We start from the raw sequence: 112882 nt of genomic DNA, 5'->3' as shown, positions 1-112882 counted from the left end.
GCGCCCTGGTAGGGCTCGATGTACGACGGGTGGTTGTGCGACTCGACCTTGAAGGTGACCGCGTAGCCCTGGCCGACGTCGACGACGCCGGCGTTCTCGCCGATGCCGACGAGCATGGCGTCGTTCTGCGGGACCTTCTCGCCGAACTGCTTCAGGTGGACCTTGCTGCTCTTGTACGAGCAGTGCTCGGACCACATGACCGAGTACATGGCGAGCTCGGCGCCCGTGGGGCGGCGGCCGAGGATCTCCCGGATGCGGGCGTACTCGTCCTCCTTGAGGCCGAGTTCCTTCCACGGCTGGGAGGCGTCCGGGGTGTCGGTGGCGTGCTTGACGGTGTCGAGGCTCATGCGCTGACCAGCTTCTTCAGGACCGAGGTGAAGAACGGGAGGCCGTCGGTGCGGCCCGTCCCGATCAGCGGTTCCACCGCGTGCTCGGGGTGCGGCATGAGGCCGACGACGTTGCCCGCCGCGTTGGTGATGCCGGCGATGTCGCGCAGCGAACCGTTCGGGTTCCCGTCCAGGTACCGGAAGGCCACTCGGCCTTCGGCCTCCAGTTCGTCCAGCACGCGCTCGTCGGCGGTGTAGCGGCCGTCCATGTTCTTGAGCGGTACGGAGATCTCCTGGCCGGCGGTGTAGTCGCCGGTCCACGCGGTCTCCGCGTTCTCCACGCGCAACTTCTGGTCGCGGCAGATGAAGTGCAGGTGGTTGTTGCGGAGCATCGCCCCCGGCAGCAGGTGGGCCTCGGTGAGGACCTGGAAGCCGTTGCAGATGCCGAGGACCGGCATGCCGGCCCTGGCCTGCTCGATGATGGTCTCCATCACCGGCGAGAAGCGGGAGATGGCCCCGGCGCGCAGGTAGTCCCCGTAGGAGAAGCCGCCCGCGAGGACGACCGCGTCGACCTGGTGCAGGTCCTTGTCGCGGTGCCACAGCGAGACCGGCTCGGCTCCCGCGATGCGGATGGCGCGCAGCGAGTCACGGTCGTCGAGCGTTCCGGGGAACGTGACGACTCCGATGCGAGTGGTCACCCTCAGGCCTCGACCTTCACGGTGAAGTCTTCGATGACGGTGTTGGCGAGGAAGGTTTCGGCCATCTTGTGGATGCGGTCGAGGGCGGCCTGGTCGACCGGTCCCTCCACCTCCAGTTCGAAGCGCTTCCCCTGGCGGACGTCGGCGATCCCCTCGAAGCCCAGCCGCGGCAGTGCACGCTGCACCGCCTGGCCCTGGGGGTCGAGGATCTCCGGCTTGAGCATGACGTCGACTACGACGCGTGCCACTGGCACTCCCGTGTGGTGGTTGGTGCGAAGGCGGTTCCATCAGCGTACCCGGCGAAAATTTCTACGCGGGTAGATATGCCTTGAGCATGATCCGCGAGCGGTTTCAGCTTCACCAACGCTTCGCAAAATCCACCGGAAAACCACGCGCCCGGGATTGCGGCGGGACACGCGGAGAGAATTAACTGGGCTTCGCAATTCAATGCGAATCACGGTACAAAGGAATCGGTCGGGATTCCGACGGATTGATGCATTGCTCCGAAACATCCACACAGGCGACATCACCGCATGTCAGCACGCGGTGACCTCGCACGAAGGGACCGATATCCGTGGCGCAGCGCGTAGTAGTCACGATCTCCGACGACATCGATGGCGGAGAAGCGGCGGAAACGGTCGTGTTCGCACTGGACGGTAAGTCGTACGAGATCGACCTCAATGTCGCCAACGCAAAGAAACTGCGGAAGGGCCTCGCCCCCTTCGTGGCCGCCGGCCGTCGACAGGCCCGCTCGGGGAAGGCGTACAAGCACACGTCGATCGCCCCCGATCCGGCGGTCGTCCGGGCCTGGGCCCGGTCGAACCACCACGACGTACCGCCGCGCGGCCGCATCCCCAAGCGCGTCTACGAGGCCTACAACGCTGCCCACTGACCCCGGATTTGCCATCCACCCCCTCTGATCGGCTAGTGTGTGGATCACGCCAAGGGGCGAGGCCGCAAGGCCGAGACCCGAAGTCGTGCGGGTGTAGTTCAGTAGCAGAACACCCCCCTTCCAGGGGGGAGGCGCAGTGTGCAATCCCTGTCACCCGCTCTGCACGCTTTACCGACCACGGTCGTGGATCAGGTAGAGTGATGCTCGCAGCGCACGGCTTTACGTCGTTGCATGCGGACGTAGCTCAGTTGGTAGAGCACCACCTTGCCAAGGTGGATGTCGCGCGTTCGAGTCGCGTCGTCCGCTCAGTGTGACAAAGGCCCCGATCATTGATCGGGGCCTTTGTCGTGTGTTCACCCCTATACCCGCGCCTTTGCCCGGCTCCGCCTGACATATGTCATCCCCCGTCATGACAGCGCGCACTGCCGCGGCGACCGGCTCGCCGCGAGCCTTGGTTCATGACCGACACAGTGACGACCGACACGGTGATCCGGGCCGAGGAACTGCGACGCCGTTACGCCGGCGGCTTCGAGGCCGTCCGCGGCGTCTCCTTCTCCGTGGGACGCGGCGAGATCTTCGCCCTGCTCGGGACGAACGGCGCGGGCAAGACCTCCACCGTGGAACTCCTGGAGGGACTGGCCGCGCCCGACGGCGGTCGGGTGCGGGTCTTCGGGCTCGACCCGTACAAGCAGCGGGCCGAGGTCCGACCGCGCACCGGGATCATGCTCCAGGACGGCGGCTTCCCCTCCGACCTGACCGTCGCCGAGACCGTCCGGATGTGGGCCGGGGTCACCACCGGTGCCCGGCCCGGGGCGGAGGTCCTGGACATGGTCGGGCTGGCCGCGCGGTCCTCCGTACGGGTCAAGCAGTTGTCCGGCGGCGAACGGCGCCGGCTCGATCTGGCGCTGGCGCTGCTGGGGCGGCCGGAGGTGCTGTTCCTCGACGAGCCGACGACCGGCATGGACCCCGAGGGCCGCCGGGACACCTGGGAACTGGTCCGGGAACTGCGCGCGGAGGGCACCACGGTGCTGCTGACCACGCACTACCTGGAGGAGGCGGCGGAGCTCGCCGACCGGCTGGCGATCCTCCACGAAGGGGAGCCGGTGCTGACCGGCACGCCCGCCGAGGTGACCGCGACCCGGCCCTCCCGGATCCGTTTCACGCTCCCGGAGGCGGTGCCCGCGGCGCGGCTGCCGCTGTCCCTGCGGGCGGCGGCGGACGGACGGCGGGTCGAGATCCGTACCGAAAGGCTCCAGGAGAGCCTCGGGGAACTGTTGCGCTGGGCGCACGAGGCCGAGGTGGAGCTGGTCGGGCTCGACGCCCGGTCCGCCTCGCTGGAGGAGGCCTTCCTGGAGATCGCGCGGAGCCGCCGGAGCCCCCTTTCCGGCGCCCGGACCGACGAGGACGAGAGGGCGGGAACCCGATGAGCGTGCCGAGCCCGACCGCACCGCGCCTGAGCCCCCGTCGGCTGGGCGCTCCGAACCCCCGCCGGCTCGGCGCTCTGGGCCGCTCCGAGCTGACCCTGTTGCGGCGCAACCGGACCGCCCTGTCCATGGCCCTGTTGATGCCCGCGGCCATGGTCTTCCTGCTGCGCTCGACGCTCGCCGCCGCGGACGAGCAGAACGCCGCGGCCCTCGGCCGGGCCACCCTGAGCGGCGGCATCGGACTCGTCCTGCTCCTCGTCGTCCACATGAACCTGGTCTCCGCGTACGTGGCCCGGCGCGAGGAACTCGTCCTCAAGCGGCTGCGCACCGGCGAGGCGGGCGACCTGGAGATCCTCGCCGGCACGGCCCTGCCGGCCGCGGTCGTCGCCCTCGGGCAGATCGGCGTCCTCGTCCTGGCCGGGGCCGCCGCCCTGGACGCGCCGATGCCGGACAACCCGCTGCTCCTGATCGTCACGGTGCTCGCCGCGATCGTGTTGCTGGCCGGCTTGGCGGCGCTGACCAGCTCCTTCACCCGGAGCGTGGAGAGCGCGGGCATCACCACGGTGCCGCTGCTGCTGGTGAGCCTGCTCGGCTCGGGCCTGTTCGTGCCGATGGACGGCCTTCCGCGAACGCTGGCATCGGTCTGCGAACTGCTTCCGCTGAGCGGCGTCATGACGCTGGTGCGGGGCGCCTGGGACGGCGCGGCGGCCGGGAACCTGACGGGAGCCGCGCTCGTCACGTTGGCCTGGACCGCGGGCACCGTGTTTGCTGTCCACCGGTGGTTCCGCTGGGAACCGCGGCGCTGAGGGCTGTCCCGCGATCCCTGGTGGATCGGTGCCAGGGATCGCGGGACAGCCCCCGGGAAACGAAAGCCGAGTCGGGGGGACGGGGACCGTGTCGAAGCTGACCGGGTGGTGGAAGAACCGCAGCAGTGCGGGAAAGGTCGAGCTCTACACACGCTGGTCGTTCCATCTCTTCGTGGTGGTCGAGATCCTGACCTTCGGACTCGGCGGCCTGGTCCTCGGCCCTCCGGAGGCGCCGGGCTCCGCCGAAGTGGGCCTGCTGGTGCTGATGTGCGTGCACTCGGTACTCGTCGGGTTCCTCTCCTCCCGGGCACTGGACTGGTTGGTGGGGCGCCGGGACCGGCCCGTGTGGGTGGCGGTGGCGACGGTGGCGGTGACGGCCTTCGGGTGCCTGGCCGCCCTCCTCCTGCGCCGGACCGGGCACGTCGACGAGACCGTCGCCCCGATGCTGGTGACGGGCATGACCTGCTTCGCCTCCGGCTCGCTGGTGATGTGCCTGGAGAAGGTCCGGCACATGTGGGTGGTCGCGCCGGCCCACGCCGTGGGCGCCGGCCTGACGGTGGTCGCCGTGGGGCTGCCGGTGGTGGAGGGCGTCGGATACACCATCGGGGTGCTGCTGAGCGGTCTGTTCCTCAGCTTCGCCTGTGGCTTCTCGGGGTGGCTGCTGCGGATCGTGTACGAACTCGACCGCGCCCGGGAGCTCCAGGCGCAGCTCGCGGTGGCCGAGGAACGGCTGCGGTTCGGCCGGGACCTGCACGACGTGATGGGGCGCAACCTGGCGGTCGTCGCCCTCAAGAGCGAGTTGGCGGTACAACTGGCCCGGCGAGGCCGACCCGAGGCGGTGGAGCAGATGATCGAGGTCCAGCGGATCGCCCGCGAGTCGCAGCGCGAGGTACGGGACGTCGTGCGCGGCTACCGCGAGGCGGACCTGGCCGTGGAGCTGGAGGGCGCGCGCGGGGTGCTGAGCGCTGCCGGAATGGACTGCCGCGTCGAGTTCGAGGCCCGCCGGGCACTGCCCGCCGAGGTGCAGTCGGCCCTGGGCTGGGTGGTCCGAGAGGCGACCACCAACGTCCTGCGGCACGGCGACGCGCAGAACTGCCTGATCCGGCTCGCCGATGCCGCCGACGGATCGGGCGCGCTGACCCTGCTGGTGGAGAACGACGGAGCCCCCGAGACGCCGGCCGGTCCGCCCGGTTCGGGACTCGCGGGGCTGCGCGAGCGCCTCGCGGTGGTCGACGGAACCCTGTCGGCGGGGCCGACCGAGGGGGGCCGGTTCCGGCTTCTGGCCCGGATCCCCGAACAACGACCGGAGGTGCGGGCATGAGCCCGCGCCCACGACTGACGGTGCGGGCGTGAGCCCCGCACCCACGACTGGAGGTGCGGGCGTGAGCCCCGTACCCGCGACTGGAGGTGCGGGCGTGAGCCCCGTACGCGTACTGCTCGCCGATGACGAACACCTGATCCGTGGCGCCCTGGCCGCGCTGTTGGCCCTGGAAGACGACCTGCTGGTCGTCGCGGAGGCGGCCTCGGGACCGGAGGCCCTGGCGATGGCCCGGGCGCACCGTCCGGACGTGGCGGTGCTGGACCTGCAGATGCCGGGGGCGGACGGTGTGAGTGTCGCCACATCACTGCGGTCCGAACTCCCCGACTGCAAGGTCATGATCGTGACCAGTCACGGCCGACCCGGCCACCTCAAGCGGGCCCTCGCGGCGGGTGTGCGGGCCTTCACGCCGAAGACGGTTTCGGCACAGCGACTGGCGGAACTGATCCGGACCGTGCACGCCGGAGGCCGTTACGTGGACCCCGAGTTGGCGGCCGACGCGATCAGCGCGGGGGACTCTCCGCTGACCGCCCGGGAGGCGGAGGTGCTGGAACTCGCGGCGGACGGCGCGCCGATCGCCGAGATCGCGGAGCGGGCCTCACTCACGCAGGGAACGGTGCGCAACTACCTGTCCTCGGCGGCGACGAAGCTGGGGGCCGAGAACCGGCACACGGCAGTGCGTCTCGCACGCCGGCGAGGTTGGGTATAGTGGGTACCGCGCTACGGCGCATGCGGACATAGCTCAGTTGGTAGAGCACCACCTTGCCAAGGTGGATGTCGCGCGTTCGAGTCGCGTTGTCCGCTCTGTACGAAGAAGCCCCCCGGTCCTCGGACCGGGGGGCTTCTTCGTGTTGCCGGGCTCTCGGTGTCCCCGGCCCGCTCGGCGGGCCGGGGACACCGGAGGTTCAGCGGCCGGTTTTCGCGGTCCAGGTCAGACCGGTGAGCCGCTCGTACGCCTCGATGTACTTGGCGCTCGTCTGCTCCACGACCTCCTGCGGCAGTGCCGGGGGCGGGAGTTCGCCGGTGCGGTCCCAGCCGGAGGCGGGGGAGGTCAGCCAGTCGCGGACGTACTGCTTGTCGAAGGAGGGCTGGGCGCGGCCCGGCTTCCACTGGTCGGCCGGCCAGAACCGCGAGGAGTCCGGGGTCAGCACCTCGTCGGCGGCGACCAGCGTCCCGTCGGCCCCGAAGCCGAACTCGAACTTCGTGTCGGCCAGGATGATGCCCCGGTCGCGGGCGATGTTCCGGGCGCGGGTGTAGATGGCCAGGGTGGCCTGGCGCAGCAGCGCGGCCGTCTCGGTGCCGACGGTGCGCGCGACCTCCTCGTAGGAGACGTTCTCGTCGTGCTCGCCGACCTCGGCCTTGGCGGCCGGGGTGAAGATGGGGCCGGGCAGCTCGGAACCGTCCACGAGACCCTCGGGCAGGCCGAGACCGCAGACCGTGCGGGTCCGGTCGTACTCGGCGAGACCGGAGCCGGTGAGGTAGCCGCGGGCCACGCACTCGATCGGGACCATGTCGAGGTTCTGGCAGATCAGGGTGCGGCCTGCCCAGTCGGCGGGGGCGCCGGCGGGCAGGGTGGTGCCGATGACGTGGTTCGGGACGATCCCCTTGAGCTGGTCGAACCACCACAGGGAGAGCTGGGTCAGGACCCGGCCCTTGTCCGGGATCTCGGTGGGCAGGACCCAGTCGAAGGCGGACATCCGGTCGCTGGCGACCATGACGAGGTTGCCGTCCTCGTCGCGGTAGAGATCGCGGACCTTGCCGGTGTGGAGGTGGACGAGGCCCGGCACCTGAGCCGGCTCGGGCTTTTCGACGAATCCGGACACGGGGTCTCCCTGTGGTTCTGTACGAGCGCGGTCCCATTGTCCCGTACCGGGCCGCGCGCCCTCGCCAGGGGGCGCGGCCCGTCGCGTCGTCCGGCGGTCGGGGCCCGGATGCCGCGTCGGTCGGGGTGCCGCGTCAATCGTGCCTCGTCGGTCGGGGCCGTGTCAGTCGTGCCTCGTCGGTCGGGGTGTCGTGTCAGTCGTGCCTCGTCGGTCGGGGTGCCGTGTCAGTCGTGCTTGCAGATGCGGTCGAGGAGATTGGCCGTGGCCCGCTGGACCCGCTCGTCCACGTGGCCGGGGCGGTCGAGCGCCGGGGACCAGGCGAAGGTGCCCGACGCGAACACCCAGGCTCCGCTGGGCGACCGGTACAGGGACGTCTCCTGGTGGCGCTTGGCGCCCTCGCTGTCGAGGTACGGGGAGTGCGCGAGCAGGATGCGGTCCTGGTGCTCGGGGAGCTGGGTGCGCGGGAAGTACCGGTCGGCCTCGCCGGCGACCAGTCCGGCGAGCTCGTCGTTCTCGGCGGCGCCGGTGGAGTCCCAGAGCCAGTGCGTGGCGTTGCGCACGATCAGGGGCGCGGGCTCGGGGACCCGCCCCGCGTACTGGATGCCGAGCAGTTGCTGTTCGGGGCGGTCGACCTCGCGCCAGAGGCTGGGGCGGCCGGGTCCGCGCCGCTTGCGGCAGGTGAGGAGCCGGTCCTCGACCCCGGACGGGGAGGGAGCCAGTTCGACCTGCCAGTACATGGTGTTGGCGGAGAGGAACACGAGCGAGGTGCCGTGTTCGCGGGCGCGCTCGACGGTGCGGCGCATGGGGGCCGACCAGTACTCGTCGTGCCCGGGGAAGACCAGGCCCCGGTAGCGGGTGGGATCGACGCGGCCCGCGTGCAGGTCCCGGGTGTCGGCGTAGGCGAGGTCGTAGCCGTAGCGCTCGGCCCAGCGGATGAAGTCGTAGGCGTGGCCCACGTGGAGCGGCAGGCCGGCGCCCGCGTAGGGGCGGTCGAAGGACACGGTGGTGGCGGCGTCCGCCTCCCCGAGGAGCCGGCCCTGCTCGTCCCAGGCGTGGTAGAGGCTCGCGCCCGTGTGGCCGTCCTCCGGGTAGAGGTTGTAGGCCTGCCAGGTGATGTCGGGCAGCAGGAGCAGCAGGTCGGCGGGCTCGTCGTCGCGGACCGTGAAGGGGATGTGGGAGCGGTAGCCGTCGACGGTCGTCAGAACGGCCACGTACGCGCCGACGTTCCAGTACGAGGGGACCTGGAGTCGCCAGGACAGCCACCAGTGGTGGCAGGAGACCGTCCGGTCGGCGGTGAGCGCGGCCGGCTGGACGATGCCGGAGAGCCGGGGACTGGAATGGATCTTGCTGGCGCCGTCACCCGCGTAGTGGCCGATGCGGTAGATGTCGACGGAGAACTGTTGGGGCGGGTCCACCGTGATGTGGAAGTCGATCGCCTCGCCGGGGGAGACCGCGCCGGTGGAGGCGAAGCCCTTGATCTGCCGGTGGACGTCGTCGGCGGTGAGCGGGCCCCCTCCACTGCGGGCGCGCGGGATCTGGCCGGCGGCGACGGCGGGGTCGACGTACCAGGGGACGACCTGGCCGGTGTCGTCGAAGTACAGCTCGCTGCCCCGGAACCAGGGCAGCGGTCCCTGCCCGAAGGGATCGTTCACCGCGTGCGCGAGCGCACCTGACTCCCACCGCCGGATCTGGTCCGCACTCATCCCGCTCCCCTCCCTCGCTCCCCCGAACGTGCATCCGTCGACCCCAGCACATCACATAACGCGCGCACTCCGTCACCGTTCGTCGCGAAAAAGCCTTGTCACATGGCCGGCCGACGTCGGGTCCGGATCCGGACGAGGGAGCGCGCGCGGGCGCGCGGCCCCGGTCGGCGCCTGCCGCGCCTCACACCAGCCGGACCGGCTTCTCCGGGCGGACGCCGATCTCCTGGAGCCAGTCCCGCAGGGGCTCCGGGTCGCCGTCCTCGACCAGGCACAGCACCCGGGGCGCGAGGTCCGCGCGGCGTGCGCCGCCCACCAGCAGCACGGGGCCGTCGAGCCAGTCCAGACCCGGCGCCGCCCCGGCGGAGTCCACGGCCGCGCAACAGACCAGCGCCGTCACGTGGTCGGCCAGCAGGTCCCGACCGCTGCGCGGCGCCTGGAGCGGGAACAGCGGCACGGCGTCCGCGGCCCGCGCCACGGCCGAGTCCGGTCCGGACTCCTCCCGCGCGAGGTCACCGCTGAGCCGGCCCGCCAGCGACTCCCCGGCGGGCACGGCATCCGTGAGGAAGGCGATGACCCGCTCCACCGTGGGGGCGGCGGGGGCCGCCAGCCCGTCGAGGGCGGCGTGCAGTCGGGCGGCCTCCGTGCGCCACTTCCGGTCCACGACCTCTTCCGGGTACGCGGCCCAGTCCACCGGGGACCAGTCCGGGCCCGCCGCGGCCGGACCTCCGTGGAAGAGTCGGGCCGCCAACAGCGAGGCGGCCTCGTCCACGGCGCCCGGCTGCTCCAGCAGATCGCACGCGGGGCGCTCGCCGAGGCGGGAGGTGAACCCGTCCGCGAGGCGGTCGCGGCGGGACAACTCGGTCAGCGCGGACACGACGCCGGCGTCGAGCCGAGCGGGCCAGCGGCCCATCCGCCAGGCCGGCAGGGCCACCCGGGTCAGCAGCCGGTCCCAGCCCGCGTAGGCCAGCCCGACCTGCTCCTGGGCGACGATGCGCAGCCCGTAGTCCACGTCCTGGGCGCGGTCCGACGCGGCGGCGGCCACCCCGCGCTCCATCTCCGCGGCGTCCACCCGGCACAGCCGCAGCAGCAGCCGGGCCGGCGGGGCGATCCAGCCGAGGCCGGGTCTGCCGCCGACGTCCACGGCGGCGTCGAGCCCCCGTACGAAGCCGCGGGCGTCGGCTATGTCGGGGTGGGCGGAGGGGCCCGTGCCGGCGACGACCGGCGCGAGGACGGCCCGGAGTTCCGCGACGCGCATCCACCACAGGAACGGCGAGCCGATCACCAGCACGGGGGCCGCGCCGGGCTCGGACTCGGGGCGGCAGGCCGCCGTGTCGGCGCGGCGGTGGGCGGGGTGGGTGCGGTCCTCCAGCCAACTGTCGCAGTCCGGGGTCAGGGCTATCGCGGAGGGCGAGGGCACGTCCATCCGGTCGGCGAGGTCCCGCACCAGGCGGTACAGATCGGGGGCGGCGGTCTCGGACAGCGGCACCGTCGGGGTCACGGCGGGGCCGGCCCGCAGCACGACGGCGGCGAATATCCCGCCGACCAGCAGCACGAGGGCGGCGACCGCGCAGACGGTCAGGGTCACAGCGGGCCAGGGATCACCGGCCAGCCGACCCGTCATCCGGGCGGCGACGAGCACCACCGCGAGGGCGGCGGGCAGCAGCGCGAGGGCCAGCGCCCTGCTGCGGACCCGCAGCACGGCGAGGGCTCGGGAACGCGCGGACGGCGTCCCGACTTCAGCGATCGAACCGGTTCCGGACACGGCCGGACCTCACCCCCTCTGCCCTGCGGCGGCTTTGCTCACTCCCCCACTGTGACACCCGCCACCGACATCGCAATGCCGGTGGGCCATGTGCCGGAATGCTTGCGCCGCACCCTAGTTGGGGCCGGCGCGACAATCAGGCGGTCCGGGCCACCATCACCCGATGGAATGGCTTTGGGCAAAGGTGGGTGCGTTCGAACGCGGCCGGATGCAGTCGCACGCGCGGGCCCGGGCGCGCAGAGTGCGCCCGGGCCCGCGTTCACGTCGTTCCGCTGTTCAGCGGCCTTCGGCTGCCTTCGCCGCGATGTCCGTGCGGTGCTGGGAGCCGTCGAGCCGGATGCGGGCGACGGCCTTATACGCCCTCTCGCGGGCCTGTGCCAGATCGGAACCGGTCGCCGTCACCGACAGGACGCGGCCGCCCGCGCTGACGACGGAGTCGCCGTCGCGGCGGGTCCCGGCGTGCAGCACGTACGCGTGCGGGGCGTCCTGCGCGGCCACGTCGGCCAGACCCTCGATCGGGTCCCCGGTGCGCGGGGTCTCGGGGTAGTTGTGCGAGGCGATGACGACGGTGACGGCGGCGTCGTCGTGCCAGGCGAGCGGCGGCTCGGTGTCCAGGGTGCCCCGGGCCGCGTTCAGCAGCACGCTCGCGAGCGGGGTGCGCAGGCGGGCGAGGACGACCTGGGTCTCGGGGTCGCCGAAGCGGGCGTTGAACTCGATGACCCGAACCCCGCGCGAGGTGATCGCCAGGCCGGCGTACAGCAGCCCCGAGAAGGGGGTGCCGCGCCGGCGGAGTTCGTCGACGGTCGGCTGGAGGACGGAGGCCATGACCTCGTCGACCAGCTTCGGGTCGGCCCAGGGCAGCGGCGAGTACGCGCCCATGCCACCGGTGTTGGGGCCCTCGTCGCCGTCGAGCGCGCGCTTGAAGTCCTGCGCGGGCTGGAGGGGCAGGACGGTGACGCCGTCGGTGATGGCGAAGAGGGAGACCTCGGGGCCGTCGAGGAACTCCTCGATGACGACCCGGTCGCAGGCCAGCGCGTGGGCGCGGGCGGCGGCGAGGTCGTCGGTGACCACGACGCCCTTGCCTGCGGCGAGGCCGTCGTCCTTGACGACGTACGGGGCGCCGAAGGCGTCGAGGGCGGCGTCCACCTCTTCCGGGGTGGTGCACACGTAGCTGCGCGCGGTCGGAACCCCTGCCGCGGCCATCACGTCCTTGGCGAAGGCCTTGGAGCCCTCCAGTCGGGCCGCGTCGGCGGAGGGGCCGAACACGGGGATGCCGGCCGCGCGGACGGCGTCGCCGACCCCGGCGACCAGCGGGGCCTCCGGTCCGACGACGACCAGGTCGGCGCCGAGCTCGACGGCGAGGCGGGCCACCGCGTCACCGTCGAGGGCGTCGACCGGGCGCAGTTCGGCCACCTCGGAGATGCCGGCGTTGCCGGGAGCGCAGTACAGCGCGTTGACGTCGGGGTCGAGGGACAGAGAGCGGCACAGGGCGTGTTCGCGGGCGCCGCCGCCGATGACGAGGACCTTCACGCCATGAAGCGTAGCCCGCGCTCCGGATTCTCTTTCGTGCGGCCACCCAATGAGACGGCCCTACTCGTTCGTGTATTCCTCCACAACGGTGGCTCCGAGCTCGCGCACGATCAGGTCGTGTCCGGTCAGGGCGCTGTCGACGAGGTCCGGGTCGTCCTCCTCGGGGACGTCGTCCTCCAGGGAGACCGGCGGGGGCGCCTGCCGCTCGGGCGGCTGCGGCGGGGGCGCGGACTGCTGGGGCGGCTGCTGGTACGAGGCCGGCTGGGACGGCTGCTGCGGGGCCGGGGCCTGCTGCTGCGGGGGCGGCGGGCTGTACGCGGGCGCGGCCGGGGCGGAGTACGAACCCATGGCGGGCACGGGCGCGCCGCCGCCGCCGACAACGGCGTCGATCTTCCAGTTGACCTGGAACTGCTCGGCGAGGACGGCCTTGAGGACGTCCTCGCTGCCGCTGCTCGCGAAGTTGTCGCGGGCTCCGACATTGGGGAAGCCGAGCTGCAGCGTCGTTCCGTCGAACCCGGTGACCTGGGCGTTCTGGCTGAGCAGGATCCAGGTGAAGCGGCGGCGGTTCTTCACCGCCTCCAAGACGCCGGGCCACATGGCCTGCACCTGGCCCGCTCCGGCGGCCATGCCGGGCGAGGGGATGGCGGGCGCGGGGCCGCTCGGGGCGGCGGCCGGGGCGGGAGCGGCCGTGGGTGCGGGGGCGCCCGATCCGGGTGCGGTGGCGCTGGGCCAGGCGCCGGCGGCGGGAGCCGGGGCTGCCGGGGCGGGGGATTGGGCCGCCGCGGCGGGGCTCGCGGCTCCGGGCCATGCGCCCGGCTGGGCCGCGGCGGGGGCGGGTGTCCGGGCGCCGGCGCCCGGCTGGGCGGCGCCGGGCCAGGCACCGGGTGCGGTGGCGGGCGCCTGCGCGGGTGCGGGTGTCGCGGGCGTCTCCGCCGGGGCGGGGGCGGCCGGGGCCTGGACGGGGGGCGGGGGTGTCGCGGGCGCGGGCTCCGGTTCGGGGGCCCGGACGGCCGCGCGGGCGGCGGCCATGCCTCCGGCGGGTCCGGCCGGTGCCATGCCGTGGGCCTCGGGCCCGGGGACGTACCCCATGGCGGGCATCGCGGCCGGCGCGCCGGCGGCCGCTGCCGCGAAACCGCCGCGCTCCAGGCGGTCCAGGCGGGCCTGGAAGGACCGCTCGTCGTCAAAGGCGGCGGGCAGCAGCACGCGGGCGCAGATCAGCTCCAACTGGAGCCGGGGCGAGGTCGCGCCCCGCATCTCGGTGAGCCCGGTGTTGACGAGGTCGGCGGCGCGCGACAGCTCGGCGGCGCCGAAGACGGAGGCCTGGGCCGTCATCCGCTCGACGACGTCGGCGGGGGCGTCGATGAGCCCCTTCTCCCCGGCGTCGGGGACGGCGGCCAGGATCACCAGGTCGCGCAGCCGCTCCAGCAGGTCGGCGACGAACCGGCGGGGGTCGTTGCCTCCCTCCACCACGCGGTCGACGACCTCGAACGCGGCGGCCCCGTCCCCGGCGGCGAAGGCGTCGACGACGGAGTCGAGCAACGATCCGTCGGTGTAACCGAGGAGGGACGTCGCCATGGCATACGTCACACCCTGCTCGGCGGCGCCGGCGAGCAACTGGTCCATCACCGACATCGAGTCACGCACCGACCCGGCGCCGGCCCGCACGACGAGCGGCAGCACGCCGTCCTCGACGGTGGCGCCCTCGCGCCCGCAGACCTCGCCCAGGTAGTCCCGCAGGGTCCCGGGCGGGACGAGCCGGAAGGGGTAGTGGTGCGTCCGGGACCGGATGGTGCCGATGACCTTTTCCGGCTCGGTCGTGGCGAAGATGAACTTCAGGTGCTCCGGCGGCTCCTCGACCACCTTCAGCAGGGCGTTGAAGCCCGCCGAGGTGACCATGTGGGCCTCGTCGATGATGTAGATCTTGTAGCGGCTGGAGGCGGGCCCGAAGAAGGCCTTCTCCCGCAGGTCACGGGCATCGTCCACACCACCGTGCGAAGCGGCGTCGATCTCGATGACGTCGATGGACCCGGGGCCGTTGCGCGCGAGGTCCTTGCAGGACTGGCACTCCCCGCAGGGGGTCGGCGTGGGACCTTGCTCACAGTTCAGGCAGCGGGCCAGGATGCGCGCGCTGGTGGTCTTGCCGCACCCTCGTGGACCGCTGAACAGGTACGCGTGATTGACCCGGTTGTTCCGCAGGGCCTGCATCAGCGGTGCAGTGACATGCTCCTGACCGATGACCTCGGCGAACGACTCGGGGCGGTAGCGGCGGTACAGCGCAAGGGACGACACGTATACGAGGTTATCCGGGCCCACCGACAAGAGCCGCCCGCCGGCCCTGCGGATCACCCGCCGAGGCCGCGGATCGCCTGCCGAGGCCGCGGATCGCCCGCCGAGGCCGCGGATCGCCCGCCGAGGCCGCCCAGGAACGCAAAACGCCCCTCACGCACCCGCCAGAGCCCACTTACCCTTGCTGCCTTCCGGCCCTGGGGGAGTTGGGTGAGATAGCGCCACGTGAGGGGCTGGCCCCACCCTAGCCGATGAAGCGACCCGGAATCGACCCGGGCCGCGGCGCCGGTCGGTCGCGGGTCGGCTGGGGGGCGGTTCGTCGGTCGCCTGGGGGTCGGTCGCGGGTCGGTCGCGGGTCGGTTCGTCGGTCGCCTGGGGGTCGGTCCGGGTCCGTTCGCCGGTCGTGGGGGGGGCCGGCGGCATCGCTCGCGTATGGCTCCCGCCATCACCCGCGGATCGCTCCCGTGATCGCGCGCGACGCCCCACCCGGATCGCTCGCGGATCGCTCCAGGCTCCGCCCCGGTTCACCGCCTCGGATCCTCTCCGGACCGCTCCCGATCCACCGCCCGACGATCACGTTCGCGAGCACCCCTGAACGTCTTGTATTGTTTGCCCCGGAGGATTCGCCTAGTGGCCTAGGGCGCACGCTTGGAAAGCGTGTTGGGGGCAACCCCTCACGAGTTCGAATCTCGTATCCTCCGCCATTGCTCTCACCGGGCAATACGACGAAGGGCCCCACCGCTTGCGGTGGGGCCCTTCGTCGTTCCTCAGACCTCGCTGTCCTGGTCTTTGTCCACATGGGCCGTCTCCGAGGCCCCCAGATGCCCCGGCCCGACTTCCCGTGCCAGCCGCCACGACGTCTGGTCGGACCGCTTCCGGACCAACGACCACGGATGGTTCGCGGCGCGGGCGCGGTGGTAGGTCAGGGCCCGAACCACGGTTGCCGCTTTGGGTTGGACAAGCCTGCCGAGATGTTCGACCGGAACGACGAGTGGTCGGCGCTGACCCGGTTCATCACCGATCCTCAGCCAGGAGCGACCCTGGGAGTGGTCTACGGTCGCCGCCGCCAGGGCAAGACGTTCTTGTTGGATGCCGCCGGCCCGTTCCACTTCGCCCACTGAACCACCGCCTCGCCGCCGAGTTCTGGGGCATCACCGACCCCCACCTGGCCATGAAGGTGAACGCGGTCGTGGGCGGCACTCCCGCCTACCGGAGCGAACGCGCACGCGGCGACACGTCAACGGGGCCGGACGACTTCGACGACTGGGTCGTCCACGTACGATTCCAACCTCGATCCCCCTATGTCATCGACAGGTCGATGCCCTCGCCGCGACCGAAGGACCGCCAGGGACCATGATGAAGAACGCCCCTGACGGCCACGCCTGGGAAGCCGCACTGGTGCGGCTCCTGGAGGACGTCTACACCTTTGCCAGGTGCGGCGCCCGGCTGCACGAGGACTGGGCCGAGGACGTACTCGCGGTCATGGAACGAGCGGTCCCCGACCCGCGGGGCTGGTCCGCCCTGGAGTGGCAGATGGACGAGGAAGCACGCAGGACGGTCCGTCCTGCGTACCCGTTCCGTGCGCTGACCGCCGGGGACGTGCGTTCCGGGCTCCGGCCGATCACGCAGGGTGCCGCCGCCGGGCTGCTCGCCTCGTTCGCGCAGGAGTGGTGGTTCGAGGGTTCCCCGGTCCGGTTCCGTGAGGACCGGAACATGGTGCTCGCGGACGCCCGGACCGTGCTGGATCGGTTCGGCCCCGACGCGGTGTTCTGGACCTCCTCCGACCTCGCGCGCACGAGCGGCGCTCCCGACTTCCTCGCGCGGGACCTCGAAGGTGGCCACCAGTTCACCGATCTCATGATGGATCTCGGCCTGATCGCGGTGTCCGCGAACGAGGTTGGCGTCTTCTGGTCGTTCAACGCGAATTGAGACAGTGATCCGATGCTGACCCGATCCGCCGCCTACCCCGACCGGGAGACCGCTCAGTGGGCCACCCAGCAGGTGGTGACCGCCAACGAGCAGGTCATCCACCGCCGGCTCGCCCAGGGAACGCGGGCCCGCCTCACCCTTGAGGCCGCCTGACCATCCCGTGAGGAGCCCGTCGGCCGGATGCAGCTCAAGGCGATGCTGCTCGCCGGGCGGGAACCCGTCGATGTCCGCGCCGCCCGGGTCATCCTGCGCCGTGAGCCCGCCGGCCGCACGGATTCGTCGTCCTGACCACCGTCCCGTTCTCCCCGTAGAGGCGACGGACCGTGTCCATGAAACCCCTCGAACACAACCGGCGCTACGGCGAGCTTGATCAGGTGCTGCGCGCCTACCTCGGCCAACCCGCGGACGATACGGCGGAGCGGCGCAGCCGCGCGCTGGACGCCTATCTGCGCCACACCTGGCACACCCGCCCGTGGGCCATCGCGGAGGCGAGCGCCAGCTGCGCGAGTACGCCCGCAACCCCCCGGGGCGCCTGCGGATCGACCTCGGCGAGTTCAAGGTATGCCTGGCGGGCCAGGTCGCGGGCGGTTCCCGCGTCGTCGCAGACAGGTCCGCCCGAAGGCACACGCTCGGCAACATGCGGTCTGCCACCTGGGCCGATCGGGGCCGGAACCCGGATGGTATGAGGGCCTGAGTCTGGGACGGGGCGCATATCTGACTGACGATTCCGGACAGCATGAGTATCGGAGGAGTTGGACCCTGTACGAGTACGAGGGGCATGTGACGCTGCCGCAGTAGGCGGCGGTCAACTGCTCTCTGTGTAGGCCTGGTTCACGGAACAGCCCACCGATGCCCCTGCCCGGCTCGAGGCTAGCCTCAGTTGCGAACACCAGTCGCGGTTGAGGTCATACGGCCGCGAGTGCGAACGGGAGGGGACCCGCGTGGGTGACGATGGCAAGATCCTCGACATAAAGACCGATGATCTGAAGGCGACAGCACCGACGTTCCACGAGCAGAGCGAGGCGCTCGGCCGGGCGCTGGGCACGCTTCAGACGTCGCTGGCGAAAGCCGGGGCTGCCTGGGGAGACGATGACCCGGGAAGGAAGTTCCACGACAAGTACGGGCCGATCGTCGCCCGGATGGAGAGGTCCGCGGACATCATCAGGGACGGCCTGGCGAGCATCCATACGGCGATGACCGACATGGCGGACGGGCACATCGAAAATGATGCTTTGGTCGAGGCCATGTTCCGCAAGGTCGCGCCCGAGCCCCGCAGCGGGCCCGACGACCGGGGGCACCAGCAGTGAGTACCGGTGACAAGGTCAGGGAGGTCGTCACCGACGTCACCGGAATCGAGTGGCCCGCAGCCGACGTCGGCAAGCTGCGTGACATCGCGAACGCCTGGCGGGCGTTCGCCGACGACATGGAAGACGTCGCGGCAGCCGCCAACAAGGCCGCTCAGACACTGATCCACCACAACACCGGCGAGGCCATCTCCGCCTTCGCCGATCCCTTCTGGGCCCGCTACTACCACGACAAGAAGGGGTGGCTCCAGGATCTCGTCGACGGCCCCCGGTCCCTGGCGGCCGGGATCGACCAGTACGCCGATGCCGTGGCCGACGCGAAGAAGAGGCTCGACCGCGAACTGGAGATCGCCGGGGCCGTCATCGTCGCCGGCACGGCCCTGGCATTCTTCACCCTCGGCGCCACCGAAGTCGCCGCGGCGGCAGCCACCGCCACCATCGTCGAACTCGCGGCGACCGTGGGAGTGGCTCTCACCACCGAGGTCGCCACCATCGCCGGCACTGCCTTCGCAGTTGCGGCCGTCACGGGCATCGAATCCGTCACCGTCGACCTCGCCGTCGCCCAACCCCTCCAGATCGCCGCAGGCCTTCAGAACGGTTTCAGGCTCGACGAAGCGAGCCGCGCGGCAACCGATGGAATGCTCTACGGCGGAATGTTTGGAGCCGCCGGCGGCAGCGCACAGGCCGTGGTCGAAGCAGGAGGCTGGAAAAGTCTTCTCCCAGGCGAAGTGCCGGGAGTGACGGCACCACGCCTGGCTCTGGCCGATCTGGCATATGGCCCCCCGCAGCCTCCCCCGGCACCAGCGAACATGGGGACTCGTCGGGATTGGTGGTTGAAAAACCAAGAGGATTCCACTGTCGCAGTACATCCCAAACTACCACCCGGCTCATATCTTTCCACCGGTGACCCCGTCTATTACAGAAAGGGGTCAACGGGTATAGGTTACGACTCGAGCACCATGACTAACTTTGACCTGGTGGCCCCGAAGCCCGGATATCATGATGTGGTGATTCACGGCAACAATCAAGGGTATTTTGAACCTGGCCGAATCAACGCCTCCGGCAAGGGATTCTCTGCGGGCAACACAAACCCCACGCATATAGTTGAGGCCATCCAGAATAACCCCAGCTACACTGGAGGGCCGGTACGACTTATTTCCTGTCACACAGGAACGGTCGGTGACGGTGTGAGGGAAGTGCCAGCCGCTCAGAGTGTGGCCAACCAGCTGGGAGTACCCGTACTCGCTCCTACCGACAAGGTTGGTGTGCGCATGCTGGGAGGGCCCGGCCAGACGCCCAAGATCTATGGCGATGGATACTGGCGCACATTCCTTCCCGTAGCCCAGTAGACCGTATTCATGAAAGTGATGGCATGAAAATCCTCGGTTTCTACCAAGAGTTTTGGCCCGAAAAGGCTGGCACGCATGCGGGAAGCATTCGTGACTTCATCCGACAGCACCCGGCGGCAGATGAAGCCGACGTAGCGCGATATCTAGGAACCGGGCGCGAGCTCATCGTATTCATGGGGGCAGTCGGGGACATCCTCGGATCCGATAATCGCATCCTCGGCGGCGATAACATCGTCACCGACGGAGAATGGGTGTGGCGTGCGGACATCCTCTTTTACCTTGCGCACTATCACCTCGCACTACCGGAGGAGTTTCTGCGTAAAGCTCGGGAAAACCAGTACGCCGTACCGGACGTGAGTCACGACCAACTTCTGAGAATCGATGAAGAAGTGGACATGATTCTTTAGATCCCATCCCGCATCGGAATCTCGCTGAGACGACCTGGTCAGTCTTTACCAGTGGGACGCTCCCGCCGTTCGGGAGGATGAAAGTAATCGGACGTGGGTCGTGGCCGGCACTTATGGACGCTGATCGAGTCGATGCTGCCGGACATGGCTTGAACATCGATTCGTCAGTGGGGGTTGATCACTGATCGGCTCGACGGGTCGCGATCCCGAGTCACTCGACTGCGCGGTGAGCGAGAGTGCCTGGCACGTGCGGCGGCAACCACCGGAGCGACCGAGCGGTGCACACCGCACGCCCGGAAACGTTCGACGCGGCGACGCCCGCCCGCCGAGGCGCGCCCCGCCTCAGCGGGCGGGCGTCAGGCGACCGGGGTCGGTGTGTCGTCCTCGGAGTCCTCGGAGTCCTCGGGGGTGGGGGACTCGGGAGCCTGGGGCTCCGGGTTGGGGGCTTCGATGGTGACGGCCATGAGGATCTGGGTCGCGGGGGTGGTGTTGTCGGCGCGGACCGCTCGGGCCATCGCGGTGCGGGCGGCGGCGGGCCGGGTCTTCGGGGGGACGACCAGGAGTGCGAAGTGGTCGTTGTCGCCGCGGGTGATGAGGACGGTGTCGTCGCCGACGGGGTCGGAGACGAGGTGCACGACGTGGCCGTCGACGACCAGGCGGGTCGGGATGTCCTGCCAGGTCGAGGCGTCCAGGCCGATGCGGCTGATCGGGCCGAGGTGGCTGGTCAGGACCGAGATCAGCTGGGGCAGCTCGGCCACGGGGTCGCTCGAACGGGGCCACCACGCGCCGTCCAGCACGCCTTCCCGGGTGTGCGTGGTCTCCAGTCGGAGCAGCGCCGTGCCGGGCTTCACCGTGTGGTGGATCTCGTCCGGGAGAAGCAGCTCGTAGTGGTGGTGGGTCTCTGAGTCGGCCATGTGGTTCGCCCGTCTCGGGGGGAGGGCGTGCTCGACCGTCGGCCGTACCGCAAGGCGGTGTCGTCGCCGGTCGGGCGCTGGCTTCGTGGTTCAACGGTACTCCGGGGGCGTGCTCCCCGCAGGGGCCCGACCGGTCGGGCGGATGAGCGGGCTGGGAGGAGTGCGGGCGGGAAAGTGCCTGGTCGTGGGAGGTTCCCGGGGCGTCGTACGGGCGTACAGTCGAAGGACCGGGAGCTTTTCGTACACCGGCCGCAGGCGAGTGTCGTTTCCGGCGATCACGAGACGCCGGGCTGCCGACGCGTGGCCCGGGGGACGGTTCGCGTCATGAACACGACCCTCGAAAGCATGCCCCTCGGACGGACCACGCATCACGACCTCGCGCCGGCGCTCGCGATGGCGGCGCGTCTTCGCCTCACTCCGCGGTCCGCGCTGGTCACCGCCTTGGACGGGGCGTGGTGGCCCCACTCCCGCGACCTCGCCGTCGAACTCCCGCCCCTGTTGGCGGCGCTCGACGAACTCTGGGGGCGGATCACCCGCGTCACCGTGAACCCGACGCACTGGCCGGTCGTCCCCCCGAGGGTGGACGTCTCGGGGCGGATCGTTCACGTCGGACGGTTCGTCGAGCAGGATCCCGACAAGTTGATCCTGTTGTCCTTCACCGTCGGCCGTTGGGACCTGTTGGTGATCCCGCCCGAGACCGCGCCCGCCTCGGCGGCCCGGCTGTTGGCGGCGGCCGCGCTTCCGGGCAGCATGCTGAGCGCCGGCACCCTGATGGCCAACGAGGCCGTCATCGGGCGCGGTGTGCGCGAGGCGCAGCGCCGGGAGGCGGACTGGGAGGTCTCCTGGGAGACGGAGGGCGGAGCGTGCATGTCGCCCTTCGGGGAGCCGCTCGGGGACCCGCACGCGAGCCCTCGCGTGCGGCGGCCGGGGCTGCCCGTGATGCCCGTGGAGGCCATCCCCCTGGGGGCGGCCGCCTTGGGGACGGCCGCCGGCATGGCCGCGGCCGGCGGATCGGGCCGGACGTCCTGATGCCCCGTACCGAGTACCCGCCGACGACCGGGCGCGCCGAGGTCCGGATCGTCGCCGCCTCCCCCGAGGCCGCCCGCGCGGTCGCCGAGGTCCTGCGCCACTTCTTCGGCGCCACGGAGCAGCGCAGCTATCCGGCGCCGGAGGGTGGCACGCGCCTGCACCTCACGGTGGACACCGATGCCGTGGCCGGGCCTGAGCGGCCCTGGTTGAGCACCAGCAGGCCGCTCAGGGGCGCCGAGACCGGCGCGCACGCCGACGAGATCTGACGGCTGAAGGGGGCGGGGGAAGGGAAGGGGGCGGGGGAAGGATCCTTTCCCCAGTACGACTGTTCCACCCGAGTGGGTGGATCGGCCGGACCGTGCCCGGGAGGGGTGGATCGTCGCGCCTATAACAGGGCCCGTCATGTTGATCGACTGATGGGCTCCCCACCATGTTGAAGGCCGCTCTCCGGGTCCTCGCCGCCGTCTCCCTCGTCTCCGCCGCGGCCGCCGCCCCGGCCGTCGCCGCGCACGCGGCGCCCCTCGCGCCCGTCGCGCACGCGGCGTCCGCCGCTCCCGTGGCGCTCGCCGTCGACGACCTGACCTCGCCCTGTGGGCCGACCGTCGAGTACCGCGCCTGGGACTGGTGGCGCACGACGACCAACCCGAGGATCGCCCGCCCCGTCGCGGCCGCCGCGGCGAACGAGCGCTGGCAGTGGCGCAGTGACACCAACACCCTGTGGCGCGGTGACACGCGGGAGACCGTCGAGGAGATCTTCGAGACCGGATTCACGCCGCGCGGCGACCAGTTGACCCCGCTGGCCGAGTACATCGTCAAGGGCGGCGGGCAGAACAGCGCGCACCTGAGCACCACGTGCGAGAAGTGGGTGGCGCAGAAGTTCGCGACCTACGGCGCCGAGAAAACGGGTTGGGTCTACGAGATCTACGCGCCCGGCGGCATCGACGTGAACGCCACCGCGCACCTGAACAACTACAACTCGCCGTACCTCTGGAACAAGGAGATCGACTTCCCGGGCGGGGTCAAGGGCCGCTACATCAAGGGCGCCTGCAAGTACCGCCTGACCTACACCGACCCGGCGACCAAGATCAGCACCTGGGAGGAGCTCGGCTGCAAGGACAACGCCGGCTTCGCCCCGTACAAGACCGACGCGGCGGCCCGCGCGGGCGCCGCCCGCTAGGTCGAGACCCCCCGGCCGAGACCCCCGGCCGAGACCCCCGGCCGAGAATCCCCGCCGAGATCCCGCACTAGGCTGCGGGCGTGCCGTCGTACTCCATGGGTCAGGCCGCGAACCTGCTGGGCGTCAGCCCCGAGACCGTCCGCCGCTGGGCGGACGCCGGAAGGCTGCCCGCCCACCGCGCGCCCGACGGGACGCGGACCGTGGACGGGGTGGCGCTCGCCGCCTTCGCCAAGGAGCGGGCGGCGAGCCCGGCGCCGGTCGCCGGGGCCGTCGCGACCTCGGTGCGGAACTCGTTCGCGGGGATCGTGACGGCGGTCCGGGTCGACGACGTGGCGGCCCAGGTGGAGATCCAGTCGGGTCCGCACCGGGTCGTCTCGGTCGTCACGCGGGAGTCGGTGGAACAGCTCGGGATCGCGGTGGGGGTGTGCGTCACGGCGCGGGTGAAGTCCACCGAGGTGTACATCGACCTGGTCTGAGGCCCGCCGGCCGCACACGGGCCCCGCCCTCTCGACGGCCCCCGCTCACCCGCAGCGCAGCGCCGCGTACAGGTCGAGTTTGTGGTCGAGGCGCGAGAGGTCGCGGCCGGTCAGGGTCTCCACGCGCTCGATGCGGTAGTGGACGGTGTTGACGTGCAGGTGCAGGGCTTCGGCGGTGCGCGCCCAGGAGCAGTTGTTGGCGAGGAACACCTCCAGCGTCTCCCGGAGCATGCCGTCGCCCAGTGCTCCCAGGGTTCGTGCCGCGAAGACGGTGCGGACCTCGGGCGGTACCCCGGCGAGCAGTTCGGTGAGGGTGTCCAACTGCTCGACTCCGCGTACGGGGACGTCGTCGTCGGCCGCGGTGAGGGCGAAGCGGGCCTGGTTCAGGGACGCGCGCAGCGCCTCGGCCGTGGAGGCGCGGGTGCCCGCGCCGAGGCGCAGGTCCACGTCGGGGTCGGCGCAGGCGCGGACGAGCGGCCACACCGAGCGGAGCAGGGCGGGGACGTCGAGTCCGGCGGCGGGGTCCTCGTAGAGGACGGCGGTGGAGGCGCCGACCGCGGACGGGACGGTGTCGAGGTGGCGCAGGGCTTCGGCGAGGGCGTCGCCCGAGGTGGCGGTCAGGACGCGGTACGGACCTCCGAGCGGGAGCCCGGCGGCGGTCAGCGCGTCGTCGAGGGTGGCCGGGTCGGGGTCCCCGGACAGGACGCGGACCAGTTCCTCGGCGGCGGCGCGGGCGGCGGCGACGCGGCGGGCCTGGCCGTCGCGGTACTGGGCGATGACCTCGGCGATCTCGTGGAGGACGCGGGGCGGGGCGGCGTCGGCGTCGGGCACGTGGAGCTGCCAGGCGTCGTAGGGGGAGCTGTCGGACTCGATGCGCAGGAAGACGCCGGTCCGGGACGGGGCGCCGGTCCGGGACGGGACGCCGCCGCGGGCAGTGGTCGCGCGCTGGGCGGGGATGGCGGGGGCGGAGGGCGTACGGGCGACGGTGCGGCCGCTCGCGGTCACCAGGTAACAGGCGACCCGGCCCAGGTGGGCGCAGGCCCGGTCGAGGAGTTCGGCGGGGCCGGCCCCGTCTTCGAGGAGGTGGCTGAGTTCGCTGCGGACGTTCTCGGGGAGGGCGAAGAGCCGGGTGGGGCGGCGGCTGAGGTCCCCCCACTGGCGCAGGTACACGGCCTCGGTCACGGCACGGAAGCTGGTCTTCGCGGGGACGGCGACGAGGGGGACGCGGTGGGCGCGGCAGGCCGCCACCAGTTCGTCGGGGACTCTGCCGTGGGTCTCCTCGCCGGCGAGGAGGGCGGTGGCCCCGGCGTGGGCGAGGGCGGAGACGAAACGGTCCGCCTTGGCGAGGTCGCCGTCCGCCCACCACACGAGTCCGCTCAGGACGAGTTCGCCGGGGCCGAGGAAACGGCCGGGGTCCTCCAGGTCGGTGGCGGTGACCCCGCTGACCTCCTGGCCGAGAAGGGCCTCATCGCCCCAGAGCAGGGTGAGGCCGAGATTGTCGGACTGGAGCAGGTCGAGGACGTGCATGGCAGGGGACTCCTTGCGGTGGGCAGCCACCCACATTCGCCAGGTGAATACGAGAAAGCCCATCGTAAATGCAAGGGCAGGAGCCCGGCCGGCCTCTTGGTTGATCCTCCAGGGCGCGCTGCCTCCGGGTGGTTGCTTTCCGTGGCCGGGACCAGTCGTCCCGGCCCCGTCCGCGTTGCTTCACTGACTGAAAACCCCCTGGGAGAGGCCGGTGGCGCGAAGTGGATCTCAACACGGTGCTCGACGTGCGCGACGCACGCCGCCGGGAGCCCTGGCGGCCGGGTGACGCCTGGCTCGGCGGGGGCACGTACCTCTTCTCCGAGCCGCAGCCGCACCTGCGCCGGCTGATCGACCTCTCCCGGATGGGCTGGCCTCCCCTGTCCTGGCGGCCGGACGGTGCGCTGGACATCGCGGCGACCTGCACCATCACCGAGCTGTCCCGCTTCGGCCGCTCGCTGCCGAAGGCCGCCGCCCCGCTGATCGAGCAGTGCTGCCGGGCCTTCCTCGCCAGTTTCAAGATCTGGAACATGGCCACCGTCGGGGGCAACCTCTGCAACGGCCTCCCCGCCGGCCCGATGATCTCCCTCACCGCCGCCCTCGACGGCGAGGTGCTGCTCCAGGGTCAGGACGGCGCGACCCGTCGGCTGCCCGTCGTCGACTTCATTCTCGGCGCGGGCGTCAAGGACCTCCGTGACGGCGAGCTGCTGCGTTCCGTGCGGGTCCCGGCCCGTGCGCTGGAATGCCGTACGGCTTTCCGGCAGGCGTCGCTGTACGGGCTCGGGCGTTCCGGCGCGCTGGTGATCGGGGCGGCCGATCCGCGGGACGGTTCGCTGACGGTGACGGTCTCCGCCGCGACCACCCGGCCGTTCCGGTTCTGGTTCGCCCTGCCGCCGACCGCGGCCGAGCTGCGGGAGGCGATCGACTCGGCCGTCCGCGCCGAGGAGTGGTTCGACGACATCCACGGCCTGCCGGACTGGCGGCGCCACATGGCCCTTCGCCTCGCCGAGGAGATCCGCCGCGAGTTGACCTCCGCCCCCGGAGTCCCTGCCACCGGGGCCCCTGCCTCCGGGGCCCCCGCCCTCGAACCGGCCCCCGTCCCCGTACCGGCCCACGACCACCAGGAGGGATCCCGATGAGCACCGACGCGCCCGAGAGCTACCGGATCGAGGTCAACGAGCGGGAGTTCACGGAGGAGCCCCGGGCCGGCCAGTGCCTGCGCACGTACCTGCGCGAGCGCGGCTGGTTCGGCGTGAAGAAGGGCTGCGACCAGGGTGACTGCGGTGCCTGCACCGTGCACGTCGACGGGCGGCCGGTGCACAGTTGCCTGTATCCGGCCGTACGCGCCCAGGGCCGCTCGGTGACGACCGTCGAGGGTCTCGCCCGGCCGGGCGGCGAACTGCACCCGGTGCAGCGGCAGTTCCTCGACGCGCAGGGTTTCCAGTGCGGCTTCTGCACGGCCGGGTTCCTGATGACCACGGCCGCGCTCCAGGCCGAGCGGGGCACCGCGCACGACGACGGCAAGTTGGACGACCTGCCGCGCGCCTTCAAGGGCAACATCTGCCGCTGCACCGGTTATCGCGCCATCGAGGACGCCGTGCACGGGGTGAAGCACGTCGAGGAACCGGAGGCGGGTCAGGCGGTGGGCAAGTCCCTGGGCGCCCCGGCCGGTCCGCTCGTCGTCACCGGCACGGCCCGCTACACCTTCGACGTGGAGGTGCCGGGGCTGCTCCACATGAAGCTGCTGCGTTCCCCGCACCCGCACGCCCGGATCGTCGCCATCGACACCCGCGACGCCCTCCAGGTGCCCGGGGTGCACGCGGTCCTCACCCACCACGACGCCCCCGAGCGGCTCTACTCCTCGGCCCGGCACGAGCATCCCACCGAGGACCCGATGGACACCCGCGTCCTCGACGACGTGGTCCGCTTCGTCGGCCAGCGGGTGGCGGCCGTGGTCGCCGACAGCGAGCAGGCGGCCGAGGAGGGTTGCCGCCGGGTGGTCGTCACGTACGAGGAACTGCCGTACGTGATCGATCCGGAGGAGGCCATGCTTCCGGGCGCCCCCGTCCTGCACCCGAAGGGGCCCGAGTCGGGGATCTTCCGCGCCGAGAACAACGTGTGCGGCGAGGTCCACAACACCTTGGGGGACATGGAGAAGGGGTACGCGGAGGCGGACGTCGTCCACGAGGAGACCTTCCAGACGCAGCGCGTGCAGCACGCCAGCCTGGAGACCCACGGCAGCGTCGCGTACTTCGAGCCCAAGGAGGAGGGCGACGGCGAGCGCATCACCGTCCGTTCCTCCACGCAGGCGCCGTTCCTGACCCGGCGGGCGCTGTGCGCCCTCTACGACCTGAACGAGGACGAGGTCCGCGTCGTCGCGGGCCGGGTGGGCGGCGGGTTCGGCGGCAAGCAGGAGATGCTGACCGAGGACATCGTGGTCCTCGCCGCCCTGAAGCTGCGGCGGCCGGTGAAACTCGAGTTCACCCGGGCCGAGCAGTTCCACGGTGCCACCACCCGCCACCCCTTCAAGATCACCATCAAGGTCGGTGCCAAGGCCGACGGCACCCTCACCGCGCTGCGCATCCGTGTCGTCTCCAACACCGGCGCCTACGGCAACCACGGCCCGGCCGTCATGTTCCACAGCGTCGGCGAGTCCTTCGCCGTGTACAAGGCGCCGAACAAGGAGGTGGAGGCGTACTCCGTCTACACCAACGGCGTTCCGGCCGGGGCCTTCCGCGGCTACGGCCTGGGCCAGGTCCTCTTCGCCCTCGAATCGGTGATGGACGAGCTCGCCGTCAAGCTCGGCATGGACCCGCTCGTACTGCGCGAGAAGAACGTGATCGGCGCCGGCGACCACCTGGTGACCCCGATCGGCCACGAGGAGGACCTGTTCATCGCCTCGTACGGGATGAAGCAGTGCATGGACGTCGTCCGCAAGGCCATCGCCGAGGACCGCAGCCACGAGGATGTCCCGGAGGGCTGGCTCACCGGTCAGGGCACGGCGGTCGCGATGATCGCGACCGGCCCGCCGGGCGGCCACTACGCGGACGCGCGGGTCGCCCTGCTGCGCGACGGGACGTACGACATCGCGGCCGGCACGGCGGAGTTCGGCAACGGCACCACCACCGTCCACAAGCAGATCACCGCCGGGGCGCTGAACACCACGGTCGACCGGATCGCGGTCCGCCAATCGGACACGGACGTGGTGCGGCACGACACCGGGGCGTTCGGATCCGCCGGCACGGTCGTGGCGGGCAAGGCCGTGATGCTGGCGGCCAACTCCCTCGCGGAGCGGCTCCGGACCTTCGCGGCCCGTCACACGGGCGTGGCGCGGCACCTGTGCGAGCTGCGGGCCGAGGCCTTCGACTGCGCGGGCCGCGTGCTCACCCTCAAGGAGCTGTACGAGGCCGCGTACGACAAGGGGAAGCTCGACGAGATCGCGGCGGACGGGCACTGGGGCGGCTCGCCGCGCTCGGTCGCCTTCAACGCGCAGTGGTTCCGTCTCGCCGTCGACCCGGACACGGGCGAGATGAGGATCCTGCGCAGCGTGCACGCGGCCGACGCGGGCAAGGTGATGAACCCGATGCAGTGCCGCGGCCAGGTGGAGGGCGGTGTGGCGCAGGCGCTGGGCGCGACGCTGTTCGAGACGGTACGGGTGGACGAGCGCGGGGAGGTGACCACGGCGGCCTTCCGCCGCTACCGACTGCCGCAGTACGCGGACGTGCCGCGTACGGAGGTCCACTTCATGGAGACCTCGGACGCGATCGGGCCGCTGGGCGCCAAGTCGATGAGCGAGAGCCCCTTCAACCCGGTGGCGCCGGCGTTCGCGAACGCCCTGCGGGACGCGACGGGGGTGCGGTTCACGGAGCTGCCGGTGACGCGGGACGTGGTGTGGCGGAAGATCGCGGAGAAAGCGGGCGCCACACGCGATCTGCAAGGCGAAAGCGAAGCCTCGTGACACGCTTGCGGCTCGTATCACGGCATCAACCTTGCAGATGAGGTTCCGCAATGAACCCGCCCGGGCATGACGTACGCATGGCCGAACTCATGCTGCACGGGGACCTCGATCACCCGGCGACCCTGAGCGTCGCGGACCTTCGGGAGTGGGAACAGCACAAGGCCGCCGTCACCTTCGACTGTGCGACGAACGGCCCCCAGCACCACGTGTTCGAAGGCGCGCTGCTCCGTGACGTCGTCGCGCACGCCGGCCCGGCCTTCGACGCCCGGCGGCGCAAGGACCGCTCCCGCTTCCTGATCGCGGTGAGCGGCGGGGACGGCCATCACAGCGTGCTGTCCTGGGCGGAGTTGGACTCCGATTTCGGGGCCACCCCGGTCCTGTTGGCGACGCGCCTCGACGGGGAGGACCTCGACGAGGCGGGCAGTCAGTTGGTGGTGCCCTCGGACCGCTGCGGGGCGCGCTACGTCAGCGCGGTCACGCACGTGTGGTTCGGTGCGCTGACGCCGCCGAACCTGGGGCTCTGACCAGGACTCCGACGCGGGCCGGGGTGCGGGCCGTGACGCGGGCCGTGACGCGGGCCGGGGTGCGGGCCGTGACACGGACCGGGGTGCGGCTCCGAGGGGGCTCCGACATGGGCTCCGAGGGCGGCCGGGGCCCGCTCCGGACGCTTCCTCACGGTTGGTGACCGCGAGAATTCAGCAGGTGAGCGATAGGTGAATCCCTGACTGAATTGTCGTCAATAAGCTTCCACTTTTTATCTCGATTTGATAACGACCTCCCCGATAAGGCCTGGACCTTTGCGTCGCTACACGCGTAACTCGCTTTGTTTGCACAGGAGTTGACAGTTCATCAAATCAAACCAGAAGGTAACGGTCTGATTTCTTGGGGCCGATTCCCGTTTGTCCGAATTCTCCGTACCGCCCTTCTGGCAGGCTTCCGCGCACCCACCCCCCATCACGATTTGAGGTGCGCATGTCCAGACGTAGAAGGCGTGAACACCGGCGCAAGCCACGCCGGTTCATACTCGTCACCGCCGCCATGGCCACCGCGGCGGTGATCGCGGGAGGCGTCGCCTACTCCGGACTGGGTGACAACGCCCAGGCGTCCCCGCCCGCACAGGCCGAAGCGCTCGCCGCGGAGATACCCGCGCCCGCCGCCGCACCCGCCCGGGACGCCGAGCCGGCCGTCATCAAGGACGCGCCCGCCAACGAGAACGCCCGCGGCATGATCTACGACGGGCTCAAGGCCGCGCCGAAGGGCGACCGTTGCGTCGGCGTCTACCGCACCGACGCCGGGCACTGCACCCACGGCCCCGACGCACCGCCCAAGGGCGTCGACATCAAGAAGGACATCCCGCCCGTCGTCAAGGCGAAGGCGCCCGCGGCCGACCCGGCCCGCCCCGCGTCCGACGACCCGGCCCCCGCGGAGGGCGGCAAGCGCGCCCAGGACGCGCCCGCCGCCGACGCGCAGGCGGCCACGAACACCGCGAAGGCCGCCCCGGCCCCCGCCGCCTCGGCCGCCTCCGGCCAGGCGGTCGCAGCAGGGCCCGCCGGCCAGACCGTCCAGTGCGACGGCGACGGCAGCACCGGCAACCGCGTCCAGGTCGTCTACGTACACGGCCCCGACCGCGACCGGTACTCCGAGTACGTGGCCTCGTTCCGCAAGTGGGCCGTCGACGCGGACCTCATCTACTCCACGAGCGCCAAGGAGACCGGCGGCGTCCGCCACATCCGCTACGTGACGGCCGCGGACTGCACGCCGACCGTGCTCAACATCGAGCTTCCGGCGTCGGCCCTCTCCGAGTTCAGCGCGAGCAACAAGGCGCTCGCCGGCAAGGGCCTCGACCGCCGCGACCGCAAGTACATGATCTTCGCGGACACGCAGGTCTACTGCGGCATCGGCACCTTCAACGGCGACGAGCGCCACGGCCAGGACAACCTGAGCAACTTCGGCCCCTCCTACGGCCGTACCGACTCCGGCTGCTGGGGCGGCCACACCGCCGCGCACGAGCTGGGTCACAACCTCGGCGCGGTCAACAACAGCGCCCCCAACACCAGCCGCGGCGCGCACTGCACGGACGAGTGGGACGTCATGTGCTACTCGGACACCCCGTACTACCCCAAGATGCGCAACGTCTGCACCAACCAGGCGGCCGAGAACATCCTGGACTGCAACCACGACGACTACTTCCACACCAGTCCCAAGGCGGGCAGCTACCTCGCCACGCACTGGAACATCGCGGACAACCAGTTCCTGATGCGCACGGCCGGCGGCGGCGGGGGCGGCACCGACCCGAACCCGAACCCGAAGCCCACCCCCACCCCGAAGCCCACGCCGACCAAGAAGCCCACGGGCGGCCCCACGGTCACGGCCGGACAGATCCAGTCCGACTCCGTCGTGGTGAGCTGGCCGAAGGTGGAGGGCGCCGCCTGGTACCAGGTGCAGCTCAACGGCAAGCACCTGACCTGGACCCAGTCCCAGACCCTGCGGATCTACAACCTGAAGCCGGGCAGCGAGTACAAGATCGCCGTGTCGGTGCGGGACTCCGCGGGCCGTGACAGCGGCGCCGGCAAGACCACGACGTTCCGTACGAAGAGCACGGGCGGCGGCGCCACCACCAAGCCGAACACCCGCTACCTGCTCGGCAACGGCAGCACCGGCATGAACGCCGAACTGTGGGGCGGCCGGACCGCCGACGGGACGGTCCTCGTCGGTGGCCGCGCCAACGGCTACGCCCAGCAGCAGTGGTACTTCGACGACGCGGGCAGCGGTCTCGTCCGCATCCGTTCCGCCGTCTCCGGCAAGTGCCTCCAGCCGGGCAGCACGGCGGCGGCCGGCATGTGGGTCGCGCAGCAGCCCTGCACGAACTCCGGCGCGCAGAAGTGGCGGGTCACCGCCCGCGGCAACGCCGTGACCGTGACGGACGCGGGCGGCGGTTTCGCCCTGACGGTCAGCAACCGCCCGTACTACGGGAACTGGCTGCTCGACCTCCAGCGCGCGGACGGCCGCGCGGCGCAGGCGTGGACGGTCCAGAAGGCCGCCTGACCCTCCTCGTGAACCCCCGGCGGACGGCCCCTCCCCACGCGGGGCCGTCCGCCGGCTCCCTCATCTCGACCCACCGCACTTCGGAGTACCGCGATGATGCGCACCAGACACGCGTTCCTGTTCCTGTTCCTGCTGCTCGCACAGGGCCTGGCCGTATCCACCGACGCGCACGCGCACGGTGACACCGTCAAGGTGGTGATCACCGGACAGCGCGAGGGGCACGTCACCACAGAGATCACCTGGGAGAACGACGGGGATCCCGTCGAGGAGGCCGTGGCCGCCACGGTGAACGCGACCAACCCCGACGGCTCCCGCACCATGGGCCCCTGGGGGCTGGTCCGCGACGCGGGCAAGCCCAGCGGCTGGTCCACGACCGAGATACTGCCGCCGGGCACGTGGAAGGTCACGGTGGACGTGGGCTTCCCCGACCTGGGACACGGAGAGAGCGAGATCGCGGTTCCGGTGACCGACCCCGCCCCGTCGACCGCGCCGTCGACCGCCCCCACGACGGTGCCGAGCCCCGTCGCCTCCCCGACCCCGTCCGCCCCCGCCGCCTCGACCCCGCAGGTTCCGGACCCGTCCACCGCCCCGGTGGCGAAGAAGTCCGACGACACCGTCTGGTGGACCACGGCGGGCGTGGTGGTCATCGCCCTCGCCGGCGCGGCGGTCGGCGTCCTCCTGCGCCGCGCACGGGCCCGCAGGCGCTGACCCGCGCGAGCCGTTTCAGGCCTGGGAGGCGTACGCCACGAAGCCTGCCCAGGCCTGCGGCGTGAGCGCGAGCCGGGGTCCGGGGACGTTCTTCGAGTCCCGGACGTGGACCGTGCCGGGGGCCGACGCGACCTCGACGCAGGAGTCGCCCTCACTGCCGTCGCTGTGACTGCTCCGCCGCCTGACCGGCCGGGCACCCTCACCGTAAGATCGTTTACGTCCCGAACATCCGGTTCCGGGGCGTGAGTTCCGATCGCACCGAAGGACCGCCCGTGGACGACGCACTCCCGACGACCCTTGAGGACACGCGTTTCGGCGCGATCACCGTCCGCCTCGAAGGCCAGGAACGCGTCGAGGTCGAAGGCCCCGGGATCCCCCCGGTCTCCCTGGTCCGCGCCCCCGACTCCGAGGTGGACCCGCAGGTCCGCATAGGCACCCGCGACCCGGAACACCTCACCCTGACCATCGACGGCCTGACCAACCCGCTGCTCCCGGCGAAGGGCCGCCTGACCAGGAGTTCGTACCGGGTCGAGGTCGAGCACGAGGGCGCGCGTTACGTCCTCGTCCCGGACTCCGTCCCCGGCAGTCGCCTCACCCGCGACGGCACCCACCTCGGGGACTTCACCGCCGACGGCGACGCGCTCGTCATCGCCGAGTGGCAGGAGGACGCGGACCTCCGGCCCCTGGACGCCTCCGTCGGCTACGCCCTGGCTGCCGCCTTCGGCACGGGCGCCCAACCGATGTGGATGATGATCGTGGACGGCGTGACCTCCGCCCTGCCGTAGCCGCCCCGTCGCCGCGGCGGGGCCCCGGAGCCCCGCCGCACACCTCCACCAGTCGAACTTCGGCTAGTCGAATTTCGGCATCTCGCCCGTCGTCTTCGACATGTCGATCACCGCGAACGCCGCGCCCTGCGGGTCCGTCACCGCCGCGAACCGCCCGAACGGGCTGTCCATCGGCCCGAAGTGCAAATGCCCGCCGTGCTTCTTCGTCTTGGCGACCGCCTCGTCGCAGTCGTCGACACCGAAGTACACCTGGACGTACGAGGGGATCTCCGGCGGGAAGTCGGTCCCCATGTTCATCCGGCCCAGCACCGGGTTCTCCTTGCCACCCAGGCTGAAGACCTTGAAGTCCATGCCGGCCATCTCCGGGTCGTCACCCGCGTCCATCTGCTGCTCGCCGTAGGGGAAGACCTTCGGGAGGAACGCGTCGGCCTTCGCGACGTCCCGGCTGAAGACCTCCGCCCACGCGTACGAGCCCGCCTCGCCCATCCGCTCGAAGCCCTTGTGCTCACCCGGCTGCCAGACCCCGAACACCGCGCCGCTCGGCTCCTTCGCGATGGCCATCGTGCCGAAGGCGCCGACCTGCATCGGCTCCATCAGCAGCTCGCCGCCCGCGTCCTTGATCTTCTCCGCCGTCGCCGCCGCGTTCGACGAGGCGAGGTACAGACACCACTGCGAGGGAGCGTCGGCCCCCGGCATCGGCGGGACGACGGCCGCCACGGCCTTCCCGTCCTTGTAGGCCTGCGTGTAGTTGCCGTACTCGCTGCTCGCGTCGCCGAAGGTCCAGCCCAGCACGTCGGCGTAGAAACTCTTCGCGCCCTCCACGTCGGTGAACATCGCGTCCACCCAGCAGGGAGCGCCTTCCGGGAACTCAGTCATGATCGATCGACTCCTGTGTCGGTACGACTGTCGTGTACGACGTGACCCGTCTCGGTTCACACGCTAGGCCGCCGGTGTGCCGCCCGCGCGCGGAAGGCGCGCACGGGGGAGTCTGGAGTCATGGACAAGGAGATCACCATCCGGCTGGCCCAGCAGCCGGAGGCGGACGCCCTGCTCGGCCGGAGCCCGCTCGCCGCGCTGGTCGGCATGCTGCTCGACCAGCAGGTGCCGATGGAATGGGCCTTCTCGGGACCCCACACGATCGCCCGCCGCCTCGACGCCGACGACCTCGACGCGCACGTGATCGCCGCGTACGACCCGGAGGCCTTCGCGGCCCTGCTCAGCGAGAAGCCGGCCGTGCACCGCTACCCGGGATCCATGGCGAAGCGGATCCAGCAGCTCTGCGCCTACCTGGTGGAGCACTACGACGGGGATGCCGAGGCCGTCTGGCGGGACGCGACGACCGGCGACGAACTGCTGGCGCGCCTCAAGGAACTGCCCGGCTTCGGGGAACAGAAGGCCCAGATCTTCCTGGCCCTGCTCGGCAAGCGGTTCGGCGTCCGCCCCAAGGGCTGGCGGGAGGCGGCCGGCGGCTACGGCCCGGCGAACATCCACCGCTCCGCGGCCGACATCACCGGCCCGGAGTCACTGGCCAAGGTGCGGGCGTACAAGCAGGAACACAAGGCCGCGGCGAAGGCGGCGAAGGCGAAGAAGCCGCCGGCGGGCTGACGGCTCCCGGCCTGCAGACAGGCCCGCAGACAGGCCCGCAGAGAGTGACGAGGGCCAGGGCGGGCGGTGCGGAAAAACGGCTCGGCCGTTGTCAGACCCCCCACCTATGATCATGATCATGACTGAGAACCTCACCCGCGCCGCCACCGCCGAGACCATCACCGACGGCCCGGGCAGCGTCATCACGCTCCTCACCGACACCCCCGAACTCACCTGCAACACCGCGAGTTTCGAGGTCGGCGCGGCCGGCGCCCCGGTGCACTTCCACACCAAGGCCACCGAGTTCTTCCACGTCACCGACGGCCTGCTCGACGTCCTCGTCGGCGACGAGATCCACACCCTCGGCAAGGGCGACTTCATCAGCGTCCCGGCCGGCGTGAAGCACGCCTTCGCCCCGGCGGCCGGCCGGACCGCCGAGGTGCTCGTCGGCTTCACCCCCGGCATGGCGCGCTTCGACTACTACCGGCTCCTCGGCCGGGTCCGCGCCGGCGAGGCCACCGTGCAGGACATCATCGACAGCCAGCCGGTGTACGACAACCACTACGCCGAGAGCGAGGCCTGGGCCGGTCGCCCGCGCAGCGCCGAGGCGTAGACCTCGTCGGCGTCGAGCCTCCGCAGCTCCTCCGCGATCAGCTCGGAGAGGCTGCGGACCTTGAGCGCCACCTTGCGGTCCGGCCACCCCGGCAGGATCAGACCGGCCAGCACACCCGCGGGCCGGTCCACCCGGATCTCGCCCTCGCCGGTCTCCAGCACGACGCGGGTGATGACCGGCCCGTCCGTGACCACCCGGCGCACCGGCACCCGCAGCCGGCCCTCCAGCCAGCGCACCAGCAGCTCGGCACTCGCGTTGTCCGCCTCGCTCTCCACCGCCGCGCCCGTCACCGGCAGCGGCTTCTGGTCCAGGGCGGCGGCCAACAGCGAACGCCACGGGGTCAGCCGCGTCCAGGCCAGGTCGGTGTCCCCGGGGGCGTAGGACCGCGCGCGCTCCTCCAGGACGGCGACCGGGTCCACCGCCGCCTGCGCGTCGGTGATCCTGCGCTGGGCCAGCGCGCCCAACGGGTCCCGGGCCGGGTCGGCGGGCGCGTCGGCCGGCCACCAGGCCACCACCGGGGCGTCCGGCACCAGCAGCGGCAGGACGACCGAGCCGGCCTGGTCGGTGAGCTCCCCGTGCAGCCGCAGCAGCACGATCTCCCCCGAACCGGCGTCCGTGCCGACCCGCAGCTCGGCGTCGAGCCGGCTCGGCGGAAGCTTGCGCGGGCCGCGCGTGCTCCGCTTGATCACCGCGATGATGCGGCACGGGTGCTCGCGGGAGGCCTCGGAGGCCGCGCGTACCGCGTCGTAGGCGTTCTCCTCGTCGGTGACCACGACGAGCGTCAGCACCAGCCCCATCGCGGGACTGCCGACGGCTCGCCGGGCATCGAGCAGAGCCCGGTCGATCTTGCTGGACGTGGTGTCGGTGAGTTCGGTCCGCATGCCCCGAGTCTGTCAGCGCCCACCAAGCGTCCCGCAACCGGTTCACTGGAATACGCCTCGACTCGCCTCGCCTCCCCCGACCGGGCCCCGGCTACTTGCGCCGGCGGGCCGTACCGAAGAGGGACCGGGAGATCTCGCGGCCCAGTTGAGTACCGATGGACCGGGCCAGGGAGCGGAACATGCCGCTGCCCACGACCTGTTGGGCCAGCGAGGGATCGGGCTTGGGAGCACTGCGGGCCGCCTTCTGCGCCTGCTTGGCCTCCTTCTCCGCCTCCGCCGCCGCGGCGGCGGCCTCCGCCTCGGCCTCGGCGGCCGCCTGCTCCGCGCTGATCTTCTCGTACGCCGACTCGCGGTCGATCGGCTCCGCGTAGCGGGAGTAGAGCAGCGAGGCCTTCACGGCCCCCTCCAGGGTCGCCGCGTCCACGGGCCCCATCAGCGACTGCGGGGCACGCAACCGGGTCGCCGCGACGGGAGTGGGGGCGCCGTTCTCGCTGAGCACGGTGATCACCGCCTCGCCGGTGCCCAGACCGGTGAGGAGTTCCTCCAGGTCGTAGGGGGAGTTCGGGAAGGTCTTCACCGTCGCCTTGAGCGCCTTCGCGTCGTCCGGGGTGAAGGCGCGCAACGCGTGCTGCACCCGGTTGCCGAGCTGCGCCAACACGTCGGCCGGCACGTCCTTCGGCGTCTGGGTCACGAAGAAGACCCCGATGCCCTTCGAGCGGATGAGCCGCACCGTCTGGGTGATGGACTCCAGGAACGCCTTGGAGGCGCCGTTGAAGAGCAGGTGCGCCTCGTCGAAGAAGAAGACGAGTTTCGGCCGATCGAGATCGCCGACTTCCGGCAGGTCGGTGTAGAGATCGGCGAGCAGCCACATCAGGAAGGTGGAGAACAGCTGCGGTTTGTCCTGGACCGCCGGAAGTTCCAGCACCGAGACCAGACCGCGCCCGTCGGCGGCCGTCCGAAGGAATTCCGAGGTATCGAATTCGGGTTCTCCGAAGAACTCCGACGCACCCTGCTGTTCGAATGCGGTGAGGGCTCGGAGAATCACCCCGGCGGTGACCGTGGAAAGTCCCCCGATGCCCTTGAGCTCGGCCTTTCCCTTGTCGGACACGAGGAAGGCCACCACCGCCCGCAGGTCCTTGAGGTCGATCAGTTCCAGGCCCTTGGAATCGGCGTAGTGGAAGATCAGCCCCAATGACTGCTCCTGGGTCTGATTGAGCTGGAGCACCTTCGACAGGAGCACCGGACCGAAAGCGGTCACCGTGGCCCGCACGGGGATGCCGGTGCCGATGCCGCCCAGGGAATAGAACTCGGCCGGGCAGGCCGTGGCCGACCAGTCCTGGGCCACGTCCGCGGCGCGCTCCCGGACCTTCTCGTTGTCCACGCCGGGCGCCGAGATACCCGAGACGTCGCCCTTGATGTCGGCGAGGAACACCGGCACGCCGTTCGCCGACAACTGCTCGGCGATCAGTTGGAGGGTCTTCGTCTTCCCGGTGCCGGTGGCTCCCGCGACCAGCCCGTGCCGGTTCAGCATCGACAGCGGAACGCGGATCTGGCGGTCCGGCAGACACCGCCCGTCCCACAGCAGGGCACCCAGGTCCAGCGCGGGTCCGGTGAAGGCGTACCCGGCGGCGATCCGGTCGGCCGGAGACGCGGGGTCGGTGCTCTCACTCATGATTCACTCCCGAAATAGCCCTGCCTGTCACCTTTGCACCCACGCAGCGAGGCTGCGCCCGCAGGCACCGGCCCGGTAGGCTTTCCGTGTGATCTTCAAGCGCATCGGAAGCGGCCGGCCGTACCCCGACCACGGCAGGGAAACCACCCGGCAGTGGGCGGACGTAGCCCCGCGCCCGGTCCGGCTCGACCAGCTCGTGACCACCAAGGGGCAGCTCGACCTCGAAACCCTGCTCGCCGAGGACTCCACGTTCTACGGCGACCTCTTCGCGCACGTCGTGAAGTGGCAGGGCGACCTGTACCTGGAGGACGGGCTGCACCGCGCCGTGCGCGCGGCGCTCCAGCAGCGCCAAGTGCTGCATGCACGCGTCCTTGAGATGGACTGATTGCGCCTTTCGGGTCTGCCTTACCCGATCAACAGATCATTTAGTAGGCATCGTTCCGGTACGGCACTACGCTGCGCCCATGAGCATGCTCACACCCCCCGGCATGGGCGGAAAGTACCGCGTAACGGGAGCTGCCTACCCCCGCATGAGCCGACCCCGGCGACGCCGCCGGATCGTGTTCGCCCTGCTCGGATCCGTCCTCGCACTGGCCCTGCTCGGCTACGGGGCTTTGCAGCTCATCGACGTGTTCCGAGGCAACGGCGGCAAGAAGACGGTCGCGGCGGGCAAGGACTGCCCGACCGGCTCCCCGAGCAAGGCCGGACCGGCCTCGGCCGTCTCCGCGCGCCCCGCGTCCCCGGCCGCCGCGGTCACCCTCCCCAAGCCCGACGAAATCACCGTCAACGTCTACAACGCGACCCCGCGCGCGGGCCTCGCCAAGCTGGTCGGCGACGAGCTGAAGAAACGCGGCTTCACCATCGGCCAGGTCGGCAACGCGCCCGCCGCCTTCGACAAGAAGGTCCCCGGCATCGGCATACTGCTGGGCGCCCCCACCACCGACAAGGCGGCGTACTCCGTACTCGGCACCCAACTGACCGGCGTCACCCTCCAGAACGACACCCGTGAGGGCACGGACATCGACCTGATCCTCGGCAACACCTTCAAGGAACTGAACACGAAGGCGGACGCGGACAAGGCGCTGGCCGTACTGGCCCACCCCGTACCCGCGCCCGCCAAGACGTGCTGATCCGCCGGGCCCACCCGGCGGAGCCGACCGCGCCCTATTCGGCGGAGCCGTACATGCGGTCGCCCGCGTCGCCCAGGCCCGGCACGATGTAACCGTTCTCGTTGAGCCGCTCGTCCACGGCGGCCGTCACCACCGTCACCGGCGTGCCCGCAAGCTCGCGCTCCATGATCTCGACGCCCTCGGGCGCGGCCAACAACACCACGGCGGTCACGTCGTCGGCGCCGCGCTTGATGAGCTCCCGGATCGCCGCGACCAGCGTGCCGCCGGTGGCCAGCATCGGGTCGACCACGTACACCTGACGCCCGGAGAGGTCCTCCGGCATGCGCGTCGCGTACGTGGAGGCCTCCAGGGTCTCCTCGTTGCGGACCATGCCCAGGAAGCCCACCTCGGCGGTCGGCAGCAGCCGCACCATGCCGTCCAGCATGCCGAGACCGGCGCGCAGGATCGGCACGACCAGCGGACGCGGGTGCGACAGCTTGACGCCGGTGGTCGGGCCGACCGGGGTCTCGATGTCGGCCTGCTCGGTCCGCACGTCACGCGTGGCCTCGTACGCGAGGAGGGTCACCAGCTCGTCGGCGAGCCGACGGAAGGTGGGGGAGTCGGTGCGCTTGTCGCGCAGAGTGGTCAGCTTGTGCGCGACCAACGGGTGATCGACGACCTGCAAACGCACAACATCCTCCAAGACTCAGCTGCCGCCAGCTGCCGGGTTTCGACCTGCGACCTGCGAAAACGGCCGCGGTGTGCGACCCACACCCAAAAGGCTACGCGGTGACACACCCCCTCCGCGTCCGAAGCCGCCCGCGGGCCCGCGACACGCGGAGATGCGGCCCGCCCGGACGCCCAGCACCCTTGGTTGATGAGCACCCCCCTCGTCATCGCGGCCGTGGACGGATCGGAACACAGTCTCAAGGCGCTCGAGTGGGCCCGGACCGCCGCACTCCTGCACGGCGGCGGGCTCATGGTCGCGCACGTCCTGCCCGACAGCGCCCAGTTGTACGCGGGCCGGCGCTCCGCCCTGCACTCCGCGTCCGAGCCGGAGCAGTACACCGACCCGGTGAGCGAGCACGTACGGGAACTCCTCGCGCGCGCCCCCGAACTGCCCGCCGAGGTCCGCTACGAGGCCCTGGAGGGGTCCGTGCCCGAGGCGCTGCGGGTCATCGGCGCCGAGTACGCCCCCCGGATGCTCGTGATGGGATCCCGGGGGCGCGGCGGCTTCGCCGCCCTGTTGCTCGGCTCCAACAGCCGCGCCGTCGCCTCCACCACGACCTGCCCGGTGGTCGTGGTCCCGCACGCCGGACGCGTCGTGGAGGCCTCCGGGGAGGAATCGGCCGGGCGGGTGGTGGTCGGCCTGCACGCGGCGGAGACCCCCGACGACGTGCTGGCCTTCGCCTTCGAGGAAGCCGCCGTGCGGGGGACCGCCGTCCAGGTGGTCTCCGCGTACGCCGTCCCGCCCTCGACGATGATCGGCGTCGACAGCCCCTTCGCGGTGATCCCTCCGGAAGGCCTGGCGGACGGCGGCGACGGGGTCCCGGCCGAGCGGGAGATGCTCCGCTCCCAGACGCGGCGATTGGCCCCGTTCCGGGTCCGCCACCCGCACGTGCCCGTCGAACAGGCCGCCGTGCCCGGCGAGGCGGCGGGCCGGCTCGTCACCGCGTCCCGCTCGGCCGCCCTCGTCGTGGTCGGCCGCCACCACCCCACCCGGAGCGTGGGCCCGCTCATGATCGGCTCCGTCGCGCACGCGGTGCTCCACCACGCGCACGGCCCGGTCGCGGTGGTGCCGACGCGGACGGAAGACGCCTGAGCTGCGAGAACCCCGGCACGGGGGTGGCATCAATCGGGCGGTCCGGGGGAAGGTGGGTTCGGGGGGCGAGGACGACCGGACCAGCAGCCGGGGTGATGGCCCATGCCAGAAACAGAGCCGAGCGTGGAGAGCGGAGAGGCCGAAACGGCGGCGCAGCGCAGAGCGCGGCGCGCCCAGTTCCTGCGGGACCTGAACGAGGCCCGGGAACTGCGCGACCGCGTCCAACCGCGGCGCGCCCGCGCCGCCCGCATGCGCCAACAGATGCGGATGCGCACCTTCCGCTGGTGATCCGTCCCGGCTCCCCGGTTGATCCGCCCGGCTTGCCCGGTTGATCCGCCCCGCTTGCCCGGTGATTCGCCCGGCTTGCCTGGTGATCCGCCCCGCTTGCCCGGTGATCCATCCGGCTTCCGGGGCCGTTCGGCCCTGCCGGAGTTTGAGTCGCTCGGCCCCGGGGCAACGCCCCTCGGGGGAATGGCGCCTCGGCCGGCGCGGGCCCCTTCGACCCGTCCACCCGGCGGCGGCGCCCGGGCGCGACACGGCGGAAGACCTCTCGCAAAGCCGCTGTTTCTGCCACGATGCCGATTGGGCGGGGCACGAAACGGTGAGCAGCACGACCGTTTCACCCCATCCTCCGGCCGGGGGGACATCCAACCGGCACGCCTATGACCAGTGGGAGAGTCACGGTGTATTTCGCCGCACTGCTCGCGCGCACCGAAGATGGGTGGGAAGCGAGCGACCTGGAACTCGACGACGTCGAGTCCCTGACCGATCTGATCGATCTCGCCCGTTCCGCCGCCGTCGACGACGAGCCGGTGGTCGCCCTCATCGAGCAGGAGGACGCCTGGTTCGGCGTCATGCGCCTGGACGGCGAGGAAGACCCTCGGTACTTCGTGTCCAACGCCTCCGTAGCCGGCCGCAGCTCCTACGGCTCGATGCTGACCAAAGAGCTGCTGGGCAGCGACGAGGAGGACGACGAACTCGACGAACTCGACCTGGACGGCACCGAGGACGGCGAGGAGGAGAGCGTCACCGCCTTCGCCGACGAGGACGACGACACCGACTCCGCGCTCGGCACCGGCGCAGAGCCGTTGCCGGCCGGCCCGTTCGGCGACCTCGGGCTGCTGAACGACCTCGGCGTCAGCCCCAAGCAACTGACCGCCCTGGAGGGCGACGCCCTCTCGGAGATCGCCGAATCCCTCGGCGCGACCGAGGTCCTGGAGGCCGTCCGCTAGTGATCGACGAGCACGACACGCACCACCCCGGTCCCGACCCCGTACGGGACCCCTGGCGGGACTCGATGCGCCTGGCGCTCCGGGAAGCCGCCCTGGCGGTGCCGGCCGGCGACGTGCCGGTCGGCGCCGTCGTGCTCGGCCCGGCGGGCGAAGTCCTGTCGACCGGGCACAACGAACGCGAGGCCACCGGCGACCCCACGGCGCATGCCGAGGTGCTGGCGCTGCGCCGTGCGGCTACCGCCCTCGGGGAATGGCGACTCCCGGGGTGCACCCTCGTGGTCACCCTGGAGCCGTGCGTGATGTGCGCGGGCGCCCTCGTGCAGTCCCGGGTCGCCCGCGTCGTCTACGGCGCGGACGACGAGAAGGCGGGCGCCGCCGGATCGCTGTGGGACCTCGTACGGGACCGCCGGCTCAACCACCGGCCGGAGGTGGTCCGCGGGGTGCTCGCGGACGAGTGCGCCCGCCGGCTGAAGGACTTCTTCCGCGACCTGTGACCGCTGTGACGCGGGTCGCCCCGAGACGGATTTCAGAGCACGGGCCACTTTGGGCTAAGCTCTCTCTCGGTAGCGTGTCCGAGCGGCCGAAGGAGCACGCCTCGAAAGCGTGTGATGGTGCAAGCTATCCGTGGGTTCAAATCCCACCGCTACCGCTCTGATCGAGAGCCCCGCCCCGCAAGGGTCGGGGCTCTCGGCTTTTCCCCGGGCCTTCGGCATTCCCCGGGCCCTCGGCATTCCCGAGGCTTCGACTTTCCCGGGTGGCTCGGCTTCCCCGGGGTCCTCGGCCCTTCCGGGGCCCTCCGGGGGACAGGCGCGTGACCGGCCGCCCCCTCGGCCGTTGTCACGGCATGACCAAGACCCAGCGCATCCTCGCCGCCTTCGCCCTCGCGGGGGCCGCCGCGGGCCTCGCCGCTCCCGCCGCCTCCGCCGCGCCGATCGCCCCGCTCACCCTCCCGGACCTGCCGACGGCGGCCCCGGGCATGCCGCGCGGGGCGACGCCCGGATCCGTGAAGGAGATCGGCGCCAAGCTCAACGACCTGAACCAGCTCAACCGACTGATGGACCTCCCCAACGACCTCGCGCCCGTGATCGCGCCCGTACAGCCCATCACCGACCTCGCCGGCGGTATCGAATAGCCGCACCGGATTCGAACCGTCGGCTCGAACAGTCCGGCGGGCAGACCGCGCGGTCCGGCGAGCGGCCCGCGTGCGGCCCGCCAACCGTCCGGAGCGCGGGCCGCACGCGAAGAAGGCCCCGACCGGGGGTCGGGACCTTCGACGTCGGGACGGGGGAAGTGGCATCGGGGGGACAAACCACTCCCCCGATGAGGACGGACCTGCCGGTCCGTGCCGCGGTACAGGGGGAAGCCCACGGCTCGGACCCCGCAGTGAGGCCCTGTCCCTCGCTCACCGATTTCCTGCCAGAACCGGTGGGCTCGTCCTCCATCCTGCGCCCGCCCCACCCCGCCGCCGGGCGGCAAAGGGCCCGGAACACCGGGTCATTGGTCCCTAAAGGGCAGGTGAGTGTCCAAACCCGACCGGTTAGACTCACCCGACTTTGCAGGACCGGTTGGGGAGGCCGACACCGCTCGTGGACACCAAGAAGATCATCACGGGCGCGCTCGCCGTCTTCGTACTCTTCGTGATCATCACCCAGCCGATCAAAGCCGCCGATATGGTCCAAATAGGCTTCCAAGGAATCTCGGACGCCGCCCACGGGATCGGCGAGTTCATGACCGAACTGGTGACCTGAACCCGTACGCTGAAGCGGCTTCCGGACATACCGGCCCCCCACTCCGACGGGTGGGGGGTCTTTTGCGTTATCCATGTTCGAACTGAATGCCCGTATATGGGCAATTTACCCTCAACACGGAGATATGCGGTGCTTGCGCATAGTGCACATCTCTTGTGATGCTATGACCGCTTTTGACGGATAGTTGACTGAAGGGGTGGCGTGACCGTGCCGGCCAGTACTGCGCCTCAGGTGCCACCCCAGCAGGACCCCCAGGAGCCACAGCACAGCCAGAGCCTTCCGGGCCCGCACGCCGCCCCCGGCGCGCGGGACACCCCCCGCTCTCCCGGCCCGCACGGTGCCCACGGCCCGCAGGCCGCCACCCCGCCCCACCAGGACGCCCAGGTGCCCCCGCAACAGGAGTCGCCCCGGCAGGAGTCCCCGGCGGGACCCTCCCGGGAACCGTCCAGCCCCTCACCGACGCAGGCGCCCGCGACCGGCGAGGCCGCGCAGTCCCCCGCACCGCCACCCCAGGAGGCCCCGCAGGAGCCGCCCGTCGCCCCGAGACCGCCGAGCCGGGGCGCCGACACCCGGGCGCTCACCCAGGTCCTCTTCGGGCAACTGAAGGCGCTCCAGCCCGGCACCCGGGAGCACGACCGGGTGCGCGGCGCCCTCATCGAGGCCAACCTGCCGCTCGTGCGGTACGCGGCGGCCCGCTTCCGCAGCCGCAACGAGCCGATGGAGGACGTGGTCCAGGTCGGCACGATCGGCCTGATCAACGCGATCGACCGCTTCGACCCCGAACGCGGGGTCCAGTTCCCGACCTTCGCGATGCCGACCGTGGTGGGCGAGATCAAGCGGTACTTCCGCGACAACGTCCGCACCGTCCACGTCCCGCGCCGCCTCCACGAGTTGTGGGTCCAGGTCAACGCCGCCACCGAGGACCTCACCACCCAGCACGGCCGCACCCCCACCACCCCCGAGATCGCCGAACGACTGCGGATCTCCGAGGACGAGGTGCTGTCCTGCATCGAGGCCGGCCGGAGCTACCACGCAACCTCGCTGGAGGCCGCGCAGGAAGGCGACGGCATGCCCGGGCTGCTCGACCGCCTCGGCTACGAGGACCCGGAACTGGCCGGCGTCGAACACCGGGACCTCGTACGCCATCTCCTCGTACAACTGCCCGAGCGCGAACAGCGGATCCTGCTGCTGCGGTACTACAACAACCTGACGCAATCGCAGATCAGCGCTGAGCTGGGCGTATCCCAGATGCACGTGTCGCGACTCCTCGCCAGGAGCTTCGCCCGCTTGCGATCCGCAAACAGGATCGAGGCGTAACCGGATCGGGTGGAGCTTCCCCGACCCGTTTCCCGACAGACCGGGCTCATTCCGCTCTGTCGCTGGAGATACATGTCGACATGGCGCTACAGCGTGTTGCCGACATGTGACATTCTGCTGGAACCGCGTTTGCCGCAGCCCCGCCTCCGGTATTCAGGTGGAGGCTGCGTTCCTCCGACGGGCGCGCAGAAGACGCGACCGTCCGCGACCTCAAGGGGGTGGCATGTCCGTAGACCAGGGCAGCTCACAGGTACTCACGCTCGTCAAGCGTGCGGTGCCGGCAGTGTCCAACCGCTCGGAAGCCATCGACACCCGCACCCTCTCCCGCTCCCTCTTCCAGCGCCTCGCAACCCTGGACGCGGACAGCCCCGAACGTGTGTACGTACGCGACACCCTGATCGAACTGAACCTGCCCCTCGTGCGCTACGCGGCGGCCCGCTTCCGCAGCCGCAACGAGCCCATGGAGGACATCGTCCAGGTCGGCACGATCGGCCTGATCAAGGCGATCGACCGGTTCGACTGCGAACGCGGGGTCGAGTTCCCCACGTTCGCGATGCCGACCGTGGTGGGCGAGATCAAGCGGTTCTTCCGGGACACCTCCTGGTCGGTGCGCGTCCCGCGCCGCCTCCAGGAGCTGCGACTGGCCCTCACCAAGGCCAGCGACGAGCTCGCCCAGAAGCTGGACCGGTCCCCGACCGTGCCGGAACTGGCCGCCGTGCTCGGCGTCTCGGAGGAAGACGTGGTCGACGGCCTGGCCGTCGGCAACGCCTACACCGCCTCCTCGCTCGACTCGCCCTCCCCCGAGGACGAGGGCGGCGAAGGCTCGCTCGCGGACCGCCTCGGCTACGAGGACACGGCACTCGAAGGCGTCGAGTACCGCGAGTCCCTCAAGCCGCTGCTGGCCAAACTCCCGCCCCGGGAACGGCAGATCATCATGCTGCGGTTCTTCGCCAACATGACCCAGTCGCAGATCGGCGAGGAGGTCGGCATCTCCCAGATGCACGTCTCCCGACTGCTGACCCGCACGCTCGCGCAACTGCGCGTGGGCCTGATCGGCGAGTAGGGAATCAACCGGCTCCGCACCGTTCCCAATTGACGAAGCGTCAGGAAAACTGACGCGATGCGAACGGGATCACGCGCGGCGCTGGCCCTCACCCTCTGCTGCTCGACCGCCGCCGCGGCCCTCACCGGCTGCGGCGGCGCGACACGCGACGGCTACGTGGCCGTGGGCGCCGCCGCGCCCGGTCCGGAGCGGGGCGCGGGGGAGAACGTACCGCCCCGGGGACAGGTGGAGCTCCAGCGACTCGGCGCCCCGCCGGCCGCGGGCACGTCCTCCGCCTCAACCGGTACGCCGGCCGACCCGCCCGCGCCGCAGACCTCGGGCGACGTCGGGAGGGGATCGACACCCCCGCCGGGCGGCGGCTCCGCACCAACTCCGGGCGCGGGCACGGAGCCCGGGGACCCGGGCACGCCTGCGGGCTCACCTCCGGGCACGACGGAAGGTACGGGCGGCTCCGGCAGTGCGGGGACGTCCGGCGGTACGGGCGGCACCGGCGGTACGGGGACGTCCGGCGGTACGGGCGGCTCGGGCAGTGCGGGGACGTCCGGCGGTACGGGCGGCTCGGGAAGTACGGGCGGCACGGGCGGATCCGGTACGCCCAGGCCGCCGACGACCCCGCCGGGCACCCCGCCCGCCCCGACACCGACCCCGGCCACGCCGGCGAAGCTGGTCCTCGGCGCCCCGACCCGGTCGGCAGCGGCGGACCGGTGGTGCGAGAACGTCACCGTGCGCTTCACCAACACCGGCACCACGGCGGCCGGCTCCGGCACGATCACCTTCGCGACGCACATCATCGGCGCCCTCGGCGTGGACTGGGCCACCCGCACGACGACGCAGCCCCTGCCCACCCCGATCGCGGGCGGCACGACGAAGGCGCGGACCTACACGGTCTGCGTCGAATCCTGGCGCGTGCCCCTGGGCATGCACGTGGACACCCGGAACGTCACCGCCACCTGGAACTGACGAAGGAGCCGGCCTCCGCGTCACGGCGTCACGGCGTCACGCAATCACGCCGTCATCCGATCGCTACAGGACGACCCACAGGACCAGCGCGAGGACCACGAGCAGAGCCGCCCCCAGGGCGACCCACGTGCCCGTCTTCGAACCGGCCTGGCGCTCGGCCCGCCGCTGCTGTCGCGCGCCGGGGCCGGCCTGGCGGGCCGGTGCGGCCTCCTCCACGAACGCCCGGAACATCTGCGTGCTGCCCGCCGGGTCGTGGTTGCCCTCGGGGACCTGTGAGTTGTGGTTCTCAGCCATGGGTCAGGACCCTAGCGGGTTTTCCCTTTCCTTTACCGCCCCACCCTCCGAATTCATTTGCCTGTAGCAACCATCCGCTTCTATGGTTGCTCAAAGCAACAAGATGGGGGGCTGCCCGGTGACGACTTCGACCACCACCACAACCGCGACGACGAGCCCGACGACGGCTCCCGCGTACGAGGAGTTGGCCCGCCGGCTCACCGACATCGGCGCGGTCAAGCGCGACCTCGCCCGCACCCTGCCCCCACACTGCCCGCCCGGCTCGGCCGCCGTGCTCACCGTGCTCGACCGGCACGGCGAGATGCGGCTGGGCCGGCTCTCCGAACTCATGGCCATCGACATCTCGGTGACCAGCCGGCACGTGACCCACGTCGCCGAACGCGGCTGGATCGAGCGCGAGCCCGACCCCGTCGACGGCCGCTGCCGGATCCTGCGGCTCACCCCGACCGGCCGCGCACTCCTGACCGACCTCGGAGTCCGGTACACGCGGGCGCTGGAACGCGCCCTGGCCGACTGGTCCGCCGAGGACGTGGACGCACTCAACACCCTGCTCGCCCGACTCCGATCGAGCTTCTAGACCCCAAGGAAACGCATGGCTACGACCACACCCGACGGTGTGCGGGAAAACGGCCGGCCGGAGATCACGTCCGACGGCGCACCCATGACGCACCCGCAGATCATGAAGGCCCTGTCCGGGCTGATGCTCGGCATGTTCGTGGCGATCCTGTCGTCCACGATCGTCTCCAACGCCCTGCCCCAGATCATCAGTGATCTCGGCGGCACCCAGTCCTCCTACACCTGGGTCGTCACCGCCGCCCTGCTGTCGATGACGGCCGCGACCCCGCTCTGGGGCAAGCTGTCCGACCTCTTCAGCAAGAAGCTGCTGGTCCAGATATCCCTGGTGATCTACGTCCTCGGCTCCGTGGTCGCCGGCCTGTCCCAGAACACCGGCATGCTCATCGCGTGCCGCGTGGTCCAGGGCATCGGCGTCGGCGGCCTGTCCGCCCTCGCGCAGATCGTGATGGCCGCGATGATCTCCCCGCGCGAGCGCGGCCGTTACAGCGGCTACCTCGGTGCGGTGTTCGCCGTCGCCACCGTCGGCGGCCCGCTGCTCGGCGGCGTCATCACCGACACCGACTGGCTCGGCTGGCGCTGGTGCTTCTACGTCGGCGTACCCTTCGCGATCATCGCGCTGATCGTGCTCCAGAAGACGCTGAAGCTCCCCGTGGTCCGGCGCGACGTCAAGGTCGACTGGCTGGGCGCCTTCCTGATCAGCGGCGCCGTGTCGCTGCTCCTGATCTGGGTCACCCAGGCCGGCGACTCGTACGACTGGGTCTCCTGGACCAGCCTGGCGATGACCGCCGGATCAGTGGCCCTCGGCGCGCTCTTCGTCCTCGTCGAGTCCCGCGCGAGCGACCCGATCATCCCGCTGCGGCTGTTCCGCAACAAGACCATCACCCTGGCCTCGGCGGCCTCCCTGTTCGTCGGCATCGCGATGTTCTCGGGCACGGTCTTTTTCAGCCAGTTCTTCCAGTTGGCCCGCGGCGAGTCCCCCACGATGTCCGGAATCCTCACGATTCCGATGATCGGCGGGCTCTTCGTCTCCTCCACTCTTTCCGGTGCGGTGATCACCAAGACCGGCAAGTGGAAGGCCTGGCTCGTCGCCGGCGGAGTGCTGCTGACCGCCGGACTCGGACTGCTGGGCACCCTGCGGTACGACACCCCGTACTGGCACATCGCGGTGTACATGGCGCTGACCGGACTCGGTCTCGGCATGATGATGCAGAACCTGGTCCTCGCCACCCAGAACCAGGTGGCCCCCGAGGACCTGGGCTCGGCCAGCTCCGTCGTCACCTTCTTCCGCTCGCTCGGCGGCGCCGTGGGCGTCTCGGCGCTCGGCGCGGTCATGGCCAACCGGGTCACCCACTACGTCCAGGACGGGCTGACCGCCCTCGGGCCGAAGGCCGCCGCGATGGGCCACGGGGGCACCGCCGGTGGTGGGATCCCCGACCTCGACAAGCTGCCGGCGCCGTTCCGCACGGTGATCGAGTCCGCCTACGGGCACGGCGTCGGTGACGTCTTCCTGTACGCCGCCCCGTTCGCCCTGCTCTCCCTGCTCCTGGTGCTGTTCATCAAGGAGGTCGCCCTGAAGTCGAAGCCGGCCGCCCACGCGCCGATGGCCGCGAGCGCCCCGCAGGCCCCCGCAACCGAGTCGATCAAGGCCTGACCCGCCCGGTCCCCCACATACGCGGAGCTCCGGCAGGGCTGTTGCCCTGCCGGAGCTCCGCGCGTTCCGGGGTCGGTCCGCGGCCGTCCCCGCGATGGTCGGATCAGGAGGTGCCGGTGGCACCGGAAGCGGGAGCGGTCAGGTCGTAGAAGGTGGCGCCGCCGACCGTTTCGGCCTTGAAGTTGGCCTTCACCCAGGTCTCGATGGCGCTGCTCGCGCCACCGCCGGGACCGCCGCCCATCCGGGTCGTGCCCCGCTCCTGGCCGGTGCCGCCGCCCTCGGTGCCGGCCTGACCCGCGCCGGCCTGACCTGCGCCGGCCTGACCGCCCTGGCCGATGAACCAGTGGATCTTCCCGGCCTTCACGTACGCCTTGAACCGCTCCAGGGTCGGGGAGGGGTCGCTCCCGTTGAAGCCGCCGATCGGCATCACGGGCACGCCCGAGGCGAGCTGGTAACTCGCCGCGTTCTGGGAGCCGATGGCGGCCGCCGCCCAGGTGTACCGCGAGGCGTCGGCGCGCAGGGCGGCCGTCGCCTCTGCGCTCGCCCGGGTGCCGTTGAGCAGTCCGCCGGTGCCGCCGGGACCGCCGCCGCCCGGGCCGTTCCCGAACCGCTCGCCGCCTCCGGGCGCCTGTCCGCCGGGGCCACCCTGACCACCGGGACCTCCCTGGCCTCCGGGTGCCTGGCCGCCGCCGGGCACGGTCCGACCGGGACCGCCCTGGGTACCGCCCTGCGCACCACCCGGGAGCCCGCCCTGGGGAGCCCCGCCCTGGCCGCCCTGGCCGAACGCGCCGCCGCCCGGGCCGTAGAAGGCCCGCATGCCCGGACCCCCACCCGGCCCCCGACCGCCCGCGACCGCCGGACCGGCGGTGACGATCGAGCCCGTGTGCGGGGTGTTCACCGTCGTCAGGCAGTACGCGAGGGGCCCGGCCAGCGCGGCCGCGAGGCCCACCCCGGCCACCGCGAGGAGGACCGGGCGGCCCAGCCGCGCCGCGAACGGCAGGAGCACCGCCGCTCCGAGGCCGGCGACCAGTACCGTCCAGCGCAGCCAGGGCAGGTACCCGTCGGCTCGGCCCAGCAGGACGAAGGCCCACCACGCGGTGAGCGCGAGGGTCCCGGCGAGGGTGAGGGAGGCCGCGCGGCTGCCCCGCTCCTCCCACAGGACGGCCACGCCCATGCCGACCAGCGCGGCCACGAAGGGAGCCAGGGCGACGGTGTAGTACTCGTGGAAGATGCCCTGCATGTAGCTGAAGACCACGGCGGTGATCAGCAGCGATCCTCCCCAGGCCAGGAACGCCGCGCGGGCCATGCCCTCCAGCGAGTCGGTGGCCCGGCGGGCGCGCCAGGTGATCACCAGGCCGGCCACGAGCAGCACCAGGGCGGCCGGCAGCAGCCAGGAGATCTGTCCGCCGATGTTGCCCGCGAAGAGCCGGTCGACACCGGTCTCGCCCCAGCCGCCGCCCCCGCCCCCGCCGGGGCGACCGCCGCCGCCGACGCTGCCGGTCTCGTTGCCGCTGATCCGGCCGAGGCCGTTGTAGCCCAGGGTCAGTTCCAGGAAGGAGTTGTTCTGCGAGCCGCCGATGTACGGGCGGGAGCCGGCCGGCCACAGCTCGACGATGGCCACCCACCAGCCGCCGGCCAGCACCATCGCCAGCCCCGAGAGCAGCAGTTGTCCGAGCCGCCTGCGCAGCCCGGTCGGCGCGCAGACCGCGTACAGCAGGGCGAGCGGCGGCAGGATGACGAAGGCCTGGAGGGTCTTCGTCAGGAACGCGAACCCGACCGCGACACCCGCCCAGACGAGCCACTTCGTGTGCGCGCCGTCGAGGGCCCGCAGGACGCAGTACACCGTGACCGTCAGGAGCAGGGTCAGCAGCGCGTCCGGGTTGTTGAAGCGGAACATGAGCGCGGCCACCGGGGTCAACGCGAACGCGGCCCCGCCGATCAGGGCCGCGGCGGGCCCGAACTGGCGGCGTACGGAGGCGTACAGGACGGCGGTGGTACCCACACCCATCAGGGCCTGGGGAACGAGGATCTGCCAGGCCCCGAGCCCGAACAGCCGGACGGACAGCGCCATCGGCCACAGGGCGGCCGGGGGCTTGTCGACGGTGATGGAGTTCCCCGCGTCCGAGGACCCGAAGAAGAAGGCCTTCCAGCTCTCCGAGCCCGCCTGGACGGCGGCGGAGTAGAAGGAGTTCGCGTAGCCGGAGGCGCCCAGGTTCCACACCAGCAGCAGGCCGGTGGCGAGCAGCAGGGCGACGTACGCGGGGCGTTCCCAGCGGGGCCTGCCGATCGCGGCGTCCACCGCGGCGGGTGGGGAGGAGGGGAAGAGGGGGACTGCTGCCGTGGTCATCGGTTGTCGTCCTTCGCGGGAGTGCCGCGCCGCTCGGGGAAGACCCAGGCGCGGAAGAGCAGGAAGCGCAGCACGGTGGCGGCGAGGTTGGCCGTGATCAGGACGGCGAGTTCGGTGCCGTGGGCCGGCTCGGTGGTGGCCGCGCCGAGCGCGGCCAGGGAGCCGCTGGTCAGCGCCAGGCCGATGCCGAACACGACCAGGCCCTGGGCCTGGTGGCGCATGGCCCGGGCGCGGCCGCGCACCCCGAAGGTGAGCCGGCGGTTCGCGGCGGTGTTGGCCACGGCCGACAGCAGCAGCGCGGCGGCGTTGGCGGCCTGCGGCCCGACCGAGGAGCGGAAGGCGGAGTACAGCAGCAGGTAGAGCAGCGTGCTCAGCAGCCCGACGGCGCAGAATCCGAGGAGTTGCCGGGCCAGCCCGCGCGGTACCTCGGGCAGGGCGGTCCGGTCGCGCGGATCGTCTCCGAAGGGGCGGGCGAGCCGGTCCAGCGGCAGCGCCCCGATGGCCAGCGCGCGACCCACCCGCCACATGCCCCGGAGGTCCTCGGCGGCCGTGCGGGCGATGTGGACGGTGGTGTCGGGGTCGTCGACCCAGTCCACCGGCACCTCGTGGATCCGCAGTCCGGCCCGCTCGGCGAGGACGAGCAGCTCGGTGTCGAAGAACCAGCCGGTGTCCTCCACCAGCGGCAGCAGCCGTTCCGCGACCTCCCGCCGGATGGCCTTGAACCCGCACTGGGCGTCGCTGAAGCGGGCGGAGAGGGAGGAGCGGAGCAGCAGGTTGTAGGCGCGGGAGACGAACTCGCGCTTCGCGCCGCGCACCACGCGCGCGGAGCGGGCGAGGCGGGTGCCGATGGCGAGGTCGGAGTGGCCCGAGATCAGCGGGGCGACCAGCGGCAGCAGCGCGTTGAGGTCGGTGGACAGGTCCACGTCCATGTACGCGAGCACGGGTGCCTCGGAGTGGGACCACACGGTGCGCAGGGCGCGGCCCCGGCCCTTCTCCTCCAGCCGGGTGCTGCGTACGCCCTCGACGGCGGCGGCGAGGCCGGCCGCGACCTCGGGGGTGCGGTCGGTGCTCGCGTTGTCGGCGATGGTGATCCGGAAGGGGTACGGGAAGGTGCGGGTGAGGTGCTCGTGGAGCCGGCGCACACACGGTCCGAGGTCCTTCTCCTCGTTGAACACCGGGATCACCACGTCGAGTACGGGCACACCGGGCACGGGCGCCAGGGGCGCACGGGCCGGGAGGGCTCCGGGGCCGGGAGAGGTGTCGGTTGGCATGTACCGACAGTCGCCGGTGGGGCTGTCACCGGTGTGTGGTGAGCCTGTGCCCCGTCTGTGAGTCCGTGGCGGTCGCGAGAGGCAGCCGTACCTCGAAGCTGGTGCGACCCGGCCGGCTGTGTACGTCGACCTGTCCCCCGTGGGCCGAGACCACGGCCTGGACGATGGCGAGTCCGAGACCGGTGGAGCCCGCCGACCTGGAGCGGGAGGCGTCGCCGCGGGCGAACCGCTCGAAGACGTGGGGGAGGAGTTCGGAGGGGATGCCTGGCCCGTCGTCCTCGATCAGCAGCCGGACGGCGGATGTTTCACGTGAAACATGGGCGGTGACGGTGGTGCCGGGTGGGGTGTGGGTGCGGGCGTTGGCGAGGAGGTTGACCAGGACCTGCTGGATGCGGGCCGGGTCGGCGCGGATCGGCGCGGGCTCGTCGGGGAGGTTCAACCTCCAGTGGTGCGCGGGGCCGGCGGCCCGGGCGTCACTGACGGCGTCCACGACGAGCGGGGCCAGGTCGGTGTCGGTGTCTCCGGTGGGCAGTGGGCGACCGGCGTCCAACCGGGCCAGGAGCAGCAGGTCTTCGACGAGGCCGGTCATCCGGGTGGCCTCGGACTCGATCCGGCCCAGCGCGTGCCGGGTGTCGGGGCCGGGCTGCTCGTGGCCGCGCCGGGTCAGCTCGGCGTAGCCGCGGATGGAGGCCAGCGGGGTGCGCAGCTCGTGGCTGGCGTCGGCGACGAACTGGCGGACCCGCATCTCGCTCTGCTGTCGGGCGGTGAGGGCCGAGGAGACGTGGCCCAGCATGCGGTTGAGGGCCGCGCCGACCTGCCCCACCTCGGTGCGGGGGTCGGCCTCCGCGTCGGGGACGCGTTCGTGCAGGGCGGGCTCGCCGCTGTGCAGGGGGAGTTCGGAGACCCGGGTGGCGGTGGCGGCGACCCGGTGCAGGGGGCGCAGGGCGACGCCGACGAGTGCCTGACCCGCGAGGGAGGCGGCGATCAGCCCGGCCAGGGTGACGAAGACCTCCACCGCGACCAGGGTGTGGACGGTGGAGTCCACGTCGCTGAGCGGGAAGCCGAGCACGAGGCTGCCGTCGGGGGAGGTCAGCACCCGGTAGCCGCCGAGCTGCGGCAACTCCACGTCGGTCGGGTCGGACCCGCCCGGGGCGGACGCGTGGGCGACCTGCTCCAGCGCCGCCGTCTGGCCGTCGGTGAGCGGCTGGCGGTGGTCGAGGTCGGGACCGCCCACGGCCGCGCTGCGGGCGGTGCCGATGACCTTCCCGTCGGAGTCGAGCCGGATCCCGGCGGCGCCGAGGGGGCTGCCGGGGGCCAGGACGAATCCCAGGCTGTTCTCGCGGGCGGCCTTGCCGGCGCCGGGCCCGCGGAGCGCCATGTCGAGGGAGACCCGCAGCTGGTCGTCGAGCTTGTCGACCAGGTTCTCGCGCAGCGCGAGCGTGGTGACGGTGCCGATGGCCGCGCCGACGACGGCGATGAGCGCCACCGCCGACAGGACGAGTCGGGTCCGCAGCGACCAGGGCCGGCGGAGCCGGCCGCCTCGTCGCAGTCGACGTACGGGCACTACTCGGCCGGCTTGATCAGGTAGCCGGCGCCGCGGCGGGTGTGGATCATCGGGGGCCATCCGGGACCGCTCTCCAGCTTCCGTCGCAGGTAGGAGATGTACAGCTCGACGACGTTGGCCTGGCCGCCGAAGTCGTAGGACCACACCCGGTCCAGGATCTGCGCCTTGCTGAGGACGCGGCGCGGGTTGCGCATCAGGTAGCGCAGCAGCTCGAACTCGGTGGCGGTCAGATGGACCTCCCGGCCGTCCCGGGTGACCTCGTGGCTGTCCTCGTCGAGCCGCAGGTCGCCGACGACCAGAACGGATCCACCGCGCGCGGCCTGCGCCGCGCCGGAGCGGCGGACCAGGCCGCGCAGCCGGGCCACGACCTCCTCCAGGCTGAACGGCTTGGTGACGTAGTCGTCGCCGCCCGCCGTCAGGCCCGCGATCCGGTCCTCGACGGAGTCCTTGGCGGTCAGGAACAGCACCGGGACCTGGGGGAGCTCCCGGCGGAGCCGGCCGAGCACGGCCAGGCCGTCCATGTCCGGGAGCATGATGTCGAGCAGCACCACGTCGGGGCGGAACTCCCGGGCCGCGCGGACCGCGCCGGCGCCGTCCCCCGCGCTGCGGACCTCGCAGCCCTCGTAGCGCAGGGCCATGGACAGCAGCTCGGAGAGCGCGGCCTCGTCGTCGACCACGAGCACCCGGCAGGGGCCGCCATCGGGCCGGACGAGGGCCGTGTGAGTGCCGGTGGACGTGGACGCGTGTGAGGTGGTCGTCGCAGTCATGGGTACACGCTGACCGTTGCCTCTGAGAGCGTTCTTGCGCCAACCTGTGAATTTCCTGAGAAACGCCGGAGGCCCGCGCGGGGCGGTTCCGGCGGGTGCTCAGGGCAGCCGGAACAGCCGGGCTCCGTTGTCGTGGCAGACCGCGCGCAGCCAGTCGTCCCCGAGGCCGAGGCGCTCCAGGGCCGCGAGCTGGTGTTCGTAGGGGTAGGGGATGTTCGGGAAGTCGGTGCCCAGCAGGATCCGGTCGCCGAGGTCGACCAGCCTGCCCAGGTCCCCGGCCGGGAAGCCGCTGAACTGCTCGGAGAAGTCGGTGAAGGCCATGGTGGTGTCCAGCCGGACCTCGCCGTACCGCTCGGCCAGGTCGAGGAAGTCGGCGTACTCGGGCATCCCCATGTGCGCGACCACCAGGGGCAGCCGGGGGTGGCGGGCCAGCAGCCGGGCGACGGGTTCGGGCCCGGTGTGCTTGCCGGGCACGGGCCCCGAGCCGCAGTGGATCACGATGGGGATCCCGGCCTCCGCCAGCAGTCCCCAGACCGCATCGAGCCGGTCGTCGTTCGGGTCGTACCCGCCGACCTGGAGGTGCGCCTTGAAGACCCTCGCCCCGGCCTCGACGGCCCGGGCGGTGTACGCCGCCGCCCCGTCCTCCGGGAAGAAGGTCGCGGTGTGCAGGCAGTCGGGGGTCCGCGCGGCGAAATCGGCGGCCCAGGCGTTCAGCCAGGCCGCCATCGCCGGCTTGTGCGGGTAGAGCATGGCGGTGAAGGCGCGCACCCCGAACCGTCGGAGCAGCGCGACCCGCTGCTCCTCCTCGTGCCGGTAGGTGATCGGCCACTCGACGCCGGTCAGCGGTCCGACCGCGTCGAAGTAGTCCCACACCTTGTCCAGGACCCGCTCGGGCATGAAGTGGGTGTGCACGTCGACCAGCCCGGGCAGCCCGAGCCGCTCCCGGAAGACGCGCACCGCCCGCGCCGTCGACTCGTGCGCCGCTTCCCCGGTGGCCCGCTCGGTACTCGGGTCGATGGCCGGGTCGGGGCTCGGCTCAGTGTTCGGCGCGGACAAATCCGTGGCTCCGTTCGACGGTCGCGACGTGCAGGGTGTAGCTCTCGTACCAGTCCTCGCGGCCCCGCCGCATGGCCGCCTGGTGCTCCCGGTCCTCGCGCCAGGCGGTCAGCGACTCCTGGTCGCGGAAGTAGGCGACGGTGATGCCGAGACCGCCCGGGGTGCGCGCGGACTCGTGGCCGAGGAGGCCGGGGTTGGCCCCGACGAGCTCGCTCATCCGGGCGCCCGTCTCCGGGTGGCCGCTCTCGTCGGCGGTGCGGACATCGGTGAAGACGGCCATCAGGTACGGCGGTTCGAACGCCGGTACGGGCTGGATGCTCATGCCCTCCACCCTCTGCGGCGGGCCCCCGGGATGTCCACAGGAAAGCCGCCCACGAGGCCAAAGGGATCCAAGACTTGACCATGGACGGCCGGTGCGGCCTTCACGACGGGCGACTCGGCCGTGGGCGGCTCGCTCGCGCCCGTCAGAACAGCCCGTCCTGCCCGACCTCCGGGGCCGGCGGCGCGACCACGGCCGTCGGCACCTGCGCGCCGCCGTCCTCCCGCGGTGCGACCAGCTCCCAGCCGGCGAGCAGTCGTGTGTCCACCACCAGTCCGTCGGCGAAGTGCAGATCCGGTCCGGCCGCGCCCACGAGGGTCCCCGTCACCGTCCCGTCGGGCACCATCTCGGTGACCACCCGTGCGGGTTCGGGCAGCGCGTCGAGGCCGAACGGGACGGCGTGATCGACGACTTCGCAGCCCAGCCGCTCCAGCGACTCCGGCCATCCCGGCAGGGCCGCGGCCCGGGCGTGCAGCTCGGCCACCTCCCCGGCCCGCTCCGCGCGCGGCGGCAGGTGGGCCCGTACGGCGCGCTTGCGGGCGTAAGCGATCCGATCGGGCACCCCGAGTGCGGCCCGCAGCAGTTCCTCGGTGCGCCGGGTCGCCATCAGCGGCCCCCGTCCAAGCCAGGCCCAGGTCACCGCCCCCTGCTCCAGCAACCGGGTCGGGCCGCGTTCCTCGGCGGTGATGCCGACCTTGAGCAGGCCGGGCCCGAACCACGCCAGGTACACCCGGTACGTGCGCGGATCGGCGACGTTGGTGTCGGCGGCCACCGAGAAGGACCGGTCCAGCCGGGCGCACTCGGGACACTGGGAGTTCCCCGCCCGGCCCGGCACCGGCCGGCCGGTCGGGCACGGGGTTCGCCGGCCGGCCCGCCACACGCCCAGGCAGTGCCGCTCGCCCCGGGCGGCGAAGGCCAGCCGGTGGCCGTACCCGAGCACGCTGCCGCGCTCCCCGCGCCGGGGCCCGTACCAGCCGATGGACGGGCCGCCGTCCTTCCAGCGGATGCCGGTACACCACCAGGTCACAGCGGGAGCGGCCGTTCGAAGAAGGTGTCCAGGACGACAGTGGCCTGCGTTCCGCTGACCCCGTCGATGGCGTAGAGGCGGCGCAGTACGTCCTGCAGTTGCACGGTGGTCGCGGAGCGGACCTTGACCAGCACCGACGCGCTGCCGGCGATGACGTGCGCCTCCTGGATCTCCGGGATCGCGGCGAAGGCCTCCGCCGAGTCCCCCATCCAGGCGTTGGAGTCGACCATCACGTAGGCCAGGACCCCGCTGCCCACCGCGGCCGGGTCCACGTCGACCGTGGTCCGCCGGATCACCCCGCGCTCGCGCAGTTTCCGTACGCGCTCGTGCGTGGCGCCGGCCGAGAGGCCGACGGCCGCGCCGAGGGCCGCGTAGGACTGGCCCGCGTCCTGCTGGAGGCGCAGGACGAGCGCCCGATCGATGTCGTCCACGCGATCTTCCTCTCATGTGCCCGTCGGGCCTTGCGAAGACGGTACCTGATCCTGCAATCTCACCATCACACCGAACATCCTTCGGCCAAGCGTGGATCAGGGGAAACCATGTCAGGCATCGCAGACCACGACCTGTACGAGATTCTGGACGATCGTTTCCGCACGGGCCGCTGCGCCAACGGCGACATGCGCCTGGAGCGCCTGTACGACGACTGCCGCTGGGCGGAAGGACCGCTCTACCTGCCCGCCTGGCGGCAACTCGTGTGGAGCGACATCCCCAACGACCGCATGCTGCGCTGGGACGAGGCGACCGGCGCCGTCTCCGTCTTCCGCTCCCCGGCCGGCCACTCCAACGGCAACACCCTCGACCGCGAGGGCCGCCTGATCACCTGCGAGCAGGGCAACCGCCGCGTCACCCGCACCGAACCGGACGGCAGGCTCACGGTCCTGGCGGACCACTGGGACGGCAAGCGGCTCAACAGCCCCAACGACGCGGTCGTGCGCTCGGACGGCTCCGTCTGGTTCTCCGACCCGGACTTCGGCATCACCAACGACTACGAGGGCCACCGCGCCCCGAGCGAGATCGGCGCCTGCAACCTCTACCGCGCCGACCCCTCGACGGGCGAGGTCCGGCTGGTCGCGGACGGCTTCCTGGGCCCGAACGGCCTCGCCTTCTCCCCGGACGAGAGCGAGCTGTACGCCGCCGACACCCGCGCGGGACACATCCGCGCCTTCAAGGTCACCGACGACGGGACCCTGACCCACGACCGGGTGTTCGCCCTCTGCCCCTCCGTGGACAACATCCGCTTCGACGACCAGGGCCGACTGTGGGCCGCGGCCATGGCGGACGGCGTGCGCTGCCACGCGCCGGACGGCACCCTGATCGGCCGGCTCCGCGTACCGGAGCCGGTCTCGAACATCACCTTCGGCGGCCCGAAGAACAACCGCCTCTTCATCACCGCCACCACCTCGCTGTACTCCCTGGTGATGTCGGTGACCGGCCTCCCCCGCGTGGCCCGCTGAGCCCTGCCGCACACCGGACCGCACGGGACGGACGCACCCGGTCCACGACCACCGGCCTATCGGGCGACGAACTGCGTGAGGATCGCCTGCACCTCGTAGATGTCGACGCCCTTGGTGAAGGTCTTCTCCACCGCGGGCGTCGGGCTGCCCGATATCCAGATCTTCAGCTCGGCATCGAGATCGAAGTGACCGGCGGTCTCCACCGAGAAGTGCGTGATGCTGCGGTAGGGGATGGAGTGGTACTCCACCTTCTTGCCGGTGAGGCCCTGCTTGTCGACGAGCACCAGCCGCCGGTCGGTGAACAGGATGGTGTCGCGGATCAGGAGATACGCCGCGTGCACCTGCTCCCCGTGCCCCAGCAGTCGCTCGTAGTCCCGCTGCGCCGACACCGGATCGACGGTGTGCGCGTTCCCGAACAGACCCATGGAACTTCCCTTCGAAGACTCAACGACCCTCGAAAGGCTAGCCGGCCCCTCCCCGCAGGACGTCGTCCACCAGACCGACCCCCACCCGGAGATCCCCCGGAGACACCGGACCGGAAAACGCGAGAGGCCCTCAGGATTTCTCCTGAGGGCCTCTGGCCTGCTGTGCACTCGGCAGGATTCGAACCTGCAACCTTCTGATCCGTAGTCAGATGCTCTATCCGTTAAGCTACGAGTGCTTGGGCTTCCCGGGGTTTTGCGCCCCGTTGGCCTTGCGAGAACAACAATACATGGACCTCGGCGGGACGCGAAATCCATTGACCTCACCCCCGCTGACCTGCGAAAACGCCTCAGAAGAAGATCATCTGGGTGGGTCCGGGAAGTGAGCCCGGCCGGCTTCCCCAGGGGTCCGCGAGGGCTCGCGGTGTGATCACCAGGGCAGAACCCCACCCGACCGCTCGGCCGCGTCCGAGGACCGGGCAGCGGCCGGAAGTCGTCGAAGAGTCGCCCTGAAAGCGGTCACCCGAAGCCGGGCAAGAAGAGACGTTCACGAGAACGGTCACGAGGGCCGAACGAGGCTGCCCGAACGCACCGAAGCCCCGGTCCTGAGGACCGGGGCTTCGGTGAGGTGCGGAGGCGGAGGGATTTGAACCCTCGATGGGGGGTAAGCCCCAAACCGCATTAGCAGTGCGGCGCCATAGACCGGACTAGGCGACGCCTCCAGCACACCCTCGCGTACGAAGGTGCGTGCAGATGATGACACAGGCTCGGGGCCGGTCACCAATCCGCTCCCACGGTACAAGGAACGACAGGTCCAGGGCAAAGGCTTAGGACCCCGCGCGCGGCCCCGGTGCGGGCGGGCCCGCCAACGGCCGTACCGAGGGATGTGGCGACGGTGTACCGGCGGGTGTTCCCCGGGAATCGGGCAGGCGTCCCGAGGCGGCGGCGCGCCGGGGACGCACACACGCACGTCGTGCCGCGTGCGCAACGTCGGGGCCGGCAGGTCGTTGGTGAGGCGTACGACGTACGGACGACCTGGAGTGCCACATGCTGCGTCTCGCCGCCTTCGCCGTCACCTCCGCCCTGGCCGCAGCGGCCGCCGGACCGCTGCCACCGCTGCCCCTGAACCTGCTGTCGCCGTCGGCGTCGGCTCCCGACCGGTTGACGGTCGCCGTGTCCAACACCGGCAACCCGCTCGCCGACGGCGACTACTCCCTCGAGTGCGAGCCGGTCGGCGGCAACCACCCCCGGGCCCAGGACGCCTGCGCCCGGCTCGACGCCTTCGCGAAGAACGGCGAGAACCCCTTCGCCCCCGTCTCGAAGCGGCAGTTCTGCACCATGGTCGACGGCGGGCCCGCCACCGCCCGGATCACGGGAACGTGGGACGGCAGGAAGGTCGACGCGACGTTCCGGCGAACGAACGGATGCGACATCGCCCGGTGGAACAACATGGAACCTGTGCTTCCGAGTGGGCGTTCCTGACCTGGGAGGATGCGAAGGATGGGCGGAATACACCGCACATCCGCCGCCCCGCCGAGGGCCCGTGCCCTTAGACTCCTCCCGTGACATGCCGGTAGTCGTGGTCAGGGGAGGAAGCTCGTCGTGAGCAGCAGGCCATCCCGAGGCGCTGCTCGCCTCGCAGCAATACTCGACGCTCTTCCCGACGCGCTGTTGCTCGTCAACGCCAACGGCACGGTCGTCAACGCGAATTCGATCGCCCTCGAAATCATGGAGAGTCCCGGAACCGGGCTCGTCGGGCGCGGTGTGCTGGACCTGCTGCCCGAGTTCGACTCCAAGTTGATCCCCGGCTCCATGCGCCGGCCCGGCGACGACGAAGGCGGGCGGGCCAAGCCGAAGCGGATGACCGCGCGGCGCACCGACGGATCCGAGTTCCCCGTCGAGGTCACCAGTGCCCACCTCGACGGCCGCGACGCCTACCGCGAGCCCGCCCCGTCCTACACCGGTGACGAGCTGCTCATGCTCGTCGTACGGGACCTCTCCGAGACGGTGGACACCGAGGCCGAGCTGGCCCGTTCCCAGCGGCAGACCGAGATGATCCTGCGGGCCGCCGCCGAGGGCGTGGTGGGTACCGACACCGACGGTCGGGTCGTGCTGGTCAATCCGGCCGCGGCGCAGATCCTCGGGTACCGCGCCACCGACCTCGGCAACCGCGAGCTGCACGGGCTGATCCAGCACTCCCGCGCCGACGGCTCGCCGTTCCCGTTCGAGGAATCCCCCCTCGCCGACACCCTGCGCAGCGGACGCAAACACCGGGTCCGCGGGCAGGTCCTGTGGAACAAGTCGGGGCAGCCCGTCTCCGTCGACCTCACCACCTCGCCCGTACGGGACGGGGAGCTGCTCGTCGGCGCCGTCATGACGTTCACCGACCGGCGGCCCTACGACGCCCTCGCGGCCCGCAACGCCCAGTTGATGGCGCTGCTCGACGACTCGCTGCGCGGTCCGCTGGCCGAACTGCGCCGGGAGCTGGCGACGCTGGCGGCCGATGACGCCGGTCAGCTGTGGCCGGAGGCCAACCAGCTGCTGCACCACCTGGCCGCCGGGTACTCGCGGATGACCACGCTCGTGGACAACGTGCTCGGCTTCCAACGACTGGACGCGGGCAGCGACAAGCTGGAGAAGAAGAAGGTCCTGATCAACACGGTCGTCGCGGCCGGCATCGACGGCGCGGTCGAGTTGATCGGGCCGGGCCGGGCACAGTTCGCCGTGCACGCGCCGACCATCGAGGCCGAGGTGGACGGGGAGCGTGTCGCGGCCGCCCTCGCGCATCTGGTCGCGGACGTGGCCGGGGTGGACGCCACCGGCAAGACCGCGCAGGGCAGCGGGTACGCCGACTCGACGATCGTCGTGGCCGCCGCGCAGCGCGGTGACGTCGTACGGATCGAGGTGCGCGGGCCCTACGAAGGGGGCAACCCCGTGCACGAGCCGATCGTGCGGGGCATCGTGGCCGCGCACGGCGGTGTGTTGCAGACGGTCGAGGTCCCGGGTGCGCCGGGCGGTGCGTACGTGCTGGAGTTCCCCCTCGGTGCGGGAGCCGGCACGGTGACCCTGCCCGAACCGGCGAAGGAGCCCGAGGACAAGACCCCCGAGGACAAGCCGGGCCGCGACGGCAAGGGCGAGTCCGGCGGCCGGCGCGCACGGCGCAGCGGGGTGGACGCGTTCCTGGACGACGAGGCCGAGGAGCCGAAGGCCCCCGAAGGACGCGGCCCCGGCCAGGGTGGTGGCGGGAGCGCGCTGGCGCTGCCGTCCGGACGGCGACGGGCCGACGGCAGCCCCGCCGACTCCGGTCCGGCGCAATCCGGGCTGGCGCAGTCCCCGGTGAACCCGGCGGGCCTGGGCACCGGACGCCGCCGGGGTCGCGACGGCGACGGCAGCGGGAACGGCGCCGCGGCCGGCCCCGCCCGGGGTCCCGAGAACGGTGTGAACGGCGGGCAGGGCGGCTCCGGTCGGCCCGTGCCCCCGCAGGGCACCGCGATGCCCGCGTTGCCGCCCGTACCGTCGGTCCCCGTGACCGAGCACCCCGCCGGGCGACGGCGGGCGCTGGGGCCCGCGGGTCCGCCCGCGCAGCCCGGAGGTCCCGTGCCGGCGACCGGCCTCGTGCCGCCCGCCCCGCAGCGCCCCATCGCCCCCGAGGGCGGCTTCGCACTGCCCGCCGGCCCGACCCCCGCGGCGAGCCCGGTTCCGGGACCCGCCCCGGCCGCCCCGCAGGCGCCCGCCATGGCCGGTTCCGTGCCCGCTCCCGCCGAGGCCGACTCCGATGCTCCGGGCGGACGTCGCGGCCGGCGGGTGCTCGGCGCCCCGGCTTCGGAGCCCGAGACCCCCGACACCGCGCCCGAGGCAGGTGCGCAGGAAGCCGCCGACCCGGCCCACCCCACCGGTCGGCGTCGCGGCCTGCCCGCGCCCCCGGCGTGGCCGGTACCCGCCGCCCGGACCGCCGTCGAGGACGACGAGGCCGCCGCGCCGGCCGCCGTCCCCGGAGCCCGGCAGCCGCAGGACGCCCCGCCGGAGGCCGCGCAGCCGATCAGCGTGCGCGCCCTCGGCACCCTGGGCCAGGGCATCTCCGTCGACGCGAGCGGCTCCGGTCGCAGGCGCCGACTGGCCGAACCCGCCGCTCAGGGACGCGCCTTCGCCATAGGGGCACCCGAGGCGGGCTCCGCCGAGGGCCCCGAGCCGCTGGACGGCCCCGGTGGCGCCGTCGAGGTGGTCAACCGGCCCGTGCCCCGCCCCGTGGACGACGAACTGCCGCCGGAGCCGCTGGACAACCCGCGCCGGCTGCTCGTGTGGCCCGCGCCCGACGCGCAGACGCAGCGGGCCCTGAGCGACCGCGGCTACCGCCCGGTGATCGTGAACTCCCGTGAGGAGGTGGACGCGCAGATCGCCGCCTTCCCCGCGGCGCTGTTCGTCGACCCGCTGACCGGACCGATCACCCGTACCGCCCTGCAGTCGCTGCGTCAGGCCGCGGTGGCCGCCGAGGTTCCGGTCCTGGTCACGGCCGGTCTGGGACATGCCACGCGCGAGGCCGCGTACGGCGCCGATCCGGCCGTCCTGCTCAAGGCGCTCGCGCCCCGCGACAGCGAGCAGCACCCGTCCCGGGTCCTGTTGATCGAGGAGCACGAGGAGATCGCCATCGCGCTGAGCGCCGCCCTGGAGCGGCGCGGGATGCAGGTGGCACGCGCGGGCGCCGACACCGACGCCGTGGAGCTGGCGACCCGGATGCGCCCCAACCTGGTGGTCATGGACCTGATGCAGGTCCGGCGCCGCCGGGCCGGGATCGTGGACTGGTTGCGTGCCAACGGACAGTTGAACCGGACCCCGCTGGTCGTCTACACGACCGCCGGGATCGACCCGGCCGAACTGCTGCGGCTGGCCTCGGGCGAGAGCGTCCTGTTCCTCGCCGAACGGGCCACGACCGCGGACGTGCAGGGCCGCATCGTGGACCTGCTGGCCAAGATCGGCACCAACTAGCCATCCTGGCCGCATGGCCATCACCGACACGACCGAGCGCACCGTCCCCGCCGACAACGGGGAGGTGAACCTGCTCATCGCCCGTCAGGTGGAACCGGGCCACGAGGAGACGTTCGAGGCCTGGGCCCACGGGATCCTGGAGACCGCCGCGAGCTTTCCGGACCACCTCGGCTACGGGCTGTTCCGTCCCGCCTCGGAGGGCGGGCCCTGGTTCCTGGTGCACCGCTTCCGCAACGAGGCCGCGTTCCAGCGGTGGCAGGACTCCGCCGAGCGGGCGCAGTGGTTCTCCAACTGCCTCGGACACCACCACACGGAGATAGCCCGGCGGGAACTCCACGGCATGGAGACCTGGTTCGCCAAGCCGGGTACGACCCGACCCGCGCCGCCGCGCTGGAAGATGGCGGTCAGCTCGGGGCTGGCCATCTTCCCGATCTCGCTGGCGGGCAACGCGCTGCTCGGGCCGTACCTGGTGGATCTGCACTTCGTGGTGCGCACGGCCGCGTTCGCGGTCGTCTTCAGCACCCTCATGACCTACGTGGCCATGCCCGCCGTCAGCAAGCTGCTGCGGCCATGGCTCGCCCGGGGCTGACCCGCCGGCCACGGCGCGTTCTCCGGTTCCACGCAGGAGATCCACTCGCCGCCGCCGTGGACGCCCCGGTGCGGTGGCCGGAAGGGTTCACCGTGTCACGGCGCCCGGCAAACCTTTCCGGCCACGGCACTAGCCGAGCCTGGTGACCTCCAGCGCCCCGTCCGCGTACTGCTTCCGGATCACCTTCTTGTCGAACTTGCCGACGCTCGTCTTCGGTACCGCCTCGATGAAGGCCCAGCGCTCCGGGAGCTGCCATTTGGCGATCGACTGGGCGAGGAACGCGTGCAGCCCCGCGTAGTCCACGCTCGCGCCCTCCGTCCGGACGACCGTGGCCAGCGGACGCTCGCCCCACTTCTCGTCGGGGACGGCCACGACCGCCGCCTCGGCCACCTCCGGGTGCGCCATCAGCGCGTTCTCCAGCTCGACGCTGGAGATCCACTCGCCGCCGGACTTGATGACGTCCTTGGCCCGGTCGGTCAGCGTGAGGAACCCGTCGGCGCTGATCACGCCGACGTCGCCGGTCTTGAGCCAGCCGTCCGCGCTGAACTTGTCCTCGGGACGGAGCGGCTCGCCGTCGGCGCCGCCGTAGTAGGCGCCCGCGATCCAGGTACCGCGCACCTCCAGCTCACCCGCCGACCGGCCGTCCCACGGCAGGTGGTCGCCGCCGGGTCCCACCAGGCGCCCTTCGACACCCGCGGGGAAACGCCCCTGGGTGATCCGGTACGGCCACTCCTCCTCGGCGGTCAGACCGGCCGGCGGGTGCGCCATGGTGCCGAGCGGCGAGGTCTCCGTCATGCCCCAGGCGTGACAGAGGCGGACGCCGAGCTTCTCGTACGCCTCCATGAGGGAGGACGGACAGGCCGCGCCGCCGATCGTGACCTGCTTCATCGAGGTCAGGTCGCGCGGGTTGGCGGTCACCTCGGCGAGCAGCCCCTGCCAGATGGTGGGGACCGCCGCGGCGTGGGTGGGCTTCTCCCGCTCGATCATCTCGGCGAGCGGGGCGGGCTGAAGGAAGCGGTCCGGCATCAGCATGTTGATGCCGGTCATGAACGTGGCGTGGGGCAGTCCCCACGCGTTCACGTGGAACTGCGGAACGACGACGAGCGTGGTGTCCCGGTCCGTCAGACCCATCGACTCGGCCATGTTGACCTGCATCGAGTGCAGGTAGACGGAGCGGTGAGAGTAGATGACGCCCTTGGGGTCGCCGGTGGTGCCCGAGGTGTAGCACATGGCCGCGGCCTGGCGCTCGTCCAGCTCGGGCCACGCGTAGGTGTCCGGGCGGCCCGCCAGCAGGTCCTCGTAGTCGTGCACGCGCACGTCGAGGCCTTCGAGCCCGGAGCGGTCGCCGACGCCCACGACGACGACGTGCTCGACGTTGGGCAGGTGCGGCAGCAGCGGGACCAGGAGGGGGAGCAGGGTGCCGTTGACCAGCACGACCCGGTCGGCCGCGTGGTTGACGATGAAGACCAGCTGCTCGGGGGGCAGCCGCAGGTTGAGCGTGTGCAGAACGGCGCCCATGGACGGGATCGCGAAGTACGCCTCCACGTGCTCGGCGTTGTTCCACATCAGAGTGCCTATGACATCCGACTCTTGGACTCCGAGCTCGTCACGCAGGGCATGGGCGAACTGAGCAGCGCGGGCGCCGATCTCCGCGAAGCTGCGCCGGTGCGGCTCGGCCTCACCTGTCCAGGTGGTCACCTGGGAGTTTCCGTGAATCGTCGACCCGTGGGTCAGGATTCGCGAGATCAGCAGTGGTACGTCCTGCATGGTGCTCAGCAAAGCGTCCTCCCGGTGAGCGCTGCGGCGCTGCGGCGGCTACGGATGCTGCCGATTCTGCGCACGTACCGGTCGGCATGTCACTACCTCACGGGTGGAAACCCTGGCGATGTTTCACGTGAAACAGCGCGCGGGTGGCACGCGTACTCGTGTTTCACGTGAAACACGGTGACACGCGTCCTCAGCGGACGACGGTGAGTTCCGGGTCCTCGCGCAGCTTGACCAGGGCGCGGGAGACCGCGCTCTTGACCGTGCCCACCGAGACCCCGAGCAGCTCGGCGGTCTGCGCCTCGCTCAGGTCCTCGTAGTAGCGGAGCACCACCATCGCCCGTTGCCGGTCGGGCAGCCGGGTCACCGCGCGCCACATGGCGTCGCGCAGGGCCTGCGCCTCCGCGGGGTCGGTGGCCGGCGACTCCTCGCTCTCCGGAAGCTCGTCGCAGACGAACTCGTCCACCTTGCGCTTGCGCCACTGGGAGGTGCGGGTGTTGACCAGCGCCCGTCGTACGTAGCCGTCGAGGGCGCGGTGGTCCTCGATGCGGTCCCAGGCCACGTACGTCTTGGTCAGGGCCGTTTGCAGCAGGTCCTCGGCGTCGCAGGGGTTGGCGGTGAGGGAGCGCGCGGTGCGCATCAGGACCGAGCCGCGGGTCCGGACGTACGCCGAGAACGACGGGTACGTCGTCGGATTCGAGGCGAGTGTGCACACAGGCGTGGTCATGACTCCACGCTAGGAGCGGAGCGGGCTCCCCGGATCGGCCGCAGGTGCCGAAGCGGGGTCCATCTCAGGTTGTAGGGCCGGGCCGTACCCCACCTCCTGAAGGTGGAGGAGGCTGCTCGCCCTCGGCCGTTCCCGGGCCTTGGTCGCCTCCTCTCCTCCGCCGTGATCGGCCGTCCCCGGCTGCCGTCCCTCAGTCGTCGGAGCCGAGTATCAGGGCGGAGGTCGGAACCCCGGTGCCGGCGGTGACCAGGGTGCGCGCGGCGCCCGGGACCTGGTTGACGGAGGTGCCCCGGAGCTGGCGGACGGCCTCCGCGATGCCGTTCATCCCGTGCAGGTACGCCTCGCCGAGCTGGCCACCGTGGGTGTTCAGCGGCAGGGCGTCGGCCGCGACGAAATCGGCGGCCTCGCCGGGCGCGCAGAAGCCGAACTCCTCCAGTTGCATGAGCACGAACGGGGTGAAGTGGTCGTAGAGGATGCCGACGTCGATGTCCGAGGGGCGCAACCCGCTGGTCCGCCACAGTTGGCGGGCGACCACGTTCATCTCGGGGAGCCCGCTGAGGTCGTCGCGGTGGAAGGAGGTCATGGCCTCCTGACGACGACCGGCGCCCTGGGCGGCGGCGGTGATCACGGCGGGTTTCCGGCGCAGATGACGGGCCCGTTCGATGCTGGTGACGACGATCGCCTGTCCGCCGTCCGTCTCCTGACAGCAGTCCAACAGCCGCAGCGGTTCGACGATCCACCGCGAGGCCGCGTGATCGGCGAGGGTGATGGGCTTGCCGTGGAAGTACGCGGCGGGATTGTTGGCGGCGTGCCGCCGGTCGGTGACCGCGACATGGCCGAAGGCCTCGGGGGTCAGACCGTAGGTGTGCAGATAGCGCTGGGCGGCCATCGCCACCCAGGAGGCCGGGGTCAGCAGTCCCCACGGCAGCGACCAGCCCAGTGCCGCGCCCTCCGCCGAGGGCTCGCGCTGCTGGACGCCGGAGCCGAAGCGGCGGCCGGAACGCTCGTTGAAGGCGCGGTAGCAGACCACCACCTCGGCGACGCCGGTGGCGACGGCGAGGGCGGCCTGCTGGACGGTGGCGCAGGCCGCTCCGCCTCCGTAGTGGATGCGCGAGAAGAAGGAGAGGTCCCCGATGCCCGCCGCCTGCGCGACGGTGATCTCGGGGCTGGTGTCCATGGTGAAGGTGACCATGCCGTCGACGTCGGCGGGACTCAGTCCGGCGTCGTCGAGGGCGGCGTGCACGGACTCCACGGCCAGCTTCAGTTCGCTGCGGCCGGAGTCCTTGGAGAACTCGGTCGCGCCGATGCCGACGATGGCGGCGCGGCCGCCGAGACCGTCGCGGGTACGGACGCTCATGCCGGCTCCCCCAGGGTGACGGTGACGGTGCCCGTGACGTGCAGGCCGACGCCATTGGCTCCCAGGACGCGGATCTCCGCGGTGTCCCCGTCGCGGGCGACGACGGTCGCGGTGAGGGTCATGGTGTCGCCGGGGTGGTTGGGGGCGCCGAGGCGGATGGCCACTTTGCGCAGCACCGCGGACGGTCCGAGGTGGTCGGTGACGTACCGGCCGACCAGGCCGTTGGTCGTCAGGATGTTCATGAAGATGTCCGGGGAGCCCTTCTCGCGCGCGAGCTCCGCGTCGTGGTGCACGTCCTGGTAGTCGCGGGAGGCGATGGCGCCCGCGACGATCAGCGTGCGGGTGACCGGGATCTCCAGCGGCGGCAGCGTGTCGCCGACGTTCATGCGTCGTCCCCCTCGGGTGTCGCGGCGCCTGCGGGCACCGGGTCCGAAACGAGCGCGCCCAGCTCGGCGAGCAGTTCGCTGCCGCAGCCCAGGTACGCGTCCAGTTGGCGTCCCCACAGGAAGTGCCGGTGTACGGGATGGTCCAGGTCGGCGCCCATGCCGCCGTGCAGGTGCTGGCCCGCGTGAACGACCCGCTTGCCCGCCTCCGAGGCCCACCAGGCCGCCGTGAGCGCGTGCTCGCGCGCCGGCAGACCCGTGTCGAGCCGCCATGCCGCCTCGTACGCGGTGACACGGATCGCCTCGGTGTCCATGTACGCGTCCGCCGCGCGCAGCATGACCCCCTGGTTGGTGGAGAGCGGTCGGCCGAACTGTTCGCGGGTGGAGGTGTACTCCACGGCGCGGGCCAACGAACCGGCGCAGACGCCCGCCTGGAGGCCCGCGAAGGCGGTACGGGCGGCGGACAGCACCTCGTCGTGGGCCCGCGGACCGCCCAGCCGTTCGCCCTCGACCCCGGCCAGGGTCAACGCGCCGGCCGCCCAGGGCGCGGTCGTCTCCACCGCCGAGATCCCCACACCGGGCGCGTCCGTACGTACGAGCCACAGCGCCCCGTCCGCGTCCGGCACCAGGACGTGCGTGGCATCGCGCAGCCAGGGCACGGCCGGCGCGGTGCCGGTGAGCCGGCCGTCCGGATCGGCGGTGATCCGGCCGCGCGACGGGAAGGCGCCGGTGGCCACCGCCTCACCGGTGCCCAGGGCGGGCAGCAGCCGGGCACGTTGCGCGGGACTGCCGTGGCGGGCCACGGGAAGCACTCCGTACGCGCAGGTGGCGGCGTACGGAACCTGCGCGGTGGAGCGGCCCTGCTCCTCCAGCAGCAGCACCAGACCGAGCAGACCGACCTCCTCGACGGCGGCGATCAGCCCGGCCGCGGTCAGGGCCTTCCACAGCTCGGCGTCGCTGCCGGTGCCGGCGGCGGTGAGGCGTTCGTGGGTGGCGAGGTCCCGGAAGATCCGTGCGGCGAGATCGGCCGCGGCGGCCTGCTCCTCGGTGGGGTGGAAGTCCATGTCAGCCCGCCTCGGCCCGGAAGACGGGAAGTTCGAGCGTGTCGTCGACGCGCAGGAACTCCAGTTGGACGGGCAGGCCGATGCGAACCTTGTCGTACGGGACGCCGGTGATGTTGCTGATCATCCTTACCCCCTCGGCGAGTTCGACGAGCGCGACCGCGTACGGGGGGTCGAAGGCCGGGAACGGCGGGTGGTGCATGACCACGTACGAGAAGACCGTGCCGGCGCCGCTCGCCGCGACGGTGTCCCAGTCGGGGGAGGCGCAGGCATTGCAGCCGGGGAGCCAGGGGAAGCGGAGGGTCGAGCAGGCCGTACAGCGCTGGATCAACAGGGTGTGGTCGCGGACGCCGTCCCAGAAGCCCTGGTTGTCGCGGTTGATCACGGGGCGGGGGCGGGCGGGGCGGCGGGACGCGGTGGCTTGGGTGGAGTGGTCTTCACGGCTCGGCCGGGCGGGTTGCCCCGACGGCCGGGACCGGCTCTGGGCGGGCGCGTACTTGAGGATGCGGAAGCGGTGGGTCCCGGCGAGTTCGCCGTTCGCGCGGACGTCCATCCGGGTCGTCACGAAGTAGCCCGCGCCCAGCTTGGTCGTCTTGCGCGCCGACACCGACTCGATGACGGCGTCGAAGGCGACGCGGTCGCCGGGGCGCAGCGGACGGAGGTACTCCTGCTCGCAGTCGGTCGCCACCACGGAGGTACAGCCCGCGTCGTCGAGGAGCAGGAGGAGCTCGTCGTAGGCGGAGGAACGGTCGGCGTGCCCGGAGAGGCCGCCCATCGTCCAGGCCTGGAGCATGGTGGGCGGGGCGATGGCGTCCGGGCCGGTGTAGGCGGGGTTGGTGTCACCCATCGCCTCGCACCAGTGGCGGATCATCGCCTCGTTGACCGCGTCCTTGGCCCGCCCCCCGGTGGCGGCCGGCTTCCCCTCGAAGGCCTTCAGCCGGGTGTGGAACCGGGCTTCCGCTGCCGCCGCGTCCGCCGCTGCCTGTGTCGAGGTGTGCGGGAGGGTGTCCGCCGCTCGTGTCGAGGTGTGCGGGAGCGTGCCCGCCGCCCCCTCGGCTCCGTCCACCCCTTCGGCTCCGTCCACCCGTTCGGCTCCTTCGGCCCCTTCGGCTCCTTCGGCCGTCATCGCTTCCTTCCCTTCATGCCGAGCCGCATCATGGCGACGATCTCCCGCTGGACCTCGCTGACCCCGCCGCCGAAGGTGTTGATCTGGGCGGCCCGGTTCAGACGCTCCAGCTCGCCCCCCGCGAAGGCCGAAGGCCCCCGGATCAGCGCCTCCTCGCCGACGGCCTCCTGACACATCCGGTACACCTCGACCGCGGACTCGGTACCGAGGAACTTCACCCCGCTCGCGTCGCCCGGGGCCAGGTCCCCGCTGCCCACGTCCTGGACCAGGCGCCAGTTGAGAAGGCGTACGGCGGCCAGTCGGGCGTGCGCCTCGGCGAGCCGGGACCGCACCCAGGGCAGGTCGGCGGGGCGTTCGCCGGTGACCGGGTCAGGGGTCCTCGCGTGCGCGAGAGCGCGGTCGTAGAAGTCCTCCGCCTGCATGCCGATGGCGGCCAAGGCCACGCGTTCGTGGTTGAGCTGGTTCGTGATCAGGCCCCAACCGCCGTGCTCGGGGCCGACCAGGTTGCCGGCGGGGACGCGGATGGAGTCGTAGTAGGTGGCCGTGGTGGTGAGGCCACCGACGGTGTCGATGGGGGTCCAGGCGAAGCCGGGGGCGTCGGTGGGAACCAGGATGATCGAGATGCCCTTGTGCTTGGGGGCCTCGGGGTCGGTGCGGCAGGCGAGCCAGATCCAGTCGGCGTTCTGGGCGTTGGACGTGAAGATCTTCTGGCCGTCGATGATCCAGTCGGCGTCGTGCTCGGCCTCCGCGTCGCGTACGGCACGGGTACGGAGCGAGGCGAGGTCGGTACCGGCCTCGGGCTCCGAGTAGCCGATGGCGAAGACGATCTCCCCGGCGAGGATCCGGGGCAGGAAGTAGTCCTTCTGTTGCCGGGTTCCGTACTTCATCAGGGTCGGGCCGACGGTGTTGAGCGTGACCATGGAAACGGGGGCGCCGGCCCGGTAGGCCTCGTCGAAGAAGACGAACTGCTCGTCCGCGCCTCTGCCTTGACCTCCGTACTCGACGGGCCAGCCGAGTCCGAGCAGCCCGTCGGCGCCTATCCGGCGCAACAGGGCGCGCTGCGCGGCCGGATCCTCGGGAAGCCCGTCCGGCATCAGGTTCGCGAAGTACTCCCTCAGTTCGGCGCGGAGCCGCAACTGTCCTTCGGTCGGGGCGAGGTGCACGGCGCAGGCCTCCCGGTGTCACGTCAACGAGAAGACCTGACTGTCCGTCAGATTTGTTGTGGATGTCAAGACGCACCGGCGCCTCGTCGGAAGCGAGGGCCGTACGGCCCGTCGCGACAGGAGTCCGCACGACCGGCCACCGGGCCGGCAAACGCCCGAGGGCGCCCGCGCCACCGGACCCCAGCCGGTCCGGTCACACAGACGCCCTCAACGCTCGTCGCGGCTCAGGCCGCATTCGGACGATCAGAACGAGGATCAGAACAAGGGGAAGAAGTTGACCGCCAGGTTCGCGTTGTGCTGCTCGATCGCGGTGAACGCCGACCCGTTGACCTGCGCGGTGCTGTTCTGGTTGGACGCGCCGGAGCCGGTGGCGACCTGCTGCGAGGTGGAGGAGTTCCCGTTGTTGTTGCCACCCACGCCACTGCCGACAATGCTCGCGAACGAGCCGTCGTCGGCCGCGGCCACACCGCCGAACAGGGCGACGGCGAGCGGGAGAGCGGCGGCAGCGGCGATGACGCGGGCGGTACGGATGCTTGCCATGTCTTCATCCTCCAGAAAACCGAAGTGGACTTCACACCAGGGCAGTTGGCCGACCGACCCGGTCATAACGTGTGGTGACGACGTCGCGACACCAGAGTTGCCCACCGAATCCCCGGCGAACCATCCCGGAGCCGCCGATTCCCCCGCAAGCATGAGCAACATCGGATAAACCCCATTCGCGCCCCGAGCGCCCCAGGTCAGCGGATCCCCGCGCTTCGAAACCCCTGCGACACCCGTGCGGAATCGTTCCGCCAAACCACCGCACCCCGGACATGCCAAAAAGAGCCGCGCCCTCCGGGAACCCCACCGTCTCCCGGGTCCGCGACCCTGCGTCACCTTGCGGCGCAAAGCTCCGCGCCCCCTGCGCGCCCCCGGCGTCCGCCGGGGTGAACCGCCCATGCCCCGCTCCGGGGCACGCCGTGGCGCGATCCGCGGTCGTGTGACGACCGGGCTCAAGCGCCTACCACTCCACTCACTCCACGTGCTGCCGTCGTACCACCGCGCCGGCTGCTGTCGCGCCGGCAGCGCCTCGCGCCACCGCGTGAACGTTCCGCCGCGCCGTCGTCTCGGCGCTCGTCGTGTCTCTTGTCCTCACGTTCGTCTTGCCGTCTTGCCGTCTTGCCGTCTTGCCGTCTTGCCGTCTGCCTTGTCGTTCGTCGCGTCGCTTGTCTTGTCGTTCGGCTCGTGGCTCTTGTTGCCATTGCCTTGTGGCCCGCCCTGTCGGGCGCCTCCGTCGTGCGCCGTGTGGTGCGTCCTGCCGCTCGGCCTCGTGGCCGCGCTGCCTTGCCGGCCTCCTGACATCGGTGCCGTACGCGCCGTACCGCTCCGCTGCCATGCGAGGTTGGCTCGCTGCCGCCGGACTGCCTAGGCGATGCTCTTCCGTACTCCCGGCTTCACGGACTGCCACCCCTGGCCCCTCGACGTCTCGCCGAATGGCCGCGCTGCCGTACCACCGTCCTGCCGTCCTGCCGTACCACCTTGTCGCCGTGTCGCCTTACTGCCTGACCGCCGTGCCGTACCGCTGTGTGGCTCCGTGGCCCTGCGGCTCCGTGGCCCTGCGGCTCTGCGGCTCTGCGGCTCTGCGGCTGTACTGCTCCACTGATCCGTCTGCCCGGCGTAGGCGCGTACGCCTGCCCGTCCGGGCGGTGCTGCTCCGTACCCACGACGCCCACGGCCCCTACCAGGGCCAGGCGATTGCGCGAGCACGTGTACGACCCGGCGGGTACTACGCGGCGAGCGCCATGCCTCGTGCGGCGGTTCCGGCCGAGGTGGCGGGGGCGACTGCGGTGACCGACGCGGCAGGGGCGAGCGGTGCGAGCGGGGTGGCACCGTCGACCGGGCTGACGGCGGTACCGGCGTTCCCGGCGGCGAGGGCAGTGGTCGAGCGACGAACGGACGGGGTCTTGCCGTGTGCCTCGGCCCGAATCCGCTGCTTGATGGTGGGCGGGAGCGAACCTCCCCGCATCATCGCCCGCCATGTCCGCCGGGCCATCACGGCCGGCCGACGCACGGTGGTGGTCGGAACCACCGGCGCGGAGACGGTGGCGGAGGCGGCCGGGGCCACCTTGGCGCCGAGGCCGAGAGCGGCGAGGAGTGCCACGAGTGCGGCGAGGACGGCGGTCCAGATGGACGTGACGCTACTGCGGTTTGCCATGACGGGTTGCCTCATTTCGCGATGTTCCGAAGGGCCGATCTGAATACATTCGCCATGATGTGTGCGCAACCGGAACGCCTCCATCACGCGCGCCGATCTTCCGACAAACACCACTCAGAAGGCCTAAACCGCCCTTCTGGGACCGCGAAACGCCCTGGTGGACGGCCCCGAAGCGACACCGCGCAACGGCCGCCGGGATGGCGGGACGGCGGGTACCAGATCGGCATCCGGGGCACGGCACTCGACGTCGCCGTTGCCCGCGACGCCATACCGGACACCGCCCGGGCCCACCGCGCGGACGACGAAGGGGCGCCCCTCGCGAGGGGCGCCCCTTCTGATCAGAACGCCGTCTGACCTGGTGCGGTGGGTGTGGGATTTGAACCCACGGTGACATCGCTGCCACGACGGTTTTCAAGACCGTTCCCTTAGGCCGCTCGGGCAACCCACCTGGCCGGTACAGAGTACCGGGCGGTGGGGGTGTGCGGGGGCTGGTCAGGCCGTCTGTGCCTGGTCGTACGCCGCTTTGGCCTCATTGCCGAAGTACGGGCCGAACATCCGGTTCGGCAGGAAGACGTATCCGAAGCTGTTCACCGAGACCTGTGTGCCGAGCCCGGTCGCCTCGTTGAAGTCCTGGAACCAGGGGCCACCGCTGGAGCCACCGGTCATGTTGCAGCCCAGCCCGTGGTCCTTGGTGAGCAGGAAGTCCTTGCCGCTGTTGCCGCTGCAGTACACGAGCTTGGTGCCGTCGTACGGTGCGGCGGCGGGGAAGCCGAAGGAGTACATCTTCTTGTTGTAGCCCCCGTTGAACAGGATTCCCTGGGCCCCGACGACCTGGCTCAGCCTCTGGCCGTTCAGCGGGGCGACCACGGCGAGGCCGACGTCCATGTTCATGTCCTCGCTCGCCGCCCACTGCGCGGTGGCGAAGGTGCGCGTGGCCGACCACTGGCCGAAGGGCGCGCTGCCGTTGTCGTAAGCGGGGACGAAGACCCAGTTGGTGTGCCAGGCGCCCTGGTACTTCACGCAGTGCCCGGCGGTGATGACGGTGCTTCCGTTGGCGCTGGTGATCGAGTCGCCGGAGCAGGAAGCCGTCCGATCGCCCATGGTGAAGAACACCCGCCCGGACGTCTTCACCACCGCCCCACCGGCCGTCCACGCGCCACCCGCCTGCGGGAACGCGGTGGGTGAGGCGGGAACGGTCGTGGGAGCCACCCGGGTGGGTCGGTCCGCCGGGGAGGGCGCCGTACGGATGGTCCCCGGCGCGGCCGTGACGTCCAGCGGGATCGCGGACCGCATGCGCTCGGCGGTCCAGAAGCCCCGGCTGTGTTGCTGCCGGAACGAGACGGGGGCGTCGGCGGCGACCGACGGGGTGGCGGCGGTCAGGGCGCCGGCCAGCAGGGCGCCCGCGGCCAAGAGAACCGATAGGGCCGTGCGATGACGATTCACGCAGGACTCCTTCTGCCGTGCCCGGGCCGGTCGGGTCCGGGCAGGGTGGGGGTGAAGAGTTGCCGGTGCGGATCGGGTGCAGGGTTGCACGGGCCGTACGAGATGTCAGGCACCGGTCGGAACGTTCGTTCGGTTCCGGCCAGGAAATGGCCAACTCGCTGCCGTTCCGGAATGCCTGAGGGGTTGCAGGGGACACCGCCGGCGCCCGGTCAGAGCGTGAGCAGGACGCCCGCGTACGAGGCGCCGGCGACGACCACCCACGCCCCGAGACCGAGCAGCGCCGCCCGTCCCCCGGTCCGGGCCAGGGTCGGCAGATGTACCGCGCTGCCCAGGCCGAACAGTGCCGCGGCCAGCAGCGCCTCCTGCGCGGTGTGCGCCCACTCCAGCGCCACGTCGGGCAGAACCCCCGTCGCACGCAGCGCTGCGGCCGCCAGGAACCCGGCGACGAACAGGGGCACCGGGGCGGGTCGGCGTCCCGAGGCCGTGCGCACCCCGCGCCGCCGGGCCCGTACGGAGAAGGCCACGGCCGCGACGAGGGGAGCCAGGAGAGCCACTCGCAGCAGTTTCACCAGAACCGCTTCGCCCAGAGCGCCGGGTCCCGCCGTCTGGGCCGTCGCCACGACCTGACCGACATCGTGGACGCTCGCGCCCACCCAGCGTCCGAAGGCGAGATCGGACAGCCCCAACGGGTCCTGGAGAAGCGGGAGTACCGCGATGGCCAGCGTCCCGCAGAGGGTGACCAGGGCCACCGACGAGGCCACGTCCTCCTCGTCGCTGCCGGACACCTGGCTGACGGCGCCGATCGCCGAGGCCCCACAGATCGAGTAGCCGGTCGCGATCAACAACGGTTGATCACCGGGCAGTCCGAGCCTGCGCCCCAGCCAGAGGGTCCCGAGGAAGGTGGCCGCGACCACCCCGGTCACCATGGCGACGGTCGCCCAGCCCAGCCCCAGCACCTGGTCCAGGCCGAGACCGAGTCCCAGCAAGACGATGCCGATCCGCATCAGCCTCCGGCCCGCCAGGGAGAGACCGGCCCGCGCGGGACCTCGTACGACGGTCCGCAGACGCGGGAGGTGGGCGACCGCGATGCCGAGCACCACCGCCGCCGTCAGCATCGGAACGGCCGGCACCAACCGGTGGACGCACCAGGCCACGAAGGCGCCCGCGACGGCCAGCCCCAACCCCGGCCAGGGCGACGATGTTTCACGTGAAACAACGCGTGCCCGCCCGGGTCGGTGGACGGGGCGGTGCAACAGGGCCATCAGTCGGCCGGGAGGGTGTAGACACGGCGGACGCTGCTGCCCAGGCGGGAGACGTCGGCGCCGTAGACGTGGAGGGATATCGCCGTCGTACGACAGGAGTTGCGGACCTGGTGGATGTCGCCGGGCGGGGCGAACCCGCAGACGTCCCCCTGATCGTTGACCACCTCTTCGGTGGGCACCAGTCGGGCGCCGTACGTGCCCGTCGCCGGGGCGAGCCGGTAGCGGCGCTCGCTCTCCGCGCCTTGGTGGACGCCGGCCACGCACCACGAGACGTGGTCGTGGATGGACGTCTCCTGACCCGGCAGCCACACCAGTGCCACCACCGAGAAGCTGCCGTCGGGCTCCGCGTGCAGGATGTGCTGCCGGTACCGGTCCGAATGCCCCTCGCACTGTTCGGGGGTGAGCAGGTCGGACGCCCCCAGGTGCGGGGCGATCCGCTCGCCGACCAGGTAGGCGGTCAGGTCGGGGGCGAGCCCGCGTTCCACTACCGTACGGATCTCACTGACGAGGGCGGCCATCCTCGCGGTCGTTCTGGCCGGCGTGGTGGTGGTCATAGGGGCAGCGTCGAACAGCCCACCGATCACGTCCAACGACAGTTCTCACCCGAAATCCCAAGTACTGCTTATGGGTTGGGTCGGGTGATCACGCCTGCCGTCAGCAGCCGACCCGGTTCGACGCCACCCGCTTCAGCTCGTCCAACACCACGGCCGTCGCGGGAATCCTCAGGTGGTCCCGGTACACGTACGCGGAGATGTGACGGCGGGCCGCCGGCTGGAGGGCCCGCCCGCAGACCCGGGTGAGGGCCAGTGACGGCAGGACGAGGGCGGGCATCATCGCCACGCCCAGACCCTGCGCGACCAGGCTCTGCACCACCAGGTTGTCGTCGGTCGCGAACCGGATGTCGGGAACGAAGCCGAGCTCCGCGCACTCGTGCAGCAGATTCGCCCGGCAGCGCGGGCACCCGGCGATCCACCGCTCCTCGGCCAGATCGGCCAGGTGCACGGCCCGGCGCCTGGCCAGCGGATGCCCGGTCGGCAGGAGCACCGTCAGTTGGTCCTCCAGCAGCCTGACCTCGTCGACCTCCTCCGGAACCTCCTCGCGCAGTCCGGGATAGGTGAAGGCCAGCGTGATGTCGCACTCGCCGCGTTGCAGCCTGCGCAGCGACTCCGGTGGCTCCCCCTCCAGCAGTTCGACCTGGATGCCCGGATGGGAAGCGGCCAGCCCGCTGAGCGCTTCCGGGACGAGGGTGACATTGGCGCTGGGGAACCCGCAGACCCTGACCCGGCCGGTGCTCAGGCGCGCGTACGCCTTCAGTTGGGCCTCGGCGGCGGAGAGGCTGCCGAGGATGGAGTCGGCGTGCCTGGCCAGCGACCGGCCGGCCTCGGTGAGTCGCATCGTGCGGCCGATACGGGTGAACAGCGGCGTGCCGACGGCCCGTTCGAGCGCCTTCATCTGCTGGGTGATCGCGGGCTGGGTGTATCCGAGGGCCCGCGCGGCGGCCGAGTACGAACCGGAGGCGACCACTTCGTGGAATGTCCGTATGTGCCGGGAATCGAACACGCCCAAAGCATAAGCGGACGTTGGGAGGGGCCGCAGGCTTAATCGCGCCTGCGGCCCCTCTCCATCAAGCCGGCGTCCAGCACCCGTCGAGCAGAGCCGCTCGAACGGAGCCCGGTCCGGGTCGTGGGTGCGTGGGTGCTACTTGTCCCCGGTCCGCGAGCCGAGGGTGATGTCCACGGTGCTCGGCTTGCCGCCGCGCAGGTAGGTCAGCTTCACCGTGTCGCCCGGCTTGTACGTCCAGATCTCGCTGATCAGGGTCGGGCCGCTGTCGATCGGCTTGTCGCCGAGCTGGGTGATGATGTCGCCGGGCTTGAGGCCCGCCTTGCCCGCCGGCCCGTTCGGGTCGACCAGCTCGTTGGCGGGAGCGCCGGACTCGGAGATCTTGGCGCCCTCCGTCTTGGCCTGGAGGTCGACGGAGACCGAGATCACCGGGTAGACCGGCTTGCCCGTCTTGATCAGCGACTCGGCGACGTTCTTCGCCTGGTTGATCGGGATGGCGAAGCCGAGCCCGATCGAACCGGCCTGACCACCGCCGAAGCCGCCGTTCCCGGCCGACTGGATCGCGGAGTTGATGCCGATGACCGCGCCGCGGCCATCGAGGAGCGGGCCACCGGAGTTGCCGGGGTTGATCGAGGCGTCCGTCTGCAGCGCGCTCATGTACGAGTTCTTGCCGCTGGAGCCGTCACCGGAGGCCACGGGGCGGTTCTTGGCGCTGACGATGCCGGTGGTGACCGTGTTGGACAGGCCGAAGGGGGCGCCGATCGCGATGGTCGAGTCGCCGACGGCCACCTTGTCGGAGTCGCCCAGCGCCAGCGGCTTGAGTCCGGCCGGCGGGTTCTTCAGCTTGAGCACGGCCACGTCGTAGCCCTCGGCCCGGCCGATGACCTCGGCCTCGAACCGCTTGCCGTTGGAGAAGGTCGCGGAGAGCTTGCCGCCATTGGCCGCGGAGGCCACCACGTGGTTGTTGGTGAGGATGTGGCCCTGCTCGTCGTAGACGAAGCCGGTGCCCGTGCCGCCCTCGCCGTCCCCGGCCTTCGCCTCGATGGTCACCACGCTCGGCAGCGCCCCCGCCGCCAGACCGGCGACGGAGCCCGCCTCCCGCTTGAGGTCCTTCGGGGTGCTGGCGCTGATGGTGGTGGAACCCGAGCCGTCGTGCGAACGCTCCGAGGCCCAGTAGCCGATGCCGCCGCCGACACCGCCCGCGATGAGGGCGGCCGCGAGCACACCCGCGATCAGGCCGCCCCGGCCCTTGGGCTTGGGCGGGGGGCCGTCCGTGGTCAGGGGCACTCCCCAGCCGCCACCGCCGTGTCCGCCGTCGGCGTAGGAGGGAACGGTGGGCGGCGGCGGGGGCCAGCCCTCGGCACCGTGGGCGGCCGGGGGCTGCCCGTAGGGCGCCTGGGCGTATCCCTGGTCCTGGGCGTACCCGGGGGCCACAGGCCCGCCCGGGGTGTGCGGAAGCCGCTGCGTCGGCTCGGGGCCGGGCGCGCCGGCCGGCGGCGGCGGGGTCGCGGGGGCAGGGGGAACGGCGTCAGCGGGCCGCGGCGCCGCGTGCTCGGCGGCCGGGTCGGGGGTGGAGGCGGGCACGGGCGCAGGCGGTACGGAAGGGGCCGCGGGGGGCGTCTGGGCCGCGGTGCCCTCGTTCTCTGTGCTCACAGCGCTCTCTCCTCGTCAAAACACGGCTTCTGGTTCTGGAAATATCTGGCGATACCGGTCCGACTGAACGTTCGACGTGCCGCACAAGTTCCAGTGCAAAGCCTTTCCCATGACCCGTCAGAGCACTGTAAGCCGGACCTGTGCGTCTCCCCCCATCCTTTATCCCCGGCATTTCGGGCGCATCCGCAAGCTCGCCACGCCGTGCGGGGCCGCCGCGGTGGCACCATGACCCCGTGACCCACGCAACGCCGCTCCCCATCCAGGTCGTCGCCCACCGCGGTGCCTCGGAGGACGCCCCCGAGCACACCCTGGCCGCCTACCGAAAGGCCATGGAGGACGGGGCCGACGCCCTCGAATGTGACGTCCGGCTCACGGCCGACGGCCATCTGGTCCTGGTTCACGACCGCCGGGTGAACCGCACCTCCAACGGCCGCGGCGCGGTGTCCGCCCTGGAGCTGGCCGATCTCGCGGCCCTCGACTTCGGCTCCTGGAAGGACCGCGAGGAGTCGCCGGACTGGGACGCCGATCCCGAGCGCACCTCCGTGCTCACCCTGGAGCGACTGCTGGAACTGGTCTCCGACGCCGGGCGGCCCGTGCAACTGGCGATCGAGACGAAGCACCCGACCCGCTGGGCCGGACAGGTGGAAGAGCGGCTCCTCTTCCTCCTCAAGCGCTTCGGGCTGGACGCCCCGCCCGTCGAGGGCCCGCACCCGGTCCGCGTCATGAGCTTCTCCGCACGCTCGCTGCACCGGGTGCGGGCGTCCGCGCCGACGATCCCGACCGTGTACCTGATGCAGTTCATCTCGCCGCGCATGCGGGACGGCCGGCTGCCGGCCGGCGTGAGCATCGCCGGACCCGGAATGCGCATCGTGCGCAACCATCCCGGTTACATCCGAAAGCTCCAGTCGGCGGGACACTCGGTTCACGTATGGACCGTGAACGAACCCTCGGACGTTCAGCTCTGCGCGGACCTGGGTGTAGAAGCAATCATCACGAACAGACCGCGCCAAGTTCTTTCACAACTCGGGCGCTGACGTCCCGTTTTGCCCACCCGCCACAGAAACCCCAGCCGTCACAGGGTGTGCCCCGGCGCATCCGCTCCGCATTTGTCCTCGTGAATGCGCCAGAGGGCACTTCATGAACGGTTTCCGGTCCAGGCCATTGGGGCATCCAGACCTTGGCGTGGGGCTAAGGAGGTTCCGGGGGTGGCGTTGGTGATGGCACACGAAGTGCCCACGTCGTGGTGCATGGACGTACGCCACGGTCCTGCGGGCGTAGGCGAGGCAAGACGCCGCATGCGCGAACAGTTGCGGATCGGCGGACTGCCCGAATCCGTCGTGGACGATGCCGTACTCATCCTTTCCGAACTCCTCAGCAACGCCTGCCGCCACGGCCGGCCGCTGGGATCCCGGGAGGTCGGGGACGGGGAGATACGCGCCGCGTGGCGCGTCGACGGGGCGGGACGACTGACGGTCGAGGTCACGGACGGCGGCGGGCCCACCCGCCCGATCCCCTCGACACCGTCGGTCACCGCGCGGGGCGGCCGGGGGCTGAACATCATCAGCGCGCTGGCCCAGGACTGGGGTGTCCGGGACGGGGCGGCGGGTGAGGTCACCGTATGGGTGGTCGTTGCCTGTGGGACCCGGCACGAGGACTTCGCTACGCGCGTCACGGCACCGGCGATCGACTTCGGAACGGCCTTCGACGACCTGAGTCACTGAGTCCCGGTCCCGTCCCGGGCCCCCTGGTCACGAGTCACCGAGCGCGCGCCCGGGCACCCCACGCCCCCGGGCGCTCGCGCGCGCTGCCCGGCGCCGGGAACCCGGGCGACCGGCGGCGGCGAAGGCGACCGCGGGGAGCTCAGGGAGCGCACACCGACCGTGCTCCCGGCCGCACCCCACAGGTTCCGGCGGTGTGAACGGCTAGGCTCGCGCCCAGAAAACCGCCGTACCGCCGCAACCGGGAGACACCCACGATGGCAAAGAAGCGCCCCGCCGCGAAGAACGCGAAGTCGCAGCGCACGCCGCAGCTCAACAACGGGGAGATCCCCGTGGTGGGTGCCCGCGAGCCTTGTCCCTGCGGATCCGGGCGCCGCTACAAGGCCTGCCACGGCGCGGCCGCCGCGCACGCCGTGACCGAGCACGTGCGGCGCCCCTTCGAGGGCCTGCCCGGCGAGTGCGACTGGGTCGCGCTGCGCGAGCTGGTACCCGCCGCGACCATCCCGCTGACCCTCAAGGGCGGCCTGCCCGAGGGCGTTCCCTCGGTCACGCTGGTGACCGTGCTGCCGATGGCCTGGCCGGCCCTGCGCCGCGAGGACGGCTCCGTCCTCCTCGGCCTGCAGAACGACTCGACCACCGGTGACCTCGCCCGGGACATGGCCGACACGCTGGAGCGCGCGCTGGTGGCGGAGCCGGGTACTCCGATCCCCGCCCGCCGGGTCCCGGCCGAGGGTCCGCGACTTCAGGATCTCCTGGACACGGACAGCGTTTTCGAGCCGGACGTCCACAGTGGTTTCGAATTCTGGATTCCGGATGCGGAGAACGCCCAGAACGCCTCTCCGGAGATCGCCGCCTCGCTGGAACGCGCCAACGCCGCCGCCATTCCCACCGTCAAGCTGGCCGGCGTGGACGCGGCCTACTGGTGCGAGACGCCGGACAAGAACCACCTGCGCTGGGTCATGCCCCACCCCGAGGAGAAGCTGCTCGACGCGCTGGCACGGCTGCACGCCGCCGGCACCTCCTCCCTCGGTGAAGGCACCAAGCTCGTCGGTTCCTTCCGTGCCCACGGCCTGATGGTTCCCGTCTGGGACCTGCCCACCGGCGTCTCGGCCGACGACGTCGAGAAGCCCGCCGCGGAGCTCGCGGAACGCCTGGCCGCGGCCCTGGCCACGGAGGCACCCCTGACCACGGAGGAGCGTCGGGCACGCGCCGGGCTCACGAACCGCCAGGTCACGCTCAGCTGACCCTCGCGCGCCCGCAGGACCGGTGACTGGAGTCACAACTCCCGCTAATCGCCTGCAAATCCGTGTCCGAATATCAGAGATCGAATTTGCGAACAGGCGATCTCTTGTTACCGTTCTTGTAGCCCGGTCGCTGGTGCATCCCCCGTCGCCAGCGACCGGGCCCTTCCATTTCAGGCGATGTTCAACCGTCGCCCGGTGCCGGTGAGTTGCTCCCGGACCTCAGCAGCAACGCCCCTTCATCATCCGGAACTGCAAACTCCGCCACGGCCGAGTAGCCTTCCGGCCCTCCCGCAGAGTCGTCACGCGGTGTTTCGCACAGCCCCGGCTCGTCACCCGACCCGACGGCGCAGCGGATCTGCACGGTGCGCCCCGCCGGCCCCATCAGCGTCAGGACTGCGTCCAGAGCGCGGCCACTGGTGTTGCGGTAGTAACTGCGGCCCCACGTACTGCCTTCGCCGACCAGGACGCAGGTCTGTGCCTCCACGCCGTGCGGCGAGGAGACTTCGGGACCGCACCGGGCATCCGTACGCGGCTGCACGGGTGGTCCGGGCCGTGCGGGACGGGCCGCGGGCGACGGTTTTCCCTTGGTCCGGGACGACTCCGAAAGGCCGAGCGTGGAGAGCAACCCGCCGCCCTTTCCGTCATCCTGACCGGCGAAATCCGGCCCGGCGATCGCCCCCGCGAGGGGAAGCGACAAGATGATCAGCACACCGGCGCCGATACCGATCAGGCGGAGATTCATTCGCCGAAGATAGCGAGGCGGGAAAGGGGCGCGGAGATCCCCGCGCCCAATTCCCTTGGAAACTCGCCCAGCCGGCACCCGTACGAGTGATCTCCCGGGCGGAGATCGACGTTCGGGGACCGGGCGTCGGTCAGTACGCCAACCGGCTGCCGCCGCCCGGCGCTCCACTGCTCGCCTCCACCAGCGCGTCCACGACGGCCTCCACCTCGGGCAGCCAGATGCCGTCGGGGCCCACCTCCGGCTCCCGGTTCCAACACACCTGTCCACCGCCGGACGCGACGGACGGGGGCAGCAACAGGTAGCCGCCCTCGCCGTGGAAGCGCAGCGAGGAGGGCACGTGGTCCTTGGCGTACAGGAGTTCACCGAGCCGTTCCAACGAATACGGCGCCACCAGAAGGGACCACCTGGTCGGCGTCGCGACGATCGGACCGAGCCGCATGCCCTGCGCGTCCAGCCGTGCGACGGCTCGTGCGGCGGCGGTGGCGGGCAGGCTCACCGCACACGGAGCGGCCCCGCCGGTGGCCATGAGCACGGGAGCGGCCGGCCTCCTGGCCCACCACCAGGCCACCATCCGGGGGTCGGTGGTGGCCGCGAGCAGCCCCGGGTCGAAGGGATGGGCGCCGGGCACCACACAGTCGGGATCAGGGCAGGCACAGCGCAGGCCGTCGGCGCCGGCCCGGCCCACGCCGGGCAGCACGGGCCACTGCCAATCGGCGGCACACACGAGAGCCGCGTCGAGGAGAGAAGGAGTGCCGCCGTCCGGGATCCGGTCGGCGGGGGAGGTCGGTCGCAGGGTTTTCAAGCGATCGCGGAGCCGCTGGAGACGCCTTCCGAGGATCTCGCGCATGAGCGCTCGTTCCTTTCCGTTGAACGCCGAGGGCCACATCACACCAGGTAAGCGGTGTCTCACCACACGTACACGTTGCGCGTCACTGTCCGCCAGAAGCAGGTTCACACGGTTCGTGCAGTTTTCTTACGGGTCCATCAAACGTCCGGCGGGGGTGGAACGCGACCCGCACCGGGCCGAGGCCGGCTGCCGCCGCTAAGGACGACGGGCTGCGCCGGGCGGTTCCCGGCGGGCGCCGGAAGGTGTCAACTCGCCCCGGCCACCACCGATTACGTACCCGAGCCCGCAGTGACGCCCGCCCAGTCGATCGCAAAAACCGTCCGGTTCCCGCTCTTTCCGGCCAAGTTTTAGCCTTGGCCGCACAGTGAGTTGCAGTCTCACGGACACCAGGATTACCACCTGGGCAATGCTGGACATCGCTCCTCGTGTGCGTGTAGATGTGGATCCATTGATGGCGGCGCAGCACGATCTGGGGGTTTGCGATGCTATATGGCGAATCGCACCAGGTGGAAAGGCGGACGCCATGAGCGCCCCGCATCTGCCGAAAGTGGCTGGAATCGATCCAGCAGTTACAGCGTCACCGCACACTGCCTCGCCCACGCCCGCACGCAGCACCCCCGCCCAGGCCCCTCCGCCTGCCGCGAGCAGCGTCATCCAGGACCGCTTGGCGGGCATGGTCTCCGACCTCACCACCCTCCACGAACTCACCGAACGCCTCGCCCGGGCCGTCGACCTCGACTCCTCCCTGCGGGAATTCCTGCGTGCCGGGGCCGCGCTGGTCGGCGCCCGGCGCGGCCTGGTCGTGCTGGAACCCTCCGACGGGCTCGGCCCCACCACCACGATCGGCCTCGGCCTCGGCCACGCCGACCTCGGCCACATCGAGACGGTGCCGCGCAGCGCCACCTCGTACGGCCGCATCCTGGACGGCCTCCCGGACGCGCACGGCGGCTCCGAGGTGCTCCCCGAACCCGACGAGGTCCCCGGCGCCGGCGGGTTCGGCGTCCCGGTGGACCCGCGCCACCGCGAGGTCGCCGCCCGACTCGGCTACGCGGCCAGCTACGCGCTGCCGCTGACCGCCGAGGCCACCGGTCGACTCGGCGCGGCCGTCTGGCTCTACGACGAACAGGCCGAGCCGAGCGACCGCCGGCGCGACCTCGCCGGGCTGTACGTCCGGCACGCCGCCGAGCACCTGGCCCGCATGGTGGAGGTGGAGCGTTCCCGCTCCCGCCTGGCCATCATCGCCGAGGAGCTGCTGCCCAGCCGGCTGCCCCGGATCCCCGGCGTTCAGCTCGCGGCCCGGCACCACACCGGCCCGCGCGGCGGCGGCGACTGGTACGACGCACTGCCGCTGCCCGAGGGGGCCATGGGCCTGGCCGTGGGCTCCGTCACCGGCGCCGGCCCGAGCGCCCTCGCCGCGATGGGTCGCCTACGGGCCTCCCTGCGCGCGTACGCCGTCATGGAGGGGGAGGACCCCGTCGCGGTCCTCTCCGACCTGGAGCTGTTGCTGCGGCTGACGGAGCCCGCGCGCTCGGCCACCGCGCTCTTCGCCTACTGCGAGCCGGCCGCCCGGAAGATCATCCTGGCCGGCGCGGGGCACACCCCGCCCCTGCTCATCGGCGAGCGGCGGACCGAGTACGTGGAGACCTCGCTCTCCGCGCCGCTCGGGATGCTGGCCTGCTGGGAGGCGCCGAGCGTGGAAATCGAACCGGCCCCCGGAGAAACGGTGCTGCTCTACACCGACGGACTGCTGCGGCGCACCGGCGACCCCATGGACCGCGCGTACGCCCGGCTGCACGCGGCGGCCGCGGGAGTCCCCCGCGCCGCTCGCGACGATCCGGCGGCGATCTGCGACCACATCCTGCGCACCGTCCTGCCGGAAGGGGAGGCCACACCGGTATCAGGGGAGAACGCCACCGAGGACGTCGTCCTGCTCGCCGCCCGGTTTGACTGATTTGTCACATAGCCTGCCGGGCATCTTCCGCTCACACATACGATGGACGAGGTCCGTACCCGGTCCTTGCATGTCGTAGCTGAGGAGATGACGTGGCTGACGAGCTCACCCCGGAGACCCCGGAAGAAGAGCAGCCCAAGAAGAAGCACAAGCAGCGCAAGAACGGGCTGTACCCGGGCGTCAGCGAGGAACTCGCGGAAAGCATGCGCACCGGCTGGGCCGACACGGAGCTGCGTGGACTGGAGCCGATCGCCCAGGCCGCGCACACCGCCTCCCGTCGCGCCGCACTGTCCGCGCGCTTCCCCGGCGAGCGCCTGGTCGTCCCCGCCGGACGGCTCAAGACCCGGTCGAACGACACCGAGTACCCCTTCCGTGCCTCGACCGAGTACGCGTACCTCACCGGTGACCAGACCGAGAACGGCGTTCTCGTCCTGGAGCCCGCGGGCGAGACCGGCCACACCGCGACCGTCTACCTCCTGCCCCGCTCCGACCGCGAGAACGGCGAGTTCTGGCTGTCCGGCCAGGGCGAGCTGTGGGTCGGCCGCCGCCACTCCCTCGCCGAGGCCGAGCAACTGCTGGGCATCCCCGCCAAGGACGTCCGCGAACTCGCCGAGGCCCTCGCCGAGGCGGAGGGTCCGGTCCGCAACGTCCGCGGCCACGACCCCGTCATCGAGACCGCCCTGACCGACAAGGTCACCAAGGAGCTCGACGAGCAGTTGCGCGTCTACCTCTCCGAGGCCCGCGCGGTGAAGGACGACTTCGAGATCGGCGAGCTGCAGAAGGCCGTCGACTCCACCGTCCGCGGCTTCGAGGACGTCGTGAAGGTGCTCGACAAGGCCGAGGCCACCTCCGAGCGCTACATCGAGGGCACCTTCTTCCTCCGTGCCCGCGTCGAGGGCAACGACGTCGGCTACGGCTCCATCTGCGCCGCCGGCCCGCACGCCTGCACCCTGCACTGGGTCCGCAACGACGGTGACGTCCGCTCCGGCGACCTGCTGCTGCTCGACGCCGGCGTGGAGACCCACTCCCTCTACACCGCCGACGTGACGCGCACCCTGCCGATCAACGGCACCTACACCGACATCCAGCGCAAGATCTACGACGCGGTCTACGAGTCCCAGGAAGCCGGCATCGCCGCCGTCAAGCCGGGCGCGAAGTTCCGCGACTTCCACGATGCCTCGCAGCACGTGCTCGCCGAGAAGCTCGTCGAGTGGGGCCTGCTGGAAGGCCCGGTCGAGCGCGTCCTGGAGCTGGGGCTCCAGCGCCGCTGGACCCTGCACGGCACCGGCCACATGCTCGGCATGGACGTCCACGACTGCGCGGCCGCGCGCACCGAGGCGTACGTGGACGGCACGCTGGAGCCCGGCATGTGCCTGACGGTCGAGCCCGGTCTGTACTTCCAGGCCGACGACCTGACCGTGCCCGAGGAGTACCGCGGCATCGGCGTCCGGATCGAGGACGACATCATCGTCACCGAGGACGGCAACCGGAACCTCTCCGCCGGACTGCCCCGCACCTCGGTCGAGGTCGAGGCCTGGATGGCGCGCCTCAAGGGCTGACATTCGTCTGACGCCGGTGGGCGGGACCCTCACAGGGTCCCGCCCACCGGTGTGTCCCGGGACGGACCGGAACCCCGGCCGTACCGCCGGGATTTCGGTCCCCGCTCCTACGAAGCCTTCAACAGGGCGCCGTCACGCCACTTGAGGATCTTGTCGAAGCTGACCACCGCGCCCCGTCCCGGCCCGTTGCCGAAGCGGACGTGGTCGGCGAGTTCCGTGATCAGCCACAAGCCGCGGCCGTGTTCCTTCTCCGAGGACCCGACCCGCGGGAATGCGTGCCCCTCGACCGTCGTGGGAGGGAAACCCGGGCCCGAGTCCGTCACCTCGATGCGGCAACGGTCCCCGTCCAGGTACGCCGTGACCCGGTACGCCGCCCACTCCTCCGGGACCGGTCCGCCGCCGGAGCAGGCGGCCGACGCCGGGCCACCGTGCTCGACCGCGTTCGCGCACGCCTCGCTCAGCGCCACCGACAGGTCGAAGGAAATGTCCGGATCCACCCCCGCGGTCTCCATCGTCCCCAGCAGCAACCGCCGGGCGAGCGGCACGCTCGCGGCTTCGCGCCTCAAGTGGAGAGACCACCAGATGCTCATACGGTTACCTATTGCCGCCCGAGGTCGGCCGTAAGCCCCCGAGAGCGGACAGAGCGCTCATTCGGCCGATGTGGCGCTCCCGGGCGGCGGTGTACGGCGTGGCGAGGCCCTCGCCGACACGCGCCCTCTCCGACCACCCACACAGCCCTCCCGGGGGACGCACGGGACCTTCCGGACCTGCCGTATCGGCCGCCCGGGGGCAGTGCGATGATGACCCGGCCATGACTGCCCCCCACACGACGCAGGCCGGAGCAGGCCTCCGGACGATCCGGGCCGCGGTGTTCGCCGCGGTCTGCGTCGTGCTGTCCGCCGTCGGGCACGCCCTGGCGTCCTGCGCCACCGTCCCCTGGTGGGCCCTCGGCATCGGCTTCCTCGCCGTCCTCGCGGTCGCGGCGCCGCTCGCCGGCCGCCGGCGCTCGCTGCCCGGCATCGCCGCCGGGCTCACCGTCGGCCAGTTGGGACTCCACGCGGTCTTCGGCCTCGGCCAGCACAGCGCCGCCTCGGCGGCGGAGCCCGCCCTGTCCGACTCCTCGCTCGCGGCGCTCGCCGCCCGGCTGGTCTGCGGCGGCAACTCCGTTCCGATCAACCCGGCCGACGCCCGGCGGATCCTGGTGAGCGCCGGCCTGGACCCGGCCGCGATGGCCGAGCAGGCCGCCGCGCAGGGCCACATGGCCCACGCGCACGCCGCCCAGGCCGCCGCCGTCCCGGCGACCGGACTGTTCAGCCCCGCCATGATCCTCGGCCACCTGTTGGCCGCCCTCGCCGCGGGCTGGCTCCTCGGGCGCGGCGACGCCGCGCTGTTCCGGCTCGTCGAACTCTCCCGGCTCTCCGCCGAAGCCGACCCCGTACGTCCGCTGCGCGCCGCGCTGGCCCTCGTACGCGTCCTCGGCCACGGGCTCCTCGGGACGTCCTCCCGTACCCCCCGGACCCGTCGGACCGCGGCCGCCCCGGTCGCGGCGACCGGGCGCGAGGCCCTCCAGCACACGGTGATCAGGCGCGGCCCACCGGCCGGCCTCGCCCTCGCAGCCTGACGCGGCATCCCCACCTCCCCGGAACACACGGCGGGAGCACCGGTGCCGCGAACTCCGCGCGCGCCCGTGCGCGGGGCCACCGTCACACCGTTCCCGTGGAGTGTTTCTGCCATGAAGGCCTCTCGCGTCTCCTTCGCCGCCGCCCTCGCCGCCGGTACCGTCCTCGTCCTGTCCGGTACCGCCTTCGCCCACGTCGGCGTACAGCCCGGCGAGGCCACCAAGGGTGGCTACGCCGTCATCAACTTCAAGGTCCCCAACGAGCGCGACAACGCGTCGACGACCCAGTTGGAGGTCAACTTCCCGATCGACCAGCCGCTGACCTCCGTCATGCCGCAGGACGTCCCCGGCTGGACCGTGAAGGTCGAGAAGTCCAAGCTCGACAAGCCGCTCACCGTGCACGGCAAGCAGATCAACGAGGCCGTCACCAAGGTGACCTGGAGCGGCGGCAAGATCGAGCCCGGCAAGTTCCAGCAGTTCCCGGTGTCCGTCGGCAAGCTGCCGGAGAACGCGGACCAGATGGTCCTCAAGGCGATCCAGACGTACGACAACAACGAGGTCGTCCGCTGGATCGAAGAGGCCAAGGAAGGTGCGGCGGAACCGCAGAACCCGGCGCCCGTCCTGAAGCTGGTCGCCGCCAAGGCCGGTGACGACCACCACGCTGCGGGGGACGCCAAGGCCGGCGATGCCAAGAGCGGCGACATGGCCCACGACGAGGCCGCGAAGAGCGGCTCGGACACGACCGCGCGCGCCCTCGGCATCGCGGGCATCGTGATCGGGCTGGGCGGCGTCGCCTTCGGAATCGCCTCGCGCCGTCGCGCCTCCTGATCCGACGGGCCCGCAGGCCCTGTCATTCAGACCATCCGCACCCTCCCCGATCCCAGGGACACCTCTCCATGCGCACCACACGTGTGACGGTCGCCGCGCTCCTCGCGGCGGCCGCCCTCACCCTCACCGCCTGCGGCGATAAAACCGCCGAGACCGGCGGCTCGGTCAAACAGATCAGCGGCCAGGCCAAGGCCGGGGCGGCGACGGTCCTCGACCGCCCCTTCGACAAGCCGGACCTGGTCCTCACGGACACCACCGGCAAGCCGTGGAACCTGCGGGAGCAGACGAAGGGCCGTCCGACGCTCATCTACTTCGGCTACACCAACTGCCCCGACGTGTGTCCGCTGACGATGAGCAACATCGCCGTCGCCCGCAAGGCGCTCCCGAAGGCGGACCAGGACAAGCTCCAGGTCGTCTTCGTCACCACCGACCCGGAACGGGACACCCCCGACTCCCTCGGCGCGTGGCTCAAGGCCCAGGACCCGTCCTTCATCGGACTGACCGGGGACTTCGCCACCATCCAGGCCGGCGCACGCACGCTCGGCATCGGCATCGAGGCCGCCAAGAAGGAGGCCGACGGCAGCGTCGTCTCCATGCACGGCGCCCAGGTCATCGCGTTCTCGCCCAAGACCGACGAGGGCTACGTCCTCTACGGCGAGGGCACCACCGTCGATGACTACACCAAGGACCTGCCGAAGCTCGTCAAGGGAGACACCCCGTGAACGCCCGCACCACCCGCACCCTCGCCGCCGCGCTCTCCCTGACGGCAGCGCTCGCCATATCGGGCTGTTCCTCGGACGCCGACACCAAGGCCGACGGCGCCAAGCCGACGATGACCGTCAGTGGGGCCTTCATGCCCGAGCCGGTCAACGACAAGATGGCCGGTGCGTTCATGGTCATCAAGAACGACTCGAAGACCGCGGACAAGCTCACCGGCGTCACCAGCCCGCTCTCGGACGATCTCCAGATCCACGAGACCAAGGACCAGAAGATGCAGCAGGTCGCGTCCATGGACGTGCCCGCGAACGGCGAACTGAACCTGGAGCGCGGCGGCAACCACGTCATGTTCATGGGTCTCAAGAACAAGCCGAAGGTCGGCGACAAGGTCACCGTCGAGCTGCGCTTCGAGAAGGCCGACCCCGTCAAGGTCGAGCTGGACGTGAAGGAACGGACGTACAACGCGCAAAACTCCAACGCCCACTGACGGACCGAGGAACCGACACGCCATGACGGCCACCGCCCCCGCCCCCGCCCCGGTCCGCGCACACATCCCGGCCTTCCTGCCGCGATGCGCGCTGGTCCTCGCAGCCCTGCTGGCAACCCTGTTCGCCGCGGCCTCACCGGCCACGGCACACGCCGCACTCACCGCGAGCGACCCCAAGGACGGGGCGGTGGTCGCCACGGCACCCGCCCAGGTCACCCTCTCCTTCTCGGAGCAGGTCGCCATGGGCGACGACTCCATCCGCGTGATGGACCCGCAGGGCAAGCGCGTGGACACCGGTGAACTGCGCGACATGTGCAGTGGATCCACCATCCGCTACGGCACCGCCCTGCACTCCGGCCTGCCCAACGGCACGTACACCGTGGCCTGGCAGGCCGTGTCGGCGGACAGCCACCCCATCTCGGGTGCCTTCACCTTCTCCATCGGCGCTCCGTCGGCCACCCAGGTCACCCTTCCCTCGCAACAGGCCGGCAGCGGCCCCGTGGGCGTGGCCTACGGGCTGGCCCGGTACGCCGCCTACGCGGGCTTCATCGTGCTCGTCGGCGGCGCCGCGTTCATCCTGCTGTGCTGGCGGCGGGGGTCGGTCGAACGCCCTCTGCAGAAGCTCGTGCTGCGCGGCTGGGTCACGTTGACCGCCGCCACGCTGGCGATGCTCGCACTGCGCAACCCGTACACCGGCTCGGGCAAGTTCGCCGACGTCTTCGACCTCGACGGCCTCAAAGCCGTGCTGGAGACCAAGACCGGCGCCTCCCTCGTGTCCAGGCTGCTTCTCCTCGGCGCGGCCGCGCTCTTCATCGCCGTGCTGTTCGGGGCGTACGCGCGCCGGCAGCAGGCGGCCGGGACGGCGAGCACCCCGGCCCCGTCCGGGGAAGAGACCGAGGCAGGAGACTCCGGGGCACAGGAGCGCAAGGACACCGCCGATCTCGCCTTCGGACTCGGGATCGGCGGTTCCGTCCTGGCCGCCGGCGTCGCCGCGACCTGGGCGCTGGCCGAGCACGCCTCCACGGGGATCCAGCCGGGCATCGCGATGCCGGCGGACATCCTGCACCTGCTGGGCGTGGCCACCTGGCTCGGTGGACTCGCCGCCCTGCTGGTCGCCCTCCGCAAGGTCCCCGACATCGAGCGCGAGGCAGTCCGGCGCTTCTCCAAGGTCGCCTTCATCAGCGTCCTGGTGGTCACGATCACCGGTGTCTACCAGTCCTGGCGCCAGCTCGGAAGCTGGTCCGCGCTGACCGACACCAGCTACGGACGGCTGCTGCTCATCAAGGTCGGCCTCGTCCTCGTCCTCGTCGGCATCGCCTACGTCTCCCGGGGCTGGACCGCCCGGCTCGCCGAAGGTCGGGGATCGAACAAGGCGGCCGGGGCGAAGGACGCTGTTTCACGTGAAACAACGGCCGTTGTTTCACGTGAAACAACTCGAGAGACGGTCCCCGCGGCAACGCTCGAGACGGTTCCCTCCGACCCCAAGCGCGCCGCCCAGCTCGCCCGGCAGCGCGCCGCCCGGGAGAACGCGCGCGAGCAGCAGGTACGGAACTCCGATCCGGGCCGCGCGGGACTGCGCCGCAGCGTTCTCGCCGAGGCGTGTGTGGCCGTGGCCCTGCTGGCCGTCACCACCGTCCTGACGAACACCGAGCCGGGCCGCGCGGTGCAGCAGGAAACCGGCCGCAACGGTGCGTCGACCGCCGTCCCCAACCGGGCCGTGAAGATCACCCTGCCCTTCGACACCGGCGGCCAGAACGGCAAGGGCACCGTACGCCTGGAGCTGGACCCCGGCCGGGTGGGTGCCAACACCCTCCACCTGTGGGCCGAGGGCCCGGACGGGCAGCCCCTCGACCTTCCCGAGATCAAGGTCGCCTTCACCCTCCCGGCCAAGGACATCGGCCCGCTGCCGCTCGCCCCGGACCGGGCCGCTCCCGGACACTGGTCGTCGTCCGGGGTCCAGTTGCCCCTCGCGGGCGAGTGGCGCATCGACGTGACCGTCCGTACCTCCGACATCGACCAGACGACCGTCCAGAAGAACGTGAAGATCGGCTGACCAGCGTGACCGAGAGCAGCGACAACCACCCCGACATCGAGATCTCCCGGCGCCGACTGCTGGGCACGGTCGGCGCCGCGGGCGCCGCCGGGCTCGCGCTCGGCGGCGTCGGTGGCGCCCTCACGCACTCGGCACTGTCCGACTCCCCGGCCGGAGGCGCGCCCGGCGCCGCCGGGGCCCTCACCTCCCTCGGTGCCACGGAGGTCGCCTTCCAGGGGGACCACCAGGCCGGCATCGTCACGCCGCTCCAGGCCAAGGGCCACGTACTGGCCTTCGACCTGGCCCCCGGCGCCGGGCGCACGGAGGCGGCCGCGCTGATGCGCCGCTGGTCCGAAACCGCCCGGCGGCTGATGGCGGGAGAGACCGCGCCGAACGCCGACAGCGGGATCGCCCTCGACGCGGGGCCCTCGTCCCTCACGGTCACCTTCGGCTTCGGCCACTCCTTCTTCGAACGCACCGGCCTGGCCGCCCGCCGCCCCACGGCCCTGGACCCGCTGCCGAACTTCTCCTCGGACCGGCTCGACCCCCAGCGGAGCAACGGCGACCTGTGGGTCCAGATCGGCGCGAACGACGGACTCGTGGCCTTCCACGCGCTGCGCGCCCTGCACAAGGACGCCGGGGACGCCGCCCGGGTGCGTTGGCAGATGAACGGCTTCAACCGGTCTCCCGGAGCGACGGTCTCCCCGATGACCGCCCGCAATCTGATGGGCCAGGTCGACGGCACCGGCAACCCGAAGCCCTCGGAGCCCGACTTCGACAAGCGGATCTTCGTGCCCGCCGGCGGCCCCGGCCCCGCGGAGCACTCCTGGATGGCCGGCGGCTCGTACGCCGTCGTACGCCGGATCCGCATGCTCCTCGACGACTGGGACAAGCAGTCCACGGCCAAGCAGGAGCAGGTCATCGGTCGTACGAAGGCCACCGGGGCTCCCCTCACCGGGGGCGGCGAGAGCACCGAGATGGACCTGAACAAGTTCGGCGGCGACGGCAAGCCGGTGATCCCGTCCAACGCCCACGCGCGGATCTCGGCTCCCGAACAGAACGGGGGCGCGGCCATGCTGCGTCGCCCGTTCTCCTTCCACGACGGGATCGCGGCCGACGGCACCCCCGACGCCGGGCTCCTCTTCATCTGCTGGCAGGCGGATCCGCTGCGCGGTTTCGTACCCGTCCAGCGCAAGCTCGACCGCGGTGACGCCCTGTCCGAGTTCATCCGGCACGAGTCCAGTGGGCTGTACGCGGTCCCGCCCGGGCCGCGTGCCGGGGAGTACGTCGGACAGCGGCTGCTCGAAGGGTGAACAGCCCGTCGGCGCCATGGCCCCCGGCATTAGGCTGATCACATGTCGGCCACTCGTTTCACCTATCTCGGTCCCGAGGGCACTTTCACCGAAGCAGCCCTTCGCACCCTGCCGGAAGCCGCCACCCGGGAGCTCGTCCCGATGGTGTCCGTGCCGGCCGCCCTCGACGCCGTCCGCAACGGTGAAGCCGCCGCCGCGTTGGTTCCGATCGAGAACTCGGTGGAGGGCGGGGTCACCGCCACCCTCGACGAGCTGGCCTCGGGCGAGCCGCTGATGATCTACCGCGAGGTGCTGCTGCCCATCGCGTTCGCGCTCCTCGTGCGGCCCGGAACGAAACTGTCGGACGTCAAGACGGTCACCGGGCACCCGGTGGCCCAGCCGCAGGTCCGCAATTGGCTGCGGGCGAACCTGCCCGACGCGCTGTGGGAGTCGGCCGCGTCCAACGCCGACGGTGCCCGGCTGGTGCAGGAGGGTCGGTTCGACGCCGCCTTCGCGGGCGAGTTCGCCGCCGCCACGTACGGGCTGGAGGCTCTGGTCACCGAGATCCACGACGCGGAGAACGCCGAGACCCGGTTCGTGCTCGTCGGTCGGCCCGCGCGGCCGGCCGCGCCGACCGGCGCCGACAAGACCTCCGTGGTGCTGTGGCTCGGTGACGACCACCCCGGTGCCCTGTTGGAACTGCTCCAGGAGTTCGCCGTGCGCGGCGTCAACCTGATGTTGATCCAATCCCGGCCGACGGGCGCGGGCATCGGCAACTACTGCTTCGCGGTCGACGCCGAGGGGCACATCTCGGACCGGCGGGTCAGCGAAGCACTGATGGGGCTGAAGCGGACGTGTCCGCAGGTTCGATTCCTCGGCTCGTACCCACGGGCTGGTGTCGCTCTGGGTGACGTACGGACCTCGCGGCCCGGCACCTCCGACGGTGACTTCACGGCGGCCTCCGATTGGCTGACGCGCTGCCTCGACGGCCGCGCGTAGGGCTTCGTCCACTGTCCACAGAGTTATCCACAGGGCGAGATGGTGACCTGGGGACAAGTCGACAGAGCAGCATGACAAGGTCGACAAATCGGTCGGGTGGCCCGGGTTTCGCGCTGGAGAGCGGAAGGTGAACGGCGTCACCCACGCATTGCAGATCAACTCGTTGGGGCGAGTCATTCCCACCCGAATGAGTGTGTGAGGGTGGTTTGAACCCTGATTCGCCCCGCTCGACCGACGGTCCCTAATGAACTGTTGGCGTTTCCACAGATGCGGCGCACAGCCTGTGGATAAGACCGCTCCGGCAGGAATTCCTGTGGACAAAGAACAGCCCACAGTCCGGTCCAGGAGCCGCCCACGGCCCGGCGTTTGCCTCTTTTCAGGGATTCGGCCTCTTTTATCGACCTTCCGAGAACGATCGCATCAGGCCGGCGACCAACGGTTCTACATTCGCGGCAATTGGGACATAGTGACACGCAGCGTGATATCGGTGTGATGCAGGGAACCCCAGCCCGGTAGCCTGGAGGGGTGATTGACCTCCGGCTGCTCCGTGAAGACCCTGACCGTGTCCGCGCCTCGCAGCGCGCTCGTGGAGAGGACGTCGGCCTCGTCGACGCACTGCTCTCCGCCGACGAGCGCCGCAGGTCCTCCGGCATGCGCTTCGACGAATTGCGCAACGAGCAGAAGTCGCTCGGCAAGCTCATTCCCAAGGCCTCTCCGGAGGAGCGGGCGGAGCTCCTCACCAAGGCAGAACAGCTCAAGCAGGACGTCAAGGCGGCCGAGGCCGAGCAGAACGAGGCGGACGAGGCCGCCAAGCGGCTCCTCCTTCAGCTCGGGAACATCGTCCACTCCGACGTCCCCGTCGGCGGCGAGGAGGACTTCACCGTCCTTGAGACGCACGGCGTGATCCGCGACTTCGCCGCCGAGGGCTTCGAGGCCAAGGACCACCTGGAGCTCGGCGAGTCGCTGGGTGCCATCGACGTCGAACGTGGCGCCAAGGTGTCGGGTTCGCGCTTCTACTACCTCACCGGCGTCGGCGCGCTCCTGGAGCTGGCCCTGGTCAACGCGTCGATCGCACAGGCCACCGAGGCCGGCTTCATCCCGATGCTGACCCCCGCGCTGGTGCGTCCGCGCGCCATGGAGGGCACGGGATTCCTCGGCCAGGCCGCGGAGAACGTGTACCACCTGGAGAAGGACGACTACTACCTCGTCGGCACCTCCGAAGTACCGCTCGCCGCGTACCACATGGACGAGATCATCGAGGCCGACAAGCTGCCCCTGCGGTACGCCGGCTTCTCGCCGTGCTTCCGCCGCGAGGCCGGCACGTACGGCAAGGACACCCGCGGCATCTTCCGCGTCCACCAGTTCGACAAGGTCGAGATGTTCTCGTACGTCGCGCCGGAGGAGGCCGAGGCCGAGCACCAGCGTCTCCTGGAGTGGGAGAAGCAGTGGCTGACCAGCCTGGAGCTGCCCTTCCAGGTGATCGACGTCGCCACCGGCGACCTGGGCTCCTCCGCCTCGCGCAAGTTCGACTGCGAGGCCTGGATCCCGACCCAGGGCAAGTACCGCGAGCTGACCTCCGCCTCGAACTGTGACGGCTTCCAGGCGCGTCGCCTGTCGATCCGCTACCGCGACGGCAAGAAGACCCAGCCGCTCTCCACGCTGAACGGAACCCTGTGCGCCGTCCCGCGCACGATCGTCGCCATCCTGGAGAACCACCAGCAGGCCGATGGTTCCGTGCGGGTCCCCCCGGTGCTGCGTCCGTACCTGGGTGGTCGCGAGGTCCTGGAGCCGATCGCCAAGTGAGCCCGGCCCCTTTCCCCTACAAGCTCGTCGCGACGGACCTCGACGGCACGCTGCTGCGTGACGACGACACCGTCTCGGAACGCACCCGTGAAGCCCTCCTCGCGGCCACCGCCGCGGGCGCGGCCCACATCATCGTCACCGGTCGGGCCGTGCCCTGGACCCGCCACGTGCTCGACGATCTCGGCTACAAGGGGATCGCCGTGTGCGGACAGGGCGCCCAGGTGTACGACGCGGGGGCGCACCGACTCCTGACCTCGGTGACGCTGGACCGCCAACTGGCCGGTCTGGCGCTGTCGAAGATGGAGGCGGAGATCGGTCCGCTGGCGGTCGCCGCCAGCCGGGACGGGGTGGACGGCGAGGTCCTGTTCGGGCCCGGCTACCAGGTCCAGGAAGGGCTGCCGGCCATCTACCTGGAGGACACCGCGGCCATCTGGACCGCGCCGCTGAACAAGCTGTACATCCAGCACCCGGGGCTAGGCGACGACGAGCTCGTCAAGGCGGCCCGGGCGACCGTGGGCAGCCTGGTGGACATCGTGATGGCGGGTCCGGGCGTGGTGGAGATCCTGCCCCTGGGTCTGAGCAAGGCGACCGGCCTGTCGCTGGCCGCGCGTCGACTGGGAGTGAAGGCGGCGGAGACGATCGCCTTCGGCGACATGCCCAACGACATCCCGATGTTCGGTTGGTCGGCGCACGGTGTGGCGATGGCCAATGCCCACCCGGAGCTCAAGGCCGTGGCCGACGAGGTGACGACCTCCAACCAGGAGGACGGCATCGCGGTGGTGCTGGAACGTCTGCTGGGCGCGGCCTGACCGCAGGGTCCGAAGAAGCGGGTCCAAAGACCGCGAAGACGAGAAAGGTCCGGGAGCAGCCCGCGCCGCGAGGCGCGCTCGAAGTGGCTGTCCCGGACCTTCTTGTTGCTCCCCGCACGGCTCACTCTGCCCCGGCCGCACGCCCCATACCAGTCATTTTCCGGCGACCGCGGCTCCCTCACAGGGTCATGTTTCACGTGAAACACGAGTCGGTTGTGGATGCCGGGTCAGCGGCCAGGCCAGTAGGCCGACCGCCAGCGCGATGGCGTGTCCGAGGTCGGTGAAGGTTCCGCCGCTGACGAGGGGGATGCCGAAGAAGGCGACGACTCCCGCGAGGTAGAGCCATCTCCACGGGCCGGGCAGCCGGTAGGTCAGGACTCCGGCGGCCGCGGCGAGTCCGTAGCTGACGCCGATGTCGACGACGTGGACCATGCTGCGCGGGGCCCGGTGGTCCCGGATGGCCATCAGCACCAGCTTCTGGCTGACCAGGGTGGCGGTGATGTGGGCGGTCGCGATGATCAGGAGCCAGCGCAGGGTGCCGAGCCAGCGTTCCACGGGGGCCTGGAAGAGCTCGAAGAGCGCTGCGTACAGGGCGAGCGAGGCCGGGTTCTCGATCCAGAACGCGCTGGAGAGCAGGGCTCGAATGGGGTGCCGGGTGAGCTCGTGAATGTTGCTGCTGTTGCGGTGCAGCAGGACGTGGTCCAGATGATCGGGAGCGATCACCACGACCACACTGGTGACGGCGATGATCAACAGCCAGATGTGCGTGCCGGGCGAGGAGCGTATCCAGGACCACAGCGGCCTGGAGGGCTCGGGCTCGGCGTGCGGCATCATGCACCGATGATGACCCGCGAAGCTGTGCCCCGCCCGGCCGGTGGGCCGGGCGGGGCACGGTGTGCGACGGCGGTTCCGCCGGTCCTACTCGTCGCCCGCGAGGGTGAGGCGACGCAGCTTCTGGCCCGCGTAGACGGTGGCCCCGACGGTGACCACGACGAGGAGCACCGAGGCGGTGGGCAGGCCCACGGTGGCGTCGACGTACCCCTCGCCGGCGACCTTCTCGGCCAGGGCCAGGGACCATTGCTGGACGCTCAGCGTCTTCGCCCCGGAGACCAGGCTGCCGAAGAGGGACTCCCAGATCAGGGCGTAGACCAGACCGAAGACGACGGCGTGCCGGCTGACGGTGCCCAGCAGCAGGAACAGCGCGCTGTAGGCGATCGAGGCGACGAGGGCGGCCACGGTGTAGGCGATGGCGATCTGCTGACCGTTGCCGTTGAGGATGAAGCCCGCGATCAGGGTGGGGATCGCGGAGAACACCATCGTGACCGCGATGGCGACGATCAGCTTGGTCATGATGATCGTCGGTCGCTTCACCGGCTTGGAGAGCAGGTAGACGATCGAGCCGTCGTCGATCTCGGGGCCGATGGCGCCGGTGCCGGCGATGACGCCGATCAACGGGACCATCGTCGCGAGGGCGAATCCGCCGAGCAGATCGGCGGCGACCTTGTCGTCCAGGCCGGTGAAGGCGCGGACGGCGATGCTGAGGACGATCAGCAGGGCGGGCAGCGCGAAGAGGATCAGCGCGCGGCGGCGGCCGAGCAGGGCCCGGTAGGTGAGCCGGGCGACAGTGGGGTTGTACATGGTTGCCAGCTCCTTCAGGCCGCGACGAGGTAGGAGAAGACCGACTCGAGGGACTCGTCGGAGGGCGAGACCGTCAACAGCCGGATGCCGTGCTCGCGGGCGACCCGCGGCAGCAGCTCGGTGAAGCGCCCGAAGTCGACGGCCTGGACGCGCAGGACGCCTTCCTTCAGGTCGACCTCGATACCGGCGGTGGACGGGTCGGCGATCAGGGCCGCGGCAAGGACCCGGTCGTCGGAGGAACGGATCAGGTAGCGGTGCGGGCGGTCCGTCATCAGGCGACGGATCTTGCGGAAGTCTCCGGAAGCCGCGTGCCGGCCGGCCACGACCACCTCGATGTGGGAGGCGAGTTGTTCGACCTCCTCCAGGATGTGGGAGGAGAAGAGCACGGTGCGGCCCTCGTCTCCCATGCGCCTCAGCAGATCCATGAGCTGCATGCGCTGACGCGGGTCCATGCCGTTGAACGGCTCGTCGAGGAGCAGTACCGACGGGTCGTGGACCAGGGCGGAGGCCATCTTGACGCGCTGGCGCATGCCCTTGGAGTACGTGGCGATCTTGCGGTCCTGGGCGTACTCCATCTCGACGGTGGCCAGGGCCCGCTGGGCGGCCGCGTCGTCGAGTCCGTGGAGTTCGGCGTTGGCCACGACGAACTCGCGGCCGGTGAGGAAGTCGTACATGGCCTCGCGCTCGGGCACGACACCGATGTGCTTGTAGACCTGCTCGTTGCGCCAGATCGGCGTCCCGTCGAGGGTGACCGTGCCGGTGGACGGGGCCAGGAAGCCGCCCATCATGTTGATGAGCGTGGACTTGCCAGCACCGTTGGGACCGAGGAGGCCGGTGACACCCGGGCCGATGCGCATGGTCACGTCGTTGACGGCGACGACGTTCCCGAACCAGCGGGAGGTGTGGTCGATGTCGATGATGGTCACAGCCCGGCCTTCCGGTAGCGGGCCATCAGGGCGGCGTAGGAGCCGACGATGAGCCCGAGGGCGACGAGCAGGTAGACGAAGCCGATGCCGGCCGTGGGGCCTTCGCCGCCGGGGAAGGCGGAGGTGCCGTTGAGGAAGGCGGTCTGGATGCCGTCGATCAGGGTGATCGGGGAGAACAGGCCCAGCCAGTCGATGGCGCCGGTGGAACCGGTGTTGTACGCGATGCCCTGTACGGCGGTCACGGCGCCGTACGGGATCAGCAGCACGGCGATGATGGCGGCGACTCCGAACCCGCGACGCGGGGTCAGCGCGGCCATGACCAGGCCGAGGCCGGCGAAGAGCAGCGACAGGAGCAGCACGGACGCCAGACCCTGCCCGAAGCCCTCGGTCTGGTCCCCGAAGTCGAACTTCGCGAGCAGCGAGCCGATGTACATGATCAGCAGCGGGGTCGCGGTGAGGATGAACAGGGCCGAGGCCATGGCCGCGAACTTCGCCACGACGTAGTCCACGCGCTCGATGGGCCGCGAGAAGTACAGCGGCACCGTCTTGAAGCGCAGGTCCCGGGAGACCGACTGCGGCGCCTGGGAGGCGAGGTACAGGCCGATGATCACCTGTGTGGTCAGGGCGTACGTCGTGTACTTGATCGGCAGCTCCGTGGAGCCGGGCACCGCGATGGCCACCGCGACGATGATCAGCGCGGGAACGCACATCACCGCGAAGAGGATCATCGGCAGCACTTTGGACTTGGCCGAGCGACCGAGGCCGTACGCGCCGCGCAGCGACTGCGAGAACAGCGACTTGCGCGCGTAGGCACGGCCGAGCCGGGGGCCGTCGTAGGACCGGTAGCCGATGTTGTGGATCTGGGTCGAGGTGTCAGGCGCCATCGGAACCGGCTCCCTTCTGCTGGGTGGGCCGCACCTGCGGGGCGGGCGGCACGGACGGGTCGTTGTCGCGGAAGACCTCCGCGATGTGGTGCCGGCGCTGCTCCATGCGGACCAGGCCGATCCCCAGGTCGGCGACGGTGTCGCGGACCATGTCGTACGTCTCCTCGCCCGTCGCTTCGACGAGGAGGACGTGGCCGGCGCCGGGCAGTCCCTGCTCCTCGCCCACGTGCAGGGTGATGCCCGCCTCGGTGAGCGCCTTGCGCAGCGCGGCGGTGCCGTCCGGGTGGGTGTCGGAGTCGGTGACCTCGACCGCCAGGGTCGTGGTGCTCTGCATGAAGTCGCTGGTGGAACTGGAACGCAGGAGCTTGCCGCCGTCGACGACCACGACGTGGTCGCAGGTCCGCTCCAGCTCTCCGAGGAGGTGGGAGGTGACCAGGACCGAGATCCCGAAGTCGGTGTGGATGCGGCGGATCAGGCCGAGCATCTCGTCGCGACCGACCGGGTCGAGGCCGTTGGTGGGCTCGTCGAGCAGCACCAACTGGGGGTCGTGGACGAGCGCCTGGGCCAGCTTGACCCGCTGCTTCATGCCCGTGGAGTAGCCGCCGATGGGACGGTAGCGCTCCTCGTACAGGCCCACGTGGCGCAGGGTGTCGGCGGTCCGTTCGCGGGCGGCGGTCGGGGGCAGCCCGGACATGCGCGCCATGTGTACGACGAACTCGGTGGCCGAGACGTCGGGGGGCAGGCAGTCGTGCTCGGGCATGTAGCCGACGCGCTCACGGATGGCGCTGCCATGCGTGGAGACGTCGAGCCCGAGCACGGCGGCACGGCCCTCGGTGGCGGGGGACAGTCCCAGCAGAATCTTGATCAGCGTGGACTTGCCGGCTCCGTTGGCACCCACGAGCCCGGTAACGCCGGGCCCGATGTCCAGGGAGAGCCGGTCGAGGGCGGTCACTCGGGGGTACCGCTTGCTCAGGCTTTCGGTCGCGATGACAGTCACAGGCTCGACGTTAGTGGCGCGGGCCGCGCGGATCGTCAGACCAGGAGCCGGATCGCGTCTCCGCCTTGAGGACTACAGGACCCGCCCAAAGGCTGATGTGGTCCGGACAAGTTTGTCCACAGGTCCGTGCACGGGCCTTGACGTGATCGCCGGTCATTGTCACATTCATCAGTGTCAAGTTACGGGCGCGTACGGCTACACGGACACGGACGGACGGCTGGCATGGCTGGGGAAACCAAGCAACGCACGACGCGACGCTCCGCATTCACCGGAGCGACCGGGACCGCGGGAGTCGCCGGGCTCGGCGCCGAACTGCGCGGATTCAGAGAGGTCCAGCGCCTCGCCTACGAGTGCGCCGAGGCCGTGGCGGCGCAGCTCCGCCCGGGCGTGACCGAACGCGAGGCGGCGCGGATGCAGCGCGAGTGGCTGCGCGAGCGCGGCGTGCGGGACTGGTTCCACCTGCCCTTCGCGTGGTTCGGAGACCGCACCGCCTTCGCGAACTTCAAGATCCCCCTGCAGTTCTTCCCGACGAACCGGAGGTTGGAGCCGGGGATGCCCTTCATCCTCGACATGGCCCCGGTCCACAAGGGGTACGCCGCCGACATCGGGTACTCGGGAAGCCTCGGCCTGCATCCCGTACAGGACCGCTTGATGGCCGACTTGCGCCCGCACCGCGAGCTGATCCTGAGCCAGGTCCGCGAGCGCCGCTCCCTGCGCGAGATATACGAGAACGTGGAGCGACTCATGACCCGGCAGGGCTACGCCAACCGGCACCGGGCCTATCCCTTCGGCGTCATCGCCCACAAGCTGGACCGGGTCAGGGAGCGGCGCTGGTCACCGACCGCGTTCGGATTCGGCACCCAATCCCTCAAGGGCCTGGCGAGCGACGCCCTGCACGGGCACCGCGAGGGCTGGTCACCGCTGTGGAGTCCCTATCACTTCTCCGATCATGTGCCGCGGCCCGGCCTGTGGGCGGTGGAGCCGCATCTGGGCTTTCGTGGGACCGGCGCGAAGTTCGAGGAGATCCTGGTCGTCACCGACTCCCGGGACCCCGAGGAAAGCGCCTTCTGGTTGGACGACGATCTGCCGCACGTGCGGCGCTGGGCTGAGGAGAAGGCGGCATGAGCGGCATCGGCGGAACGGGTCTGGAAGGCGCGCGCGAGCGCCGGGTGAGCACCGGCGGGATCGAACTGTGCGTCGTCGAGCTGGGGGAGGTGGATCGGCCGACCGTCGTGCTGGTGCACGGCTACCCGGACAGCAAGGAAGTCTGGTCGGAGGTCGCCCGGCGGCTGGCCGAGCACTTCCACGTCGTGCTGTACGACGTACGGGGTCACGGCCGCTCGTCGGCCCCCGTCCCCCTGCGCGGCGGCTTCACCCTGGAGAAGCTGACGGACGACTTCCTGGCCGTCGCCGACGCGGTGAGCCCGGACAGGCCGGTGCACCTGGTCGGCCACGACTGGGGCTCCGTACAGGGCTGGGAGTTCGCGACGGTCTCCCGCACCGAGGGCAGGATCGCCTCGTTCACCTCCATGTCGGGGCCCTCCCTCGACCACTTCGGGCACTGGATCAAGAAGCGGATGGCCCGGCCCACCCCTCGCCGGGCCGCCCAACTCCTGAACCAGGGCGCGAAGTCCTGGTACGTGGCCATGCTCCACACTCCGGTGTTGCCCGAACTGGCCTGGCGCGGACCGCTCGGCAAGCAGTGGCCCCGGATCCTCCAGCGCATGGAGAAGGTCCCGGCCGGCGACTACCCGACGGCGTCCCTGCCCTCGGACGCCGCGCACGGTGCCTGGCTCTACCGCGACAACGTGCGGTCCCGGATGCGCCGGCCACGCGCCGACGCGTACGCGCACGTGCCCGTGCAGCTGATCACCCCCACCGGGGACGCGTTCCTGTCCGAGCGGCTCTACGACGAACTCGAGCTGTGGGCCCCCGACCTGGTGCGGCGCACCCTGCCCGCGAAGCACTGGGTGCCGCGCACCCGGCCCGATCAACTGGCTTCCTGGATCACCGAATTCGTCAACGCGCGGGAGGAACCGGCGACGCGCGCCCCGGAGCAGAAGGCCCCCGGCCGGTACGCCGACCGGTTCGGTGGCCAGTTGGTCCTGGTCACCGGCGCCGCCAGCGGCATCGGACGGGCCACCGCCTTCGCCTTCGCCGAGGCCGGAGCCCGGATCGTGTGCGTGGACCGGGACGCGGAGGGCGCGGCGCGCACCGCCGACATGGCCCGTCTCGTGGGGGCTCCGCAGGCCTGGGGCGAATGCGTGGACGTCAGCGACGAGCAGGCGATGGAGAAGCTCGCGGAGAAGGTCGCCGCCGAGTACGGCATCGTGGACGTCCTGGTCAACAACGCCGGGATCGGGCTCTCCGGGTCCTTCCTCGACACCAGCGCCGAGGACTGGAAGAAGGTCCTCGACGTCAACCTGTGGGGCGTCATCCACGGCTGCCGGATCTTCGGCAAGCAGATGGCCGACCGTGACCAGGGCGGTCACATCGTCAACACCGCCTCGGCCGCCGCGTATCTGCCCTCCAAGACCCTGCCCGCGTACAGCACCTCCAAGGCGGCGGTGTTGATGCTGTCGGAGTGCCTGCGCGCGGAACTCGCCTCGAAGTCGATCGGCGTCTCGGCCATCTGTCCCGGCATCGTCAACACCAACATCACCGCCACCTCCCGCTTCGCCGGCGCGGACGAGGCCGAGGAGAAGCGTCGCCAGGAGCGCTCCTCGCGCCTGTACGGCCTGCGCAACTTCCCGCCGGAGAAGGTCGCGGACGCGATCTTGCTCGCCGTCGTGAAGAACCAGGCCGTGGTGCCGGTGACACCCGAATCCAAGGGCGCCCTGTTGTTGTCCCGCCTCGCGCCGGGCGCCCTGCGACGGATCGCGAAACTGGAGCCCCGGCTGTGAGCGGGCCGGAGCCGGGGGGTGAGCAGCGGGGCGACCGGGCCGCGGGGACCCCGCCGACGCGCAGAGAGCACGGCACGGCCATACCCCGCTCCCGGCGGCGGTCGTACCATCCCTCGCAGGAGGGCTCGCTGCGCAGGGCGGTGGAGTACCTGGCGGCGCCACCTGCCGCCCGGACCGCGGCGGGCGCGGTCGGCCGAGCCGCCATGTCGTAGGGAGCCGGGATTGTCCGATCAGGCGGTAGCCGAGTACCGGATCGAGGATCTGGCGCACCACAGCGGCGCGACGGTGCGCACGATCAGGGCGTACCAGGACCGCGGTCTGCTGCCGAAGCCGGAGCGACGAGGCCGTTCGAACGTCTACCGGGACACGCACCTGGCGCGGCTGCGCCAGATCGCGGACCTGCTGGACCGCGGATACACCCTGGCCTCCATCAAGGAGTTGCTGGAGGCGTGGGACGCCGGGCGCGGGCTGGGCGGCGTCCTGGGCCTGGTGGCCGAGGTGCACGGGCCGTGGACCGACGAGGAGGCGGACCGGATCAGCCGGTCCGAGCTCAACGAACGGTTCGGCGGGCGGCCCGACGACGACGCGGTGGGCGAGGCGTGCGAGCTCGGGGTGCTGGAACGCATCCCGGGCCGCCCGGACGAGTTCCTCGTGCCGTCCCCGCAGGAACTGGCGGTGGCCTCGGAGCTGTACGCGGCGGGGGTGCCGCTGGTGGCGATCACCGGACATCTGCGGGAGTTGCGCGGGCAGGTCGAGCACATCGCGTCGCGCTTCCTGGAGTTCACCACCGAGCACGTCTTCGCCCGCTACCTGGGGCACGTCCCGCCCACGGACACGGACGCGGCGGAGGCGGCGGCCATGGTCCGAAGACTGCGGCCGCTGGCCCAACAGACGGTGGACGCGGAGCTGGCACGGGCCATGAGGCTACTGGCCACCCGCCACCTCCAGCAGCACCTGGGCGCGGCCGGGGCCACGCAGCCCACGGGGCCCACCCCGGTGGCGTTGCCGGCCGGGACGGTACGGGCGGTGCAGGAGCTGGTGGGTCCCGACCACGTGGCGGAGTTCATCCGGGCGGCGACGGAGCGGGAGATCCAGGCCCGGACGATGAACGAGTTGGTCGGCAGGGGCGGCCGGTAGTGCTCGATCAGTAGTCCACAGGGCGAATCGCCCTCTTGCCTGCAAAACTGACTGAATCGGCTGTGGACAAGCCGGGTTTTCCTGTGGGCAACCCTTCTTGGTCTCAAGCAGTGATACCCAAACGGGTGTTGGGGCGGGCAATATCGGCCATCGTCGTCTCCGGCTCGTTCTCGGCTCCACCGGTTCCGGGCCGGGCGTCGGGGCCGGCACCCGGTCCGGCGTCTGGGGTGCCTTCGAGGGCGGCGCCGGGCGCGCTGGCCGTCACGGCATCCGGACCCGCGTCCTGCCCGGCGTCCGACGCGGTCTCCGATTCGGCTGCGCGCAGGGCGGTGCGGTCCGTGCGGTCCGTGCCGTAGAGCATCCGGGCGAGGGCGAGGCCGAGCATCCCGCCCAGCAGTTGGGCCGCCACGAAACCGGGTAGTGACCGCGGGGCGATCCCGGTGAAGGAGTCGCTGAAGGCGCGCCCTACGGTGCCCGCGGGATTGGCGAAGGAACCCGACGAGGTGAACCAGATCGCGGACGCCACGTAGGCGGCGACGGCGGCCGGGATCAGCTTGGCCCGGCCGATCCGGCCGAGCCCCTGGATGACCAGGACCAGGCCCGCGGTGGCGACGACCTCGCCGATCAGCAGGTGTCCACCACCCCGGATCCGGGTGGCGAAGGTCCCCGGCACGCGCCCGAACATGGCCTCGGCGAGGAGCGCGCCACCGATGGCGCCCACGGTCTGGGCGGCGGTGTAGACGAGGGCGTCCCGGCCGGCGAGCCCCTGACCTCCGGTGCGACGGGCCCACCAGGAGGTGAGCGTGACCACCGGGTTGAGGTGGGCTCCCGACAGCGGACCGAACAGCGTGATGATCAGGCCGAGGCCGATGGCGGAGGCGAGCGAGTTGGCGACGAGGGCGACACCGGTGTCACGGCTCAGGGCGGCGGCCTGGATCCCCGAACCGATGACCACCACGAGCAGGCCCGCGGTGCCGATGAGCTCAGCGGTCGCACGACGTGGCAGCGAAGCATCGATTGTCATGATTTCTCCCCCAAGGACGTCAGCTCAGCGGAAAATGTATTCCGTATCTTGGAAACGCGATAGAGGGAGTCCAGGTTCATCGGCCCAACCGAAAATCACTGCCGCGAGGGCCCGCGACCCGGCACGCTGGGGCCATGGATGACAGACGCACCGTGAAGGTGTCCAAGTACGTCTCGAAACACCTGCGACATCAGCCGGAACGGATCGGACTGGTGCTCGACCGACACGGTTGGGTCGAGATCGAGGACTTCCTGAACGCGGCGGCCGGCCACGGATTCCCCATCACCCGGGCGGAACTCGACCACGTCGTCGCGGCCAACGACAAACAGCGCTTCGCCATCGACGGCACCCGCATCAGGGCGAGCCAGGGACACACGATCGCCGTGGACCTGGACCTGCCCGAAGCCGAACCGCCCGCGTACCTCTACCACGGCACCGTCGCCGCAACGCTGGACGCCATCCGCGCCGAGGGCCTGCGCCCGATGGCCCGTCACCACGTTCACCTGTCTCCGGACCGGGAGACAGCGACCCGGGTGGGCGCGCGACGCGGACGGCCGGTCGTGCTCAGCGTGGACGCGGGGGCGATGCGGGCGGCCGGACACGTGTTCCGGATCAGCGCCAACGGAGTGTGGCTGGTGGACGCCGTACCGCCGGAGTTCCTGCGCTTCCAGTGACGCGGGCCCCGCACAATTCACAGGGAGAATGTCAGATCATCCCCCTAACCTGTTCCCACTCCGGGATCGGTGAGGGGGGCACCTCGCGATCGCCGAACCATCCATGCGAACACGTGAGGTGACGCCCCATGACGTCCGAATCCACATCCGAGGCCGCGTCCAACGCCCTGCCCGAGGCCGCGTCCGAAGTCCCGACCGCCGGGCTGTCCGAAGCCGCGTCCGAAGTCCCGACCGAACCCGCGGTCAACAGTTTTCAGGTCGACCTGCGCGGCCTGGTGGACCTGCTCTCCCACCACCTGTACTCCAGCCCGCGCGTCTACGTCCGCGAGCTTCTCCAGAACGCCGTCGACGCCATCACCGCCCGCCACGCGCACGAGCCCGACGCACAGGTCCGCATCCGTCTCACCGCCTCCGCCGGCCGTGTCACCATCGAGGACTCCGGCATCGGCCTGACCGCGGCCGAGGCCCACTCCCTCCTCGCCACCATCGGCCGCAGCTCCAAGCGCGGCAACGGCGGGATCGAGGAACAGGGCCTGGAGGACACCCGCCGGCAGTTCCTGGGCCAGTTCGGCATCGGACTGCTCGCCTGCTTCGTCGTCGCGCGTCAGATCCGCGTCGTCACCCGGTCCGCACGCGACCCCCTCGCGGCACCGGTGGAATGGCTGGCCACGGACGACGGTTCCTACACCGTCCGCGAGCTTCCCCACGACGCACGCCCGGAACCCGGTACGACCGTCCATCTGGAGACCCGCCCGGGCGCCGAGGAATGGACCGAACCCGCCAGGGTCGAACGCCTCGCGCGCGACTACGGCTCACTGCTCCACCACGACATCACCTTCGACGACGGCGAAGGCGGCGAGCCCCGCCCGATCACCGATCGACCCGCGGTGTGGGACCGCTCCTTCCCCACCCCGGCCGCCCGTCGCGTCGCGCTCGCCGGACACTGCGCGCAGCTCTTCGGTTTCACCCCGCTCGACAGCATCGACCTCGACCTTCCGGTCGCCGGCGTGCGCGGAGTCGCCTACGTCCTCGCCGAACCCACCAGCCCCGCCCACCGGGCCGGACACCGGGTCCACCTCAAGGGCATGCTGCTGACCGACCAAGCCGACAACCTGCTGCCGGAGTGGGCCTTCTTCGTCCGCGTCGTGCTCGACACCGACACCCTGCGGCCCACCGCCTCCCGCGAGAACCTGTACGACGACGAAACCCTCGCCGCGGTCCGCGAAGCCCTCGGTGCCCGGATCCGCGCCTGGCTCGCCGAACTCGCCGCGAGCGACCCGGAACGGCTGGCTTCCTTCCTCGCCGTCCACCACCTCGGCGTGAAGTCCCTGGCCCGGCACGACGCCGAACTCCTCGGCCTGATGCTGCCCTGGCTGCCGTTCGAGACCAGCGAGGGGTCGATGAGCCTGGAGGAGTTCGCTGCCGCACACACCGACATCCACTTCACGCGCACCGTCGAGGAGTTCCGCCAGATCGCCCCGATCGCCGCGGCCCACGGCCTCGGCGTCATCAACGCCGGCTACACCTACGACGCCGACCTGCTGGCCCTTCTTCCCGCCGTTCGACCCGAACTCAAGGTCACCGAGCTGGACGCCGGAGCCGTCACCGAGCGCCTCGACCCGGTCCCGACCACCGTCGAGCTGGCCCTCGCCTCCTTCCTTTCCACCGCCCGCACCCGGCTCGAACCCCAGAGCTGCGACGTGGTGCTGCGCGCCTTCCAGCCCGTGTCCGTCCCCGCGCTCTACCTCGACGACCGGCAGGCCCGCCAGGAACGCGACCGGACCGCGGCCCTCGACAGCGCCGATTCCCTGTGGACCGGCATCCTCGGCGCCCTGCGCGGTTCCGCGCCGCGCGCCCGCCTGGTCCTCAACCACAACAACCCGCTGATCCGCCGCATCGCGAACCTCCCCGACGCGACGCTGACCGCGACCGCCGTCGAATCGCTGTACGGCCAGGCGCTGCTGATGTCCCAGCGACCGCTGCGCCCCGCCGACTCCACCCTGCTCAACCGCGCCTTCCTGGGGCTCCTGGAATGGGCGACCCACTCCACCGACACGCGGGAGAACGAGAAGTGAGCAACCTGACCCCGGAGGAGATCCGGAAGGCGCTGCACGAGAACCACCTCCTCCCTCACGGCGCCGCACGCAACGCCCAGGCCGAGGCACTCGTCGCGGCGGCCGAGGTCTGCGGTGACCGGGCCCTGTTCCGGAACGCGCTGGTGACCCTGATCGACGCGTACGAGTACAGCTCGGAACGCACCCGCATGATGGTCCCCTTCGCCCGGCTGCTCCAGGAGTACGACCGCGATCCCGGCACCTTCGACCGGGGCGAGGCCCACTCCCTTTTCTGGCGCTTCAAGTGGGTCTCCGGCCAGATCATCAACTCGCCCGAGATCCCGCTGGCTTCCGCCGCCGGCTATCTGGAGGACATGGAGCGTCGCTACCGCCTCGCCGGATACAGCGAACGCGCGGTGCGTCAGTCCGAGTACTACCTGGCGGACGCCATCGGCGACGACGAGCGCGCGGAGCGCGCGGTCGCCGCCTGGCAGGCCACCGAGCGCGACGAGATGAGCGACTGCCACGCCTGCGAGACCAACAGCCAGGGCGCGTTCTGGGCGACGAAGGGCGACGACGCCAAGGCGATCGAGATCTGGGAGCCGGTGCTCGCGGGCAAGCAGACCTGCCAGGAGGAACCGCACCGGGTACTCGCCCGATCCTTGCTGCCGCTGCTGCGCCAAGGCCGCTTCGACGAGGCCCGCGCCCATCACCTGCGCGGCTACCGCCTGGCGCGCGGCAACGAGAGCCTGCTGCGCTCGATCGGCCAGCACATCGAGTTCTGCGCTCTCACCGGCAACGAGGCACGCGGA

General features: G+C 71.2%; 106 protein-coding genes, 8 tRNA genes, 1 other RNA gene and 4 pseudogenes (2 of these 119 cut by a window edge). 67 read left to right on the top strand and 52 right to left on the bottom strand.

Annotated elements, in window-relative coordinates; genetic code table 11:
• The 3 genes in view from purL to purS are tightly spaced (at most 2 nt apart) and all read right to left on the bottom strand, a layout consistent with a single transcriptional unit that may run on beyond the window.
• A protein-coding gene (gene purL, locus ACFYW3_RS19935; RefSeq protein ID WP_351757024.1) for a phosphoribosylformylglycinamidine synthase subunit PurL crosses the window boundary here: on the bottom strand, positions 1-347 show its 5' portion. Its footprint begins 1903 nt before the window's first position; 347 of the gene's 2250 nt are visible here — the first part of the coding sequence; its start codon is at positions 345-347; its stop codon lies off the left edge, out of view.
• Positions 344-1024 carry a phosphoribosylformylglycinamidine synthase subunit PurQ gene (purQ, locus tag ACFYW3_RS19930; RefSeq protein WP_053680243.1) on the bottom strand — a complete coding sequence of 227 codons (681 nt, stop codon included), beginning with the start codon at positions 1022-1024 and terminating at the stop codon, positions 344-346. Before purQ ends, purL begins: the two co-directional genes overlap by 4 nt.
• A 2-nt stretch (positions 1025-1026) precedes the next feature.
• Positions 1027-1278: a phosphoribosylformylglycinamidine synthase subunit PurS gene (gene purS / locus ACFYW3_RS19925; RefSeq protein ID WP_008740952.1), complete on the bottom strand. Its 252-nt coding sequence runs from the start codon at positions 1276-1278 to the stop codon at positions 1027-1029.
• A 320-nt stretch (positions 1279-1598) separates the two neighbouring features.
• Between purS and ACFYW3_RS19920 the strand changes: the two genes are divergently transcribed.
• From ACFYW3_RS19920 to ACFYW3_RS19885, 8 genes are all read left to right on the top strand, one after another.
• A complete protein-coding gene (locus ACFYW3_RS19920; RefSeq protein WP_351757026.1) occupies positions 1599-1916 on the top strand; it encodes an Lsr2 family protein in 318 nt (105 codons plus the stop codon).
• Positions 1917-2003: 87 nt separating this feature from the next.
• Positions 2004-2075: transfer RNA gene (locus ACFYW3_RS19915), tRNA-Gly, on the top strand.
• A gap of 74 nt (positions 2076-2149) precedes the next feature.
• A tRNA-Gly gene (locus ACFYW3_RS19910) sits at positions 2150-2222 on the top strand.
• Between the two features lie 152 nt (positions 2223-2374).
• Positions 2375-3343, top strand: coding sequence for an ABC transporter ATP-binding protein (locus tag ACFYW3_RS19905; RefSeq protein ID WP_389386889.1), 969 nt, complete (start codon positions 2375-2377; stop codon positions 3341-3343).
• Positions 3340-4146, top strand: a complete 807-nt coding sequence (locus tag ACFYW3_RS19900; RefSeq protein ID WP_389386888.1) for an ABC transporter permease — start codon at positions 3340-3342, stop codon at positions 4144-4146. Before ACFYW3_RS19905 ends, ACFYW3_RS19900 begins: the two co-directional genes overlap by 4 nt.
• Before the next feature lie 88 nt (positions 4147-4234).
• Positions 4235-5467, top strand: a complete 1233-nt coding sequence (locus ACFYW3_RS19895; protein ID WP_389386887.1) for a sensor histidine kinase — start codon at positions 4235-4237, stop codon at positions 5465-5467.
• Positions 5468-5528: 61 nt separating this feature from the next.
• A complete protein-coding gene (locus tag ACFYW3_RS19890) occupies positions 5529-6173 on the top strand; it encodes a response regulator (RefSeq protein WP_389386886.1) in 645 nt (214 codons plus the stop codon).
• A gap of 22 nt (positions 6174-6195) precedes the next feature.
• A tRNA-Gly gene (locus tag ACFYW3_RS19885) sits at positions 6196-6268 on the top strand.
• 101 nt (positions 6269-6369) lie between these two features.
• Here the strand turns inward: ACFYW3_RS19885 and ACFYW3_RS19880 are convergent.
• The 6 genes from ACFYW3_RS19880 to ffs form a co-directional block, all read right to left on the bottom strand.
• Positions 6370-7287 carry a phosphoribosylaminoimidazolesuccinocarboxamide synthase gene (locus ACFYW3_RS19880; RefSeq protein ID WP_389386885.1) on the bottom strand — a complete coding sequence of 306 codons (918 nt, stop codon included), beginning with the start codon at positions 7285-7287 and terminating at the stop codon, positions 6370-6372.
• A gap of 224 nt (positions 7288-7511) precedes the next feature.
• Entirely contained in the window at positions 7512-8990 is a 1479-nt protein-coding gene (locus ACFYW3_RS19875) for a N,N-dimethylformamidase beta subunit family domain-containing protein (RefSeq protein WP_351757044.1), read from the bottom strand.
• Positions 8991-9171: 181 nt separating this feature from the next.
• Positions 9172-10752 carry a hypothetical protein gene (locus ACFYW3_RS19870; protein ID WP_351757047.1) on the bottom strand — a complete coding sequence of 527 codons (1581 nt, stop codon included), beginning with the start codon at positions 10750-10752 and terminating at the stop codon, positions 9172-9174.
• 276 nt (positions 10753-11028) lie between these two features.
• On the bottom strand, positions 11029-12282 hold the full coding sequence (gene purD / locus ACFYW3_RS19865) for a phosphoribosylamine--glycine ligase (RefSeq protein ID WP_351757049.1): 1254 nt from the start codon (positions 12280-12282) through the stop codon (positions 11029-11031).
• Positions 12283-12342: 60 nt separating this feature from the next.
• Entirely contained in the window at positions 12343-14571 is a 2229-nt protein-coding gene (locus ACFYW3_RS19860; protein WP_389386884.1) for a DNA polymerase III subunit gamma and tau, read from the bottom strand.
• Between the two features lie 139 nt (positions 14572-14710).
• Positions 14711-14805: signal recognition particle sRNA small type (gene ffs / locus ACFYW3_RS19855), an RNA gene on the bottom strand.
• A 379-nt stretch (positions 14806-15184) separates the two neighbouring features.
• Between ffs and ACFYW3_RS19850 the strand changes: the two genes are divergently transcribed.
• The 8 genes and pseudogenes from ACFYW3_RS19850 to ACFYW3_RS19815 all read left to right on the top strand — a co-directional run bounded on the left by ACFYW3_RS19850 (position 15185) and on the right by ACFYW3_RS19815 (position 19557).
• A tRNA-Ser gene (locus ACFYW3_RS19850) sits at positions 15185-15272 on the top strand.
• Between the two features lie 267 nt (positions 15273-15539).
• A complete protein-coding gene (locus ACFYW3_RS19845; RefSeq protein ID WP_351759396.1) occupies positions 15540-15689 on the top strand; it encodes a hypothetical protein in 150 nt (49 codons plus the stop codon).
• A 232-nt stretch (positions 15690-15921) separates the two neighbouring features.
• The gene (locus ACFYW3_RS19840) at positions 15922-16497 is read left to right on the top strand and encodes a hypothetical protein (protein ID WP_389386883.1); all 576 of its coding nucleotides are present in this window, start codon (positions 15922-15924) and stop codon (positions 16495-16497) included.
• A 12-nt stretch (positions 16498-16509) separates the two neighbouring features.
• Positions 16510-16808: pseudogene (locus ACFYW3_RS19835) on the top strand (RNase A-like domain-containing protein).
• 12 nt (positions 16809-16820) lie between these two features.
• Positions 16821-17053, top strand: a pseudogene (locus ACFYW3_RS19830) (hypothetical protein); the annotation flags it as partial.
• A 385-nt stretch (positions 17054-17438) separates the two neighbouring features.
• A complete protein-coding gene (locus ACFYW3_RS19825; RefSeq protein WP_389386882.1) occupies positions 17439-17804 on the top strand; it encodes a hypothetical protein in 366 nt (121 codons plus the stop codon).
• Complete coding sequence (locus ACFYW3_RS19820; RefSeq protein WP_389386881.1) at positions 17801-19150, top strand: hypothetical protein; 1350 nt, start codon at positions 17801-17803, stop codon at positions 19148-19150. The genes ACFYW3_RS19825 and ACFYW3_RS19820 overlap by 4 nt, the downstream gene beginning before the upstream one ends.
• Positions 19151-19173: 23 nt before the next feature.
• On the top strand, positions 19174-19557 hold the full coding sequence (locus tag ACFYW3_RS19815) for a hypothetical protein (protein ID WP_351759386.1): 384 nt from the start codon (positions 19174-19176) through the stop codon (positions 19555-19557).
• Between the two features lie 356 nt (positions 19558-19913).
• Here the strand turns inward: ACFYW3_RS19815 and ACFYW3_RS19810 are convergent, their stop codons facing one another.
• The gene (locus ACFYW3_RS19810; protein ID WP_389386880.1) at positions 19914-20471 is read right to left on the bottom strand and encodes a DUF5994 family protein; all 558 of its coding nucleotides are present in this window, start codon (positions 20469-20471) and stop codon (positions 19914-19916) included.
• A 324-nt stretch (positions 20472-20795) separates the two neighbouring features.
• On the opposite strand from ACFYW3_RS19810, the gene ACFYW3_RS19805 reads away from it, so the two are divergent.
• From ACFYW3_RS19805 to ACFYW3_RS19790, 4 genes are all read left to right on the top strand, one after another.
• Entirely contained in the window at positions 20796-21500 is a 705-nt protein-coding gene (locus ACFYW3_RS19805; RefSeq protein ID WP_389386879.1) for a DUF5994 family protein, read from the top strand.
• Positions 21500-21766: a hypothetical protein gene (locus ACFYW3_RS19800; RefSeq protein ID WP_351759379.1), complete on the top strand. Its 267-nt coding sequence runs from the start codon at positions 21500-21502 to the stop codon at positions 21764-21766. The genes ACFYW3_RS19805 and ACFYW3_RS19800 overlap by 1 nt, the downstream gene beginning before the upstream one ends.
• 164 nt (positions 21767-21930) lie before the next feature.
• The gene (locus tag ACFYW3_RS19795; protein WP_351759376.1) at positions 21931-22677 is read left to right on the top strand and encodes a hypothetical protein; all 747 of its coding nucleotides are present in this window, start codon (positions 21931-21933) and stop codon (positions 22675-22677) included.
• 80 nt (positions 22678-22757) lie between these two features.
• Positions 22758-23153: a helix-turn-helix transcriptional regulator gene (locus tag ACFYW3_RS19790; RefSeq protein WP_351759374.1), complete on the top strand. Its 396-nt coding sequence runs from the start codon at positions 22758-22760 to the stop codon at positions 23151-23153.
• 45 nt (positions 23154-23198) lie between these two features.
• Here ACFYW3_RS19790 and ACFYW3_RS19785 read toward each other — a convergent pair whose 3' ends face one another.
• A complete protein-coding gene (locus ACFYW3_RS19785; protein WP_389386878.1) occupies positions 23199-24680 on the bottom strand; it encodes a PucR family transcriptional regulator in 1482 nt (493 codons plus the stop codon).
• Between the two features lie 221 nt (positions 24681-24901).
• Between ACFYW3_RS19785 and ACFYW3_RS19780 the strand changes: the two genes are divergently transcribed.
• The 5 genes from ACFYW3_RS19780 to ACFYW3_RS19760 all read left to right on the top strand — a co-directional run bounded on the left by ACFYW3_RS19780 (position 24902) and on the right by ACFYW3_RS19760 (position 32388).
• Positions 24902-25816, top strand: coding sequence for an FAD binding domain-containing protein (locus tag ACFYW3_RS19780; protein WP_351759369.1), 915 nt, complete (start codon positions 24902-24904; stop codon positions 25814-25816).
• Positions 25813-28635, top strand: a complete 2823-nt coding sequence (locus ACFYW3_RS19775) for a molybdopterin-dependent oxidoreductase (RefSeq protein ID WP_389386877.1) — start codon at positions 25813-25815, stop codon at positions 28633-28635. Before ACFYW3_RS19780 ends, ACFYW3_RS19775 begins: the two co-directional genes overlap by 4 nt.
• A 77-nt stretch (positions 28636-28712) precedes the next feature.
• Complete coding sequence (locus ACFYW3_RS19770) at positions 28713-29159, top strand: molybdopterin-dependent oxidoreductase (protein ID WP_351759365.1); 447 nt, start codon at positions 28713-28715, stop codon at positions 29157-29159.
• Between the two features lie 448 nt (positions 29160-29607).
• On the top strand, positions 29608-31680 hold the full coding sequence (locus ACFYW3_RS19765) for an RICIN domain-containing protein (RefSeq protein WP_351759362.1): 2073 nt from the start codon (positions 29608-29610) through the stop codon (positions 31678-31680).
• A 93-nt stretch (positions 31681-31773) separates the two neighbouring features.
• Positions 31774-32388 carry a hypothetical protein gene (locus ACFYW3_RS19760; RefSeq protein WP_389386876.1) on the top strand — a complete coding sequence of 205 codons (615 nt, stop codon included), beginning with the start codon at positions 31774-31776 and terminating at the stop codon, positions 32386-32388.
• A 15-nt stretch (positions 32389-32403) separates the two neighbouring features.
• Here ACFYW3_RS19760 and ACFYW3_RS19755 read toward each other — a convergent pair.
• Positions 32404-32607 (bottom strand): annotated as a pseudogene (locus tag ACFYW3_RS19755) (DUF397 domain-containing protein); the annotation flags it as partial.
• Positions 32608-32660: 53 nt separating this feature from the next.
• Here ACFYW3_RS19755 and ACFYW3_RS19750 point away from each other — a divergent pair.
• Positions 32661-33173 (top strand): hypothetical protein, encoded by a 513-nt coding sequence (locus tag ACFYW3_RS19750; RefSeq protein ID WP_351759357.1) that lies wholly within the window; start codon positions 32661-32663, stop codon positions 33171-33173.
• A gap of 63 nt (positions 33174-33236) precedes the next feature.
• On the opposite strand, the gene ACFYW3_RS19745 is transcribed toward ACFYW3_RS19750, so the two are convergent.
• A complete protein-coding gene (locus ACFYW3_RS19745; protein WP_389386875.1) occupies positions 33237-34049 on the bottom strand; it encodes a VOC family protein in 813 nt (270 codons plus the stop codon).
• A 120-nt stretch (positions 34050-34169) separates the two neighbouring features.
• Between ACFYW3_RS19745 and ACFYW3_RS19740 the strand changes: the two genes are divergently transcribed.
• Together ACFYW3_RS19740 and ACFYW3_RS19735 are read left to right on the top strand one after the other, a co-directional pair.
• Positions 34170-34778, top strand: coding sequence for an HhH-GPD-type base excision DNA repair protein (locus ACFYW3_RS19740; RefSeq protein ID WP_351759353.1), 609 nt, complete (start codon positions 34170-34172; stop codon positions 34776-34778).
• A 118-nt stretch (positions 34779-34896) separates the two neighbouring features.
• Positions 34897-35370, top strand: coding sequence for a cupin domain-containing protein (locus ACFYW3_RS19735; protein ID WP_351759351.1), 474 nt, complete (start codon positions 34897-34899; stop codon positions 35368-35370).
• Here the strand turns inward: ACFYW3_RS19735 and opcA are convergent.
• Positions 35319-36251 carry a glucose-6-phosphate dehydrogenase assembly protein OpcA gene (gene opcA / locus ACFYW3_RS19730; protein WP_351759348.1) on the bottom strand — a complete coding sequence of 311 codons (933 nt, stop codon included), beginning with the start codon at positions 36249-36251 and terminating at the stop codon, positions 35319-35321. The two genes, ACFYW3_RS19735 and opcA, sit on opposite strands and share 52 nt — an antisense overlap.
• A gap of 91 nt (positions 36252-36342) precedes the next feature.
• Positions 36343-37923, bottom strand: coding sequence for a helicase HerA-like domain-containing protein (locus ACFYW3_RS19725; protein WP_351759345.1), 1581 nt, complete (start codon positions 37921-37923; stop codon positions 36343-36345).
• An 88-nt stretch (positions 37924-38011) separates the two neighbouring features.
• Here ACFYW3_RS19725 and ACFYW3_RS19720 point away from each other — a divergent pair, with 88 nt between their 5' ends.
• The gene (locus ACFYW3_RS19720; protein WP_008740979.1) at positions 38012-38308 is read left to right on the top strand and encodes a type II toxin-antitoxin system VapB family antitoxin; all 297 of its coding nucleotides are present in this window, start codon (positions 38012-38014) and stop codon (positions 38306-38308) included.
• A gap of 79 nt (positions 38309-38387) precedes the next feature.
• Positions 38388-39053 (top strand): LytR C-terminal domain-containing protein, encoded by a 666-nt coding sequence (locus ACFYW3_RS19715; protein WP_351759342.1) that lies wholly within the window; start codon positions 38388-38390, stop codon positions 39051-39053.
• A gap of 34 nt (positions 39054-39087) precedes the next feature.
• On the opposite strand, the gene upp is transcribed toward ACFYW3_RS19715, so the two are convergent.
• Complete coding sequence (gene upp, locus ACFYW3_RS19710) at positions 39088-39723, bottom strand: uracil phosphoribosyltransferase (protein ID WP_053684141.1); 636 nt, start codon at positions 39721-39723, stop codon at positions 39088-39090.
• A gap of 186 nt (positions 39724-39909) precedes the next feature.
• Between upp and ACFYW3_RS19705 the strand changes: the two genes are divergently transcribed.
• The 10 genes from ACFYW3_RS19705 (at position 39910) to ACFYW3_RS19660 (ending at position 47174) form a co-directional block, all read left to right on the top strand.
• Positions 39910-40854, top strand: a complete 945-nt coding sequence (locus ACFYW3_RS19705; protein WP_351759340.1) for a universal stress protein — start codon at positions 39910-39912, stop codon at positions 40852-40854.
• 102 nt (positions 40855-40956) lie between these two features.
• Positions 40957-41142 (top strand): hypothetical protein, encoded by a 186-nt coding sequence (locus ACFYW3_RS19700; protein WP_267803495.1) that lies wholly within the window; start codon positions 40957-40959, stop codon positions 41140-41142.
• A 395-nt stretch (positions 41143-41537) separates the two neighbouring features.
• Entirely contained in the window at positions 41538-42086 is a 549-nt protein-coding gene (locus ACFYW3_RS19695) for a hypothetical protein (RefSeq protein WP_351382867.1), read from the top strand.
• A 65-nt stretch (positions 42087-42151) separates the two neighbouring features.
• On the top strand, positions 42152-42580 hold the full coding sequence (gene tadA / locus ACFYW3_RS19690; RefSeq protein ID WP_351759408.1) for a tRNA adenosine(34) deaminase TadA: 429 nt from the start codon (positions 42152-42154) through the stop codon (positions 42578-42580).
• Between the two features lie 68 nt (positions 42581-42648).
• Positions 42649-42735 (top strand) — tRNA-Ser (locus ACFYW3_RS19685).
• 195 nt (positions 42736-42930) lie between these two features.
• Complete coding sequence (locus tag ACFYW3_RS19680) at positions 42931-43218, top strand: hypothetical protein (protein ID WP_159041626.1); 288 nt, start codon at positions 42931-42933, stop codon at positions 43216-43218.
• A gap of 454 nt (positions 43219-43672) precedes the next feature.
• Positions 43673-43834: a hypothetical protein gene (locus ACFYW3_RS19675; RefSeq protein WP_199826690.1), complete on the top strand. Its 162-nt coding sequence runs from the start codon at positions 43673-43675 to the stop codon at positions 43832-43834.
• A gap of 384 nt (positions 43835-44218) precedes the next feature.
• The gene (locus ACFYW3_RS19670; protein WP_389386914.1) at positions 44219-45151 is read left to right on the top strand and encodes an RNA polymerase sigma factor SigF; all 933 of its coding nucleotides are present in this window, start codon (positions 44219-44221) and stop codon (positions 45149-45151) included.
• Between the two features lie 223 nt (positions 45152-45374).
• Positions 45375-46214 (top strand): RNA polymerase sigma factor SigF, encoded by an 840-nt coding sequence (locus ACFYW3_RS19665; RefSeq protein WP_053684131.1) that lies wholly within the window; start codon positions 45375-45377, stop codon positions 46212-46214.
• A 57-nt stretch (positions 46215-46271) separates the two neighbouring features.
• Positions 46272-47174, top strand: coding sequence for a hypothetical protein (locus ACFYW3_RS19660; RefSeq protein WP_389386874.1), 903 nt, complete (start codon positions 46272-46274; stop codon positions 47172-47174).
• A gap of 63 nt (positions 47175-47237) precedes the next feature.
• On the opposite strand, the gene ACFYW3_RS19655 is transcribed toward ACFYW3_RS19660, so the two are convergent.
• Entirely contained in the window at positions 47238-47468 is a 231-nt protein-coding gene (locus ACFYW3_RS19655) for a hypothetical protein (protein WP_351759334.1), read from the bottom strand.
• Between the two features lie 118 nt (positions 47469-47586).
• On the opposite strand from ACFYW3_RS19655, the gene ACFYW3_RS19650 reads away from it, so the two are divergent.
• Both ACFYW3_RS19650 and ACFYW3_RS19645 read left to right on the top strand, forming a co-directional pair.
• Entirely contained in the window at positions 47587-48045 is a 459-nt protein-coding gene (locus tag ACFYW3_RS19650) for a MarR family transcriptional regulator (RefSeq protein WP_351759332.1), read from the top strand.
• Positions 48046-48060: 15 nt separating this feature from the next.
• Positions 48061-49695, top strand: coding sequence for an MDR family MFS transporter (locus ACFYW3_RS19645; protein ID WP_389386873.1), 1635 nt, complete (start codon positions 48061-48063; stop codon positions 49693-49695).
• 103 nt (positions 49696-49798) lie between these two features.
• Here the strand turns inward: ACFYW3_RS19645 and ACFYW3_RS19640 are convergent, their stop codons facing one another.
• From ACFYW3_RS19640 to ACFYW3_RS19605, 8 genes are all read right to left on the bottom strand, one after another.
• Entirely contained in the window at positions 49799-52042 is a 2244-nt protein-coding gene (locus ACFYW3_RS19640) for an ArnT family glycosyltransferase (protein ID WP_389386872.1), read from the bottom strand.
• The gene (locus ACFYW3_RS19635) at positions 52039-53313 is read right to left on the bottom strand and encodes a glycosyltransferase (protein ID WP_351759322.1); all 1275 of its coding nucleotides are present in this window, start codon (positions 53311-53313) and stop codon (positions 52039-52041) included. The genes ACFYW3_RS19640 and ACFYW3_RS19635 overlap by 4 nt, the downstream gene beginning before the upstream one ends.
• A 25-nt stretch (positions 53314-53338) precedes the next feature.
• Positions 53339-54877 (bottom strand): sensor histidine kinase, encoded by a 1539-nt coding sequence (locus tag ACFYW3_RS19630; protein ID WP_389386871.1) that lies wholly within the window; start codon positions 54875-54877, stop codon positions 53339-53341.
• Entirely contained in the window at positions 54877-55644 is a 768-nt protein-coding gene (locus tag ACFYW3_RS19625; protein ID WP_351382883.1) for a response regulator transcription factor, read from the bottom strand. The genes ACFYW3_RS19630 and ACFYW3_RS19625 overlap by 1 nt, the downstream gene beginning before the upstream one ends.
• A gap of 99 nt (positions 55645-55743) precedes the next feature.
• Positions 55744-56601, bottom strand: coding sequence for an amidohydrolase family protein (locus ACFYW3_RS19620; protein WP_389386913.1), 858 nt, complete (start codon positions 56599-56601; stop codon positions 55744-55746).
• 79 nt (positions 56602-56680) lie between these two features.
• Positions 56681-57022 (bottom strand): antibiotic biosynthesis monooxygenase, encoded by a 342-nt coding sequence (locus ACFYW3_RS19615; RefSeq protein WP_351759317.1) that lies wholly within the window; start codon positions 57020-57022, stop codon positions 56681-56683.
• 142 nt (positions 57023-57164) lie between these two features.
• Positions 57165-58046 carry a DUF2797 domain-containing protein gene (locus tag ACFYW3_RS19610; protein WP_389386870.1) on the bottom strand — a complete coding sequence of 294 codons (882 nt, stop codon included), beginning with the start codon at positions 58044-58046 and terminating at the stop codon, positions 57165-57167.
• Positions 58043-58477 carry an Lrp/AsnC family transcriptional regulator gene (locus tag ACFYW3_RS19605; protein WP_053684114.1) on the bottom strand — a complete coding sequence of 145 codons (435 nt, stop codon included), beginning with the start codon at positions 58475-58477 and terminating at the stop codon, positions 58043-58045. The genes ACFYW3_RS19610 and ACFYW3_RS19605 overlap by 4 nt, the downstream gene beginning before the upstream one ends.
• A gap of 108 nt (positions 58478-58585) precedes the next feature.
• Here ACFYW3_RS19605 and ACFYW3_RS19600 point away from each other — a divergent pair, with 108 nt between their 5' ends.
• Positions 58586-59500, top strand: coding sequence for an SMP-30/gluconolactonase/LRE family protein (locus ACFYW3_RS19600; protein ID WP_389386869.1), 915 nt, complete (start codon positions 58586-58588; stop codon positions 59498-59500).
• Positions 59501-59556: 56 nt separating this feature from the next.
• Here ACFYW3_RS19600 and ACFYW3_RS19595 read toward each other — a convergent pair whose 3' ends face one another.
• The 3 genes from ACFYW3_RS19595 to ACFYW3_RS19585 all read right to left on the bottom strand — a co-directional run bounded on the left by ACFYW3_RS19595 (position 59557) and on the right by ACFYW3_RS19585 (position 60644).
• On the bottom strand, positions 59557-59925 hold the full coding sequence (locus tag ACFYW3_RS19595; RefSeq protein ID WP_351759308.1) for a PH domain-containing protein: 369 nt from the start codon (positions 59923-59925) through the stop codon (positions 59557-59559).
• Between the two features lie 163 nt (positions 59926-60088).
• Positions 60089-60161, bottom strand: a tRNA-Arg gene (locus ACFYW3_RS19590).
• Positions 60162-60553: 392 nt separating this feature from the next.
• A tRNA-Ser gene (locus ACFYW3_RS19585) sits at positions 60554-60644 on the bottom strand.
• A 325-nt stretch (positions 60645-60969) separates the two neighbouring features.
• On the opposite strand from ACFYW3_RS19585, the gene ACFYW3_RS19580 reads away from it, so the two are divergent.
• From ACFYW3_RS19580 to ACFYW3_RS19570, 3 genes are all read left to right on the top strand, one after another.
• Positions 60970-61404, top strand: coding sequence for an SSI family serine proteinase inhibitor (locus ACFYW3_RS19580; protein ID WP_351759305.1), 435 nt, complete (start codon positions 60970-60972; stop codon positions 61402-61404).
• A gap of 120 nt (positions 61405-61524) precedes the next feature.
• Positions 61525-64905, top strand: a complete 3381-nt coding sequence (locus ACFYW3_RS19575; protein WP_389386868.1) for a PAS domain-containing protein — start codon at positions 61525-61527, stop codon at positions 64903-64905.
• Positions 64906-64918: 13 nt separating this feature from the next.
• Positions 64919-65494: an antibiotic biosynthesis monooxygenase gene (locus ACFYW3_RS19570; RefSeq protein WP_351749931.1), complete on the top strand. Its 576-nt coding sequence runs from the start codon at positions 64919-64921 to the stop codon at positions 65492-65494.
• A gap of 129 nt (positions 65495-65623) precedes the next feature.
• Here ACFYW3_RS19570 and ACFYW3_RS19565 read toward each other — a convergent pair whose 3' ends face one another.
• From ACFYW3_RS19565 to ACFYW3_RS19495, 15 genes are all read right to left on the bottom strand, one after another.
• Positions 65624-67273 carry a long-chain fatty acid--CoA ligase gene (locus ACFYW3_RS19565; protein ID WP_389386867.1) on the bottom strand — a complete coding sequence of 550 codons (1650 nt, stop codon included), beginning with the start codon at positions 67271-67273 and terminating at the stop codon, positions 65624-65626.
• Positions 67274-67451: 178 nt separating this feature from the next.
• Positions 67452-67985, bottom strand: a complete 534-nt coding sequence (locus ACFYW3_RS19560; protein WP_351749929.1) for a SigE family RNA polymerase sigma factor — start codon at positions 67983-67985, stop codon at positions 67452-67454.
• A gap of 190 nt (positions 67986-68175) precedes the next feature.
• On the bottom strand, positions 68176-69342 hold the full coding sequence (locus ACFYW3_RS19555) for a lipid-transfer protein (RefSeq protein ID WP_389386866.1): 1167 nt from the start codon (positions 69340-69342) through the stop codon (positions 68176-68178).
• A complete protein-coding gene (locus tag ACFYW3_RS19550; RefSeq protein ID WP_351749927.1) occupies positions 69339-69728 on the bottom strand; it encodes a MaoC family dehydratase in 390 nt (129 codons plus the stop codon). Before ACFYW3_RS19550 ends, ACFYW3_RS19555 begins: the two co-directional genes overlap by 4 nt.
• Positions 69725-70789, bottom strand: a complete 1065-nt coding sequence (locus ACFYW3_RS19545) for an acyl-CoA dehydrogenase family protein (protein WP_351749926.1) — start codon at positions 70787-70789, stop codon at positions 69725-69727. Before ACFYW3_RS19545 ends, ACFYW3_RS19550 begins: the two co-directional genes overlap by 4 nt.
• Position 70790: 1 nt before the next feature.
• Positions 70791-71912 (bottom strand): bifunctional MaoC family dehydratase N-terminal/OB-fold nucleic acid binding domain-containing protein, encoded by a 1122-nt coding sequence (locus ACFYW3_RS19540; protein WP_389386865.1) that lies wholly within the window; start codon positions 71910-71912, stop codon positions 70791-70793.
• Positions 71909-73075 (bottom strand): acyl-CoA dehydrogenase family protein, encoded by a 1167-nt coding sequence (locus tag ACFYW3_RS19535; RefSeq protein WP_389386864.1) that lies wholly within the window; start codon positions 73073-73075, stop codon positions 71909-71911. The genes ACFYW3_RS19540 and ACFYW3_RS19535 overlap by 4 nt, the downstream gene beginning before the upstream one ends.
• Before the next feature lie 255 nt (positions 73076-73330).
• Entirely contained in the window at positions 73331-73615 is a 285-nt protein-coding gene (locus tag ACFYW3_RS19530; RefSeq protein ID WP_351749923.1) for a hypothetical protein, read from the bottom strand.
• Between the two features lie 1225 nt (positions 73616-74840).
• A complete protein-coding gene (locus ACFYW3_RS19525; protein ID WP_351749922.1) occupies positions 74841-75269 on the bottom strand; it encodes a DUF6344 domain-containing protein in 429 nt (142 codons plus the stop codon).
• A gap of 361 nt (positions 75270-75630) precedes the next feature.
• Positions 75631-75717, bottom strand: a tRNA-Ser gene (locus tag ACFYW3_RS19520).
• 44 nt (positions 75718-75761) lie between these two features.
• On the bottom strand, positions 75762-76712 hold the full coding sequence (locus tag ACFYW3_RS19515) for a peptidase (protein WP_351749921.1): 951 nt from the start codon (positions 76710-76712) through the stop codon (positions 75762-75764).
• Positions 76713-76921: 209 nt separating this feature from the next.
• Positions 76922-77974, bottom strand: a complete 1053-nt coding sequence (locus ACFYW3_RS19510; RefSeq protein ID WP_351749920.1) for a putative sulfate exporter family transporter — start codon at positions 77972-77974, stop codon at positions 76922-76924.
• Positions 77974-78528: a cysteine dioxygenase family protein gene (locus ACFYW3_RS19505; protein ID WP_351749919.1), complete on the bottom strand. Its 555-nt coding sequence runs from the start codon at positions 78526-78528 to the stop codon at positions 77974-77976. Before ACFYW3_RS19505 ends, ACFYW3_RS19510 begins: the two co-directional genes overlap by 1 nt.
• Before the next feature lie 100 nt (positions 78529-78628).
• Positions 78629-79534 carry a LysR substrate-binding domain-containing protein gene (locus tag ACFYW3_RS19500; RefSeq protein ID WP_389386863.1) on the bottom strand — a complete coding sequence of 302 codons (906 nt, stop codon included), beginning with the start codon at positions 79532-79534 and terminating at the stop codon, positions 78629-78631.
• A gap of 138 nt (positions 79535-79672) precedes the next feature.
• Complete coding sequence (locus tag ACFYW3_RS19495; protein WP_389386862.1) at positions 79673-81187, bottom strand: S1C family serine protease; 1515 nt, start codon at positions 81185-81187, stop codon at positions 79673-79675.
• Between the two features lie 233 nt (positions 81188-81420).
• Between ACFYW3_RS19495 and ACFYW3_RS19490 the strand changes: the two genes are divergently transcribed.
• From ACFYW3_RS19490 to ACFYW3_RS19480, 3 genes are all read left to right on the top strand, one after another.
• Positions 81421-82221: a glycerophosphodiester phosphodiesterase gene (locus tag ACFYW3_RS19490; RefSeq protein WP_351749916.1), complete on the top strand. Its 801-nt coding sequence runs from the start codon at positions 81421-81423 to the stop codon at positions 82219-82221.
• An 84-nt stretch (positions 82222-82305) separates the two neighbouring features.
• A complete protein-coding gene (locus ACFYW3_RS19485) occupies positions 82306-82908 on the top strand; it encodes an ATP-binding protein (RefSeq protein WP_351749915.1) in 603 nt (200 codons plus the stop codon).
• A 254-nt stretch (positions 82909-83162) separates the two neighbouring features.
• Positions 83163-84149, top strand: coding sequence for a DUF5926 family protein (locus tag ACFYW3_RS19480; RefSeq protein ID WP_351749914.1), 987 nt, complete (start codon positions 83163-83165; stop codon positions 84147-84149).
• A gap of 181 nt (positions 84150-84330) precedes the next feature.
• Here the strand turns inward: ACFYW3_RS19480 and ACFYW3_RS19475 are convergent, their stop codons facing one another.
• Both ACFYW3_RS19475 and ACFYW3_RS19470 read right to left on the bottom strand, forming a co-directional pair.
• Positions 84331-84891 (bottom strand): hypothetical protein, encoded by a 561-nt coding sequence (locus tag ACFYW3_RS19475; protein ID WP_351749913.1) that lies wholly within the window; start codon positions 84889-84891, stop codon positions 84331-84333.
• Positions 84892-85021: 130 nt separating this feature from the next.
• Complete coding sequence (locus tag ACFYW3_RS19470) at positions 85022-85738, bottom strand: bifunctional DNA primase/polymerase (protein WP_389386861.1); 717 nt, start codon at positions 85736-85738, stop codon at positions 85022-85024.
• A gap of 406 nt (positions 85739-86144) precedes the next feature.
• Here ACFYW3_RS19470 and ACFYW3_RS19465 point away from each other — a divergent pair, with 406 nt between their 5' ends.
• Positions 86145-87689: a PP2C family protein-serine/threonine phosphatase gene (locus tag ACFYW3_RS19465; protein ID WP_389386860.1), complete on the top strand. Its 1545-nt coding sequence runs from the start codon at positions 86145-86147 to the stop codon at positions 87687-87689.
• Positions 87690-87781: 92 nt separating this feature from the next.
• A complete protein-coding gene (locus ACFYW3_RS19460; RefSeq protein ID WP_389386859.1) occupies positions 87782-89248 on the top strand; it encodes an aminopeptidase P family protein in 1467 nt (488 codons plus the stop codon).
• Between the two features lie 107 nt (positions 89249-89355).
• On the opposite strand, the gene ACFYW3_RS19455 is transcribed toward ACFYW3_RS19460, so the two are convergent.
• Positions 89356-89838 carry an ATP-binding protein gene (locus ACFYW3_RS19455; RefSeq protein ID WP_351749909.1) on the bottom strand — a complete coding sequence of 161 codons (483 nt, stop codon included), beginning with the start codon at positions 89836-89838 and terminating at the stop codon, positions 89356-89358.
• Between the two features lie 221 nt (positions 89839-90059).
• On the opposite strand from ACFYW3_RS19455, the gene ACFYW3_RS19450 reads away from it, so the two are divergent.
• From ACFYW3_RS19450 to ACFYW3_RS19410, 9 genes are all read left to right on the top strand, one after another.
• A complete protein-coding gene (locus tag ACFYW3_RS19450; protein WP_351749908.1) occupies positions 90060-90869 on the top strand; it encodes a hypothetical protein in 810 nt (269 codons plus the stop codon).
• A 111-nt stretch (positions 90870-90980) separates the two neighbouring features.
• Entirely contained in the window at positions 90981-91694 is a 714-nt protein-coding gene (locus tag ACFYW3_RS19445) for a YcnI family protein (protein ID WP_389386858.1), read from the top strand.
• A 68-nt stretch (positions 91695-91762) separates the two neighbouring features.
• Positions 91763-92416, top strand: coding sequence for an SCO family protein (locus ACFYW3_RS19440; protein WP_351749906.1), 654 nt, complete (start codon positions 91763-91765; stop codon positions 92414-92416).
• Positions 92413-92898: a copper chaperone PCu(A)C gene (locus ACFYW3_RS19435; protein WP_389386857.1), complete on the top strand. Its 486-nt coding sequence runs from the start codon at positions 92413-92415 to the stop codon at positions 92896-92898. Before ACFYW3_RS19440 ends, ACFYW3_RS19435 begins: the two co-directional genes overlap by 4 nt.
• A gap of 22 nt (positions 92899-92920) precedes the next feature.
• Positions 92921-94951: a copper resistance protein CopC gene (locus ACFYW3_RS19430; RefSeq protein ID WP_389386856.1), complete on the top strand. Its 2031-nt coding sequence runs from the start codon at positions 92921-92923 to the stop codon at positions 94949-94951.
• Positions 94948-96243: an iron uptake transporter deferrochelatase/peroxidase subunit gene (gene efeB, locus ACFYW3_RS19425; RefSeq protein WP_389386912.1), complete on the top strand. Its 1296-nt coding sequence runs from the start codon at positions 94948-94950 to the stop codon at positions 96241-96243. Before ACFYW3_RS19430 ends, efeB begins: the two co-directional genes overlap by 4 nt.
• 42 nt (positions 96244-96285) lie before the next feature.
• Positions 96286-97221: a prephenate dehydratase gene (gene pheA, locus ACFYW3_RS19420; RefSeq protein ID WP_351749902.1), complete on the top strand. Its 936-nt coding sequence runs from the start codon at positions 96286-96288 to the stop codon at positions 97219-97221.
• Between the two features lie 525 nt (positions 97222-97746).
• Positions 97747-99024: a serine--tRNA ligase gene (serS, locus tag ACFYW3_RS19415; protein ID WP_267802294.1), complete on the top strand. Its 1278-nt coding sequence runs from the start codon at positions 97747-97749 to the stop codon at positions 99022-99024.
• A complete protein-coding gene (locus ACFYW3_RS19410; RefSeq protein ID WP_351372540.1) occupies positions 99021-99833 on the top strand; it encodes an HAD family hydrolase in 813 nt (270 codons plus the stop codon). Before serS ends, ACFYW3_RS19410 begins: the two co-directional genes overlap by 4 nt.
• A 186-nt stretch (positions 99834-100019) precedes the next feature.
• Here ACFYW3_RS19410 and ACFYW3_RS19405 read toward each other — a convergent pair whose 3' ends face one another.
• The 5 genes from ACFYW3_RS19405 to ACFYW3_RS19385 form a co-directional block, all read right to left on the bottom strand.
• A complete protein-coding gene (locus ACFYW3_RS19405; RefSeq protein WP_351749899.1) occupies positions 100020-100667 on the bottom strand; it encodes a rhomboid-like protein in 648 nt (215 codons plus the stop codon).
• An 84-nt stretch (positions 100668-100751) separates the two neighbouring features.
• Positions 100752-101471: an ABC transporter permease subunit gene (locus ACFYW3_RS19400; protein WP_351749897.1), complete on the bottom strand. Its 720-nt coding sequence runs from the start codon at positions 101469-101471 to the stop codon at positions 100752-100754.
• 14 nt (positions 101472-101485) lie between these two features.
• Positions 101486-102397, bottom strand: coding sequence for an ABC transporter ATP-binding protein (locus ACFYW3_RS19395; protein WP_351749895.1), 912 nt, complete (start codon positions 102395-102397; stop codon positions 101486-101488).
• Positions 102394-103281: an ABC transporter permease subunit gene (locus ACFYW3_RS19390; protein ID WP_351749894.1), complete on the bottom strand. Its 888-nt coding sequence runs from the start codon at positions 103279-103281 to the stop codon at positions 102394-102396. The genes ACFYW3_RS19395 and ACFYW3_RS19390 overlap by 4 nt, the downstream gene beginning before the upstream one ends.
• On the bottom strand, positions 103271-104278 hold the full coding sequence (locus tag ACFYW3_RS19385; RefSeq protein ID WP_351749892.1) for an ABC transporter ATP-binding protein: 1008 nt from the start codon (positions 104276-104278) through the stop codon (positions 103271-103273). The genes ACFYW3_RS19390 and ACFYW3_RS19385 overlap by 11 nt, the downstream gene beginning before the upstream one ends.
• A gap of 222 nt (positions 104279-104500) precedes the next feature.
• On the opposite strand from ACFYW3_RS19385, the gene ACFYW3_RS19380 reads away from it, so the two are divergent.
• The 4 genes and pseudogenes from ACFYW3_RS19380 to ACFYW3_RS19365 all read left to right on the top strand — a co-directional run bounded on the left by ACFYW3_RS19380 (position 104501) and on the right by ACFYW3_RS19365 (position 108318).
• Positions 104501-105403: a M24 family metallopeptidase gene (locus tag ACFYW3_RS19380; protein ID WP_389386855.1), complete on the top strand. Its 903-nt coding sequence runs from the start codon at positions 104501-104503 to the stop codon at positions 105401-105403.
• Positions 105400-107181 carry an SDR family oxidoreductase gene (locus ACFYW3_RS19375; protein ID WP_351749888.1) on the top strand — a complete coding sequence of 594 codons (1782 nt, stop codon included), beginning with the start codon at positions 105400-105402 and terminating at the stop codon, positions 107179-107181. The genes ACFYW3_RS19380 and ACFYW3_RS19375 overlap by 4 nt, the downstream gene beginning before the upstream one ends.
• 44 nt (positions 107182-107225) lie before the next feature.
• A pseudogene (locus ACFYW3_RS19370) lies at positions 107226-107393 on the top strand (metal-dependent hydrolase); the annotation flags it as partial.
• Positions 107394-107403: 10 nt separating this feature from the next.
• Entirely contained in the window at positions 107404-108318 is a 915-nt protein-coding gene (locus ACFYW3_RS19365) for a MerR family transcriptional regulator (RefSeq protein ID WP_389386854.1), read from the top strand.
• Between the two features lie 103 nt (positions 108319-108421).
• Here ACFYW3_RS19365 and ACFYW3_RS19360 read toward each other — a convergent pair whose 3' ends face one another.
• The gene (locus ACFYW3_RS19360) at positions 108422-109342 is read right to left on the bottom strand and encodes an aquaporin (RefSeq protein ID WP_389386853.1); all 921 of its coding nucleotides are present in this window, start codon (positions 109340-109342) and stop codon (positions 108422-108424) included.
• Positions 109343-109476: 134 nt separating this feature from the next.
• On the opposite strand from ACFYW3_RS19360, the gene ACFYW3_RS19355 reads away from it, so the two are divergent.
• From ACFYW3_RS19355 to ACFYW3_RS19345, 3 genes are all read left to right on the top strand, one after another.
• A complete protein-coding gene (locus ACFYW3_RS19355) occupies positions 109477-110016 on the top strand; it encodes an RNA 2'-phosphotransferase (RefSeq protein WP_389386852.1) in 540 nt (179 codons plus the stop codon).
• Between the two features lie 128 nt (positions 110017-110144).
• Positions 110145-112091, top strand: coding sequence for an HSP90 family protein (locus tag ACFYW3_RS19350; RefSeq protein ID WP_389386851.1), 1947 nt, complete (start codon positions 110145-110147; stop codon positions 112089-112091).
• Positions 112088-112882: the start of a tetratricopeptide repeat protein gene (locus ACFYW3_RS19345; protein ID WP_389386850.1), read on the top strand. It continues 2253 nt past the right edge of the window; only the first 795 of its 3048 coding nucleotides appear in the window; the start codon lies at positions 112088-112090; its stop codon lies beyond the right edge, outside the window. The genes ACFYW3_RS19350 and ACFYW3_RS19345 overlap by 4 nt, the downstream gene beginning before the upstream one ends.

It is taken from the genome of Streptomyces sp. NPDC002602 (assembly GCF_042889445.1).
Classification (GTDB): Bacteria; Actinomycetota; Actinomycetes; order Streptomycetales; family Streptomycetaceae; genus Streptomyces.
Note: the sequence above shows the minus strand (reverse complement) of the source record. Positions and strands in the feature narration are given on the sequence as shown.

Excerpts from the sequence above, each read along its gene's own strand:
- ACFYW3_RS19905 (WP_389386889.1), top strand. The coding sequence starts at position 2,375 with ATGACCGACACAGTGACGACCGACACGGTGATCCGGGCCGAGGAACTG.
- ACFYW3_RS19900 (WP_389386888.1), top strand. The coding sequence starts at position 3,340 with ATGAGCGTGCCGAGCCCGACCGCACCGCGCCTGAGCCCCCGTCGGCTG.
- ACFYW3_RS19875 (WP_351757044.1), bottom strand. The coding sequence starts at position 8,990 with ATGAGTGCGGACCAGATCCGGCGGTGGGAGTCAGGTGCGCTCGCGCAC.
- ACFYW3_RS19845 (WP_351759396.1), top strand. The coding sequence starts at position 15,540 with ATGTTCGACCGGAACGACGAGTGGTCGGCGCTGACCCGGTTCATCACC.
- ACFYW3_RS19840 (WP_389386883.1), top strand. The coding sequence starts at position 15,922 with ATGATGAAGAACGCCCCTGACGGCCACGCCTGGGAAGCCGCACTGGTG.
- ACFYW3_RS19815 (WP_351759386.1), top strand. The coding sequence starts at position 19,174 with ATGAAAATCCTCGGTTTCTACCAAGAGTTTTGGCCCGAAAAGGCTGGC.
- ACFYW3_RS19810 (WP_389386880.1), bottom strand. The coding sequence starts at position 20,471 with ATGGCCGACTCAGAGACCCACCACCACTACGAGCTGCTTCTCCCGGAC.
- ACFYW3_RS19805 (WP_389386879.1), top strand. The coding sequence starts at position 20,796 with ATGAACACGACCCTCGAAAGCATGCCCCTCGGACGGACCACGCATCAC.
- ACFYW3_RS19800 (WP_351759379.1), top strand. The coding sequence starts at position 21,500 with ATGCCCCGTACCGAGTACCCGCCGACGACCGGGCGCGCCGAGGTCCGG.
- ACFYW3_RS19795 (WP_351759376.1), top strand. The coding sequence starts at position 21,931 with ATGTTGAAGGCCGCTCTCCGGGTCCTCGCCGCCGTCTCCCTCGTCTCC.
- ACFYW3_RS19785 (WP_389386878.1), bottom strand. The coding sequence starts at position 24,680 with ATGCACGTCCTCGACCTGCTCCAGTCCGACAATCTCGGCCTCACCCTG.
- ACFYW3_RS19775 (WP_389386877.1), top strand. The coding sequence starts at position 25,813 with ATGAGCACCGACGCGCCCGAGAGCTACCGGATCGAGGTCAACGAGCGG.
- ACFYW3_RS19770 (WP_351759365.1), top strand. The coding sequence starts at position 28,713 with ATGGCCGAACTCATGCTGCACGGGGACCTCGATCACCCGGCGACCCTG.
- ACFYW3_RS19765 (WP_351759362.1), top strand. The coding sequence starts at position 29,608 with ATGTCCAGACGTAGAAGGCGTGAACACCGGCGCAAGCCACGCCGGTTC.
- ACFYW3_RS19760 (WP_389386876.1), top strand. The coding sequence starts at position 31,774 with ATGATGCGCACCAGACACGCGTTCCTGTTCCTGTTCCTGCTGCTCGCA.
- ACFYW3_RS19745 (WP_389386875.1), bottom strand. The coding sequence starts at position 34,049 with ATGACTGAGTTCCCGGAAGGCGCTCCCTGCTGGGTGGACGCGATGTTC.
- ACFYW3_RS19740 (WP_351759353.1), top strand. The coding sequence starts at position 34,170 with ATGGACAAGGAGATCACCATCCGGCTGGCCCAGCAGCCGGAGGCGGAC.
- ACFYW3_RS19735 (WP_351759351.1), top strand. The coding sequence starts at position 34,897 with ATGACTGAGAACCTCACCCGCGCCGCCACCGCCGAGACCATCACCGAC.
- opcA (WP_351759348.1), bottom strand. The coding sequence starts at position 36,251 with ATGCGGACCGAACTCACCGACACCACGTCCAGCAAGATCGACCGGGCT.
- ACFYW3_RS19725 (WP_351759345.1), bottom strand. The coding sequence starts at position 37,923 with ATGAGTGAGAGCACCGACCCCGCGTCTCCGGCCGACCGGATCGCCGCC.
- ACFYW3_RS19715 (WP_351759342.1), top strand. The coding sequence starts at position 38,388 with ATGAGCATGCTCACACCCCCCGGCATGGGCGGAAAGTACCGCGTAACG.
- ACFYW3_RS19705 (WP_351759340.1), top strand. The coding sequence starts at position 39,910 with ATGAGCACCCCCCTCGTCATCGCGGCCGTGGACGGATCGGAACACAGT.
- ACFYW3_RS19700 (WP_267803495.1), top strand. The coding sequence starts at position 40,957 with ATGCCAGAAACAGAGCCGAGCGTGGAGAGCGGAGAGGCCGAAACGGCG.
- tadA (WP_351759408.1), top strand. The coding sequence starts at position 42,152 with ATGCGCCTGGCGCTCCGGGAAGCCGCCCTGGCGGTGCCGGCCGGCGAC.
- ACFYW3_RS19680 (WP_159041626.1), top strand. The coding sequence starts at position 42,931 with ATGACCAAGACCCAGCGCATCCTCGCCGCCTTCGCCCTCGCGGGGGCC.
- ACFYW3_RS19665 (WP_053684131.1), top strand. The coding sequence starts at position 45,375 with ATGTCCGTAGACCAGGGCAGCTCACAGGTACTCACGCTCGTCAAGCGT.
- ACFYW3_RS19660 (WP_389386874.1), top strand. The coding sequence starts at position 46,272 with ATGCGAACGGGATCACGCGCGGCGCTGGCCCTCACCCTCTGCTGCTCG.
- ACFYW3_RS19655 (WP_351759334.1), bottom strand. The coding sequence starts at position 47,468 with ATGGCTGAGAACCACAACTCACAGGTCCCCGAGGGCAACCACGACCCG.
- ACFYW3_RS19645 (WP_389386873.1), top strand. The coding sequence starts at position 48,061 with ATGGCTACGACCACACCCGACGGTGTGCGGGAAAACGGCCGGCCGGAG.
- ACFYW3_RS19640 (WP_389386872.1), bottom strand. The coding sequence starts at position 52,042 with ATGACCACGGCAGCAGTCCCCCTCTTCCCCTCCTCCCCACCCGCCGCG.
- ACFYW3_RS19635 (WP_351759322.1), bottom strand. The coding sequence starts at position 53,313 with ATGCCAACCGACACCTCTCCCGGCCCCGGAGCCCTCCCGGCCCGTGCG.
- ACFYW3_RS19625 (WP_351382883.1), bottom strand. The coding sequence starts at position 55,644 with ATGACTGCGACGACCACCTCACACGCGTCCACGTCCACCGGCACTCAC.
- ACFYW3_RS19615 (WP_351759317.1), bottom strand. The coding sequence starts at position 57,022 with ATGAGCATCCAGCCCGTACCGGCGTTCGAACCGCCGTACCTGATGGCC.
- ACFYW3_RS19600 (WP_389386869.1), top strand. The coding sequence starts at position 58,586 with ATGTCAGGCATCGCAGACCACGACCTGTACGAGATTCTGGACGATCGT.
- ACFYW3_RS19595 (WP_351759308.1), bottom strand. The coding sequence starts at position 59,925 with ATGGGTCTGTTCGGGAACGCGCACACCGTCGATCCGGTGTCGGCGCAG.
- ACFYW3_RS19580 (WP_351759305.1), top strand. The coding sequence starts at position 60,970 with ATGCTGCGTCTCGCCGCCTTCGCCGTCACCTCCGCCCTGGCCGCAGCG.
- ACFYW3_RS19570 (WP_351749931.1), top strand. The coding sequence starts at position 64,919 with ATGGCCATCACCGACACGACCGAGCGCACCGTCCCCGCCGACAACGGG.
- ACFYW3_RS19560 (WP_351749929.1), bottom strand. The coding sequence starts at position 67,985 with ATGACCACGCCTGTGTGCACACTCGCCTCGAATCCGACGACGTACCCG.
- ACFYW3_RS19555 (WP_389386866.1), bottom strand. The coding sequence starts at position 69,342 with ATGAGCGTCCGTACCCGCGACGGTCTCGGCGGCCGCGCCGCCATCGTC.
- ACFYW3_RS19550 (WP_351749927.1), bottom strand. The coding sequence starts at position 69,728 with ATGAACGTCGGCGACACGCTGCCGCCGCTGGAGATCCCGGTCACCCGC.
- ACFYW3_RS19545 (WP_351749926.1), bottom strand. The coding sequence starts at position 70,789 with ATGGACTTCCACCCCACCGAGGAGCAGGCCGCCGCGGCCGATCTCGCC.
- ACFYW3_RS19540 (WP_389386865.1), bottom strand. The coding sequence starts at position 71,912 with ATGACGGCCGAAGGAGCCGAAGGGGCCGAAGGAGCCGAACGGGTGGAC.
- ACFYW3_RS19530 (WP_351749923.1), bottom strand. The coding sequence starts at position 73,615 with ATGGCAAGCATCCGTACCGCCCGCGTCATCGCCGCTGCCGCCGCTCTC.
- ACFYW3_RS19525 (WP_351749922.1), bottom strand. The coding sequence starts at position 75,269 with ATGGCAAACCGCAGTAGCGTCACGTCCATCTGGACCGCCGTCCTCGCC.
- ACFYW3_RS19510 (WP_351749920.1), bottom strand. The coding sequence starts at position 77,974 with ATGGCCCTGTTGCACCGCCCCGTCCACCGACCCGGGCGGGCACGCGTT.
- ACFYW3_RS19505 (WP_351749919.1), bottom strand. The coding sequence starts at position 78,528 with ATGACCACCACCACGCCGGCCAGAACGACCGCGAGGATGGCCGCCCTC.
- ACFYW3_RS19485 (WP_351749915.1), top strand. The coding sequence starts at position 82,306 with ATGCGCCAGAGGGCACTTCATGAACGGTTTCCGGTCCAGGCCATTGGG.
- ACFYW3_RS19480 (WP_351749914.1), top strand. The coding sequence starts at position 83,163 with ATGGCAAAGAAGCGCCCCGCCGCGAAGAACGCGAAGTCGCAGCGCACG.
- ACFYW3_RS19475 (WP_351749913.1), bottom strand. The coding sequence starts at position 84,891 with ATGAATCTCCGCCTGATCGGTATCGGCGCCGGTGTGCTGATCATCTTG.
- ACFYW3_RS19470 (WP_389386861.1), bottom strand. The coding sequence starts at position 85,738 with ATGCGCGAGATCCTCGGAAGGCGTCTCCAGCGGCTCCGCGATCGCTTG.
- ACFYW3_RS19465 (WP_389386860.1), top strand. The coding sequence starts at position 86,145 with ATGCTGGACATCGCTCCTCGTGTGCGTGTAGATGTGGATCCATTGATG.
- ACFYW3_RS19455 (WP_351749909.1), bottom strand. The coding sequence starts at position 89,838 with ATGAGCATCTGGTGGTCTCTCCACTTGAGGCGCGAAGCCGCGAGCGTG.
- ACFYW3_RS19450 (WP_351749908.1), top strand. The coding sequence starts at position 90,060 with ATGACTGCCCCCCACACGACGCAGGCCGGAGCAGGCCTCCGGACGATC.
- ACFYW3_RS19445 (WP_389386858.1), top strand. The coding sequence starts at position 90,981 with ATGAAGGCCTCTCGCGTCTCCTTCGCCGCCGCCCTCGCCGCCGGTACC.
- ACFYW3_RS19440 (WP_351749906.1), top strand. The coding sequence starts at position 91,763 with ATGCGCACCACACGTGTGACGGTCGCCGCGCTCCTCGCGGCGGCCGCC.
- ACFYW3_RS19430 (WP_389386856.1), top strand. The coding sequence starts at position 92,921 with ATGACGGCCACCGCCCCCGCCCCCGCCCCGGTCCGCGCACACATCCCG.
- pheA (WP_351749902.1), top strand. The coding sequence starts at position 96,286 with ATGTCGGCCACTCGTTTCACCTATCTCGGTCCCGAGGGCACTTTCACC.
- ACFYW3_RS19405 (WP_351749899.1), bottom strand. The coding sequence starts at position 100,667 with ATGATGCCGCACGCCGAGCCCGAGCCCTCCAGGCCGCTGTGGTCCTGG.
- ACFYW3_RS19400 (WP_351749897.1), bottom strand. The coding sequence starts at position 101,471 with ATGTACAACCCCACTGTCGCCCGGCTCACCTACCGGGCCCTGCTCGGC.
- ACFYW3_RS19390 (WP_351749894.1), bottom strand. The coding sequence starts at position 103,281 with ATGGCGCCTGACACCTCGACCCAGATCCACAACATCGGCTACCGGTCC.
- ACFYW3_RS19380 (WP_389386855.1), top strand. The coding sequence starts at position 104,501 with ATGGCTGGGGAAACCAAGCAACGCACGACGCGACGCTCCGCATTCACC.
- ACFYW3_RS19375 (WP_351749888.1), top strand. The coding sequence starts at position 105,400 with ATGAGCGGCATCGGCGGAACGGGTCTGGAAGGCGCGCGCGAGCGCCGG.
- ACFYW3_RS19360 (WP_389386853.1), bottom strand. The coding sequence starts at position 109,342 with ATGACAATCGATGCTTCGCTGCCACGTCGTGCGACCGCTGAGCTCATC.
- ACFYW3_RS19355 (WP_389386852.1), top strand. The coding sequence starts at position 109,477 with ATGGATGACAGACGCACCGTGAAGGTGTCCAAGTACGTCTCGAAACAC.
- ACFYW3_RS19350 (WP_389386851.1), top strand. The coding sequence starts at position 110,145 with ATGACGTCCGAATCCACATCCGAGGCCGCGTCCAACGCCCTGCCCGAG.